This window comes from Arthrobacter sp. PsM3, from assembly GCF_030433895.1.
Classification (GTDB): domain Bacteria; phylum Actinomycetota; class Actinomycetes; order Actinomycetales; family Micrococcaceae; genus Arthrobacter.
Genome location: NZ_JARUXE010000006.1, coordinates 56,505 through 154,950 on the forward strand (window position 1 = coordinate 56,505; position 98,446 = coordinate 154,950).

Genomic DNA, 98,446 nt, shown 5'->3' on the forward strand with positions numbered 1-98,446 from the left:
GGTACACGCCGCCCAGGAGCCCGATGTCCTCGCCCATGAGCAGGGCGCGGGGGTGGGTGTTCAGCGTCGCGCGGAGGCCTTCGTTGATGGCCTTGGCAATGGTCATGGTGGTCATCAGTGGGCCGTGCCTTCTGCCTGGGCGGTCGCCTGATCGGCGGACGCCACGTCTGCGGTGGCCTGGTCGGCAGGCGCCTCCTCGGCGAACCCTGCGCTGTACTCCTCGAACCAGGCCAGCTCCTCCGCCACCAGCGGGTGGGGCTCCACGTAGGTGTTGGCGAAGGCAGTCCGGATGTCCGGTGTTTCGAGGTCGTAGGTGGTCTTGCGGACGTAGGCGGCGAGTTCGTCGCCGTCGGCCCTGACCTGTTCGAAGAAAGCGTCGTCGGCCAGTCCCCCGGCGCGGAGGTACTTTTCCAGCCGCTCCAGCGGATCCCTGGCCCGCCACAGGCTTTCCTCGGCGGATTCCCGGTACTTGGTGGGGTCGTCGGCCGTGGTGTGCGCGCCGACGCGGTAGGTGAAGGCCTCGATCAGCACCGGGCCCTCGCCCTTGCGGGCACGCTCCAGGGCCCACTCGGTGACCGCATGGACCGCGATCACGTCGTTCCCGTCCACCCGGATACCGGGGAATCCGTAGCCCCTGGCCCGGTGAGCGAGCGGGATGCGAGTCTGCACGGAGCTGGGGACGGAGATTGCCCAGTGGTTGTTCTGGCAGAAGAACACCACGGGTGCCTTGTAGGAGGAGGCGAACACCATGGACTCGTGGACGTCTCCCTCGGAGCTGGCGCCGTCGCCGAAGTAGACAATAACGGCGGCATTGGGCTCCACAGCCTGGCCGGCTGTTCCGTCCGCGCTGGCGGCCGATGCCGCGAGTTTCTGGTCGCGCTGGATGCCCATCGCGTAGCCCACGGCGTGCGGGGTCTGGGCGGCAAGGACCAGGGTGTACAGGTGGAAGTTGGTGTCCTTGGGGTTCCAGCCGCCGTTAGAGACGCCGCGGAACTGCCGCAGCAGCTCGGCAAGGTCCACGTTGCGGGTCAGCGCGACGCCGTGCTCGCGGTAGGTGGGAAAGATATAGTCCTGCGGCTGGCTGGCCCGCCCGGAGCCGATCTGCGCGGCCTCCTGGCCGGTGAGCGGAACCCAGAGCGCCAGCTGGCCCTGCCGCTGGAGCGCCGTTGCCTCGACGTCGAAGCGGCGGATTCTGGCCATGTCGGCGTAGAAGCCCCGCAGTTTCTCCGGGTCAAGCCGCTGGGCGTATTCCGAAAAAGCGGGGTCGGAACCGAGGGTTCCGTCCGGGGCGAGGAGCTGCACCATCGGCTCGGCGGGATCGCCCAGGCGGGCTTCGGCTTCCGCCTCGAGCTGGTCCTCAATGTCGGTTCCGTCGAACTCGGTAGAGGGCAGATGTGTGGCGCCCATACCGTCTCCTTGCTTGCCGCATCCGGGTGCGTTGCAATCGCTGGGATATATGCCGGCCCGGTAATACATTCCCGGTTCGGCATATATTTTGGCTTACTCGTCCTAACTTTATCCGCAGCTGGTTGGCCGCGGCCGTCATGTTAAGCGCTAGGAACGCCGTGGCGGTTTTGTATATATCGCACAGAGTTCCAGGAAGCGGGTGTTGGCCTCGGTCTCGCCGATGCTCACCCGCACGCCCTCATTGGCGAAAGCGCGCACGGAGAGTGCCCGCTCCCCCGCCAGGGCGGCGAATTCGGCGCTGTCGGCACCCAGGTTGAGCCACACGAAGTTGCCCTGCGCCTCAGGCACGAACCAGCCGAGGTCCCGCAGCCCGGCGGTGACCCGGTCGCGTTCGTCCACGAGGCTTTGTACCCTTTCTACAACCTCACCGAAGTGCTCCAGCGAAGTCACGGCCGCGGTTTCGGCGATCTGGGAGACAGCGAAGGGGGTGGCCGTGACGCGCAGGTGCTGCGTGAGGTCGGGGTGGGAGACGCTGTAGCCGACCCGCAGCCCGGCGAGGCCGTGGGCCTTCGAGAAGGTCCGCAGCACCACCACGTTGGGGTACTTCCGGTACATGGCGATGCCGTCCACGGCGTGCTGGTCGCGGACGAACTCCTGGTAGGCCTCATCGATGACCACCACGACGTCGGACGGAACCTGCTTGATGAAGCGCTCGGTTTCCTCGGCGGTGAGGATCGGGCCGGTGGGGTTGTTGGGGGTGCACAGCAGGATCATCCGGGTGCGCGCGGTGACTGCCCCAGCCATGGCATCGAGATCATGGCGGCCGGCGGCGGTCAGCGGAATCCGGACGCTCTCGGCGCCGGCAACGCCGACGCAGATCGGGTACGCCTCAAACGAGCGCCAGGCGTAGATGACCTCATCGGATTTGCCGTCGTCGTTCTGTCCGGCGAACGTGGCCAGCAGCTGGTTCAGTGCCCCGAGGCTTCCGGCGCCGGTGACGATGTCCTCGGCGGGAACGTCGAGGAATCCCGCGAGCGCGGCCCGGAGCTTGCTGCTCAGCGGATCCGGGTAACGGTTGAAGTCGGTCTGCGCCGCGATGGCCTGCTGCACTGCAGGGATCGGGGGGAGCGGGTTTTCGTTGGAGGAAAGCTTGTAGCTGACCAGGCCCTCGACGGGGACGGGCGGTTTGCCGGCCGCGTAGCGGGGAAGGAGGTCTACCACCGGGCGGGGCCGGACGCCCCCGGCCGTGTTCTCTGATGAAGTCATGCCAACCAGCCTACTTCGGGTCGCTGCCGCAAGAGGGGGATATGGTCCCTGCCGCTGCCGCCGGGCGTGTGACAGCATGGGCGCATGCGCTCATTCATCGTACGGGTCATCGTCAACGGGCTGGCCCTGGCAATCGCGTGTTGGATCCTCACCGGCTTGGATATTTCCACAGCGGGCAACGGCACTGTCAGCATCATCCTGGGCTACCTGTTCATCGGCTTGATCTTCGGCCTCGTCAACGCCTTCGTCAAGCCCATCGTCAGCCTGCTCTCGCTGCCGATCACCATCCTCACCCTCGGCCTCTTCACGGTGGTCATCAACGCGGGAATGCTCTACCTGACGTCCTGGATCAGCAGCTACACCACCGTGCACTTCACCATTGACAGCTTCTGGTGGACCGCGGTGTTCGCCGCCCTCATCATCAGCGCGGTATCCCTCGTGGCGAGCTTTCTTCCGGCGCTCGACCGCTAGGAACACCGCGTCGGTCCTGGGGCAGTCCCCGCCGCGACGGCATCGCTTCACGCCTCAGGGAGAACCGGGTCACCGTGGCGGTGCCGCCCGCGCCGACTACGGCCGCGAGGGCAGCGGTTGACTCCTGAAGTGACGGATCCGGGCTGGCCGCGACGAGCCGGGCGCCACCGGCATAGCGGTCCAGGTCGTGGCCTGGCCCCAGTCCGGGCGCCAGCCATTCGGGTCCGGGGATCGGGCTGGTCAAGGTGACGGTCACCCGGTCCCTCGTGTCCGGGTTGGGGCGTCCGTCCGCCCCGGGCACCCAGTCCTGTTCATGCTCCAGGTGCAGGCTGCTGGTGCCGGCCGCCGGCTCGATCCCGCCCACCGGGGAACCCGCCGTGAGCACGAACCTGAGATCGTAGTCGGCCAGGAATGCCTTGTCCCGGCCCAGGTTCATGGCATGGATCCCGCCCTGGCTGTAGCCGACGGCGGCCACCTGGTCGCCCGCCTCCGCGCCAGCCTCCGCCAGGGCCCGACGGATGGCCGCGCCGGTTTCGGCGGAGTCGTAGCCCAGGCCCTCCGCGATGCCGCCCGCGTCAAAGGGATTGGTGCCCTGCGGCAGCCCGTCCAGCTGCGTCCCGGGAATGATCACCACCCAGGCACGGTTGCCGCCCTCCCCCATTTCGAGCACCTCGATGTCACCGCGGTACCGGCCGAGGGCCTCAGCCCGCAACAGCAACCCTGCAGGTGAGGCGTCGACCTGCTCCGTCCGGGTTTCCCTGCCGGCGATCCGGACGGGTCGGGGCCGCAGGAACTCCAGGCCCGGCCCGGCCGTCAACCCGCGGATAGTGGAACGGACGCCGGCCGCGCCGGCCGCCGTTCCCCCTGCGTCGACCAGGCCGGCCGGCAGGCCAAGAAGCAGCGCCAGCGTCGACGGCACCAGGGAGATCCCGTCCTCCACCGTGTCGCGCACGGTGATCGGCGGTATGCCAAACAGTCTCCACAGTGGCCCGTACCCTGGACCCGTCCGGCCGACCCGCAGGAGCAGGGTGTTCCGGGCCTCCGCAGCCTCGTACTCCCGATGGCTCTCCCGGACCTCGCTGCACAGACGCTCCAGCTCCATCCGGACGCTGCCGAGGGCCCGGGCTCCCTCACCGACGGAGATGATTGCATCGCTGCCGCTCGCGTATGAGGCGGACTGGTATGGGAACAGATCACGGTGTGCCCCCTCCGCCTCCGCCTCCACGGCCGCCAGCTCCCTGACGATCCCGTCCAGGTCCGAAGCTCCGGCCAGCAACTCCTCGAACTGGAACCTGAGCCCGGCCACGCCGCCGCGGATCCGGAGCGTCCCGTCCACCGCGGCGGAGGGGACCGGTGCCTGCCCGGAGCCGGCCGGCGAGGCCTCGGCCATCAGTAGCCCGGCCGTCCCGGGGACATCGCCACATTCCGGGCATGCCTGAGCACCGCGGCCACGGCCTCCCGCAGGGCCGTCCGGCTCCGGTTCAGGGCTGCGGCCTGCAGGGACAGCGACGTACGGTAGGCCCGGCCGGCCGGGGACTGCCAGCCCTGCAGTTCCACCCGGACAAGTTGGGCCAGCAGGGCGTCGGCGCGGTCTGCGCAGGCGGCCACGCGGGCGGCAAGCTGCTGGACCTCGTAGCCGCGCGGCGCGCATGCCGCGGCATCGGAGGCCAACAAAGCATCGGCCGGTGCACCACTGCTGGCGCTGGTGCCGTTGAAGCTGGTGCTGGATCTGGTTGTTCCGGCGGTCATAACACCGACGTTAGGGACTCCGGCGAGCAAGCTGAAGCTCCCCGCCCAGCCATGTGGACAACGGGCAGCAGAACCGGCCGGCGACCGGGGATTAAAGCCTGCCGGAAGTCACATGGATCAGCGCGCTTAAGGCCCGGCAGGACTTCGTGAAAGAATCGGACCATGCCTGAAACTGCCGCCACAGCCGATACCCGCACGCCGTCCGGACGCCTGGCCCTCGCCGCGTCCTCACACCAGATCGCGCTCGGCCCGCTGGACGGCCGGTACCAGTCCGCCGTCGCGCCGCTGGTCGACTACCTTTCCGAGGCCGCCCTCAACCGTGACAGGGTCGCCGTCGAGGTTGAATGGCTCATCCACCTGACCCGTAACCAGGTGCTGCCCGGCGCTGGAGCACTGACCGCGGAGCAGCAGCAGAAGCTGCGTGCCATCGTCACCGAATTCGACGCCGAGTCCGTGCGCGAACTGGCAGACATCGAAGCCGTCACTGTGCACGATGTCAAAGCCGTCGAGTACTACATCGGCCGCCGCCTGCCCGGCATCGGAATCGAGCACCTGACCGCAATGGTGCACTTCGGCTGCACCTCCGAGGACATCAACAACCTCTCCTACGCCCTCGGCATCAAGGGCGCCGTGGAAGACGTCTGGCTGCCCGCGGCACGCGCCCTGGTCGCACAGATCAGCGCCATGGCCGAGGCCAACCGCGCAGTGCCGATGCTCTCCCGCACGCACGGCCAGCCGGCCACCCCGACCACGCTCGGCAAGGAACTGGCCGTCATCACGCACCGCCTGACCCGCCAGTTGGACCGCATCGCCCGGACCGAGTACCTCGGCAAGATCAACGGCGCCACCGGCACCTACGCGGCCCACGTCGCCTCCGTCCCCGGCGCCGACTGGCAGCACGTTGCCCGGAGCTTCGTCGAGGGCCTCGGCCTGAGCTGGAACCCGCTGACCACCCAGATCGAAAGCCACGACTGGCAAGCGGAGCTGTACGCCGACGTCGCGCGGTTCAACCGGATCCTGCACAACGTCTGCACGGACATCTGGAGCTACATCTCGATCGGCTACTTCGTGCAGATCCCGGTCGCGGGTGCCACCGGCTCCTCCACCATGCCGCACAAGGTCAACCCGATCCGCTTCGAGAATGCCGAGGCCAACCTGGAGATCTCCTCCGGCCTGCTGGACGTCCTGGGCTCCACCCTGGTCACCTCCCGCTGGCAGCGCGACCTCACCGATTCGTCCTCGCAGCGCAACATCGGGGTGGCCTTCGGCCACTCGCTGCTCGCCATCTCCAACGTGGCCAAGGGCCTGGACCGCCTCAAGGTCGCTGAGGACGTGCTTGCCGCGGACCTCGACACGAACTGGGAAGTCCTCGGCGAAGCCATCCAGATGGTCATGCGCGCCGAGGCCATCGCCGGCGTCGAAGGCATGGAAAACCCCTACGAACGGCTCAAGGACCTGACCCGCGGGCAGCGCGTCGATGCGGCCCGGATGCAGGAATTTGTCCAAAGCCTGGGCCTGTCCGCGGACGCAGAAGCGCGGCTGCTGGCGCTCACCCCCGGCAAGTACACCGGCATCGCGGACAAGCTGGTGGACCACCTCGCATGAGGCTCCTGCTCATCCGCCATGGCCAGACCCCCGGCAACGTCCTGGGCCAGTTGGACACCGCCCACCCGGGTCCGGGGCTGACCGAGCTCGGGGAGCGGCAGGCGGCCGCCCTGGCGCGGTCCCTGGCGAATGAGCAGATCGGCCGCCTCTACGCGTCCACACTGATCCGCACCCAGATCACGGCCACGCCGCTCGCGACCGTCCGCGGCCTGGAGATCGAGGTGCTGGAGGGGCTGCGGGAGATCGAAGCCGGGTCGCTGGAGAAGCTCACCGACAAGGAATCGCACCTGCGCTACCTCGGCACCGTGTTTGGCTGGGCGGCAGGGGAACTGCACCGCAGGATGCCGGCCGGACCCAGCGGGCACGAGTTCTTCGAGCGCTACGACGCCTCGATCGCGCGGATCGCCGCAGCCGCCGCGGCGGACGACGCCGGGACGGTCGCCGTGGTCAGCCACGGCGCCGCGATCCGCGTCTGGGCGGGCCTTCGGGCCGGCAATGTGGAGGCGGGATTCGCCGCCCGCCACGTCCTCGCCAACACCGGGATCGTTGCACTCGAAGGGGACCCGGACGCCGGATGGCGGCTCATCCACTGGGACGACAGCCCCGTAGGTGGCCTGGCGCTCGTCGATCCGACGGCGGAGGACCCGACCGGCCGCACGCTGTAGTGGAGTTCTCCGGACCCTAACGCGCAGGAAACACGGCCGAAACCGCCGCTGCCTAGGGTTGATCTGCATAACCCTTCGGCGAAGCGAGGCAGCCATGCAGACCAATCCGCGGCTCAACATCCGGCAGGTCACCTGGGCCAACCCCGTGGGCGCGGACCTCCGCGCGGCCCAGCAGGCCGAACTCGATGCCCGCTTCGGCACGAGCGACCACGAACCGGGGCCGCCGCCGTCGGAGACGGACACTGCCGTGTTCCTCGTCGCCCACGACAAGGCCTCCGGGCAGCCGGTGGGCTGCGGCGGCCTGCGGATCCTCGACTCCCGGACCGCCGAGATCAAGAGGCTCTACGTGCTTCCGTACACCCGAGGCTCCGGCGTGGCCAGCTCCATCCTCGCGGCCCTGGAAGCACATGCCCATTCCCTCGGCATCACCTCCATCACCGCGGAGGCCGGTTCGGTGCAGACTGACGGCCGGCAGTTCTACGAGAACTCGGGCTTTGCCCCGGTGCCGAACTTCGGGCCGTACATCGGGGTGGAGCACTCCTACTGCTATGCGAAGGCCATCGACTCGCACAGCGCGGCGCACACCGCCATGGCCTGAGGGACGTCCGCCGCCGTCACACAACATCCGCCGCGCCGCCGTCGGCTAATCTCGCACTATGGAACCGGCAGACATCACCTTCCGCACCCGAAAGTGGGTGCGGCCCGAAGACCTCAACGCCAACGGCACACTGTTCGGCGGAAGCCTGCTGAAATGGATCGATGAGGAAGCGGCGATCTACGCCATCCTGCAGCTTGGCAACGGCCGGGCCGTCACCAAGTACATTTCCGAAATCAACTTCGTCAGCTCGGCTGTCCAGGGCGATCTGATCGAGATGGGGCTCACTGCCACCCGCTTCGGCCGGACGTCGCTGACCATGCGCGCCGAGGTCCGCAACATGATCACCCGGCAGAGCATCCTCACGATCGAGGAAATCGTCTTCGTGAACCTCGATCCGCACGGCAAGCCCGCGCCCCACGGGTACACCGAGATCACCTACGACCGGGACCGGATCCCGACGCACCACCTGACGGAGACGCTCGAGGAGGACTAGGTCCAGCCGGCGGCGCACTGCGCCGGGCCGGGTGGCCGCGGCGCCGCGGCGGATATTCACGGCCCGTTAACGCGCGGGAAGCCAACTGTTGCGGCTTGTGGACCAGACTAGAGGCCCCGCAAGAGTTAATTAGTCGATTTGATGGCCATTGACTCAGAATCCGGTTCGGGCCGCTATAGGCTGGCCGGACATTGCCCTCTGGCCCCTTCAGAAATGAGTCCCCCTCGTGCGCAGATTGAAAACCCTGGTCGCCGGCGCCGTCGCCGTCGCCCTCCTTTCCGGTTGCGGAGCGGGCGCCGCAGGCCCCACACCGTCCGAACCAGCCGCCGGCACCGCCGCCACAGCCCCCTCCGGTCCGCCCTCCGGGGAAACCCTTATCGTCTACACCAATTCCAATGGTGAGGGACGCGGCGAATGGCTGACGCAGAAGGCCGCCGAGGCCGGTTTCAAGATCGAAATCGTGGGCGCGGGCGGTGCGGACGCCACCAACAAGCTGATTGCCGAGAAGAACAACCCGATTGCGGATGTGGCGTTCGGGCTGAACAACATGTACTTCGAGCAGGTCAAGGCGGCCGGCGCGATTGAGCCGTTCACCCCCTCCTGGTCCGGCGAGGTCGACGCCGCCAAGGGGGACAAGGGCGCCACCAAGGCGTACTGGCCGCTGGTGCAGCAGGCCATCCTCCTGGGCTACAACTCGGACAAGTTCAGCAAGGACCAGGCCCCCAAGGACTGGACCGACCTGTGGACGCAGGACCGGTTCAAGTCCCGCTATGAGCGCGTCACCGGTCTCGGAACCGCGACCGCACAATTGGTCTTCGCCAGCATCCTGACGCGCTACAAGGACGACGCCGGCGATCTGGGCATCTCGGACGAGGGCTGGAAGCAGATCGAAGGGTACTTCAAGAACGGCACCCCGGCGGTGGCCAAGACCGACCTCTTCGCCCGCATCGCCTCGGGAGACACCGACATGGGCCAGATGCCGTCCTCAATCATTGCCGAGCGTGAGAAATCGTTCAAGGTCAACGTGGAGTCCGTCATGCCCTCTGTCGGCGTCCCGCTGGCCATCGAGCAGGTTGCGCTGGTCAAGGGCACGGACAAGAAGGACGAGGCCTTGAAGTTCATTGACTGGTTCGGCAGCGCCGATATCCAGGGCGCATGGGCGCAGCAGTTCAATTCCATGCCGGTCAACAAGGCAGCCGTTGCCAAGGCCAAGCCCGAGGTCGTCGACTTCTTCAACACGCTCAAACAGCAGGACATCGACTGGAGTTTCGTCCAGGCGAACATGGGTTCGTGGGTTGAAAAGATCGAACTGGAATACATGAGCTGAGCCGTGCGCCGCGTGCGGCCGGCCATGATGCCGGCTGCACGCAGCTCACCGCTGCCCTTCGTACCCCAGCCGCCCTCCCCCAGCCGCCAGAAAGACAGGGTTCCATGATCCGTTTCGAGAACATCCAGGTCGCCTTCGGTGACTTCACCGCCATCCCGGAGCTCAATCTCGAGGTGAAACAGGGCGAGTTCTTCACTCTCCTGGGGCCCTCCGGCTGCGGAAAGACGACGGCGTTGCGCACCCTGGCCGGGTTCATTGAGCCGACCGCCGGCGAGGTGTACGTCGACGGCAAGCCCGTCACCCGGCTCCCGAGCGACAAACGGCAGGTGGGTATGGTGTTCCAGAACTACGCCCTCTTCCCCAGCATGAGCGTCTGGGAGAACATCGCTTTCGGCCTGCGGGTCCGGAAGGAAAAGCCAGCAGAGAGCGACAGGCTCGTCCGCGATATCGCCAAACGCGTGGATCTGTCCGACGAGCAACTGCGGAAGAATGTCACCGAGCTGTCCGGTGGGCAGCAGCAGCGCGTCGCCGTCGCCCGGGCACTCGTCCTGCAGCCCAAAATCCTGCTGCTCGACGAGCCGCTCTCCAATCTGGATGCCAAGCTCCGGCACCAGCTGCGGCAGCAGCTCAAGGACCTCCAGAGCGAATTCGGCATCACCACCGTCTACGTCACCCACGACCAGGACGAGGCGCTGGCGATGAGCGACCGGGTGGCCGTCCTTAACAACGGTGTGGTGGAGCAGGTTGGCGCCCCGCAAAGCATCTACGACGAATCCGCCACCGAATTCGTCTGCAATTTCATCGGCGACAGCTCCCGCCTCACCGGCGCCTTCCTCGCCGAACTGAACCGGAAGTCGCCCCACACGCTCGACCCCACAGCCAATTCCTACCTGCGCGTGGAGAAGGCGTCCCTGGACCCCGCCGGCGGGGACGGCCTGGCCGTTCCGATGCAGGGAACTGTTGTCTCGAAGAGCTACCACGGGCTGCACAGCCGGTATGTCGTGCGCTGCCACGGCTCCGATGTCCGGCTCCTCGTCAGGGAAGACGGCGGGGACCAGCCCGGCACCGGCAGCCCGGCAACGCTGTACGTCCAGCCGCGGCACGTGCTTCAGTATCACCCGGAAACAGGCGTGTCGCTGGGCGCCCGGCTGCAGGAAGCGGCCCGGCCGTGAGCAGCGGAGGCGGCTCGAACGGCGCGGGCACCCGGAGCATGCTCCGCTCCCCCGCCGTCCTGATTATCGGGATCGTGCTGACCTGGTTCATCGCGGCGTTCCTCGTCTGGCCCAACGCGAATGTGCTGATCCAGACCTTCTTCCCGAACGGCAGCTTCTCGGGCCGGGCCGCCGAGAAGCTCTTCTCCTCCCAGCGGGCCATGAAATCACTGGGCAACAGCTTCCTGCTGGCCGTCGCCCTGTCCATCACCGTCAATGTCGTGGGGATCTTTATTGTGCTGGTCACCCAGTACTTCAAGATCCGTGGCTCACGGATCCTGTTCCTCGGCTATGCCACGACCTTTATCTACGGCGGCATTGTGCTGGCGGCCGGTTACAAGTTCATCTACGGGGACAAGGGGATTGTCACCGGTTTCCTGCTGTCGCTGTTTCCCGGCATGGACCCGGGCTGGTTTTCCGGTTTCTTCGCCGTGCTGGCGGTGATGACGTTTGCCACCACCACGAACCACATGCTGTTCGTCGCCAACGCCCTCAAGGGGGTGGATTACCAGACCATCGAGGCGGCCCGGAACATGGGCGCCTCCACGTGGACGGTCCTGCGGCGGATTGTCCTGCCGATGCTCAAGCCGACGCTTTTTGCCGTCACGGTGCTCTCCTTCCTGACCGGCCTCGGTGCCCTCAGCGCCCCGCAGGTCCTGGGCGGACGGGAGTTCCAAACCATCACCCCCATGATTCTCACGTTTTCCAACAGTCCGACGTCGCGGGACCTCGCCGCGCTGCTCGCCGTCATCCTGGGCGTAGCCACCATCCTGATGTTGGCCGTTATGACACGGCTGGAAAAGGGCGGCACCTATTTCTCGGTGTCAAAGGTCTCCTCCGGGCTGCAAAAACAGCAGATCCGCAATCCCGTGGCCAACGCCGCCGTCCACGTCGTGGCATATCTGCTCTTCGCCGTATATACCCTGCCTGTGGTGCTGATTGTTGTCTTCTCCTTCGCCGACGGCGCCGCGATCCAGACCGGACAGCTGTCGCCGGGAAGCCTGACCCTGGACAACTACGTTCGCGTGCTCACCCAGCCTTCGGGCCTTCGGCCCTTTGTGATCAGCATCGTTTACAGTGCCCTGGCTGCGGTGATCGCCGTCGGCGGGCTGTTGTTCGTGGCCCGGCTCCTGCAGAAATACCGCAACTGGGTCACCACGGCCTTCGAATACCTGCTCCACATCCCGTGGATCCTGCCTTCGGCCCTGCTGGCCCTGGGCCTCATCCTCAGCTATGACCACCCAAGCCCGCTGGTCGGCGGCGCCGTGCTGACCGGGACCACGGTCATCCTGCTGATTGCCTTCGTGACTGTGAAGATCCCGTTCACCCTGCGGATGCTGAAGGCGTCCTTCGCTTCGGTCAACTCCTCGCTCGAAGAAGCCGCCACCATTATGGGCGCCAAGACGCTGTACGTCTTCCGCCGGATCCTGCTGCCGATCGTGCTTCCGGCGGCGGCGGCCATCACGGCCTTGAACTTCAACAGCATGCTGGACGACTACGACACGGCGATCTTCCTGGCCCACCCGCTGTTCCAGCCACTGGGCCTGGTGATCAAGGCCAACACCGACGGCGCGGAGGGCGTCGACGGGGTGTCCAACACCTTCGTTTACACGGTGCTGCTGATGGTCATCACCGGGGTGACGATGTATCTGGTGTACGGCAGGGCGGGCAAGAAGCCGGCGCGGAGGGCAAAGACCGGGGCCGGCGGCAAGCAGGGCCTTACGCCGGTCCTGGCGGAAGCAGCGCGCACTGATCCCGCGTTGGTGCCCTGACCGGCGACCGCGTCGCGCCCGAGTACCTGACCTGGCCGTGGCGCGCTTCCCGGGCTGCCGGCTAGACCCAGAAGTCGTCGGCCTTCGCCGTGTCCTCGAAGAACTCCCGGCCTTCCGTGACCTTTCCGTCGCGGACCACAAAAGTGATGATGGTGGCCATGTCCAGGGTCTTGCCGTTGTTTTTTCCCTGGGTCTGCTGGATCGCGACTATGTGGTTTTCCCCGCCGACGATGTCCTCGACGTTGGCCTGGAAGTCACCCTGGGTGCGCGCTCCCAGTTCGCCGAAGTAGGCCAGGATGGCATCGCGGCCCTGCTTCGTGCCCGAGAGCACCCCGCTTCCGGGCACGTACCAGACGGCGTCGTCGGCGAACAACTCGGTGAGGGTGGCCATATCCCCGGCGTTGAAGGCCTCATACCCCCGCCGGACCAGTTCAACATTCTCTGCGGTTCCCATGTTCGGACACCTCTCCGTCGTCCTTGTCGGGTCTTGCTGGGACGGTTAAAGGCTAGTCCTGGCCGCCGATCCTGTCGATGGAAATATGCACGCCTTCCGGAGTTTCCGCGGACGCCTTAGTGGGCGCCCGGCCAGCCGGTGTAGGCCTCGGCGAGGTAGGCCCGGCCGTGGCGGGATGACACCACGGAGTTGAGCTCCCCGAGCTGGCGGGCGCGGGCGAAGTCGTCGCCGTCGACCGGGGTGTGCAGCATGGAGGTCATCCAGTAGGAGAACTGCTGGGCCTTCCAGACCCGCTCCAGGGCGCGGTCGCTGTAGGCATCCAGGAGCACCGTGTTTCCGGTCCTGTAGAAGCTGTCGAGACCCTCAAAGAGCACCTTGACGTCATGCAGCGCCAGGTTCAGGCCCTTGGCCCCGGTCGGCGGGACGGTGTGCGCGGCGTCGCCTGCGAGGAACAGCTTGCCGTGCCGCATCGGGGCGTGCACGAAGCTGCGGAACTTCAGGACGGTCTTGTCGATGACCGGGCCCTCTTTGAGCTCAAAGCCGTTGCCGTTGACCCGGCTGCGGAAGGCGTCCCAGATCCGGTCTTCGCTCCAGTTGTTGACGTCTTCGTTCGGGTCGCACTGGAAGTACATTCTCTGGACGGTTTCGGTGCGCTGGCTGATCAGGGCGAACCCGTTCCCGGAGTTGGCGTAGATGAGTTCGTCCGAGCTGCGCGGTGCCTCGGCCAGGATCCCGAACCAGGCGAAAGGGTACTCATGGAAGTACCATTTGCGCTGGGCTTCCGGGATCTGGAAGCGGCTGTGGCTGCGGGAGCCGTCGGCGCCGGCGATGAAGTCGGCCTGCAGCTCCCATTCAACGCCCCCGGCATCGGTGAACCAGACTTTCGGCTTGCCCTCGAGGTCATGGACGGTGGTGTCGGTAACGCTGTAGCGGACGTCGCCGCCGTCGTCCTGGCGCCGGGCGGCGAGGTCGAGGAAGACGTCGGTCTGCGGGTAGAGCCAGACCGACTCCCCGACGAGGTCCTGGAAGTCGATCCGGTGGCTCTCGCCGTTGAAGCGCAGTTCGATTCCGTCGTGCCGGTCGCCGTCGCGCAGGACCCGGTCCGAGACGCCGCTGTCCACGAGCAGGTTGACCGAGCCGTGCTCCAGGATGCCCGCACGGACCGTTTCGGAGATTTCCTTGTGGCTGCGGATCTCGATCACTGTGGATTCGATTCCTTGTTTGGCCAGCAGGTGGGAGAGCATCAGCCCTGCCGGGCCCGCGCCCATGATCGCGACCTGGGTGGTAATGATTTTGCGTTGTGCCATGCTGTCCTCGCTTCGTTGCGGGGCCCGGACTGTGGGGCGTCCGGGGCCGGGTGGATCCTCTGGCTACAGTGTGCGCCAGGACACGTGGCGCGCGTTACAGGAATTCCACTCAACGGAACGAGGAAGCGGCCTTTGCGTCCTGCAGCTGCCGTCCGATCCCGCGGGCTGCCGTCTGCAGGGCCGGAACCAGGGCCTGGAGCCGCATTTCACGCAGCGGGACGACGACGCCGAGCGCCGCCACGGTGCGGTTCCTCGCGTCCCGCACCGGCACGGCGATCCCCCACGTGTCCGGGTCCACGACGCCGGCCAGCTGCGCAAAGCCATGGCCGGCCGTCTCCTGGAGCAACGTGCGGAGTGCCTCCGGCTGCACCAAGCCGTCCGGATCGTGGAACTGGTGGAGGTACTCCGCCTGGACCGCCGGCGGCTGGTTGGCCATCAGCGCCAGCCCGGCCGAGGAGACGTGCACCGGCATCCGGCCGGCGATCTGGGCCCGGTTGGCCACGGAACCGCGGCGCGACAGCCGCTCGATAAAGAGTGCCTCCCAGCCTTCCAGCACGGCAAGGTTCACATTCTGGTTGAGCACCTGCTGGATGTCCTCCATAAAGGGCATGGCCGCCTGGCGGAGGGCCAGGGTGGGGGAATTCCGGTTGACCAGCTCCCACAGCCGCAGGCCCAGCCGGACGGACCCTCCGCTGCCCAACTCCAGGAGCCCGTGTCCGGCAAGCTGCCGGACCAGCCGGTGGGCGGTGCTCGGCGGCAGTCCGGCCCGCTCGGCGAGTTCGGAGAGCTGCAGCACGGTGACGCCCTCGGGGAAAGCTTCGATCACTCTGACCACGCGGTCCACCACTGAGTCGCCTGCAGCGGAGTTAGCCATGGCAGTCACTTCCGTTGAATGGATTCTGCTTCCACTCTACGCCGCCGGGGTGGGGCGCTTGGATCCCACGCTGCCGCTCAGCTGGGGTGAGGGGAGCGTGCTGCCTGCGGCGGCTGCGGCGCGCGCAGACGCCGCCACACCGTCGGGGCCAGGACGATGGCAATGCCGACCGCGGCTCCGATGAGGGTCTCAAGAATCCGGTCGCGCAGCAGGATGCCGGGCGATGCCGGAACCACCAGCAGCGTCGAAATCAGCGCCAGCGGGGTGACGAAGATCTGGGCCAGGACATACTGGCGGGCGATGAACATCTCGGCGCCGAACTGGCAGGCCGCGATCACCAGCACGGTCTGCCAGGGTGCGGGCTGCAGCAGCAGGACCCCCGCGAGCAACACCAACCCCACCGCCGTGCCCACGATTCTTTGCACGCCCCGCCTGACCCGGTGCCGGGTGGAGTGGCCCACAAGCGGGACGACGGCAGCCACCATGGCCCAGTAGTTGTGACCAAAGCCCAGCCGTTCACCCGCCAGTGTTGCGAGGGTACCGGCCAGGCCGGCCGCCACGATGTAGCCAATGCTTTCGAGCAGTGCCGCCCGTTTTTCGGCCCGAGTGAGGGGGAGGGGGTGCGGCCAGACCCAGGGTGTCCGGCGCCTCCGGACCACCCGGGATGACATCCCGATCAGCAGGGAGAAGGCGACGGTCAACCCTGCCTCGAGCATGCCCTGCCAGAGCGGCGGCTGGTTAGGGATGGACGCGATCGCGGCGAAGGCAAAGATGTGGAACAGCGAGCCCGCGGGGCGCAGACGCCACCAGGCGACGATCAGCGAGCAGCCTCCTGCCACCAGCGTGGTGGCTAACACCTGGAGCCAGACCATGTCCGCAGCCGGGACCGCAAAGGCCACCCCGGCGCGTGCGGTCAAGGCGGCCAGCAGCATGACCAGCAGCATCAGCGACCCGGCGCGGAGTTGCAGGAGAAAACGCGCGGAGTGCGGTTGATTCCGGCCGTAGATCCCGGCGAAGGCGCCGAAGGAGGCGAAGACCGCCAGGTCCAGGCGGTCCAGCAGCACCAGCGTGATAAGCGGGACAAAAACACCGATGGCGCAGCGGGTGGCGACCTGGTGGTCCTTGTTGCCGGGAGCCATGGTGAACAGCTCGGCAAGCATTTTCACGGGTGGGTGGTGCCTTTCTCGCGGTCGGATTGTTACGACGGCAGCGCTGGCATCCGCACTGAATTCTACGCCGGAACGGCCCGGAAAAGGCAGCATCAATCCATCCAATGGAATCCGCTGGCGGAAGAGGTGGCCGGGGAAGTGATAGCGTCAATCGTTTGATTCCCCGGCCGGGGACGCGGCACCCAAGTCAGCTCAAGGCACACCGGAGGACCCCCATGCTCAAAGGATTCAAGGACTTCATCCTGCGCGGCAACGTGATCGAACTGTCCATCGCGGTGGTGGTCGGCACGGCTTTCACCGCACTGGTCGGCGCGTTCACGTCCAACATCGTGAACCCGATCATTGCTGCGGCCGGCGGGGTCGAGACCGACGGGCTGGGTTTCCACATCTGGCCGGCGAACGAGAAAACCTTCGTCAACTTCGGTGCGGTTATCACGGCGTTCGTCACGTTCCTGATCACCGCCGCCGTCGTTTACTTCATCTTCGTGGCGCCGATGAACCGGATCAACCGACTGGTCAAGAAGCGCCTCGCGACGACGGAGCCGGAGGAGAAGCCGCTGCCGGCCGACACGGCACTGCTGGCCGAGATCCGCGATCTGCTGGCCCAGCTCGCCGGTACGGAGCATGGCCGGGCGCCGGGCCATTCCTTTGAGCAGGCTGGCGGACCCGCCGTTGAGCCCGCCGGCGAACGCAGCCGCTAGGCCGAACCAAATCGTCACCGGCCGGCAACCGGCTTGTAACAGCGGCCGGACATCATGGACCCATGAAGCCCTCAGCACCCGGCAGGAAACACGGCGCACCACAGGCCCCGTCGGCCTCCGAGCTGAGCTGCGAAGTCTGCGGCCAGATGCCCGAACCGACCAAGGCCCGGCTCACCCTGGCCAACATCGCGGTGATGCTGCCGATCGAACTGGTGGTCCATGCGGCGGTGGTCGAAACCCACCTGCCGTATGCGGCGAAGGTCCTGGTCCTGACGATGACGGCCACCATTCTGGTCATCTGGGTGGCGGAACCCTCCGCGGCGCGGATGCTGCGGCGCTGGCTGCACGCCCCCGCTTTGCGGCACCGCGGCCGGCTCAGCGCCGCACCGGCCCTGTGGCGGGCCCGCACGGTGCTGAAGGACCGACCCGGTTCGCTGCAGAAACTCACGCAGTCGCTGGCCCGGCTGGACACCAACATCCTGAGCATCCACGTCCACCCCGTCGACGGCGGTGTGCTGGACGAGTTCGTGCTGTCCGCCCCCGGCGGGCTGCGCGAGGCGGAACTACTGAAGGCCCTGCGCGACGGCGGCGGCAGCCAGCCGCATGTCTGGCCCACCACGGCGCTGGCCATGGCCGACGGACAGACCGGGGCGCTGAGCCTTGCGGCCAGGATTGCGGCCAATCCCGAGGAGCTGCCACTCGCAGTGGCAGAACTGCTGCACGCCCGGATCGACACCAGAGCGGATACGGATGCCGCGGCCCCGGCCGCCAAAGCGGGCACGCTGCAGGCAACGGACGGCACTGTGCTGAGGATCCCGACTGCCTGGCACGGTCCCATCACGTTCAGCCGTCCCGGTGAGCCGTTCACCCCGGCGGAATCCGCCCGGGCCCACCGGCTGGCCGAGCTGGCCGAGATCCTCGCGCACCGCCCGGTCTCCGGCCGGTGACGGCGTGACTTTCCCCGGCGACAAGCTAGTGCCGGTCGCCATTCCCAGGGCGTCCGCTGGGGCGCCCAGCTCACTGAAGGGTCAGGGGACGCGTCTATGCCGGGTCACCGAACACGCCCGGCTGCAGGTTCCAGCACCCGGGCCGGCACCCCGGCCCAGGTCTCCCCGTCGGGAACATCGCCCAAAACGGCGGCTCCGATGCCTATCCTCGCTCCGGCACCCACCGTGGTGCGTTCACGCACACACGAGTTCATGCCGAGATAGGCCGAACGCCCGATCCTGACGCCGCCGCCCAGCGAGACGCCGGCTGCCAGGGTGGCGAAGTCCTCCACGACGCCGTCGTGGGTCACCGTCACACCGGGCATTATCGCCACATGGCTCCCGACCGTGACCCCTGCGGTCAGAGTTACGTTCCCCAGCAGGATGCTCCCGGGACCGATGTCGCAGCAGTATGGAACCCGCACCGAAGGATCGACCACCGTCGCGAAGCGGTGGCTCGGGAAGCCCAGCCCGGCGAGTCTGGCGACAACCCGCTCACGCCCCTCCCCAGTGCCGATGCAGACGACCACACGTGCTTCCGGGTAACGGAGGGCGTGGCTCGCAGGACCAATGATGGGAGCGCCGTCCAGGGCCGACCCGGACCTGGATTCGTCATCGTCGAGCACCCCGACCACGTCGAACTGGCCGTTCTCGCGGACGCAGGCAAGCACCTCGCGGGCAAGGCCGCTGGCGCCGATCAGCAGTAGTTCAGTCATCAGAATTCCCCGCAGCCTTCAGAATCGAATGGATCGCACCCGGGACTGCCCGGCCAGGCTCAACTCGCGGCGGACCGGCGGAATGGCGGTAGGGAACTTCCGGGGCTGGACATGCGTGGCGACAAGGAACCTACGGGCCATTGCGGCTGCCTCCAAAAGGCACTGGGCGGCACCGGGTGATGCCTGAGCCAATACAAGTTGATGGGAACAGCCGGGTCACGGGTGGTCGATACCTGCCTTTGCGGGAGGTCTCCGATGGCAAGGTCCGGGTAGTACTTACTACCCGGACCTGTCCCCCGCGGCTGCGCTGGTGATCGGTACGCAAGTATCGTTGCGAGCCCGCCGGTGCTGTTCTAGACAGACATCCGAATCTTAAGGGCACCGCCCCCGACAGTCACGGCCAGGTGCGTCCCGGTGCCGAGGTGGTCGCCGTCCAACTGGAACTCCTGTTCATGCTCCAGGGTGATTTCGGCGGATTTGCCCTGGAAGTACTCCACGGATTCGGTCTCGCGCTTGTTCCGGCCGAAGATCCCGGCAACGACTCCCAGCCAGCCGAGCCGGCCGCGCGGGGCCAGGATCAGCAGATCCAGCATCCCGTCGTCGACGCTGGCGTCGGGGAAGATCTCCACGCCGCCCATGATCCGGCCGCAGTTGCCGATCATCACGCTGCGGATCCTGCGGCGGACCGGTTCTCCGCCGTCGACGCTGATCTGCGCCTTGACCGGTTTGCCGGGAAGCTTGCGGATGCCGGCCTCAACGTACGCGAGCCAGCCCATACGGTCCTTCAGCGCATCTACGGTGTCGGCCATGATGGCGGCGTCGTACCCGAGACCGGCCATGACCAGGAACACCTGTTCCTCGTCCGAGTGGTCAAGCCGGGCCTTGACGACGTCGATGGCTTGTTCGCTGCCGTGGATCACGTCGTAACAGGCAGAGACCGGGTCGGTGATGTCCACCCCGAGGTTGCGGGCGAGCAGGTTCCCGGTTCCCAGCGGGACCAGCCCCATGGGCGTTCCGGTGCCGGCGAGAACCTCGGCCACGCAGCGCACGGTTCCGTCGCCGCCGGCGGCAATTACGACGTCGACCCCTGCCTCCAGTGCCTGGCGTGCCTGGCCGGTGCCCGGGTCTTCAACGGTGGTTTCCAGCCAGAGCGGCTCGGCCCAGCCCTGCGTTTCGCAGAGCCTGAAGATGGCGCCCTGGAGCGCCGGACCACTGGATTTGGCGGGGTTGATGACTACGGCTGCGCGTCTGGACGGCGCGGGATTGTTCTCTGGCATGGCGTCCTTCGATGGCAATTGGCATGGGGTGTCCCGGCTGAAATCCTAGCGGGATTCTTCGCGTAACTTCCGCAGCAGGGCACCCAACCGTGGACGCCCGCGCGCCGCGGTCACTAGACTGGCCATGCTCATGTACTGGAGCCTGCCGGCGTGAGACATCTGCCGGGCAGGCCGCCTGTCCGGATCTGCCGGACGGCACGCGCTCCAGGGGCGGGAAGCGGGAGCTTATGTCTGAACCACAGGAGAACTACTCGGCCGAGGCCGAGGCGTCCAGCACAGATCCCCATGACTGGGGACGGGCCATGGCGCTGGCGGTCACACGTCTGGCAGAGCAGATCGCCCCTGCGGACAGCGAGGATATCCATGCCTCGCTCGTGGGCAAGGACCTGCACCTGAAGATCCGTGACGACTCCGGCGGGGTCACCATCGTGGTCTCCACCCGGCCGGCGTCAGGCCACTCCTGAGGGCCGCTAGCGTCCGGAGGACAGGTCCGCGGAGATGAGTTCGGCGCTGGCCACGGTGGCCGCCCGCACCGAGTCCAGGTAGGCCTCCGGGTCCGGCCGGCTCGACACCGACTGGGCCTGCAATGACACGTTGATGGCGGCGACCACCCTGGGTCCGTCATGGACCGGCGCGGCGATGGACATCAGGCCGAGCTCCAGCTCCTGGTTCAGCAGGCACCAACCCTGGGCCCGGACCTTGGCGAGCTCCGCCAGCAGGGACTCCCGCGATCCGATGGCGAGCGGGGTCAGGGGCCGTATTTCAGTCCGGGCCAGGTAGTCCTCCAGCTCGGCGGGCGGCAGGGCCGCCAGCAGCACCCTGCCCATCGAGGTGGCGTAGGCCGGGAATCGGGTGCCGACCGTGATGCCGACGGCCATGATCCGGCGCGTCGCCACCCGGGCGATGTAGGCGATATCGGGGCCTTCCAGCACGGCGGCCGACGTCGACTCCCCCAACTGCAGGGACAGTTCCTCGAGGTGCGGCTGGGCGAGTTGCGGCAGCGACAGCCCCGACAGGTAGGCGTAGCCCAGCTGCAGCACTTTGGCGGTCAGGGCGAAAATCTTCCCGTCGGTCCGGACGTAGCCCAGTTCCACGAGCGTGTACAGGAACCGCCGTGCCGTGGCCCGGGTGAGGTCCGTCCGGGCCGCCACCTCGGTCAGCGTCATCTTGGGGTGGTCCGTGTCGAAGGCACGGATCACTGCCAGTCCGCGCGCCAGCGACTGCACGTACTGGTCACTGGCCGGCGGCGCGCCACCGGCCGTCAGGCCCTTTGCTGCGACAATCATTTCCACGCCTCTCGGTCCCGCAACACTTTATCCGCACCACTTCGTCCGTGCCGGCGGGTCCTTAGCTTCCGACGGCAGGCGCGGCTGTGAGCGGCACGGGAACCATGGCCTGGAGTTCCTCGAGGGTGCAGCCGAAGGTTTCGCGGACCTGGACGCCGCCGGGCCCGGTGAGGAAGACGGCCTTGTCGGTGTAGACGCGGGTCACGCAGCCGATGCCGGTGAGGGGGTAGGTGCAGGTCTCGACGAGCTTGGAGACGCCCTCGCGGGTCAGGAGTGTCATCATCACGAAGACGTCCTTGGCGCCGGTGGCGAGGTCCATGGCGCCGCCGACGGCAGGGATCGCGTCGGGGGCGCCGGTGTGCCAGTTGGCGAGGTCGCCCGTCGCGGAGACCTGGAAGGCGCCCAGCACGCAGATGTCCAGGTGCCCGCCGCGCATGATCGCGAACGAGTCGGCGTGGTGGAAGTAGGACGCCCCGGGCAGTTCGGTCACCGGGATTTTGCCGGCGTTGATGAGGTCGCCGTCGATCTGGTCGCCGGTGGCCTCCGGTCCCATGCCCAGCATGCCGTTCTCGGTGTGGAGCGTGATGTTCTGCTCCGGCTTGAGGTAGTTCGACACCAGGGTGGGCTGGCCGATGCCCAGGTTCACGAAGGAGCCGGGCTTGATGTCCCGGGCCACGAGGCGGGCCAGGTCATCGCGGCCCAGCGGCTTGTCGGATGTCCGGAGGCCGGCCGCGAGACCCGCCTGGTCATGGGATTGGACGCTCATCTCAGGCCACCTTCACAATGCTGTTGACGTAGATTCCGGGGGTCACGATGATCTCCGGATCAAGACCGCCCGTGGGGACGATCCCGGACACCTGGACAATGGTGTGCTTGGCCGCGGCGGCCATGATCGGGCCGAAGTTACGGGCCGTCTTGCGGTAGACGAGGTTGCCCTTGCCGTCGGCCTTAAGCGCCTTGATGAGCGCGACGTCGGCGTGGATGGGGGTCTCGAAGACCTGGCCGCGGCCGTCGAGGATGCGGGTTTCCTTGCCCTCGGCCAGCATGGTGCCGTAGCCGGTGGGGGTGAAGAAGCCGCCGATCCCGGCGCCCGCGGCGCGGATCCGCTCGGCCAGGTTTCCCTGCGGCACCAGTTCCAGCTCGATCTCGCCGGCGCGGTACTTCGCGTCGAAGTGCCAGGAATCGGACTGCCGCGGGAAGGAACAGATCATCTTCTTCACCCGGCCTTCCTTGATCAGCAGCGCAAGGCCCTGGTCGCCCTGGCCGGCGTTGTTGTTCACGACGGTGAGGTCCTTCGCGCCGCAGTCCATCAGGGCATCGATGAGTTCGAACGGCTGCCCGGCGTTGCCGAAACCCCCGATCATCACGGTGGAGCCGTCCTGGATGCCGGCGACGGCCTCGTTGACATTCTCTGGAAAGTTCAGCATGTCCTAGCCCTTTGCTGTCGCTGTTGTTGCCGGCGGTGTTGTTGCCTGCTGTGCTGTTGCCGTGACGTTTTCGAGCACGACGGCGAGGCCCTGACCGACGCCGATGCAGATCGCGGCGACGCCCCAGCGCTGGCCGGTGGCCTGCAGGGACCGGGCCAGGGTGCCGAGGATGCGGGCCCCGGAGGCGCCCAGGGGGTGGCCCATCGCGATGGCGCCGCCGTGCCGGTTCACAATGGAGGGGTCGATGCCCCAGGCGGTGATGCAGGCCAGGGACTGCGCGGCGAAGGCCTCGTTGAGTTCGACGGCGCCGACCTCATCCCAGCCGATGCCGGCCTTCGCGAGGGCCTTGTTCGCGGCCTCGACCGGGGCGTAGCCGAAGAACTGGGGATCGTTGGCGTGCGCGCCGCGCCCGGCGATCCGGGCCAGCGGGTCCATACCCAGCAGGGCGGCGGCGTTTTCGGAGCCGAGCCACGCCGCGGACGCGCCGTCCGAGAGCGGGGAGGCGTTCCCGGCGGTGACGGTGCCGTCCGCGGTGCGGAACACGGTTTTCAGGCCGGCGAGTTTCCCGGCCGAGGACCCGGGACGGATGCCCTCGTCCCGGACCAGGCCCGTTCCCGGGACCACGGTCACGAGGCGGTCGTAGAAGCCCTCGTCCCAGGCGGCGGCGGCGAGGTTGTGCGAATTGGCGGAGAACTCGTCCTGAGCGGCGCGGGTGATGCCGTATTTGTCGGCGAGCCGTTCGGTGGCCTCGCCCAGGGACACGGTCCAGTCCGGGTCCATGGCTTTGTTCACCAGGCGCCAGCCCAGGGTGGTGGAGACCAGGGTCATGTCCCCGGCCGGGTAGGGCTTCTCGGTTTTGGGCAGCACCCAGGGCGCGCGGGACATCGATTCGGCCCCGCCGATGAGCATCAGGTCCGCGTCCCCTGTGTTGATCTGCCGGGACGCGATGATCGCCGCGTCCAGAGAGGACCCGCAGAGCCGGTTCACGGTGGTGCCCGGGATCGAGACCGGCAGCCCCGCGAGCAGGGTGCCCATCCGGGCGATGTTCCGGTTCTCCTCGCCCGCGCCGTTGGCGTTGCCGAACACCACCTCATCGATCCGCTCAACATCGAGTTTCGGCGCGCGCCTCACGGCCTCGCCGATCACGTGCGCGGCCAGATCATCCGGACGGACCCCGGCGAGCCCGCCGCCGAACTTCCCGAACGGAGTCCTCACGGCATCAAAAATAAAGGCCTCGTTCACGGCGTGCTGTCCATTTCTGTGTTGTCCATTGAGTGGAAGACCTGCTGGGCGGTCTTGAAGGCGGTGTTGGCGGAGGGGACCCCGCAGTAGATGGCGGTCTGCAGCAGGATTTCCTTGATCTCGTCCCTGCTGAGGCCGTTGGTGATGGCGGCTCGGATGTGCATGGCCAGTTCCTCCCAGTGCCCGTGCGCGACCATCGCGGTGATGGTGACGGCGGAGCGCATCTGCCTGGTCAGGCCGGGCCTGGTCCAGATGCCGCCCCAGGCGATCCGGGTGATCATGTCCTGGAAGTCCTCGGTGAAAGCGTCCTTGTTGGCGTTGGCACGGTCCACATGCGCAGCGCCAAGCACCTCGCGGCGGACCACCATGCCTCCGTCGTAGATCTCCTGGCTGGTGGCCTCCGGCTGCACCACTCCATGCCGTTCCAGGCCGGTCCGCTCCGCGCCGGTCACTTTCCGGCCCCGCGGGATTCGGCCCAGGTAATCAGGGTCCGCAGCAAGTCGGCCACGTGCCCGGGTGCTTCGAAGGGCGCCAGGTGTGCCACGCCCTCAAGGCTCACTGCACTCGCGGTGCCGCCGCCGGCGGTGATTCCTTCGACGATCGCCTCCGCGAACGACGGCGGGGCGACGGTGTCCTCCACGCCTGCGATGGCCTGGGTGGGGACCCGGATGCTGCCGAGGTCGTCCCGGACGTCATAGGCGGCGAGGGCTTCGCAGCAGTACGCGTAGCTGAAGCGGTCGGCGTCGCGCAGGTTGTGCAGCAGCCGGCCGCTGAGTTCCGGCTGGCGCTCCATGAAACCCTGGCCGAACCAGCGCTGCGCCGAACCCTGGATCATCACGGGCGTGCCCTGGGTCCGTACGGTTTCCGCGCGTTCCAGCCAGCCCTCGGGCGTGCCGAGTTTCGCGCCGGTGCATTGCACGGACAGGCTCTTGAGCCGTTCACCATGCTTGATTCCCAGCTGCAGCCCGGTGGCGCCGCCCAGCGAGACACCGGCGTAGTGGAATAGCGCTCCGGGCGCGATCGAATCCACCAGTTCGACCACGGCGTCGGCAAGTTCGGCGACGGTGAAGGTTTCCGTCGCGGCGGGCGAGATCCCGTGGCCGGGCAGGTCCCAGGCGATGACGTCGGCGTCGTCTCCGAGCAGGGCACCGGCCTGGCTCCACAGCAGCGTGGAAGTGCCCAGGGACGGCCCCAGCACGAGGAGGGGTTTGTCCCCCAGCGGGCGCTGGGGCGAAAGCAGTACTGCCTTGACTGTGGGTCTAGCCACGGGAGGCTCCGTTCAGGTCGAGGGTCGGTGAGGGGGCGCGGGCCCCGGCGGCGCCGGTGGCGCCGAATTCCGGGTAGGCAGCGAGGATGCGGCGGGAGATTTCGGCGGCCTGGCCGAGGTAGTTGGCCGGATCGAGCAGCTCCTCCAGCCGGGCGTCGGAGAGCAGCTCCGCCGGCACGGCGGTGCGGAGCAGCCGCCGGTAGGTGCTGGCCTGTTCGTTCGCCGGGACCTGGAGCGTCTGGTCCACGACGGACTGCAGCCGCTGTTTTCCGTCGACGCCCTGCATCCCGCCGAGGAGCGGGGCGACGGCGGCCGTGACGGCTTCGCTGAGCAGCAGCGGCCCGGAAAGGTCCAGGTTACGGCGCATGGCCGCGGGGAAGACCTGCAGGCCTTCGGCGAGTTCGCGGAGCTGCACGGCTGCGCCGAGGCCCAGGCGGAGGAGCTGGCGGAGTGCCGGCCATTCGCTGTGCCAGGCGCCGTCGGGGCGTTCATCGTTGAAGTTGGCGGCGGCCAGATGCAGCTGTGCGGCCTGGCCGGGTGCCTGCAGGGCGGCGCTGCGGACCAGCACGGACAGCACCGGGTTCTGCTTCTGCGGCATGGCTGAGGACCCGCCCCGGCCGGCGGCGCGGGGTTCGGCGAGTTCGGCGACCTCCGGGCGGCTCAGGAACAGCACGTCGGAGGCCACCTTGCCCGCAGCGTCGGTCACGGCGGCCAGGGCGTCACCGAGGGACGTCACAGCCAGCCGGTTCGTGTGCCACGGCGCCGGAGCGGCGGCGAGGCCGAGTTCTGCGGCCAGCCGGTCGGAGAGATCAAACGGGGACAGCCGGGGACCTGGAGTCAGTGCCGCGCCCTCTGTCAGCACGGTGCCGGCCGCGAGGGTTCCGGCCGCTCCCCCGGTCTGCACCGGGAATTCGAGGGCCTCCAGCCGGCGCGCTGCAGCGGCGAGCCCGTGGAACCATTGGGCCGCCTTGAGCCCGAAGCTGAACGGCAGGGAGTGCTGGGTGAGGCTGCGGCCCACGCACAACGTCTCCGCGTGCCGTTCCGCAAGGGCAGCCAGGGCCGCGGTGGTGGCCCGGAGCTCGGTGAGCAGGCCGCTGACAGCATCCCGGGCCAGCAGGATCAGGGCGGAATCGAGCACGTCCTGGCTGGTCAGCGAGGTGTGCACGGCTTTCCCGGCACCGATCCCCGCTGTGTCAAGGGCCGTGACCTGCCCGCGGAGATCCGCCAGCAAGGGGATCACCGGGTTGGCGCCGCCCTGGGCGCGCAAGGCGATGCCCGCGAGGTCATAACGGCCCACGTCGGCGGCTGCGGCGACCACCGCGGCGGACCCGGCCGGCGCCAGGGACGCGTCCTCCAGGACTCTGGCCCAGGCGGCCTCGACCCGGAGCATGGCGGCCAGTACCGCCCGGTCACCGGTCAGCGCCGCCACACGGGGCGACGCCGACACGGGACTCAGGAGGCCGACGTCGCCCTCGGCGGCTCCGCCGGTTTCAGGAGAGATCACTTCGAGGAGCCCTCAAAGTCGAGGAACACCGTCTCGCCCTCGCCCTGGAGCCGGACGTCCCAGGTCAGGCCGCCGTCGGCGTCGCGGCGTGCGATCAGCGTCTTGCGGCGTTCCGGATCCAGCGAGGACAGCAGCGGGTCCGCGGCCAGGGCCTTCTCGTTTTCCGGCAGGTAGATCCGGGTGAAGAGCCGGTTCATCAGGCCGCGGGCAAAGACCGCGACGGAGATGAACGGGGCCGCATCATCATCGGTGGGGCCGGGGTTGACCGTCGTAAAGGTGAAGACGCCGGTGTTGCCGACCGCGCTGCGGCCGAAACCGGTGAAGGTGTAGCCGTCGCGCACCAGCGAACCGGTGTGGTGCGGGACGTTGCCCTCGGCGTCGGCCTGCCAGATCTCCAGGATCGCGTCCGGGATCGGATGCCCGGCGCCGTCGTAGACCACGCCCTGGAGCCGGATGGAGCCCGGGGATCCGGGGGCCAGCAACTCGCGGTCCTTGGTGAAGGGCAGTGCGTAGCCGTAGAACGGGCCGACGGTCTGGCCCGGTGTCGGGGTGAGTTTACTCATGCTGGCCTTATTCATTGTCGTCTCCTGCTTCGCCCAATGCCTCGTTCTCGGTCCAGGTCCGCTTCGATCCGGTCAGGACAATGTCCCAGTTGTACGCCAGCGCCCATTCAGGCTTCGTCTGCTCGTGGTTGTAGGTGGCCACGAGCCGGTCGCGGGCGTCCTGGTCCACGATCGACTGGTAGATCGGGTCCAGCGGGAAGAGCTGGTCACCCGGGAAGTACATCTGGGTGACGATCCGCTGGGTGAACTCCTGCCCGAACAGGGAGAAGTGGATGTGGGCCGGGCGCCAGGCGTTCAGGTGGTTCTTCCACGGGTAGGCGCCGGGCTTGATGGTGGTGAACCTGTAGGAGCCGTCGGCGCCCGTGATGCACCGGCCGACGCCGGTGAAGTTGGGGTCCAGCGGGGCCGGGTGCTGGTCGCGTTTGTGGATGTAGCGGCCGGCGGAGTTCGCCTGCCAGATCTCCACGAGCTGGCCCGCGACGGGGCGGCCGTCGCCGTCGAGCACGCGGCCGGAGACGACGATGCGTTCGCCCAGCGGTTCACCGTTGTGCTGGATGGTGAGGTCCGCTTCCAGCGCGTGCACGTCCATGTGCCCGAACGCGGGAGAGTAGAGCTCGATCGTTTCCGGATCCGCGTGGTGCAGGTCCTTGGTGGGGTGGCGCAGGACGCTGCTGCGGTACGGGGGGTAGTCCAGCCGCGGCTGGATCTCCGCCGGGGCACCGTTCCTGAGGGCCTGCGCGTAGGCGTCCCCGAGGGCTTTCATCTCGGCACTGAGGTCCGCCTGCGACTCCGCGGCCGTGTCCCCGGCAGGGACACCGCTCGCGTACGTCTTCGGTGCGGCCTTCGTGGCCTCGTCGGACACGTCCTCGGTGAGCGGGTCCGCGTTGTAGATCTCAAGGTTGATTTCTTCAGGCACAGCAGCCTCCTTTCGTTGGGTGTTGGTGTTATTTGGTGGGTCAGGTGGTGAGGTTCAGCTGGTGCAGGTGGTCGTACTGGACGGCGTGCCGCACCGGCGCGTTCGGCGCACCGTAGCCGTCGTAGGCGCCGCGGCGTTCCACCATTTCGAAGAACACGCTGCCGACGGTGGCCGTGTAGAAGTGCAGGAATTCGCCGTCCGCATCACGGTCGTAGAGCAGGTTGAGGTCCCGGAGGGTGGCCAGAAAGGCCGGGTCCAGGCCGAACCGCGCGTCGAGGTCCTCGTAGTAGTTCGCGGGGATCTGGAGGAAATCCAGACCGCGGGCCTTCGCGGCCCGGGCCGTCGCCACGAGGTCATCCACCGCGAAGGCGATGTGTTCCTGGTAGGTGCGGCGCTGGGCAGTGCCTGAGCCTTCGCCTTCGCGCTGGACCAGCGGGGCCAGGTTCAGCACCAGGCGGACACCGCGGTCACGGGTCAGCATCACCTGGGACCGGACCAGCCCGGTGGGGCTGGCGACTTCCGCATACGGCTGCGGTTCCAGGGCGAGGGCGCTGGTGTAGAAGAGCACGGCCTCGTCGAAGTGCTGCCAGGGCTGGGCGAGGTTGACGTGGTCGATCACGGCGCGTTGTTCCCCGATGGCGCCCTGTTCCCCGGCCCGGCCGGCAGCGGGCGCTTCCAGCCCCTCGCCGAATTCGCGGGTCCAGACCGCGGTGCCGTCCGGGCTGCCCTGGCACAGGAAGATCTCGGTCGAGTCCGGGGCGGCGAAGCCCTGGAATATTTCTTCATCGGCCTGGCTCTTGCGCGGCACGGCCGGGGCCTTGAGCTGCTGGGCGCGGGCCGCGGCAATGACAGGGGACTCGACGTCGAAGCCCAAGGCCGAAATCGCGGGTGCGGCGGCGGCCCCGGCGTCGCGGGATTCCTGGGAGGAGTCCTCGTTGATGATCACGCGGGCGTGGCCCATGGTCCACAATTGCACATTCTTGGTCCGGTGGCGCCCGTTGGACGCGAATCCCAGCTGGCCCAGCAGGGTTTCCAGGGCGGCAGTGTCCGCGGCCCTGACCTCGGCGAAGTTGAATCCGCCCGGTTCGGCCACCTGCGGGAGGGTTGCCAGTTCCATCGGGTACCGGCGGCGGCCCGGCAAGCGGGTTCCGGCGCCGTTTTCGACGGCGTGTTCCGGGGCCGGGTGCGCGTCCAGCCACTTCGCGCTTTGCTCCTCGAGCCAGATCAGCGACCGCATCGCGTCCACCGCGGTGCGTTCGACGTCGGACTGGCGGAAGACGTCGTTGAAGACCTCCAGGGATACCGGACCGGTGTACCCGGCCCGGACCACGTGGCCGAGGAACTCGGCGAGTTCGAACTGCCCCTCGCCAGGGAACACCCGGTAGTGCCGGCTCCAGGACAGCACGTCCATGGACAACTTAGGCGCATCGGCCACCTGGACGAAGAAGATCTTCTCCGGGTTGAAGGATTCGATTCTTGCGGTGTCCCAGTCACGGGAGAGGATGTGGAACGAGTCGAGGCAGGTCCCCAGGTTGGGGTGGTCCACCGTCTCCACGAGGCGGTGGGCGTGCTCGTAGTCGTTGACGTACTTTCCCCACGCCAGGGCCTCGTAGGCCACTTTAACCCCGTGGTCCCGGGCTAGGGCGGCGAGGGCTGCGAGCTGTTCCGCCCGGAGCCCGTCGTCATCAATGCTGGCAGTGGCGACGTTGGAGCAGACCAGGATGGTATCCATACCGAGGCGGGACATCAGCCGGAACTTGGCCTCAGCCCGGCGCAGGTTGGCGGCCAGCAGCTCCGCGGTCACGCTGTCGAAGTCGCGGAACGGCTGGTATAAATCCAGCGTCAGGCCCAGGTCGGCGGCCATCTTCCGGACGTCATCCGGGCTCAGCGGGGAAGTGACAAGATCCTGTTCGAAGATTTCGATCCCGTCGAAACCCGCAATGGCGCAGGCCTGCATCTTTTCCCGCAGGGTGCCGGAGAGGCAGACCGTGGCGATTCCGGTGCGCATCAGGCGGCCACCTCTTCCGCTGCGACCAGCTCCAGGAAGTGGGCGCGCATCCGGTCCGCGTCGGCCTCGAGGCCGGTGAAGATCCGGAAGGCGTCGGCTGCCTGCCCGACCGCCATCCGGCCGCCGTCGAGCACGTCGCAGCCCTTGGCCCGGGCCTGCCGGACCAGCTCGGTCTCGATCGGCCGGTAAACAATGTCCGCGACCCAGTGCCGGGGCTCCACGAGGGACATGTCCAGCGGCACCCCCGGGTGGGCGGCCATGCCCACCGGGGTGCAGTGCACCAGGCCGTCGGCGAGTGGCATAAGTTGCGGCAGCTCCGCCGTCGTCCGCGCGGTGACCAGCTGGTCCGGGAAGAAGCCGGCGAGTTCGGCGGCGCGCGCCGCGCAGCGGGCGGGATCGGTGTCCACCAGGTCCAGTTCCCGGACACCGGCGGTGAGCAGGGCGTAGGCGACGGCGGACCCGGCGCCCCCTGCCCCCAGCTGCACCACCCGGTTCAACTTGGCTCCCGGCAGGCCGGTGGCCAGGGCTGCGGCGAACCCGGAGAAGTCGGTGTTGTGGCCAATGAAGCGGCCGTCCCGAATGATCACGGTGTTGACCGCGCCGAGGCGCCGAGCGTCCGGGGTGACCTCGTCCAGGTGTTCCAGGACCAACTGCTTGCAGGGATGGGTGATGTTCAACCCGTTGAAACCCAGGCGGTACGCGCCGGTCAGGAGTTCACCGACGCTCTGGCCGGGAAGCCCCAGCTCGGTGAGGTCGATGGGGCGGTAGAGGTACCGGAGGCCCTGCACATCGCCTTCGCGTTCGTGCATGGGGGGCGTGAGCGACGGCATAACACCATCGCCTATCAGGCCCACGAGAAAGGACTCTGCTCGATTGCTCATCCGTCTAGCTCCTTTGACAACGGCACTCGGGGGGCGGGGACGCACTGGGCGCCGGCTGCCGGCCGGGTGATGGGGATTACACTACAACAATTGTTCATATGTTGCACGCTTGTTCTACTAGCGAACAAAGCATGACGGCTTCTGGCCGGGCGGACGGCCGAATTGATCACTGGGGCAGCCGGGCGGACAGCTCGGCCGCCGCCGCCTGGAGCAGGGGAACCAGGGCCACGAGGGCCTCCACGCTCATCCGGAAGACCGGGACCGCCGTGGCCAGCGCGGCGAACGCGTGGCCCTGGGTGTTGAACACCGGGACGGCGACGGCCCGCATGCCCAGCTCGTTCTCCTCGTCCATGACGGCGTAGCCACGCCGGCGGACGAGCTCGATCTCAGCGCGGAAGGCCTCGCGGTCCGTGATGGAAAATTCGGTCAGCGGCTCCAGCTCGAGTTCCTCAACGAGCTGGCTTCGGGTGGCGTCATCGGCGAAGGCCACAAGCGCCTTGCCGACCGAGGTGGTGTGCAGTGCGCCCAGATGGCCCGGGTCGCTTGTGACGCGGAAGGTCTGGGGGCCGTCCACCTTGTTGACGGTGAGGTGGTGGTTTCCGTCGCGCACCGACAGGATGGTGGCCTCGCCGGTCTCCTCGGTGACGCGCCGCAGGATGGGCAGGGCGGTGCCGGCGAATCCGTGGTGGTTGGACACCCGCTGGCCGAGCTGGAAGATGCGCAGGCCCAGATGGTAGCGGCGCCCGTCCGGCTCGTAGTCCACGAAGCCGTCGCGGGTCAGCGAACCCAGCAGGCGGTAGGTCGTGCTGAAGGGCAGCTCCGCCCGGCGGGAGAGCTCTGCGGCACTCGCGCCCCGCGGCTCGTCACCCAACAAGACCAGCAGGCCCAGGGCCTTGCCGACCATGTCTGTCCGGGTGTCCTCCTTCGGGGCCTTGGCGCCCTTGCCGGCGGCTGCCGCGGGGGCGGAGGCGGTCCCGGTCTCTTCTGTGTCTTGATTCACACTCATGGCTCAATGCTCTCACATGGTGAGAGCTATTTCTAGATGGTGATTATTTCTGTTGACAAGTGACTGCCCTCACAGTCATGATTGCTACATCGCACAAGTAGCTCCCACCATGTGGCTACTCGTCCGGGTCTTTCCACGAACCTCCGGCTGCCGCACGCTGAGAGCCAGCGGCGGCTGAGACCTTCCTGATCCATCCGCGACAATGTCGTCACACAAAGGAACACCATGAGCCAGACACTCCCGTCCATGACGCCGGGCACTGACGCACCGGCCGGGACACCGAAGAAGGCAGCCCTCGCCAGCTTCCTGGGCAGCGCCGTCGAGTACTACGACTTCTTTATCTTCGGATCGGCCGCCGCGCTGATCTTCCCCACGGTCTTCTTCCCCGACGCCGGCGCCAACGCCGCGATCATGTCCTTCGCAACCTTCGGTTTCGCCTACGTGGCCCGGCCGATCGGCGCCGTCATCCTGGGCCACTTCGGTGACCGGGTGGGCCGCCGCAAGGTGCTCATGTTCACGCTCCTGCTGATGGGCGCCTCCACCTTTGTGATCGGCTGCCTGCCCGACTTCAACACCATCGGCTGGTGGGCCCCGGCCCTGCTGGTGCTGGCGCGCCTCTGCCAGGGCCTCTCCGCGGCCGGCGAGCAGGCCGGCGCATCGTCCATGACCCTGGAGCACGCACCGGACAACCGCCGGGCCTTCTTCACGTCCTGGACGCTGACCGGAACCCAGGGCGGACAGATCCTTGCCGCCCTCGTCTTCATTCCCGTCCTGGCCCTGCCCGATGAGATCAAGTACGGCATCGGCTGGCGCATCCCGTTCTGGCTCAGCGCCGTTGTGGTCATGGTCGCGTTCTTCATCCGCCGCACCCTGCACGAACCCCCGGCCTTCGAGGAAGCCCAGAAGACCGCACAGATCTCCAAGCTTCCCGTCGCGGACCTGCTCAAGGACCACTGGCGCGATGTCCTCCGCGTCGTCGCCTGCGCCTTCATTGCCGCTGTCTCCACCGTGTTCGGCACCCTGGCCATCGCCTACGCCAAGAACGTCGCCGGCGTGGACGGCACCACCACCCTCTGGCTCGTCGTCGGCGCCAACGTGGTCGCCCTCGGCACCCAGCCGCTCTTCGGCAAGCTCGCGGACCGGATCGGCCGCAAACCGGTCTTCATTTACGGCGCTGTGTCCAGTGCGGTGCTGACACCGGTGTTCCTGCTCAGCCTCGAGTCCGGCAGCGTGCCGCTGATGTTCCTGACCGCCATCGTCTTCTTCTCCTTCGGCTACGCGGCCTCCAACGCCGTCTGGCCCTCCTTCTACGCCGAAATGTTCAGCACCAAGGTCCGCTTCTCCGGCCTGGCCATCGGCACCCAGCTCGGCTTCCTGATGGCAGGCTTCGCCCCGGCTATCGTCGCGGCCATGGGCGGCACCAAGACCGGCGGCTGGGTCCAGATCAGCATCTTCACAGCCGTCATCTGCGGCATCGCAGCCATCTCGGCCCTGACCGCCAAGGAATCCTTCAAGACTCCCACCAAGGAGCTCGGCCTCAAGTAACCCGGTGCGGGGCGGGCGGAAGGTGCGGGTCAGTCCTTGCCGGTGCCCAGCACCGCAGCCAGATCGAATTTGACCGGTTCCTCGAGCTGTTCGTAGGTGCAGGACCGCGGGTCCCGGTCCGGGCGCCAGCGGACAAACTGTGTCGTGTGGCGGAACCGTTCGCCTTCCATGTGGTCGTATTTCACTTCCACCACCCGCTCCGGCCGGAGCGGGGTGAAGGAGAGGTCCTTGCCTCCGCTCCATCGGCTGCCCTCGGCGTTGCGCGGCGTCCGGGTCCCGTCCTCCTGCCGGGCCCAGGCCCAGGGATGCTCCTCGAAGCTCGTCACGAGCGGTTGGAGTTCTTCGAAGAGTTCCTTTCGGCGCTGCATCGGGAAGGCCCCCACCACTCCCACATTGGCGAGTGCGCCGTCCCCGCCGTAGAGCCCGAGCAGCAGTGAGCCGATCCGGTCCGGCCCGGAGGTGTGTAGCCGGTACCCGGCGAGAACGCAGTCCGCGGTGCGTTCGTGCTTGATCTTGAACATGGAGCGCTTGTCCTGCAGGTACGGCCCGGCCAGCGGTTTGGCCACGATCCCGTCGAGACCGGCGCCCTCGAACTGGCGGAACCATTCCTGGGCGGTGGCCCTGTCCCGGGTCGCGGCGGTGAGGTGGATCGGCGCGGCTATCCCGGACAGGGCGAGTTCCAACGCCACGCGCCGTTCGGCGAAGGGCAGCCCGGTGAGGTCCTCGTCGTCGAGGGCCAGCAGATCAAACGCGACAAAACTCGCCGGGGTCTGTTCGGCCAGCAGCCGCACGCGGCTGGCGGCGGGATGGATCCGCTGCTGCAGGGTATCGAAGTCGAGCCGGTCGCCGGAGGCGCCGACCATGATGATCTCGCCGTCAAGCACGCAGCGCGGCGGGAGGTTTGCCTTCAGCGCCCCGACGAGTTCGGGGAAGTACCGGGTCAGGGTCTTGCCGTTGCGGCTGCCGATCTCCACGTCCCCGCCGTCGCGGAAGATGATGGAGCGGAACCCGTCCCACTTCGGTTCGAACATCACGGGGCCCTCTGGCAGGGCACTTACGGCCTTCGCCAGCATCGGTGCGATCGGGGGCATCAGCGGCAGTTGCATAGGCCCCATTCTGGTCCCGCAGTCCGCTGCCCGCCAGAGGCCGCCTGGCAGCGGCAGCGATCCGGCGGACGGCTGGGATATGGACAGCCGTAACGGCAACGGCGTCGAACGCTAACCCACGTCTTACCGGGACGAAACGCAGCCGCAACATTGGCGCCGCACACTGGAAGTGCCGGCAAGAGCAGGCACTACTCTCCAGTCCAGGAGGCCCCCGCCATGTTGAAGGAAGCCACAGCCCATGTAACCCGTGTCCGCGCCCTGGATCAGCTGCACCGCGGCGATGAAATCGAGGCGCGGCTGAAGGTTGGCCCCAACTATGACGACGTCGTGATCCGCCGCGGCAGCGTCCAGGAAACCGCGCCCGGAATCGGCGTCGTCTGGATCATGGACCGGCAGTCCGGCACCCGGAAAGCAATAAACACCGACGAATGCAGCCTTTGGCGGGTCGCCTGAGGCGGCTAGCCTCCCGCGACGGACTGGATGATCAGGACCTCCTGGCCCGGGGACACCTCGGTGGCCAGGCCCTGCAGGCGGCGGATCTCATTCCCGTTGACGTATATATTCACGTAGCGTCGGATCGCCCCGGTTTCATCCCGCAACCGCCTCCCCAGGGCCGGGTAATCCCCGGTCACCAGGTCCAGCACCCGTTCCACCGTCGCCGCCCCGTCCGCGGGCGCAGTCAGTAAGGACTGCCCGCCGGCCAGCGGCTGGAGCACGCTGGGCAGCACCACGCTGATCCCGGCCACGGGGCCTTAGACGCTCACGGCGGCGGCGGGTCCGGCGGAAGCGAAAGCCGGGGAGACGGCCGCGGCCCGCACGCACAGCACGTCCGGCAGGTGCGAGGCGACCTCGGCGAAGTGTTCGCCCTCGTCGGCGCTGGCGTAGACGCTGCCGCCGCGCGTGCCGAAGTAGACGCCGGCCGGTTCTTCCGCGTCGACGCAGGCCGCATCCCGAAGCACAGAGTTGAAATCTGACGCAGGCAGCCCGTCGTCCAGGCGTTTCCAGCTCGCGCCGGCGTCGTCCGTCCGGTGAACCGCGAGCTTGCCCTCCGGCGGGATCCTTTCGCCGTCCGCCTTGAGCGGGATCACCCAGGCGGTGCCGGCCCGGCGGGGGTGCGTGAGCATCACGAAGCCGAAGTCCGCCGGCAGGCCCTCCGCAATCGATTCCCAGCTCTCGGCGTCGTCGTCGCTGCGATAGACGCCGTGGTGGTTCTGCGCGTAGAGGCGGCCGTCGACCGCGGCATCGGCCGCGATCTTGTGCACACACTGGCCGAATTCCGGGTTGGGGTCGGGCATGAAGTACGCCGAAATTCCCTTGTTCCGCGGCTCCCAGGAGCTGCCGCCGTCGAGCGAGCGGTAGACGCCGCCGGTGCTCATCGCAACGTGCACCTTCTCGCCGGTGCGGTCGAGGACGATGGAGTGCGCCGCCGCGCCGCCGTAGCCGGCACCCCATTCGCCGCGGTGCGGGTGGTCCCAGAGCCCGCGGTTGAGCTCGAAGTGTTCACCGCCATCGGTGGACTTCCACACCGAGATGGGCTCGCAGCCGGCCCAGACGACGCCTGGACGGGACTCGGCGTCGGGATGGATCTGCCAGACGCGCTCCAGGGCGGCGTCCGTGCCCTCGGGGAAGCGGATGGCGCCCCGTTCCGGCTCGTTCCACGTTTCGCCAAGGTCATCGGAGTGGAACACCGTGGGGCCCCAGTGCTCGGAACGGACGCCCACCAGGATCCGGGTCCGGCCGTCGCGGGTGTCGATGCCGATGCTGGGGACTTCGCTCATCAGGAAATGAGGGCCGGATAGGGACCAGTCTTTGCGGTCCGGGCTCGTCGCCAGCCAAAGACCTTTCTTGGTGCCGATCGCCAGGACATAACTCTCTGCGGTAGCCATGCCCCCTATGCAACCACCACAGCAGGACGGCCGCAACGGTTTTATGGCCGGCCGGTTGCTCCGGACGTGTCAGTCCACGAATTCGGACTGGGTTTCGATGAAGTCCCAGTCTGCGTCGGTCAGCACCCCGGAAACAGCATCCGGGTGCGGGCCTCCGGCTTCGGCAATGCCCTGCAGCACGGCCAGCGGCAACTCGGACGAGCGCAGGTTTTCCCGCAGCCACTCCTTGCTCGCCAGATCCAGATCCAGCCACCACATGAAGATTTCCACGGCGGTCACCCTTTCCTTAATTCTTCAACGTTAGGCCCGGCACCGGTGGGCTTCAAGAGCCGCTTGGCTCTGGCGGCTCTCAGGGCAGCGAGGGTGTCCGCGGTCGGTCCGGTTACGCCGGGTCCGGCGCCGACGAGGATCTTGAGGTGATCGGAGACCGTGGGCTTTCCCGCGGAATGACCGGGGAATAAGTCCCTGTTCAGGCCGCGGACCGCGGGCCACAATAGGGTATGTCCGCCGAGAGCAAGAGTGGTCCGCCGCCCCTCGTGGTCGGCGTGCTCCCGGGTCAGAGCCCCGAAGTGCTGCGCACCGCCGCCTCGCTGGCAAGGACTATCGCCGCCCCCTTGATCTGCGCCCATGTGGATGAGGCAAGCTACCTTGTGGAGTGGGATCCGGCGCGGTCCGCGCACCGGCTGTCACTGCACCCGGACACGGACAACGCCGAAATCCGGGCCGTGACCCATGAATTGCGGAACAACATCGGATCGGCCTGCGAGCCCCTGGGTGTGCACTGGACCCTGCGGACGCTGGCGGGGGACCCGGCCCGGGCACTTGGCCGGCTGGCAGCCGAGGTCGGTGCCGCAATGATCATCGTGGGCACCCCGGAACCCGGCCTGGGCCACCGCGTGTCCGCCGCCCTCAACGGTTCGGTGGCCGCGTGGCTCAGCCACCACCAGGACCATCCAATCCTGATCGTTCCGGTTCGGGCGGCAGTGCACCACCGGACCCAGCATGGCACCTGACATGTCCGCGGCCGGAGGGTCGGCGCGGCCGGGACCATCCCGGTCAATAACTCCCGGACGCGGATCCCGGAGCTTCCCGGCGCGCCGAAAATAAAGCGAAAGTAGTTATTCGGGGTGCTGGCTTTCTGCGCCTACCGCCCAGTAAGCTTGAATTCGTAGGCGGACGATTGACCGCCCACCCAAAGACAGCTCCGGAGTGCGTATCCCCCAATAACGCACTCCGGAGCTTTTTTGTGTCCGGCGGTCCATGCCCGCCGGAGGTACCCCCGAGGGGTACTTGCGGCATACCCCTAGGGGGTATATGTTGAATTTATGAGCGAGCCTGAAGTCCCCGTCATGGCACCAGCGGATACCGAGCTGGACCAACAGCACGGCTATTCCTCCAACAAGGAGGCCTATCTGCGGCGGCTCAAACGGATCGAGGGCCAGGTGCGCGGCATCGCCCGGATGGTCGATGAGGACAAGTACTGCATCGACATCCTTACCCAGGTCGCAGCGGTCACCAAAGCCCTGCATGCCGTCAGCCTCGGACTGGTCGAGGAGCACATCGGCCACTGCGTCGTCGGTGCCGCCTCCGAACCGGACCCCCAGCTGCGGGCCGAAGCCATCGACTTCAAGGTCAAGGAGGCCACCGATGCCATCGGGCGCCTCCTGCGGTAGCGGCAGCACCACTCACCACACACCCGGCTGATGAACCACCAGCAGCCCATCCACAAGGAGCCAGCCATGAGCACCGTTTCCACCACCGTCAACGTTTCAGGCATGACCTGCGGCCACTGCGTGTCATCCGTCAGCGAAGAGCTCGAGGCGCTGGCCGGCGTTGAGACAGTCGACGTCGATCTCAACTCCGGCGGCATCTCCACTGTCACGATCACCTCCGCCGGGGCCCTGTCCAGCTCAGAGATCGGCGAGGCCGTCGCCGAAGCCGGCTATCTGGTCGTGGCCAACGAGGCCTGAGCCCCACCTGCCCGGCACACCACACAGAGCACGCCAACAGGATTGGAAAACACCGTGAACCGAGAGCAACTGCTGGACCTGCCCGCAACCCGGGTGATCGAGCTCGACATCGAGGGCATGACCTGCGCGTCCTGCGTCAGCCGCATCGAACGCAAGCTCGGAAAGCTCGACGGCGTCACGGCCACGGTCAACCTGCCCCTGGAATCAGCCCACGTGACTGCCCCGGCAGACATTACCGACGCCCAGATCACCGCCACAGTAGAGGCAGCAGGCTACAAAGCGAAGGTCCACGCCCCTAGGTACCCAGCCACGACGATTGAATCTGGCGCCGTTAGCGCTCCAGATGAAACCGCCGGTGAGGGTCACCACAGCGTAGCCGCCGGGGGCATGCGGAAGCGTGCGTCTAAGGGAGGAACGACCGAGCACGCGGAGCATGTGGCCGGTGGCGACGCGCCCGGCGACCACACCGCAACCCATCCGGCAGCCAAGCTCCGCCCCCGCCTGATCGTGGCGGCCATCCTCACCATTCCGGTGTTCCTCATTTCGATGTTCCCGGCCTTCCAATTCGCCAACTGGGGCTGGGTAGCAGGAATCCTGGCCCTTCCGGTGGTTACCTGGGCGGCCTGGCCCTTCCACCGGGCAGCCGCCATCAACGCCCGGCACCTCTCCTCCACAATGGACACGCTCGTCTCCATTGGCGTGACTGCCGCGTACGCCTTCTCGGCCTGGCAGCTTGCCGTGGACCCGCTGATGACCGCTCCCCAGCCGGGAATGGAGAGCATGGAAATGGATTCCGGCGGGCTTTACTTCGAGGTCGCCTCGGTCGTCACCACCTTCCTGCTGCTGGGCAGGTACCTGGAGGCCAATGCCAAGCAAAAGGCCGGAGATGCCCTCAAGGCGCTGCTGAACCTGGGCGCCAAGGACGCCACGGTCCTCCGCGACGGCCAGGAGCAGCAAATCCCGGCCGATCACCTGGGGGTGGGCGACCTGATTGTGGTCCGCCCCGGCGAGAAGATCGCGACTGACGGCATCGTCGTCGAAGGGTCCTCCGCTGTCGATGCCTCGCTGGTAACGGGCGAATCGGTGCCGGTGGAAGTCGGCCCGGACAGCCCGGTGACGGGCGCCACCATCAACACCTCCGGCCGGCTGCTGGTCCGCGCCACGCGCGTCGGCACCGAAACCACCCTGTCCCAGATGGGCCGGCTGGTCTCCCAGGCACAGACCGGCAAGGCGCAGATCGCGCGCCTCGCGGACCGGATCAGTGCAGTATTCGTGCCGGTGGTCCTGGCCATCGCCGCGGTGACCTTCGGCGCCTGGCTGCTCGCGGCCGGCCCGGCGGTCAGCGATGCCGAACTCCGTGCAGCGTTTACGGCTGCCGTCGCCGTGCTGGTCATTGCCTGCCCTTGCGCCCTGGGTCTGGCCACGCCGGTGGGGCTGCTCACCGGCACCGGCCGGGGCGCCCAGTTGGGCATCCTGATCAGGGGCCCCCAGGTCCTCGAGGACACCCGGACCGTTGACACCATCCTGCTGGACAAGACCGGCACCGTGACCACCGGCCACCTCGCGGTCGACGGCACGGAGGCATTCGGACCGTTCGACCCCGCCCAGGTGCTGCGTCTCGCCGGTGCCCTGGAGGCAGCCTCTGAGCACCCGATCGCCCGCGCCATCGCCGCGGCAGCACTCCCGGCCGAGGGCCCGGGCGGCGCCTCCGGCAGCCTTCCCGCCGTCGTCGATTTCCACTCCGCGCCCGGTGGCGGAGTCCAGGGTACGGTCGAGGGCCGGCTCGTGACGGCAGGCCGTACGGGCTGGCTGGAGCAGAACGGCATCACACCGGCAGCGGCGCAACGGGAGGCCCTCAGCGCCGCCGAAGGCTCGGGGGCCACCGTGATCTGGCTCGCCGTGGACGGGGAGCCGGCCGGGATCATCAGCCTCCGGGATACGGTCAAGCCAGGCTCTGCCGCGGCGATCTTGCGGCTCCGCGGGCTGGGTCTCCGGCCGATTCTCCTGACCGGGGACAACGCCGCCGTGGCCGCGCAGGTGGCAGCCGCCGTCGGCATCGCCCCGGAGGATGTCTTCGCGGGCGTGTTGCCGGAGGGCAAAGTCGAGGCGGTGCGGAAGCTGCAGTCGCACGGCGCCACTGTCGCCATGGCAGGTGACGGCGTCAACGACGCCGCGGCGCTGGCCCAGGCGGATCTGGGCATCGCGATGGGATCCGGCACCGATGTTGCGATCGAGGCCGCCGACCTGACGGTGATGGGCAACGAACTGGGGCAGGTCGCCCAGGCAATCGAGCTATCCCGCCGGACCCTGGCAACCATCAAGACGAACCTTTTTTGGGCGTTCTTCTACAACGCCGTGGGCATCCCGGTCGCGGCCCTGGGGTTGCTCAATCCGATGATCGCGGGCGCGGCCATGGCCGCGAGCTCCGTGCTGGTTGTGGCCAACTCGCTGCGGCTGCGCAGCTTCGGCAAGTAGCCCCGCCTCGGGTCTGTCCCTCTCAGGCCGCACCAAAGCGGACGGCGGCCCTGGCTTTCGCCTTGGCGGCTTCCTCCCCGCGGTCCCGTGCCGGGGCGTGGGTCACCAGGGAGTCGAGGAGGTGCTGCGTGGCGTGGGCGATCTCATGCACGGCCCGGTTGAAGGCCTCTTCGTTGGCCTTGGACGGTTTGGTGCTGCCACTGACCTTGCGCACGTATTGCAGCGCGGCGGCCTCCACTTCGGCGGTGGTGGCGTGAGGTTCGAAGTTATGCAGGGTCCGGATATTTCGGCACATATCTTCATGCTAGGTGCCTTCCGTCCCGGGAACGAGTGGCGGGCGCCTGAAATGAGCCGCGACGGCCGGGCAGGACGGTGAGGGCCAGCGGATGCGGTGGCGCCGGGGTGGGGAGGTGTGCCCATCGACACTTTTTCGGCGGACAGGGTAGGTTCGAGGCAATGGACTTCCGGGAACAGCCGGGGGCCTTTGGGGGACGCCGGCAGGGCCCGGGCCCGTTCACTTATTTGAGGAGATATTCGAATGGCTATTTGGGGCGCAGACATTGCTCAGCTCAAGACTCTTGGCACGAAGCTGCAGGCGGGTTCGTCGGAGATCGACAAGCAGAAGTCGATGCTGACCAAGGTGCTTGAGGGCACCGACTGGAAGGGCCCGGACGCGGACAAATTCCGCAGCGAGTGGAACGGCCAGCACGTCGCCGCGCTGGCCAAGGTGTCCCAGGCGCTGCAGGAGGCCGGCAAGCACGCCAGCCGCAACGCCACCGAGCAGGAAAGCGCTTCCCGCTAAGCCCAGCACCTTCAGCACACGGCCCGGACGCATCGCGTCCGGGCCGTTTTTGTCGGCATCTGCCTACGGCACCGGCTCGACGTCGTTCGCGTGGTCCAGCGCTCCCGGCCTTTCAGCGCCTGTGCCGGGCGGTGACCGGAGCTCGTCCAGCCGGACCAGCACGACCCCGCCGACAATTAGCAGCCCGCCGACGAGCTGGATGGGGCCAGGCAGTTCACCGAGGAGCAACCACGCCCAGATGACGGCGAACAGCACCTCGGTCAGCGAGACAAAGGACGCCACCTTCGAGCCGAGTGCCCGCGCCGCCACGATGCCGGAGACGTAGGCGAGCACGGTGGCCAGCACAACGAGGCCTCCCAACGCCACCCACCAGGGTGTGGTCCACGGTCCGAGGCGGGTGTCGGCGGTGCTGAATGCCATCGGCAGCAGGCCCGTTGCGGCCGCAAGCCACATGGTGACGGCGCCGACCATGAGCCCGCCGGAAGCAAGGACAATCGGCGGGAGCGTATCGTTTTCCTTGGCTGTAATGAAAAAGTAGATGGCGAGGCAGACGGCAGCCGCGATCCCCCACAGCACGCCGATGAAGTCGATCTTGACGGCTCCGGTAAGGTCCAGCACCAGGACCAGCCCGCCCAGGGACAGCAGGGTCCCGGCGACCGTCAGCGGCCGCGGGCGTTTCCTGCTGGCGGCCCAGAGCCAGAGCACGATGAGCACGGGGGCCAGGTATTCCAGCAGGAGAGCCACCCCCACCGACAGCCTGGCCACGGCATTGAAATAGAACAGCTGGCAGGCGGCGACGCCAATAAGGCCGAAGAGCAGCACCGTGAGCCAGTTGTCCCTGAGCTGGTGCCAGCGCCCATGCAGCGCCGGAATAGCGGGAACCGCCAGGATCAGCGCCGCCCCTGTGAGGCGGGCCGTAACGGCTGCCCCGGGTGTCCAGCCAGTTTCCAGCAGCGCCTTGGCGAAGGAGCCGGACAGGCCGAAAACGGCCGATGAGAACAAGGCAACCCCCAGCCCCGAGGCCATGAATCCTGTTGCCCCGGCGGGCTTGCCGGCGCCGGGGGTTCCGGCGGCGGGCAGCCCCGAATCGTGGATGGCCGGTGCTTCGGCGGAGCGGCGTGCGGCAGGCACAGGCTGCCTCCTGTCAGGAGTAAAGTGGGGCTATGCTCATGACAGTACGCCACGCCAACGTAAGGAGTCAAGATGGTTTTTGCCCCTGACACAGAAGTGGCCCTGCGCTCCGTGGTCAACCTCATCAACACCGCGGCCAACGGGGACGAGCAGCTCTCCACAACGCAGGACCTGGACCGATTCCTGAAAACCGAGGGATTCACCGGCTCGCGCACCCGGGACGCCGCCGAACTGGCCAGCGTGCACCGCCTCCGCGGGGAGCTCGCCGCACTGTGGGTCGCTGACGAAACAGTCGCCGTGGAGACCCTCAACAGGCTGCTGCGGGAAGCGCGGGCACTCCCCCAGCTCGTCAAGCACGATCAATGGGACTGGCATCTGCACGCCACCACCCCGGACGCGCCGCTGGCCGACCGGATGAGCACGGAGGCCGCGATGGCACTGGTTGACGTCATCCGCAGCAAGGAAATGGACCGCCTGCTGGTGTGTGCTGCCGAGGACTGCGATGCCGTGGTGCTGGACCTCAGCCGGAACCGCTCCAAGCGCTACTGCGACACCGGAAACTGCGCGAACCGTGCGCACGTGGCGGCCTACCGGGCCCGGAAAGCGGCCTCCTGAGCGTGCCGCGGCAGAGGCTTTCCGGGCCGCGGACCGCGGCTTCGAGCGGACCGTGCGCAGTTTCCCCATAGAATGGATTTATTCGCGAGGCCGTCTGGCAGGCGAAACCCAATCTAGGGACATCACTCACATGGCACAGCGCCCTCCGCTTCAAAAAATCACGGCAACACTGGGGATCACCGGAATTTTGGCAGTCGGACTGGCGGGATGTGGCGGTAGCGGCCCGTCGCCGGCCGCCAGCAGTTCGCCCGAGGCTTCCGCTTCCGCCACCAGCAGCCCCGGCGCCACGCCAAGCGCCAGCGCCTCGCCAAGCGCAGCAGCCACATCCGCACCGGCGGCCGCAGTGGATGGCACGCTCACCGCGCCGGGAACCAAGCTCAAGTCAGGCGAAGCCGCCGTTACTCACACCAACACGGGCAAGGACAAGGCTGACCCCAAGTACACGGAAGCCGTCTTCACTTCCACGCTGACCGGCGTCGTGGCGGGAACCCCGGACGACTTCGCCAAGTTCAAGGACGCGGCGAAGTTTGCCGGGCAGACGCCCTATTTCGTCTCGGTCAGCCACCGGATGGACAGCCTCAGCAAGGCATCCCTCGGCATCAGCGAGCCCAGGGTGACTGCCCAGCTCAAAGACGGATCGGACGCACAGTCACTCATCGTCTTCGGCGCCTTCGACCAGTGCAAGAGCACGCGCTTCGACACCACCGGCACCGGGGATTCCCTGACTCTGGTGGTGGGCAGCACCATGGTGTCCTGCCAGGTCTTCCTGGCGCCGGCCGGGGATGAAATCAAGTCCGTAGAGTACAGCGACTCCAAGTTCATCTACGCGAAGTACGGCGATAATCCCTACCTGAAGAATCCGATTTCCTGGACCAAGTAGCAGTTCCGCCCGGGCACCCCATCCGTGTGTGCCCGGCGCGCCGGGCCGGACGGCGTTCGCGGACCTAGCGAACGTCGTCGCCGGGGCCGGCGTCCGGTGCGCCGGCGTCAGGCCGGGTCTGGGCCGGATGGCCGCCATGGCCGGAGTTGCCGGAGCTCAAGTTGATGCCGGACCCTTTGCCGAGGCTTTCGTCATTCGGCTTGTGGCCCATGGACAGCATCGCGATCACGACCAGGATGACGATGAAGGCGATGCCCGCGGCAGTGAAAGCCAGGTCAAAGCGGGGCGTTTTGGCACTGCCTCCGGAGGCGAAAATAAGGGTGGCAACGAAGGCCAGCACAGCCCAGAACGCGGAGAACATGAGCGGTCCCTTGACCGAGGTCCGCAGCTTGCGCGGTTCTCCAGATTTCTGCTGAGCCAAGGTGCTTCCTCCTGCAGCCGACGCCGCCAGGCGTGGCAGTTGTGATACCGCAATCGTTCTACGCAAGGTAGAACCTGTCCCTACTAGTTTACGGCCTCCGTGGAATCGGCCCGTGCATCGTGCCGCAGGGTGAGCCCGGCCAGTACCCAGAGCACGCCGCTGATGATGGCGCCGCCGCCGGCAACGCCGAGCAGCGCGTGCGGGCCGAGGTCAATGAAGAACGGAAGCAAACCCGCGGTGCCCAGCCCGATAACGCCGGAGGCCATCCAATCGCGGGCGAGCACGGACCGGCCACGGTTCGTGACGCCTAGGTAAAGTTCTGCAGCGCCGGCAACGCCCAGGCCCAGGGCCGCCAGGACACCGAAGACCAGACTGCCGGAGATAAAGCCGACCGCCGCCCCGGTTCCGGTCAGCACGGCGCCGGCGGCCGAAAGGACCTTGCCGGCAGGTGCTCCGGCACGGAACCCCGTCTTGGCGACGCTCCAGAGCAGCACCACACCGGTGGCCAGGAGGTAGATTCCGCCGGCCCAGCCCATGCCTTCCGGGGGCGGCGAAGCCCAGAACACGGTCAGCGCCCCGAAGCCGAGCGCGACGGCGGCCCGGACCAGCACGGGTTTCCAGAGATCCGCTGCGGCGGGCAGGGCAGTGAAGGCGTCAGGGGCTGCTGGGAGAGTCACCCGATCAGTTTAGTGCGAAGCCGCGCCGGTGCGCGCCGGGAACCCGGCCTGGGCCGCGCCGCCGGCCGGCAGCGCGGGCTTCCCGCTCAGTGCGCCCCTAGAACCATCCACCGGTCCGTGCGCGCCCGGAGGCCCAGCGTCAGGGCACGGGCCGCCATATAGCCCAGCGAGAACGCGGCCCACAGCCAGAGCAGCCCCGCAGCGCCGTCGGCCCCGGATTGCCGGACCGCTAGCAGCAGCGGCAGGTACGCGGCAAGATTTACGACGCCGGCAATTGCCAGGTACTTCGCGTCCCCCGCCCCGATCAGCACACCGTCCAGGACAAAGACGTAACCGGCGACCGGCTGTCCCGCAGCGAGCACCCACAGCGCCAGCGTGAGCGCGGACCGGACCTCGGCGTCGGACGTAAAGAGCAGGCCCGCCCACGGTGCCGCGGCGGCCAGCAGGAGCCCGGTCAGCACGCCGAAGCCGAGACCCCAGCGGACCATGGTTCCGGTGAGCTCCCGCGCCGCGCCCGGGCGGGAGGCGCCGAGTTCCTTGCCGATCAGTGCCTGCGCGGCAATCGCGAGGGCATCGAGGGCGAAGGCCAGGAAGGTGAAGACGGTCATCGCGAGCTGGTGGGCGGCCAGATTGACCGTCCCCTGCGCCGTGACCACCACAACCGTGGCGAGAATCGCGACACGCAGGCTGAGCGTCCGCAGCATCAGCCACGATCCCACTCTGCTCAGGGCCCGGATGCCGCGCCAGTCCGGGAGCAGGGACACACCGTGGTCGCGGGCATTGCGCTGGACCATCACCACGTAGACCAGCGCCATGGCCCACTGGGCGATGCTGGTGCCGATCGCTGAACCGGCGACGGACCAGTGCAGGCCGTAGACCAGGAGGAGGTTGAGCAGGACGTTCAGCGTGAAACCGGCGGAGGCCACCAGCAGCGGGGTGCGCGTGTCCTGCAGGCCCCGCAGCACCCCGGTACCGGCGAAGATGAGCAGCATCGCGATAAGTCCGGGCATCGACCAGCGCAGGTAGTCCACGGCGAATCCCCGCACCTCACCGCTGGCACCCATCAGGTCCACCAGTGGTTCGGCCGCAAGGAAGCCGGCGGCGGCCAGGACGATTCCGAGCAGCAGCGCCAGCCAGACCCCGTCGCGTCCGGCGGCAAGGGCCCGCGGCAGCTGGCCGTTGCCGATCGCCCGCGCCACGGCCGGAGTCGTGGAGTAGGCCAGGAACACCATGAGGCCCACGACTGTATGCAGCACCGCGGACGCCAGCCCGACGCCGGCGAGCTCGGCAACGCCGAGGTGTCCGACGATTGCCGCATCCGCGAGGAGGAACAACGGTTCAGCGATCAGTGCACCGAAGGCCGGAAGGGCGAGGCGCAGGATCTCCCGCCGCCGGGCCGCCACGGACGGCAGCTCAGCGGGATACGGGGAGGCGGGCACGACACCACCCTAACGGCACTGTCGGCGTCGCACGGCTTCGCATTAGTTGACTTTTCAACTACACGCCGGAACACTGTAAGTTGAATCTTCAACTAAATCTGCGGCGGCCCGACCCCGCCGCGTCCCCACTTCAGAACGGCTTCCACATGTACCAGCCCACGCTCACCACTTCGGCCCGGACGATCCTGCGCATCGTCACCGGTTTCCTTTTCGCCGCCCACGGCTGGCAGAAATTCAACGAATTCACGATTGCAGGCACCCAGGCCGCCTTTACGCAGATGGGTGTTCCGGCTGCCACCTTCGTGGCCCCGGTCGTCGCGACCCTGGAACTTGTCGGCGGCGCCGCGCTGATCCTGGGTGTCCTGACCCGCGTTTTCGCAGCCCTCCTCGCGGTGGACATGCTCGGCGCCCTGTTCCTGGTCCATGCCTCGGCCGGAATATTTGCCGCGACCGGCGGCTACGAACTGGTGCTGATCCTGGCTGCCGCCGCTCTGGCAGTAGCCCTCGTCGGCGCGGGCAAGGTCTCCGTGGACAAGGCCCTCTTTGGCCGCAGCGGCTCCAAGCTCAGCGTCCTGGCCTAAGAAATCCTCCGCCAGGCGGCGCGCGACGGCGGGCGGTCACCTTCTGGTGGCCGCCCGCCGTCGTATCCGGCCGGTTGTGGCGTCCCCGTCCGCGTTTGTGTCCTCGCCCGCGACGCTTCCCCGGCCGGTCAGTAAACTCACACCATGAGTGTGACTGCCGCCAATACCGTGACCCTGCGCTTCCTTGCGGCGCCCACCGACGTCGGCCATAGCGGGTCGGTCGACGCCGGCACCGTGCTCGAGTGGGTGGACAAGGCGGCATATGCCGCCGCGGTCGGCTGGTCAAAGTCCTATTGTGTGACGGCCTACGTCGGGAACATTCACTTCGCTGACCCGGTCAACAGTGGTGACATGGTCGAGGTCCAGGCAACGATTGTCTATACGGGCCGGTCCTCCATGCACATCCGAACGATCGTCTCCTCGGGTGACCCTAAGGGCGGCCCGGCCACCATGCGCAGCCAATGCATGGTGATCTTTGTCGCCGTCGGAGAAGACGGCAAACCCACCCCGGTGCCGCACTTTGAGCCAACGACGCCGGAAGAAATCGAACAGCGCGACCATGCTCTGGCGCGGATCAAGGTGCGCGAGGACATCGTCCAGGCGATGAGCGGACAGCAATATACCGACGCCGGCACTGCCGAGAGAGTGGTTCTCCGCTTTATGGCCGCGCCCACTGATGTGAACTGGGGCGGCAAGGTGCACGGCGGCATCGTCATGAAGTGGATCGACGAAGCGGCCTACGTCTGCGCCTCGCGATACTGCGGGATGGACACTGTGGCCGTCTTCTCCGGTGGCGTGCGCTTTTACCGGCCGCTGCTGATTGGCCACGTGGTGGAGGTGGAGGCCCGGCTCGTCTATACCGGAACCAAGGGAATGCATATTGCCGTCCACGTCCGCTCGGGGGACCCGAAGGGACGCGAATTGGAGCTTACAACCTACTGCCTGACCGTGATGGTGGCACGCGACGAGCACGGCACGTCCGTGCCCGTCCCGCAGTGGGTGCCGGTGTCCGAGGAGGACAAGCGGCTGCACGCACATGCCCGCGAACTGCTGGAGATCCGGGGCCGGGCGCCGGGGAACCGGCTCCCCAACCACCTGCTCCGGTCCGGAGGACAGTAGCCGCTAGAAGCCGCCGCCCCCGGCGTCTGCGGCCATATTGGCGAACCGCGAGTAGTGGCCCTGGAAGGCGACCACAATGTCTTTGGTGGGGCCGTTGCGGTGCTTGGCGATAAGGATGTCGGCTTCGCCGGCGCGCGGGGATTCCTTGTCGTAGACGTCTTCGCGGTGCAGCAGGATGACCATGTCGGCATCCTGCTCGATGGAACCGGATTCACGCAGGTCAGAAACCATCGGGCGCTTGTCCTGGCGCTGTTCGGAGCCACGGTTCAGCTGAGACAGTGCAATGACGGGGACCTGCAGTTCCTTGGCCAGCAGCTTCAGGGCACGGGAGAACTCGGAGACTTCCTGCTGGCGGGATTCGACTTTCTTGCCCGAGCTCATCAGCTGGAGGTAGTCAAGGATGACGAGCTTGAGGTCATGCTGCTGCTTCAGGCGCCGGCACTTGGCCCGGATTTCCATCAGTGACATGTTGGGGCTGTCGTCGATGAAGAGCGGTGCGTCATTCATCCGGCCCATCGTGGTGGCGATCTTGGACCACTGCTCGTCCTTGATCGTGCCCTTGCGCAGGTCCTGGAGGCCGATCGTTGCCTCCGCGGACAGCAGACGCATGGCGATCTCGTTCCGGCCCATTTCGAGAGAGAACATGACGGTGGCGAGGTTGTTCTTGATGGCCGCGGAGCGGGCGAAGTCCAGCGCAAAGGTCGACTTGCCGACGGCGGGCCGGGCCGCGATGACAATCATCTGGCCGGGGTGCAGGCCGTGCGTGAGCTCATCGAGTTCGTAGAAGCCGGTGGGAACGCCCGTCATCCCCTCCTCGCGGTGCCCGGACGCTTCGATCTCGTCCACGGTGGACTCCATGACGTCCTTGAGCACAACGTAGTCCTCCGCTGTGCGGCGCTCCGCCACGGCGTAGATCTCGGCCTGCGCCTGGTTGACGAGGTCTTCGACTTCGCCGTCCTGGCCGTAGCCGAGCTGGACGATCTTGGTGCCGGCGTTGACCAGACGGCGCAACACGGCGCGTTCGCCCACGATTTCGGCGTAGTAGCCGGCGTTGGCGGCCGTTGGAACCGTCTGGATGAGCTCGTGCAGGTATGCGGGGCCGCCGATCCGGTTGATCTCGCCGCGCTTGGTCAGTTCATCCGAGACGGTCACGGCATCGGCTGGTTCGCCACGGCCGTAAAGGTCGATGATGGCTTCGTAGATTGTCTCGTGGGCAGGGCGGTAGAAGTCGACGCCCCGCAGGATCTCGACGACGTCGGCAATGGCGTCCTTGGACAGCATCATGCCGCCCAGGACGGACTGCTCGGCGGGGATGTCCTGCGGCGGCTTGCGGCTGCCTTCGGCTCCACGAGTCCCCTCGACTGAGTCCAGATGCGTAACTGACAAAACTGCCGTCCTTCATTGTGTGCCGCGGCGGACATCCGTTCGCCGGCGACGCGTATGCCACGGGGCTTGGTGCCCGGTGGCGCCGGCGCCGGCGTGGGCCCGACGGGTTAATTACTATCAGCCAGCTCCGACACTTTGGCTGCCACCCCGCACCCCCGGATATCCACAACCGGGTCGGGCCGTGCGGAACCCGGGATCAAAGGGAGGGCGTCATGCAGCCATCAGCGGAATTCGGTATCCCAGGCTCGATATCCAGCAACGTTAGCCCCCGATCCGGCGGGCACCAACCCGGGCAGTCGCTACCCCTGTGGATAACCTGTGCACTACTGCCCCCTGCTTGTGCACAGCCTGTGGAACCAGCTGTGGATATAAAAATAGTTACCGCCGTAATCAGCTGCTGACCTGCGCAAACACTGGCTTCACCGTGTGGACACAAAAGAATATTTGCCGCAGTTCATCCACAGCCGCTGGAGCGGGGCTGGGGATACCGGGTGGGACATGAGGCCACAGAAGCCCACAAATATGCGCATTTGGTGATGGTCCTCACAGGTAATCCCGGGAGCGGCGCCTCGCACGGCGCAGGATATACCCATCGCAGAATGTGCTGTGGATAACTGCGAACTGGCATAAGCTCTTCACATGGGCGATGTACTGCTAGTCATACTGCCTGCCCTCATCCTGGCAGCAGTCCTCTGGGCGTTGGCCACGGCGCTTAGACCGCGCGATTTCGGCATATCCGACGCGGAACGCTACCAGCAGGAACTGGCGGTCCGTTCACAGGCGCACTACGCCGCACAGGTTCAGGCCGCCACGGCCGCACGCGCCCGCGTGGACGCAGCCACCCGACCGAGCCAGAACGAACAACAGCAGTCGCAGCAGGCCGATCACGCCCGCCTGGCGCTGCGGGCCCAGGCGGGCTCGGCGCCCGCCGTCGGGCAGCCCGGCTACCAGGGCCCCGTGCTGCCCGGCGGCCAGCTGAACCCGCAGTTCGCACTGCAACTGCAGTCGCTGGCCCGGAACGGCAAGAAGATCCAGGCCATCAAGCTGCTGCGGCAGGCCACCCATTCAGATCTTTTGACCGCTAAGAAATATGTAGATCGGCTGTAGTTTCATGGAATCCCTGCTCATCCCCATCCTGATTCTGGCGCTCGTCGGTGCCGGCGTCCTGCTGGGCGCCCGCGCCCTGGGCCGCCGCGGCGACCGGCCCCGGCCCGAGGCGGCCTCCCAGCCCGAGCGCGACCCCCTCGAACTTGCACGCGCTGCCGCGGCGAAACTCAGCCAGGAGCAACACCGCCGTCTCTACGCGCTGATCGCCCAGGGACAGGCCATGGCCGCCATCAAGCTGTACCTCGAGGCCACCGGAGAGGGGCTGCGCGCCTCCCGGGACGCCGTGGGGGCCCTCGCCGCCCACCCGCAGCCCTTCCGTCCCGAAGCGCCCCAGGAGGGGCCCAGCGAGGACGAGGACGACGCGCCACAGCGTTTTACCTACCGCTACCGTGCGATCGCCAGTAAGGGCGATGTCACCCGTGAGGTCAGCAGCAACATGCTGAACGACGAGATTTACGGCAGGATCCGCACTCTGGCCAAGAGCGGTGAAACCGAAGCTGCGGCAGAGGCCCTCACCCGCCACTCGGATATCTCCATCAAGCAGGCCCGGGAATTCATCGCACTCCTGGAGGACTGACCCCCGGACCCAAGGATCGGGGGCCGAACAGCCCGCCGGGCCGGCCGCGCGTCAGTGCCGGCCCGAGATGCCGGCGAGCAGCTGTTCGAACGGCAGCGACTCCCGGGCAGCCGGTTCCGGCCGCGGCTGCGTGCCGTGCAGCAGGCCGGCGAACTCCCCCGCCGCCTGGTCGATCCGCGTGGAGAGGGGCGAACCGCCGTCGTCGTTATTGCCCCAGTCCTGGGGGCCGGCGAAGACAGCCGTGTTGGCGGTCCGGGTGCGGAGGTAGGTGAACAAGGGCCGCATGGCAAAGTCCAGCACCATCTGGTGCCGGTCCGTTCCGGCGGTGGCGCCAAGCAGGACAGCCTTGCCCTCCAGCGACTTAGGGTCCAGCACGTCAATGAAAGACTTGAAGAGCCCGCTGTAGGATGCGCTGAAGACAGGGCTGACTGCGATGATGCCGTCCGAGGCCTCGACTCCGGCGATCACCCCGGCCAGCTTCGGCGCCGCATAGCCGGTCACAAAGTTGTTCGCAATATCCACGGCGATGTCCCGTAGTTCCACCACCTCAATGTCGGCGCGGTAGCCGGCGGCGGCAAGTTGACGTTCCGCGGAGACGGCCAGTTGGTCGGCGAGCAGGCGGCTCGACGAGGGTACGCCGAGTCCGGCGGAAAGAACGGTGATACGGCGGGATTCCACGGGACGCTCCTGATGTTGTTCACGGCCGCAAACGCTGGTCCATGCGTTTGCATCTAACTGTAGAAGCAGGAGCGCGTGCCCTTTATTCCCGTCCCCCGTTGCGCTATCACTTTTGGGCCCCAAACAGGCGGAATGGCAACCACAACTGAGAGCGCAACCGGGAGGCCGCTTGCCGCGTTCCGGCCACTCAGAGCAGGACAAACCCCTCGATGCAGCTCACCGAACTCCCGCCAATCCAAATGTCCTCCCCCACCGCGTCGACGTGGACCCGGCCGGCCCGTCCCAGCACGGTTCCCTGCGCGGCAAGGTAGGACTCCGGTGCCCGGCCGCTCCGGATCAGCCACTGGGCCGCGCCGGCGTTGAAGCTGCCGGTGACAGGGTCCTCGGCGGCGGCGTCACCAGGGATGAACGCGCGCACCTCGAAGCCGACCTGGGAGCCGGCGGGATGGGGGCCGATCACGCCGACCTTGAGTCCGCCATGGCCGCGTAGTCAGGCCGGATGTCGAGCACCAGTTGCGCAGATTCCAGCAGGACACCAATCCAGTCCGGGCCGTTGACCAGCCACGACGCGTCCAGCAGCGCCGCCCGCGGCAGCCTCAGCCCGGCGGCGATGCGGGTGAGGTCCCGCTCTGCCACGGGACCGGACCGGGTGAGCGGCGGGGCCGCGAAAGCCAGCCGGCCGCCGTCGCGCTTCACCCGGACGAGCCCGGCCCCGCACTGCTGGACGACCACCCCGTTCTGCCGGGGAATGCCCCCGGCCTCGAGCCAGGCATGAGCGGAGCCGAGGGTGGGGTGGCCGGCAAAGGGGAACTCTTCGCTGCCGGTGAAGATCCGAACCCGGTAGTCCGCCCCGGAATCGGTGGGCGGCAGCAGGAACGTGGTCTCAGCGAGGTTGGTCCAGTTGGCGAACCGCTGCATCACCTCCGCAGTGAGGTCCCCGGCGTCGAGGACGACGGCCAGCGGGTTGCCCCGATAGGGCTCGGACGAGAATACGTCCATCTGGGCGAAGGGCCGGAGCCGGGGCGCAGGAACAGGTGCAGGCTTGGAGGTCACAGCCGCAGGCTATCACCGGCGCCGGTCCGGCTGGCACGGCCTCCGGAGTCCTGCAATGCGGGGTCACCTGGCGCCCATGGCGGCGCCCAACTTGGGCCGGAAGTGACCCCGCGTTGGCGTTAAAAAGCGGAAGGCCCCCGCGTCCGGTTCCCAGGGGAATCCGAAGGCGAGGGCCTTCCGGCAGTTCAGGACTGCAGAGCCGGTGAGGGCTACTTGCCTGCGACTACGTCGAGTTCGATCACAGCGGCAACGTCGTCATGCAGACGAACGTTGGCCTGGTAGGAACCGACCGACTTGATGTGCGTCGGCAGTTCAACCTTGCGCTTGTCGATGCGGCCAAGGCCAGCGGCCTCAACAGCGTCGGCCACGTCGCCCTGCTTGACGGTGCCGAACAGGCGTCCGGTCTCGCCAGCCTTGACAACGAGCTTGACCGGCTTGGAGGAGAGTGCAGCGGCCTGCTTCTGAGCGTCTTCCAGGGAAGCGTGCTCGCGGGCGGCGCGGGCAGCCTTGATGGACTCAACCTGCTTCTCGCCACCCTTGGACCAGGTCAGAGCGAAGTTGCGGGGCAGCAGGTAGTTACGTGCGTAACCGTCCTTGACCTCGACAACATCGCCTGCAGCACCGAGACCGGTTACTTCGTGGGTCAGAATGAGCTTTGCCATGTTAGTTAATCCCTTCCTTAGCCGCGGCCAGCGCCGGAGTAAGGCAGCAGAGCAACTTCGCGGGCGTTCTTGATTGCCTGGGCGATCTTGCGCTGTTCCTGCACCGTGACGCCAGTGACGCGACGGGCGCGGATCTTTCCGCGGTCGGAGATGAACTTGCGCAGCAATGCTACGTCCTTGTAGTCGATGACAGTGATGTCAGCGGCCTTCAAGGGGTTGGACTTTGGTTTGGGCTTACGGAGTTCAGCCTTAGCCATCGTGGAGCTCCTATTCGATGGAGCCCGTGGATATTGATCCACGGGATGGTGGTGATCCGACGGCGGTCAGCGCCCGTCCGCCTTGCGGCGTCCCGGCGGGTTCAGTCGTCGAACCTTAGATGTTTTTAGAAGGGAGGTTCGGAATCCGGGCCGTTGCCCCAGCCGCCGCCTGCATTGCTGACACCGGGCGTGGCCCAAGGGTCATCCTGCTGCTGTGCGGGCTGGTTGCCGCCCCAGGTTCCGCCCGAGTTGCCGCCGCCCTGGTTTCCACCAGAGCCGCCACCGAAGCCGCCGCCGCTGTTGCCGCCGCCGAAGCCACCCTGGGCGCCGTTGCCGGCGCCCCCACCGCCGGAGCGCTGGGTGCGGTTGACCTTGGCGTTGGCGTAGCGCAGGCTGGGGCCGATTTCATCGACCTCAAGCTCGATAACGGTGCGCTTCTCGCCTTCTTTGGTTTCGTAGGAACGGCTCTTCAGTCGGCCGGAAACAATCACGCGCATGCCCTTGGTCAGGGATTCGGCGACGTTCTCGGCCGCCTCACGCCACACCGACGCGCGGAGGAACAGGGTTTCCCCGTCCTTCCACTCATTGGACTGGCGGTCGAACGTGCGGGGAGTAGAAGCGATGGTGAAATTCGCTACTGCCGAACCTGACGGTGTAAACCTCAGTTCGGGGTCACTGGTGAGATTACCGATGACCGTAATAGTGGTTTCGCCTGCCATCTACTGCCTCCTTGTTCGTTCCTGCGGGGTGAAGAATGAAAATCGGGAGCTGAAATTACTCAGCAACGACCTTCTGCACTTCGGGGCGGGTGATCTTGGTGCGCATGATGGTCTCATTGAGGCTCAGCTGGCGATCAAGTTCCTTGGCGGTAGCCGGCTCAGCGGTGAAGTTCACCACGGCGTAGATACCTTCAGACTTCTTCTGGATTTCGTAGGCCAGGCGACGGCGGCCCCAGATGTCAACCTTTTCGATGGTTCCACCATCGGTCGTGATGACGTTCAGGAACTTCTGAAGCGTTGGCTCAACGGTACGCTCTTCGACCTCGGGGTCGATGATTACCATCAATTCGTAAGGACGCATATGTGAACCCACCTCCTTTGGGCTAAGCGGTTACGGCATTTCCGTAACAGGAGGTTCATTTGCGGTGCCATGTGCCCGCATTGCTCCCAGGAACGGGGGCAGGGCGCAGCACAGACTTCAACAGCTTAGTGCATCAGGACCGGATTCCGCGATTCCATGCCGGTCCAGCGTAGGCCCGGCCAGCTCGGCCACGGCAGCCAAACCGGCCCCCATGTGGACAACCCTGTGCCATGATCGGGGAATGAAACCCGGATCCCCGATTAGCGGCAGTTCCCGGCCGAGCCGGCGCAGTCGGCTGCGACTGGCGGTTATGCTCCTCGCCGGGTTGCTGGCGGCCACGGCGACCGGCCTGTCAGGACACTGGGTAGAGGCTCCCGCTGTCGGCTGGGGCACAGCCTCGTTGACCTATGTCGTCTGGGTCTGGCTGGTGATCGGCAGGTTGGATCCGACCGAGACCCGGGCGCATGCGACCGCGGAAGATCCAGCACGCGGCATCACCGACCTGCTGATTCTGGCGGCCAACGTCGCCAGTCTCGGCGCGGTGGCCGTCGTCGTCGTTGCTTCCCACGCCAACGACGGCGGGTCCCGCTTCGGCGGCGGGCTCCTGGCGCTGGCATCGGTAGCCCTGTCCTGGCTGCTGGTGCAGACGCTGTTCACGCTGCGATACGCAGAGCTCTACTACAGCACAGGGGGGAAGGCCGGCGCGGCAGTGGGCGGCATCGACTTCAACCAGGAACGCCCGCCGCAGTACACCGACTTCGCCTACCTCGCCACCAGCCTCGGCATGACCTACCAGGTCTCCGACACCGCCCTGCAGAACCACGGCGTCCGGGCCGAAGCGCTCAAACACAGCCTGCTGTCCTACCTCTTTGGCACCGTCATCCTGGCCACGACAATCAGCCTCGTGGTCAGCCTGGCCTTCTGAGGGCTTATGCCGCGGTCCGGAAGAACAGCTTCGTCACACTCGCGAGCCGGTAGGGGTCCTCCACGCCGCAGAGTTCCCGGGCCGAGTGCATCGAGAGCAGGGGCACGCCGACGTCGACCGTCCTGATGCCGAGGCGGGTGGCGGTCAGCGGGCCGATCGTGGAGCCGCACGGCATCACGTTGTTGGAGACGAATTCCTGGTACGGGATACCCGCGTCCGCGCACAGCCGGGCCCAGAGGGCGGCGCCGGTGGCGTCCGTGGCGTAGCGCTGGTTGGCGTTGATCTTCAGCAGCGGGCCGCCGTTCAGGGCCGGCCGGTTGGCCGGATCGTGCCGTTCGGCATAGTTGGGGTGGACGGCATGCCCGGCGTCGGCGGACACACAGAACGACGCCGCAAACGCCTGCCGCCGCTGGCTCGCCGATGCTCCCAGTCCGTCGGATATGCGTACCAGCACGTCTTCGAGGAGGGGCCCGCTCGCGCCGGACCGGGAGGCGGAGCCGATCTCCTCATGGTCGAATGCGGCCAGCACGGCAATGTGAGCGCCGGCCGGCAGCGGCGCGGCGGCGTGGGCGATGAGCGCGGTGAGCCCGGCGTGGGTCGCCGACAGGTTGTCCAGCCGGCCGGACGCAAAGAACTCGCCCCTCGCGCCGAACACGGCCGGGGCCTGGGTGTCCGCGATGACGACGTCGTAGCCGCCAATCAGGGCAGCGTCCACGTCCGCGCCCGGAACCCGGTCCGCCAACAGGCCGAGCAGGTCTTCTCCGGCCGGGTCGCCGAGGCCGTAGACGGGGTTCATGTGCTGCTGCTTGTCCAGGGCCAGCCCCTCGTTCACGGCGCGGTCCAAGTGGATGGCCAGCTGCGGGAAACGCAGCAGCGGCCCGGTGGCCGTGAGGTGCTGGGTGCCGTCCCGCATCACCAGGCGGCCGGCGAGCTGCAGTTCGCGGTCCAGCCAGGAGTTGAGCAACGGGCCGCCATAGACCTCCACGCCGGCCTGCAGCCAGCCGAATTTTCCGGTGGTGGGTTTGGGCTTGAGCTTGAAGGAGGGCGAATCGGTGTGGGCGCCGAGGATGTTGAATCCGGTGGTCGGACCGGCCGTCTCCGGCGTGACCCAGGCGATGACCGCGCCGTCCCGGACCACGTAGAAGTTTCCAGCGCCGGCGGCCGCGTCCCAGGCCCGCAGTTCGTCGAGGGCGGTGAATCCTGCCTGGTCCAGCCGGCGGGCGGCCTCGTGGACGGCGTGGAAGCTCGACGGCGACGCGGTGACGTACGCGCCGAGGTCCTGGATGTGGGCTGCGGCGCTGGACTCTGAAGGCATGGCTCCGAGTCTAGCGCCGTGGCGCGGGCGGAGGGCCCCTACACGGTGACGTTGAGTCCGGCCGTGTATCCGCCGGACACCGCCCCCGACATCGTGGCCAGCTGGTAGACGCCGCCGTCGTTGCCGAAGACATTGTCCGACTTCAGCGTGGTCCCGGGGAAGTTCCGGGCGCTGGATTCGTAGCCGGACGAGGCATAGACCTCGTTGCAGGCGGCGTCGGTCAGCGCGATCTGGGACACCGCGAGGACCTGCCCGGCCGCCGTCGCGTTGTTCATGGAATCGAAGACTTCGAAGTGGATGTGTGGCCAGCGGCCGCTGTACGCGCCGGGGAAGATGGTCTGGAAGGTGACCTGGCCGTTGGCGTCGGCCTCCTGGACGCCGCGGAGGTAGTTCTCGTTCTTCAGTCCGGCGTCGTACATGGAGTACTTTCCGTCCTTGTCGCAGTGCCAGGCGTAGACGGCGGCCCCGGCCAGGGGCGTACAGCCATTGGCGTTGTCGAGCAGGGTCAGCGTGACGGTAAGCGGCACACCGCCGGCCTTGGCACTGGAGGTCCCGAAGCTGGAGGTGATGTCCTGCCGGACCACGCCCGATGCGGCCAGTACGTTGGGGCCGTTGGAGCCGTCGCCGGGGTAGGGTCCCGCCGTTTCCTGGGGTATTTCGACACCGCACTCGGCGATGGCCCGCGTCAGTGTGGGCGAGACGGAGGGGGTGCTGCTGGCGGCCGCAGTTCCGGAGGATGCCGGCGTCAACGCCGTCGCAGCGGCCGTGGCGGACGCGCCTCCTGTGGCGGAGCCGCCCGGGCTGCAGGCTGCCAGGGCGGCGGCCGTGCCGGCGCCGAGGAACATGCCCAGCGAGCGGCGGCTCAGCAGGGTGGAGAGGTCGAATTCGAGGCCGCGGTCGTGATTGGGGTGCGGCTCGTGCGGTAGCTGCGGAGTAGTGGTCATGCGTCCATGGAACCCCGCGGTGCTATGCCCCCACTAGGCCCTTGCTGTGTGGCCGCTGTGGTCTGCGCGGGAACGGCCGGGGCGGGGGCTGGCCGGGGCGGGGGACATGCCCTCCGCGTGCGCCCAAGTCCGGACATGTCCCCTCTGCCCCGCGGGACATGCCCTCCCTGGCGGCGGCGGGTGGACATAATACCCATATGTCCAATGCCACGCATCAGGACTGGGCATGTCCCGCGGTGCCGACGAAAGCGCAGGCCCTCCGTGAGCTACGACGCCGGGCCGGCACCCACGGTGACGTCTTGAGCCGGCGCCACCGTCTCGGCGGGCACGGTCTCGGCGGGCGCTGTCTCGGCGGTCTCAGCGGCAGGTGTCTTCCCGCCATTCTTGCGGTAGCGCCAAAGGCCGATACCGACCACGACGGCGGCCAGGGCCAGGGAGAGCAGCAGCGATTCGCGGGTGGTATCCAGGATGACCATGCCGACCAGCAGCGCCACGATACTGATGATGGCCACCCAGGTCAGGTAGGGGAAGAGCCACATCTTCAGCTGGAGGTCCTTGGCCGCCGCACCCATCCGGCGGCGCAGGATCAGCTGCGAGCCGGCGATCACGAGCCAGACGAACAGGGCGATGGCCCCTGAGGTGTTGACCAGGAACAGGAACACGGTGTCCGGGGCGATGTAGTTCAGTCCCACGGTGACGAAGCCCACCACGGTGGAGGCCAGGACGGCGGCCGCGGGAACACCGCGCTTGGAGATCCGCATCCAGGACCGCGGCGCGTCGCCGCGGCGGGAGAGCGAGAACAGCATCCGGCTCGCGGTGTACAGGCCGGAGTTGAGGCAGGACAGCACGGAGGTCAGCACGACGATGTCCATGATGGTGCCGGCCCCGGGGATGCCGAACAGTTCGATGACGGCAACATACGGGCTCTTGGCCACGGAGGCGGAGTTCCAGGGCAGCAGGGTGACCACGACCGCAATGGAGCCGATGTAGAAGACGAGGATGCGCCAGACGGTGGACTTCACGGCCTTCTTGACCGCATCGACCGGGTTTTCGGATTCCCCGGCGGCGATGGTGGCGATTTCAGCACCAAAGAAGGAGAACACGACCACGAGGATGCCCGCCAGCACGGCGCCCGGCCCGTTGGGCATAAAGCCGCCGTTTTCGAGCAGGTTGCTCACTCCGGGGGCCGGAACGCCCGGGATGAGGCCCAGGATGGCCGCGACGCCGAAAAGCAGGAACAGCGCGATTGCCGCGACCTTGATGGAGGCGAACCAGAATTCGAACTCACCGAAGGACTTCACCGAGCCCAGGTTGGTCAGCGTCAGGAGCACCATGAGCAGCAGCGCCCAGACCCACTGGTCGATGCCGGGCACCCAGCGGTGCATGATCGCCGCGCCCGCCGTCGCCTCGATGCCCAGCACAATGATCCAGAACCAGGCATAAAGCCAGCCGATGCTGAACCCCGCCCAGCGGCCCAGGGCCTTGTCAGCGTAGGTCGAGAACGAGCCGGTTTCGGGGTTCGCCGCGGCCATCTCGCCAAGCATCCGCATGACCAGGATAACGACGAGTCCCGCCGCAGCGTAGGCGACCAGGATGCCCGGGCCCGCCTGCTGGATCGCGGCGCCGGAGCCGACAAACAGGCCGGCACCAATCACCCCCGCGATGGCGATCATGGACAGATGCCTGGGTTTCAGGGACTTGGAGAGCTGCTGGTCAGCCTGCATGAAGCGCCGTCCTTCGTGGATTGTTTGGATCCGCGGTGGATCGTGAAAACTTGTGTGGCGGACCACATTGACGTCTCACAGTAGACCCGGCAGGGAAGCGTCCGTTCTGTGCAATCCCACAAATGACGGGCCGGCATTGCGGGCACAGGTCCAGGAAATGGGCGCAGGAGGCAAAGGATGTTGCCTCACAGGCAATTCCGAAATGTGCCTGAAACCACTGCTTCAGGCTCCCGCGGAGCGGGCCGCCCCTTTGACTCAGTAGTCCGGGTTGCTCGGCACCACCAGGCCGGTCTCGTAGGCGTAGACCACCGCCTGGACCCGGTCACGCAGGTGGAGCTTGCTGAGGATCCGCCTCACGTGCGTCTTGACGGTGGCTTCGGAAAGGAAGTACCGGTGCGCAATCTCGGCGTTCGAGAGCCCCTCGGCCATCGCCCCGAGCATCTCGGCCTCGCGCGCGGTGAGGTCCTCCAGCAGCGGATCCTTGGCCGGCCTGGCCCCGGCGGGGGATCCCGGTCCGGCGGCGTCCCCGGACCCGGAAGGCGCCCACGCCCCGGGCATGCCCCCGGCCCCGCCCGTGCCGGCCCCGTTGCCGGCCCCGTTGCCGCGGACATACTCTTCCAGCAGCCGCCGGGTGACCCGCGGCGCCACCACTGCGTCCCCGCTCGCCACCACGCGGACGGCGCTGATCAGTTCGGCCGGCGCCACGTCCTTGAGCAGGAAGGCCGAGGCCCCGGCCTGGAGTCCGGCGAAGGCGTATTCATCCAGGTCGAAGGTGGTGAGGATGATGACCTTGGCGTGGGCGCCGGATGCGGTGATCGCCCGGGTGGCCTCGATCCCGTCCAGCACCGGCATCCGCACGTCCATCAGCACGACGTCGGGGGCGAGGTCCCGGACCTGGCCCACGGCTTCGCCACCGTCGGAGGCCTCGCCCACAACGCTCAGGTCATCCTCTCCTTCCAGGATCAGGCGGAAGCCCATCCTCAGGAGCGGCTGGTCGTCCGCCAGCAGGATGCGGATCGGTCCGGTCCCGGTCATCGGTTCCCCTTCACTCATGTGCCCTCACTTCCCGTTGTCGCCGTTCCAGTGCAACACGGCGTGCACTCGCCAGCCGTGCTCGGCGCTGCGTCCCGCCTCGACGGCGCCCGCGTAGATGCGGGCCCGCTCCAGCATTCCGGCGAGGCCCTGGCCGGTGCCGACGGACCCCGAATCCCGTGCCCATTCCGCTGCCGCGCCGTCCGAACCTACTGAGCCCTTGCCGTCGTCGACGACGTCGATGGTGACCGTGGATCCGTCCCGGACAACCGCCACGTCCACCCGCCCCAGGGAACGGCCGTAACGCAATACGTTCGTGAGTGACTCCTGCACGATCCTGTACACCGTCAACTGGAACGCCGCGTCCTCCGGCAGCGACGGTCCGGTGTGCGAATAGTGCAGCGGGAGGCCCGCGGTGCGGAAACCTTCCAGGAGTTTGCCCAGGTTGTCCCCTGCCACGAGCGGCTCACGCGGAGCCTGCCCGGGAGACGCGTCGTCGCGCAGCACCCCGAGGACGCGGCGCATATCCGCCAGGGCGGTGCGGCCGGTGCGGGAGAGTTCGCCGAGCACTTCCGCCGCCCGCGCCGGGTCCTTCTTGAGCACGACGGCGGCCCCGTCCGAAAGGCTGATCATCACCGTGAGGGAATGCGCCACGACGTCGTGCATCTCGCGGGCGATTCGGTTCCGTTCCGTGACTGACGCGAGCCGCCCTGCCCTCGCTGCCCAGGCTGCAATCTCGTGCTCGTGCGCGCGCCGCTGCCGGACCGAGACGCCGATTCCGGTGGCGATGACATTGGAGAGGGCAATGCTGACGCAGGCCGCGATGCTGCTGATCAGCTGGAAGTTCTCCGGGGTGTTCATACCCATGTCCGGCAGCCGCCCGTCCAGCGGGCCGACGGCCAGCCGGACGTACAGCAACACCAGCGGCGCTGTGGCCGCCGCGAGGCATCCCAGGGCGAAACGCCGGCTGCGCGCCACCGCCACCGCGTAGAGCGCAAACCACAGCCCGGCGGAGATGTTGGAGCCCCAGGGGTGCAGCAGGGTCACGCCGGCTTCCAGCGCAGCAACCACGGCTACCACGGGTACCGGATGGCTCCGCCGGAACGACAGCGCCGCCGCGGCTGCAGCCAGCAGCACGGCCGCCGGCCAGACGCCGTCGTGCACTGATTCCACGGCTGTGGGGATGACCAGGAACAGGTAGCAGGCCACCACAACGGCATCCATGGCCCGCGGACGCTGGAACAGGTAGCGCCGGATTCTGCCCCGCCGCCGGGCGGTGATTTCAGCAAAGGACGCGTCAGCCTGGCTGGCTGGCGCGTCCTTCACAGCAACTGCATCGATCATGCTCTGAGCCTAGACGGTGAGTCCGCGGGCCTAGACGTCCCGCTTTTTCAGCAGCACGGCGGCCAGGACCACCGGGATAACTACCCAGGCGCCCAGCACCAGGGCGGCCTGCCAGGCTTCCAGGGTGTCCGGGACGTGCTGCACAGCTGTCATCGGGTCGACCGTGTTGCCGGGCAGGTACTTGCGGGCCTGGACGAAGAAATCGCCCGGAATCAGCTGGAAGGCGATCGGTGCCACGAAGAACAGCCCGACCAGGCTCATGATGCCGCCGGCTGAGTTGCGGATGAGCGAGCCCAGGGCCATGCCGATCGCGGCAACGGCCGCGACGTAGAGGCTGTTGACGAGCAGCATCTTGACCGACTGCGAGCTGGAGAGGTCCAGCTTGAGGCCGTAGTTGTCCAGGATCGGCAGCGACACCAGGCCGGCCAGAAATACGGAGGCTGCGGTGAGGACGAACGCCGTCACCATGACCACGAGCAGTTTGGCGGCGAACGCCGGGATCCGCTTCGGGACGGCCGCGAAGGTGGAGCGGGCCATGCCCGTGGTGAACTCGGAACTCATCAGCAGCACACCAAGGGAGCCTAGGATCAACTGGGCGAACGCGATGCCGGAGGTGGGAACGCCGACGGCGAGGTCCCCGCCCTGGGCGGCGAAGGCAGCGGCCGCCTGCGGATCTCTGGACGCCGCCTCGGAGAACTGTCCCGTTCCCCAGGCGGAGAGGGCGCCGAAGCCCACGACGACGAGGACGGTGCAGCCGAGCAGGATCAGGGTGGACAGGAGGGTGCGGAACTTGATGAATTCCGAATTCAGCACGCGCAGGAAGCTGGGCCCCGGGCCGGTGCTGGTTCCCGGCAACGTGCCGGCGGTGTGGCCGGCGGCGTGCGTGCCGCGGCGGGAGGGATCAAGGGTGGTGGAGCTCATGGCTTAGTTGCCTCCGGACTGGACGGGGGCGGCGGCGCCCGTGGCGATCAGCGAGTGGTATTCGACCTCATCCTTGGTCAGTTCCATGTAGGCCTCCTCAAGGCTGGCCTGAAGCGGGGTGAGTTCGTAGATCATGACGTGGCCGTCCAGGGCTGCGCGGGCAATCCGGCGCGGGTCCAGGCCCGTGACCTCGAGCAGTTCATTGTCCTGCAGTTCCACGGAGACGCCGTCGCCGGCGAGCAGGTGCATCAGCTGGTCCGGCTGGTCGGTGCGGACGCGGGTGCGGATCCGGCCCTTGCCGTTGATGATGTCCTGGATCGGCGCGTCGGCGATGATCCTGCCGCGGCCGATCACGATCAGGTGGTCCGCGGTGACGGCCATTTCGCTCATCAGGTGGCTGGAGAGGAACACGGTGCGGCCCTCGGACGCCAGATGCCTGACGAGATTGCGGACCCAGACAACACCCTCGGGATCCAGGCCGTTGACCGGCTCGTCCAGGATGACGGTCTGCGGGTCGCCCAGGAGCGCGGCGGCGATGCCGAGCCGCTGTCCCATGCCGAGCGAGAAGCCGCCGACCTTCTTTTTGGCCACATCGGCCAGGCCCGTCATTTCGATGACTTCGTGCACGCGTCGCTTGGGAATGCTGTGGGTGGCGGCCATTGCCAGGAGGTGGTTGTAGGCCGAGCGGCTCGTGTGGACTGCCTTGGCGTCGAGCAGCGCGCCGACGTCGCGCAGCGGGGCGGCGTGCTGGGCGAACGGGGTGCCGTTGACGGTGACGGTGCCCGACGTCGGCCGGTCCAGCCCCATGATCATGCGCATGGTGGTGGACTTGCCGGCTCCGTTCGGGCCCAGGAAGCCGGTGACCCGGCCGGCTTCGACGGTGAAGTTGACCCCGGCGACGGCGGTCTTGTCGCCGTAGACTTTGGTCAGGCCTCGTGCTTCGATCATGGAAGCGTTCCTTTAGCTAGCGGTGGGTTGGCGTACACACCACGCTACCGAGCCGGAGACCTAAATTCGCCGGTCTCAGGGATGATTCAGGGTCGGTTCAGGGTAGTCCGGGAGGATGACGGGGCGGGCTGTCAGGATGCCGGCGAGTAGTAGGTCAGGGCGCCGGGCAGGACTGAGAATTCCACGCCGCGCACCCCCGGCATGACTTCGCCGTCCACCGCGAGGACCATCGTCGTGTCCCCCGGTTCGACCCGGATACCCCTGGCTTCACTGAGGTGCGTGATCCCGGAGGTGGCGACGGTCCCGGTCAGCACGGACCACAGCAGCCGGAGCCGGGCGAAGGATTCGTCTGCGGTGATCATCCTGAGGTCGAGGACACCGTCGTCCAGGACCGGCCGGACCAGGGGGGCGTGGTCGCGGGGGTAGTAGCGGCCGCGACCGATGTAGAGGATCCAGAGTTTGTGCCGCACGCCGTCGACGACCAGGGTGGTGGGCGTCCCCGCGGCGAAGGTCCGGAACATGGCGACCACGCCGGCCAGGGGTTTGCCGAGGGCCGGCTGGAGCAGTTCGCGCCGGCGGACCAGGTTGGGGTAGAGGCCGATGCTGGCGGTGTTCAGCATGGTCAACTGCACCTGCTCGGGCCTGCCGGGAAGGCCGCGTTCCACGGCCACCCGGCCCAGATCCGCCCGCGCCGCCTCGCCGCGGGAGGCGGCTGCAACGGCGGCCGTGAGGGTGGGGGTCCCGGCGTCGCGGGCGAAATGGTTGAGCGTTCCCCCCGGGAGGACCAGGAGCGGGAGGGAATGTTCGACGGCGGCCGCTGCCGCCGTGCCGACCGTTCCGTCCCCGCCCCACACACCCAGGGCCACGACTCCGGGCCGGCTGGCGACCCGCGAGATCCCCGCTGCAAGATCCTCATCCTGGCCAAATTCCTGTATATACGCCTTGGGGAATACCTTTTGGAGGGCCGCTGCGGTCTCTTCCGCATACGATCCGCCCAGGGTGTTGACCGCGATCCCCAGGCCCTCGCCCTCCGGGAGCTCCGCGGCCTTCACGGCGGTCCGCCGGACCTCGGGGTAGGGCGGCCGGACCGGCCACCATTTCCGCGTCATCAGGGCCGCCCCGGCCCCGATCGCCGATCCAAAGACAACATCGGAGGGCCAGTGCGCGCCGGTGTGGACCCGGGAGTAGGCCACGCCCGCTGCGAGGGGGGCCAGCGCGGCGCCGAGCGCCGGCCGCACGAGGCCCACCCCGAGGGTGAACGCCACGGCCGAGGCGGAGTGCCCCGAGGGCATCGAGGAGCTTGTGGGCTGGGGATGGACAAACCGGAAGGCCGGCAGGTTCTCCGGCAGCGGGCGGGCGCGAGGCAGCAGCGTCTTGAAGCCCACATTCGTCACCGCAGAGGCCACGGCCTGGGCCAGCACCCCGTGGAGGGCGGCCCGCCGTGTCCGCCCGGGGAAGAATGCCATCCCGGCGGCGATGCCGAACCAGAGCTTGCCCTTGTTCGCCGCGGCGGAAAGCCGCCGGAAGAACTCGTCATGGTGGCCCCCGGGGAAGTCGGAAATGGCGCGTACAAGTTTCCGGTCCAGCTTCCCCAGCCGTCGCGGCGCTTTCCTCAGCATGCTGCGCATCCGACCACCTTACTGCCAGGGCGGGCCGGAAACATACGCCGGAAGCCTAGCCGGCGCGCAATGGTTTCGCGGCGCCGGCGAGCAGCAGTGCACCAAGAATGGGAAGCATGATGGTCAGCAGCGCCACCCGGATTCCCACGAGGTCGCCGAGGTAGCCCAGCAGCGGCGGCCCGGCCAGGAAGGCGATGTACCCGATCGTGGAGACGACCGACACGCGGGCGGCGGCGTATCTGGGATCGTCAGCCGCGGCCGACATGCCCATCGGGAACGCGAGGGCAGCCCCGGCTCCCCAGAGCACCGCGCCGGCCGTGGCCAACCAGAGGTTGCCTGCCAGCACGAAGAGCCCCAGCCCGGCCGCGGCGGCGGCCATGCTGGCACGGAGCACCGCCACCCGGCCGTAGACGTCGATCGCCCGCCCGCCGAAGAAACGCACCGCGGTCATGGCCAGGACAAAGACCGCAAACAGCAGCGCACCGGTGGATTCCGAGGCCTCCAGTCCGTCGACGGCGGCTTTCGCGATCCAGTCATTGCCGGCGCCCTCGGTGAGGGTAGCCCCCAACACCACCACGCCAATCAGCAGCGTCCGCCCGTCCCGCCAGGCCGAGCGGACCTTGGGTTCCTTCGGCTCCCCGGCTTGCGGCGCGGGTGCCGGGGTGTGCGGCAGGAAATAGCGCGGGGCAAAGAGTGTCAGCACGGCGACGACGGCGGCGATCACCAGCAAGTGCGCCGGGAGGCCGACCCCGAGTCCCGCCAGGCCGGCGCCAATCAGGGCGCCCAGGAACGCGCCGCCACTGAAAGCGGCGTGGAACTGCGGCATGATGGTGCGCCCGAGCTGGTGTTCGACGTCGGCGCCTTCGATGTTCTGGGACACATCCCAGAGCCCGACTCCCATGCCGAAGAAGAACAGGGCAATGGCCGTTCCCGGAACGGACTCCGCCAGCAGCGCCAGCGAGACACCGACGCCGGCCACGGCGGCGAGGAGGCCGGCGCCCCGCACCGCGTTGGCCGTCCCGATCCGTCCCACCACGGCACCGGCGGTGGGCAGCGCGATCAGGGACCCTGCCGCCACGCACAGCAGCAGGGTTCCCATCTGCCCCGAGGAGATGTGCAGGATGTCCGTCACCGCGGGGATGCGGGCGGCCCAACTGGCGAACACGAGCCCGTTGATCCCAAAAATCAGGAAGGTCGCCGCGGCAGCGGCCTTGAGCTGCGGACGGGTTGCTGTCTTGGTCATACGATCACTGCTTCCACCGAGTGTTGGGCGAGCTGGGCAAGCTCTTCGGGACTGAAATGCCGGTCCGTCACGAGCACGTCCACGGCATCGAGGGACGCGACGAGCGCGACGGCACTGGCGTTCCATTTGCTGCCGGAGCAGGCGACTATTACCCGGCCCGCGGATTCCAGTCCGGCGCGTTTCACGGCCGCATCGTCCAGGTCGTGGGCCAGCAGTCCGTCCCGGAGGTTCAGGGCGCAGGGCGTGACCACGGCCGTATCGAACCGCAGGGAACGGATGTTGGATTCCGTCATGGGCCCGCGGAAGGACTGTTCCCCGGCGATCAGGCTCCCCCCGGGCAACAGGAGTTCGGGCCGCCGGCCGGCGGCCGGGCAACCTTCGGCCAGTACGTTGACGGCCCGCAACGACATCGGCATCAGGGTCAACTCCCGGTGCCGCAACTGGCGGGCCACCTCGGTGGCCGTGGTGCCGCTGTCCAGCCAGACATGCCCGCGGTCCTCGAGCAGGGCGGCAACGCCCGTTGCGATCCGCACCTTCACGGTGTGGTCTTCGAGTTCGCGCTGCCCGTACTCGGGGTTCCCGCCGCGCAGCACGAGGCTGCGGGCGCCGCCGTGGACCCGTCTGAGGACGCCGTGGAGTTCCAGGACATCAAGGTCGCGCCGGATCGTGGCACCCGAGGCGCCGCATTCGGTCGCGAGCTCGTCTACCGTCACATGCTCCCGATGGCGCAGCAGGTCACCAATGCGCCGGTGTCGCTCCTCAGTACTCATGTACAAATGCTAAAGGCAGGTGATCATTTAATCATTTCCTGCGCAAATGTGGCCCGCCGGCAGAGCAGACAGCAACGCGGGGTCACATCGCGCCCGTCCTGGACCTCCGGATGGGCGCGATGTGACCCCGCGTTGCTGTGGATTAGCGGGTGAGCTCCTCCAGCAGCTCCAGCACGTGCCGGTACTGGGCGCCCGTGGCCCGCGTCATACCCAGTTCGCAGGTCCTGTTGCACGAGGCGTGGGCGGCGGCGCCCATCTCCACCACTTCCGCAGCCTGTTTCGCGGTCGCCGATTCCGTCAGTTCGGGGTGCAGCATGCCCCGGTCGCCGGCGAACGCGCAGCAGCCCCAGTTTTCCGGGATCTCAACCCGCTCGGCCACGGCTCCGGCGACGGCACCCAGCGCGTCGTTGAGTCCCATTCGGGTGGACGAACAGGTGGGGTGCAGTGCCAGGGACTCCAGCTTCCCGTGGCCGGGCAACCTGGGCAGGATCTGTTCAGCGGCGAAGTCCACGGCGTCCACCATGCGCAGGGCCCGCTGCCCTGCCGCGGGTACCTCCGATTCCACGGCCTGGCGCAGGCCCTCGGTGCAGGAGGAAGCGTCGCACACGATCGGAAGTTCGCCGTCCCGCGTTGCCTCCCGGAGGGCGGCGAGGGTCTTCTCCCGCATCGTTGTTTGGCCAGCTGCCATCCCCTTGGAGGACCAGGGCGTACCGCAGCACAGGCCGTCGATCCCGGCCGGCACCAGAAGGGTGAGCCCGGCCCGGGCACAGAGCTGTTCGAAGCTGTACTGGACGCCGCCTCCTGCTGCGTCCGGACCTGCTCCTGCGGGTCCGAACATCGTGCCGACACACGCGGGGAAGTAGACGGCGTCAACATCGCCTGCCGGCGCCGGACGCTTCCGCACCGAACCGCCGCCCGGCAGTTCGGCGGAATACAGCGGCACGGTATCTTTCCCGAGCACTGCCCGCGCTGCCTTGTTGGGCGGTGCGATGGCGGCGGCCGGGAGCTTGTTGACGACCGTCAGCGCCAGGGACGCGCCCCGGGTGACACCGTCCCAGTGCCTGGCGGCGGCGTTCCAGGCGCCGTTGGCGAGCGGACCGGCGTCGGCCTTCCGCAGGGTTTTCACGAGCGATCCGGTGTTGATGTCCACCGGGCAGGCGGTCTGGCACATCCCGTCCGCGGCGCAGGTGTCCACGGACTCGTACTCGTAGTCCTTTTCCAGCTCCTTGACCAGCGCCGTGTCCCCGGCCAGCCGTGCGGATTCGATGGCGCGCAGGGTGACGATGCGCTGCCGCGGCGTCAGGGTGATGTCCTTGCTGGGGCACACCGGCTCGCAGTAGCCGCAGGAGACGCAGCGGTCCACTTCCTCGGCGACGGGCGGCGCCGTCTTGATGTGCCGCAGGTGCGCCAGCGGGTCATCATCCATCAGCACGCCCGGGTTGAGCATGGCGGCGGGGTCGAAAAGCTGTTTGATGGTGCGCATGACGTCGTAGAGCTCATCGCCGTATTGCCGGCGGACGAACGGTGCCATGACGCGCCCGGTCCCGTGCTCCGCCTTCAGCGAGCCGCCCTCGGCCAGGACCAGCTCCACCATGTCCTCTGTGAAGGCACTGTAGCGGTCCAGTTCGGGCGCCGTGGCGAAACCGTCCGTGAGCATGAAGTGGACGTTTCCATCCTTGGCGTGGCCGAAGATCACGCTGTTGCTGTAGCTGTATTTGTCGAAGAGCCGGATCAGTTCCCGGCAGGTGCGCCCCAGCACGGGGACCGGGACCACGATGTCTTCCAGCAGCGCGGTGGTGCCCTGGGGGCGCGCTCCGGCGACCGACGCGTAGAGCCCCTTGCGCAACTGCCAGAGCTGGCCACGTTCCCGGGTGTCGCCGGTGAACCGGGCGGGGGCGGACAGCCCGAGGCCGGGAAGAATGCCCTCGCCGTGGCGCTGGAGTTCCGCCAGCTGCCCGGCGCTGCCGGCGGAGTACTCCACGAGAAGGGCGGCATGGTCCCTGACTGCCAGATCCTGCACGACGGAGGGAGTTCCCTTGAGCGTCTGGCCCACCTTGAGGGACAGGGCGTCCATCAGCTCAACGGTGGCTGCCCCGGTCCCGACGAGGGCCGGCAGGGCTGCGTTGGCGGCCTCCAGATCCGGGAACACCAGCAGGCCCGCGGCGGCGTGCGGGAGCCGCGGGATGGTGCGGAAGACCGCCTCGGCCACGAAACCGAGAGTGCCCTCACTGCCGACGATCAGGTGGGCCATAATGTCCACCGGGCCCTGGAAGTCCAGCAGGGAGTTCAGGCCGTAGCCCATGGTGTTCTTCATGGAGAACTGCTGCCGGATCCGGCGCACGGAGTCCGCATTATTCCGGACACGCTCCGCCAGACCGGCCAGGCCTGCGTAGAGTTCCGGCTCGAGGGCACGGAGTTTCCGGTCGGCGTCGGGTGCACCGGTGTCGATCACGGTCCCGGAGGGCAGCACCACCGTCAGGGATTCCAGGGTTTGGTAGGTGTTGTCCACGGTGCCGCAGTTCATGCCGGAGGAGTTGTTGGCGACGACCCCGCCGATCGTGCACGCCGCCTCGCTCGCCGGATCAGGACCGAATTTCCGGCCGTAGCGGGCCAGCCTGGCATTAAGCGCCCGCACGGTGACGCCGGGCTGGACACGGACCCGTGCGCCGTCGTCGAGCACCTCGATGTCCCTGAAGTTGCGGCGAACGTCCACGAGCACACCGTCGGTGACCGCCTGCCCGCTCAGGCTGGTCCCGCCGGAGCGGAAGGTCAGCGGCACGCCCTGGGCGGCGCTGGCGCGCAGCAGCCCCCCGACGTCGGCGGCGCTCCGGGCCGTGACGACAGCCTGCGGGATCAGCAGGAAGTGCGAGGCATCATGGGCGTTCGCGTGCAGGTCGATCGCCCGGGTCTTCACCTGGGCGGGATCCTGCACCGCCGAGCGCAGGCCCGCCAGGTCCAGGGGCGCCATCAGGGAACCATCCAGCCGAGGACGGGGGTGGACTGCAGGAAGATCAGCACGGTGATGAGCGCCAGCAGGCCGAGGCTCCAGCCGATCAGCTTCCGGAACAGGGTTCCCTCCGCGCCGTCAAGGCCCACGGCGGCGGCGGCAACGGCCAGGTTCTGCAGCGAGAGCATCTTGCCCATCACTCCGGCGGACGAGTTGGCGGCGGCCATCAGCACCGGCGACAGGCCGGTCTGGACTGCGGCAGTGGCCTGCAGCTGGCCGAACAGGGAGTTGGAGGACGTGTCGGAGCCGGTGAGGGCGACGCCGATCCATCCGATCAGCGGCGAGAGGATGGCGAAGAAGCCGCCCGCGGAAGCCAGCGCGACGCCCAGGGTGGTGGTCTGGCCGGACAGGTTCATCACGAAGGACAGCCCCAGGACGGCGGTGACGGTGACAATCGTCCAGCGCAGCTGGACGACGGTGTCCCGGTAGATGCGGAGGGCCTGTGAAGCCGTGATCTTGTAAAGCGCCATGGTGATCAGCCCGGAAAACAGCAGCAGGGTGCCGGTCGCCTTGAGGTGGTCGAGCTTGAACTTGGTGGCGCCAACCGGCTTGCCGGCCGCATCGGTGATGTCCAGACCGGGCCAGGCGAACGTCACGCTGCCGACCTGGCCAAGCCAGGTCTTGACGACCGGGATCTGGGCCACAGAGAACACCGCGATGATGATCAGGTAGGGGGCGATCGCCATCCAGATCTGCCGGGGTTCGGGCCGGGAGTTGTCGGTCGGCACCGTGGTGCCTGCCGCAGACCCTGACGAAGAGTGGCGGGCGGCGGTCCCGGCGTCGGCGGATCCGCCGACACGGGCGGCGCTGCCTACCGCGACGGCGGCGTGCGCGGCGTCCGGGGCGTCCGGGGCGCCCTCAACGGCACCCTCCATGCCGACGATTTCCTTCGGCTGCCACACCTTCAGCATCAGCAGCACGGCCGCCACCGTCACGACGGCGGCGACAACATCGGTGAGTTCCACGGCGAAGAAGTTGGACGTGACGAACTGGGCCACGCCGAACGCGGCGCCGGCCACGAGGGCCACGGGCCAGGTCTGCTTCACGCCGCGCCGGCCGTCGACGATGAACACCAGCAGCAGCGGAACGATCAGGGCGATGAACGGCGTCTGGCGCCCGGCCATCGAGGACAGGTCATGCAGCGGCAGGCCGGTGACGCCATTCAGCGCGATGATGGGCGCGGCCATTGCTCCGAAGGCCACGGGCGCGGTGTTTGCCAGCAGCGAGACCACGGCGGACTTCAGCGGCTTCATGCCGGCGGCCATCAGCATGGCGGCGGAGATTGCCACCGGGGCGCCGAATCCGGCCAGGGATTCCAGCAGGGCGCCGAAGCAGAAGGCGATCAGGATGGACAGGATCCTCAGGTCGTTCGAGATGGAACGGATGGTCCGTCCCAGCACTTCGAACCAGGGTGTGGCCACCGTGAGCCGGTAGATCCACAGCGCGTTGACCAGGATCCACAGGATGGGGAACAGGCCGTAGAAGATGCCGGCCGCGGTGGCACTCAGGGCCTGGTTCACCGGCATCTGCCAGCCAATAGTGGCCAGCACGAGGGACAGGGCCAGGCTGGCCAGGGCCGCCTTGGGGGCCTTGACCTTGAAGACGCCCAGCAGGACGAAGAGCAGGATGAGGGGAAGCGCCGCGCAGAGGGCTGAAATCATCAGGGACCCGGCAATGGGGTCGAGGATCTGCTGAAACATGTGTCTCCAGATTGTGTTAGGCGTCACAACTCCGTGGCGCCCTATGATTGTCTAACAAGTACACATGATGGTCAAGAGAGACTTGTTGTCTTGTCTGGCAGGATTGGACGGAAAGCAAGAAATTTTCGCGGGAAAGGAGCCCCGGTGGCTGGCCGAATTGCAGCAGTCTCGATTGTGGAAGCGGTCGCTTCGGATCTGCGGACCCGGATTTTTGCCGGTGAGCTTGGCTCCGGGGAGTCCCTGACGGAATCAGAGGTCGCCTCCACCTACGACGTGGCCCGGCCGACGGCGAAGGCCTCGATCGAGAAGCTCGTCGCCGAGGGTCTGCTGGACCGGGGGACCCACAAAACCGCACGGGTGGTCGACCTCGGCCCGGAGTCCGTGCGGGATATTTATCTCGCCCGCGCCTATCTGGAAAGCGAAGTGCTCCGCCGGCTCGCCCGCACCGGGGACGTGCCGGAAGCGGCGGTGCAGGCCAACCGCGACATCGCGGCGCTGCAGAGCGGCGCTCCGCTCGACGTCATCGAACCGGACATGCGGTTCCACACCAGCCTGATCGACGCCGTCGGCAATGAACGCATCAGCCGGATGTACCGCTCCCTCGTGGGCGAAGTGCGGTTGTGCATGGTCCGGGTCCAGTCCCTGCAACTCCTGGACACCGCGTTGATCCAGGCCGAACACCAGAGGATCCTCGAACTCATCGAGGCCGGCCAGGGGGAGGCCGCAGCCGCGCTGCTCGACGAGCACCTCGGCCGGGCCCGGGAACGGCTGGTCGCCGCCATGGGCGGAACCCCCGGCCCGGAAGCCGAACAGCCGTCCGGCCTGCTCCCGCAGTAACCCGCCCCACCACCCCAAGGCGGGGTCACTTGGCGCCCATAAACCCCTCGGGAATGGGCGCCAAGTGACCCCGCGTTGGTGGTGGTCAGCGGACGCGCTCGACGCGCTTTTCGTCCCAGACAGGCTCGGCTGATTCGTAGACCTTGCCGTCGGAGCCGAAGACGAGGAAGCGGTCGAAGGTCCGGGCGAACCAGCGGTCGTGCGTCACGGCCAGGACGGTCCCCTCGAAGTGGTCGATGGCGCGTTCCAGCGCCTCGGCCGAGTGCAGGTCCAGGTTGTCCGTGGGCTCGTCGAGCAGCAGCAGGGTGGCGCCGGAGAGCTGCAGCAGCAGGATCTGGAACCGGGCCTGCTGACCGCCGGAGAGGGATTCGTATTTCTGCTCCGACTGCGGGGCCAGGCCGTACCCGTCCAGGGCACCGGCCGCCGCCTCGCGCCCCATCCCGGAGCGGTGTTCGTCGCCGCGGTGCAGAATTTCCAGCAGGGATTTGCCGAGCAGGTCGGGCCGGACGTGGGTCTGGGCGAAGAATCCGGGCCGGATCCGGGCGCCGAGCTTCACCGTGCCCTCGTGCGGGACTTCGGCGATGTCGACGTCGGACACCGGCAGGTGCTCCCGTTCCGGGTCGGTGCCTCCGGTGGCGAGCAGGCGCAGAAAGTGGCTCTTGCCGGAGCCGTTGGAGCCGAGCACGCCCACGCGGTCGCCGAACCAGACCTCGGTGGAGAACGGCTTCATCAGCCCGGTGAGTTCCAGCTTCTGGGCGACGACGGCGCGCTTGGCGGTCCGGCCGCCCTTGAGCCGCATCTGAACGTTCTGCTCGATCGGCAGCGCCTCGGGCGGGCCGGCTTCGAGGAACTTCGCCAGCCGGGTCTGCGCGGCGTGGTAACGGTTGGCCATGTCCGAGCGGAACGCGGCCTTGTTCTTGTACATGTTGACGAGTTCCTTGAGCTTCACGTGCTCCTCGTCCCAGCGCTTCCGGAGCTCCTCGAAACGGGCATTCCGGTCCGCGCGGGCGTCCACGTAGGAACCGAAGCCGCCGCCGTGGATCCAGGCGCCGGCGCCGTTGATGCCCGGTTCGAGGGTCACGATGCGGCCCGCGGCGTTGTTTAACAGCTCGCGGTCGTGGCTGATGAAGAACACGGTCTTTTTCGACTCGTTGAGTTTGGCCTCAAGCCAGCGCTTGCCCGGGACGTCGAGGTAGTTGTCCGGCTCGTCGAGCAGCAGCAGCTCGTCGGGGCCGGCGAAGAGCGCCTCGAGCACCAGGCGTTTCTGTTCACCGCCGGAGAGGCTCGACGCCGGGCGGTGCTGCGCGCGGTCAAAGGGCAGGCCCAGGGCCGCCATGCAGACCTCGTCCCAGACGGTCTCGACGTCGTAGCCGCCGGCGTCGCCCCAGTCCACGATCGCCTGGGCGTACTTCATCTGGGTGGGCTCGTCGTCGTGTTCCATCATCGCCAGTTCCGCTTCGTCCACGGTGCGGGCGGCGGCCGCCAGCGCGGGCGGTGCGGCGGAGATGAGCAGGTCGCGGACAGTGGATTCGTCCCGGACCTGGCCCACGAACTGGCGCATGATGCCCATGTTGCCGGAACGTCCAATCACGCCTTCATCGGCGATGAGATCGCCGGAGATGATCCGGAACAGGGTCGTCTTGCCGGTTCCGTTGGGGCCGATGAGGGCTGTCTTGGTCCCGTCCGGGACCTTGAAGGTCACGCCGTTGAGCAGCTGGGTGCCGTCGGAGAGGAAGTAATCGATGTTGGAAACGTCAATATGAGCCACCCCTCCATTCTCCCACGGACGCTGTCGCGGCCGGTCAGTGCTCCTCAGCCCGCGGCGGTGAGGAACTCCTTCAGGAGCGGCCCGGATACGGTGGCGCCGAGCCCGCCTTCCTCGACGAACACGGCGACGGCGAGGTCCCCGTGAACCGCCACGATCCAGGCGTGGGTCTTGGGCGGGTTGTCGGAACCGAACTCCGCAGTTCCGGTCTTGGCGCCGACGGGGGCGCCCGGAACGGACGCCAGGAACCCGGCATGCCCGCTCGTCACAACGGCGCGCATCATGTCGGCGAGTGCGGCGGCCTCCGCTGCCGTAACCGGCGCCGCGGCGGATGACGCGGGTGCCGGCGGTGCGGACGCCGTCGCGTCACCGGACGGCGCGGCAGCCTGTGACGTGCCGGATGTTCCGGTGGCGCCGGGGCTCCCGGTGCCCGGAGAAGTAACGCCCTCGTTTGGATTCAACACCAGCTGTGCGGCCACCGGGGCGCCCTTGGCGACGGAGCCCGCCATGACCGCGGCGGACAGCGGGGACAACAGCACCTTCCCCTGGCCGATCATCGAGGCCGCGTGCTCGGTCCCCGCGGCCTCGCCCGGAACGGAGCCCAGGAAAGCGGACGCTCCAAGCGAGGGGGCTTCCACCGCGACGCCGAGGGACGTGGCCGCGGCTTCCAGCTGAGCCTGGCTGACCGTGTCGCGGGCGTTGATGAACGCCGTGTTGCAGGAGTGCGCGAAGGCATCGCGCAAGGTCACGGAGCCCAGCGAGGAGGCCGGGTAGCCTTCCGCGTTCTTGAAGGTCCGGCCGTCGACGGACAGGGTGGCGGGGCACTCCACGGTGGATTCGGGGGTCATGCCGTTGCGGATCATTGCCAGGGAGTCCACGATCTTGAAGATGGAACCGGGAGCGTACTGGCCCAGCATGGCGGTGTCATAGCCGTTGCTGCCCGGTCCGGATGCCGCAGCGAGGACAGCGCCGCTGGAGGGGCGGAGCGCCACGATGGCCGACGCCGGCCCCACCTTTCCCAGGATGCCCTCGGCCAGCTGCTGCAGGCCGGGATCCAGGGTCGTCTTCAGCGGCGTTCCCACCTTGATTTCGACCTGGAAGAGGGCCCGACGGCCGCCGTTGGGCAAGGTCTGACGTTCCTCGGGTGTGAGGCCTGCCTTTTCGGCAAAGACCTGGATCCCGTCGCTGCCGCGCAGTTGCGCGTCGTATTGCTGCTGCAGGCCTCCGGTGCCTGTGGTGTCCCCGGCTTTGAGCGTCCCGTTGGATTTCTCGATCTGTTCGGCATTCGCCTCGGCGGCGGTGCCCAGCAGGGCGCGGGCGAAGGTGCGGGAGGGTGACAGGGGCAGGGAGTCGGGGATGGCGCGGGCGCCGGGAATCGCGCCGATCTGGTCATCGGTGATGGTCCGCCCGTCCTCGCGCAGGGTGATGGCGTTAACGAAAGCCTCGGGGCCGGCCGCCTGGACCTGCTGGGCGTAGGCCGCGGGGTCCACGCCCACCAGCTGGGCCAGCTGGGTGGCGGACGCGGCCGGATCGGACGAAGCCAGCCGGGGTTTGTCGATGCCGACGTTCACGACCGGCCGGTAGGTGACCAGCTTGGCATCTCCGGCGCCCAGGATTTCCGCCCGCGCCGGAGACTGGGACTGGGTGCCCAGGATTTCACCCTCGGCCAGCCCGGGCGCCAGCAGACCAGGGCTCCAGACGGCCAGCCACTTGCCGTCCGACTTCTTGAACTGGGCGGAAGTGGTGTACTTCCACTCTCCGGAGCCGATCTTCCAGCTGTAGTTCAGCGGGACAGTGGCCATACCAGCGTCCAGCGTCAGCTCGCCGCTGCCCACCGTGGGTTTGACCGGGTCCAGTGCCTTGAACACCTGCCGAAGCTGTTCAGTGGCCGCACCGGAGTCCTTGCCTTCGAAGGCGACGGGACCGACGTCAAGCGCTGCGACGGCGGAAGCAAGCTGCTTCGCCGCATCCTGAGCGCCGGCGCGGCCGTCGTCGCAGGCCACCAACGAGACGCCCAGAATGAGACCGATAAGGACAGATGAAAGTTTTGATATGTTCCCCACCGCGCCATTATGCCCCGTGACGCGGACATTTTCCTTGTCACAGAGCACCCGCCAGTTGCCCCGGACCTCCTGCCCGGCCTGAGGTTGCCGCCGGTTGCTTAGAAACGCCGGATAATCCTCCGCTGCGCGGCCGCGGCGATGGCAGCGGTGCGGTTGTCCACACCGAGCTTGCCGTAAATGTGCACGAGGTGCGACTTGACCGTGGCTTCGGAGATAAACAGCTGTTTGGCGATGGCCCGGTTGCCCAGACCGGTGGCGAGGAGCTCCAGCAGCTGGATCTCGCGGGCGGACAGGGCCGGTTCGGGGTTGCGGATCCGGCCCATCAGCCGGGCGGCCACTTCCGGGGCCAGAGCGGTCTCGCCCGCCGCGGCGGCGAGCACCGCCTGGCGGATCTACTCCGGCGGCGCGTCCTTGAGCATGTAGCCGCTCGCTCCGGCTTCCACCGCGGCGAGGATATCGGCGTCGGAGTCGTAAGTGGTGAGGATGAGCACCGGCGGGGCGGGCTCGCCGGCCTCGCCCGCCTTGATCCTGCCGGTCGCCGTGACGCCGTCCATGCCCGCGCCCATCTGCAGGTCCATGAGTACGACGTCGACCGGCTCGCCGAGGGTATGGAGCCGGGAGAGCTCGGCCAGGGCCGCGCCGCCGTCGGCCGCCTCGGCAGCAACGGCGATGCCCTCGAAATCGCCCAGCATGGCCCGCAGTCCGGCCCGGACCACCGGGTGGTCGTCGACCAGCAGGACGCGGATATCGTTCACGGTTCGTTACCTGCTGGCGGGTCCGCGAGGGGCAGCCGGATGGCCACAACCGTTCCTTCGCCGGGCGCGGACTCGATGTCGAGGCTGCCGTGCAGTGCCGTCACGCGTTCCTGGAGTGACTTCAGCCCGTAGCCCGAGCCGTCGGGACGCCGTGCGGCGTCCGTGACCTGGGCGGGATCGAAGCCCGCGCCGTCGTCATAGATATCCATCGCCACCTCACTGCCCAGGAAGGACAGGGTCACGACGGCAGTGCCCGCACTGGCGTGCACCCAGACGTTCGCGAGGCTTGCCTGCGCCGCCCGGAGCAGGGTTGTGCTGTACGGATTGGGCAGTTCCACCGGGGTTCCCTCAAGGTCGAAGCGGCAGCGCAGCCGGGTGCCGCGGGCGGCCGCCTCGGTTTCCGTCTTGTCGCAGAGCCGGTGCAGGCTGTTCACGAGGGGGTCCTGCGGCGGGTTCTCCGCCAGGTTTTCTGCCGGGTTCTCCGCTAAAGCGGGTGGCTGAAGGCCGCGGACAAAGTTGCGCGCCTCGGCCAGGTTGGTCGAGGCCGTCTCCTGCACCGTCCGGAGCCGGCCCCGCGCTGTGGCTGTGTCCCCGTCGTCGAGCGAGCTTTCCGCCGCACGGCCCATGAGCAGGATGCTGGAAAAGCCCTGGGCGAGCGTGTCGTGGATTTCGCGGGCCAGCCTGGCGCGCTCTTCCAGCGTGCCGGCGTCGTGCTGGCTGCGGGCAAGTTCGGCGCGGGTGCGGCGCAGCTCCTCGGCGGCGGACCGCTGGTTTTCGGCTTCCACATAGAGCGCGCGGTAGCCCAGCCCGGTGACCACGGCAAAGGCTGCCCCGAACGCGGGTCCCAGCACCATGGGCAGCTGCAGGGCGCCCCCGTCCGCTCCGCCCTTGTGGAACCACAGCGCGATGATGACCAGAACGGTGCTCAGGGCGATCGCCGGCAGCGCTAGCCGCAGCGCCAGCACGTGCAATTGGAGGAAGAAGAGCGGGAAGGCCAGCCAGACGAAGTCGGCGCTGACCCAGATCAACAGCAGCCAGAGCAGGCAGACGGCACCCAGCCACAACTGCGAATACGGCCGCGGGTCGAACCGGGACGGATCCGCGGAGTGGCGTTTCTCCAGGACGGTGCCCAACAGGTATAGGGCGGCGAGGATCAGCGCGAGGCCCAGGGCGAGCCAGTCCGTGCCCTGGAGTCCCGTTCCCAGCAGCCGAAGAACGGCGACGAGCAGCAGCAGGGCGAAGCCGCTGTGAAGGCACACCCTGAGAACGCGCAGAATCACCGCGGCCTGCGTCGTACCTGCCGTGGCCGTCCCTGCCGGCGTGCTGCGGGGCTTGTCATCCATGCCTTCAGCGTAGTGCCGGCGGCGGCCGGCGGCGGTCAAAATCCCGGCCGTCTGGGCGGGATCAACCTTTTGGTTGACCCGGACGTCCACCGGTCAGTCGCGCAGTCTCACCCACACGGGTGATGCCGGCCCCGCGTCCCGGCGGGAGGCTTGAAACAACGCCACAAACCCCTGGAAAAGGACACCCATGTATCTCGCTCTCCGCGACCTCCGCTTCGCCAAAGGACGGTTCATTCTGATGGGCGGAGTCGTCGCCCTCATCACCCTGCTGCTCGTACTGCTCTCCGGGCTCACCGCCGGTCTGGGCAACCAGTCGACGTCGGCCCTCGCCGGACTGACCGCGGACCGGATCGTCTTCGGCGCCCCCGCCGGCGGCAGCCCCAAGGCGTCCTTCACCGAATCGGAGGTCACCCGCGGACAATTGTCGGCGTGGGCCGCCCGGGAGGGTGTAGCGCACGCCGAACTGCTGGGCATTAGCCAGAGCCGCTTCCAGGCGATCGGCTCCGCGGGCACGCCTTCGGGGACGGCCAGCGTGGCCGTCTTCGGATCCGAGGGCATGGGCCTGGCGCCCGCACCCGTGGCCGAGGGAACGGTCGTGGTCGGCTGCAGCCTCGCCGAAGAACTCAAACTGCAGGCCGGCAGCCGCGCCACGGTGGGCGGCACCGAACTGACCGTCTCCGCTATCGTCCCGGACCAGTGGTACTCGCACACCGGCGTTGTCTGGACCACCCTCGGCGACTGGCGGAATCTAGCGCACATCACCGGCAGCGAGGCCGCCGCGACGGTAATCGCAGTCACGGCCGCGGACGGACAGAAACCCGACGTCGATGCCGCCAACGCTGCGGCCGGAACGGTCAGCGCCACGCGGGAGTCGTCGTTTCAGGCCCTGGGTTCCTATAAGAGCGAAAACGGCTCCCTGCTGCTGATGCAGGCGTTCCTGTACGGGATCTCGGCGCTGGTGATCGTGGCTTTCCTAACGGTGTGGACCGTGCAGCGCACACGGGATGTCGCCGTCCTCAAGGCCCTCGGCGGATCCTCCGGCTACGTCCTGAAAGACGCCATGGTCCAGGCGACGATCGTGCTCCTCGCCGGAGCCGCGGCCGGGGGCGCGGCCGGTGCGGCCGGGGGAGCCTTCGCCGCGGGCGCCGCCCCGTTCCTGCTGACACCTCAGACCACGCTGCTCCCGATAGCGGGCATCTTGGTGCTCGGACTGTCCGGGGCTGCGCTGGCGGTCCGGAGCATCACCCGGGTGGATCCGCTCCTGGCCCTCGGCGGCAACTAGCACTCCGCACCCGTAAATATACTTTGAAAGGCATACACTGTGAACACTGCCCTGAACCTCGTCGACGTAACCCTTGAATACCCCGACGGCGACGGCACCCTCAAGGCCCTTGACGGCGTCAACCTCAGACTCGTGCCGGGAGAGTTCCTGTCCCTGATCGGACCTTCCGGGTCGGGAAAGTCCTCCCTCCTGGCAATCGCCGCCACGCTCGTCCGGCCCACGGCCGGCCTCGTGGTCATCGGCGGGATCGATGCCGGCGGATTGTCCGACGCTAACCGCACGTCCCTGCGGCGGGACAAGATCGGCATCATCTTCCAGCAGCCCAACTTGCTGCCGTCCCTGACAGCCCTGGAGCAGTTGGTGATTGTGGAACACCTGCGCGGCCGGACCGCGTCGAAGGCCACCCGCCGCGCCGCTGCTCTCCTGGACCTCGTCGGGCTGGCCGCGGCGGCCGGAAAACGGCCCCACCAGCTCTCCGGCGGCCAGCGGCAGCGGGTCAATATTGCCCGTGCCCTGATGGGGGATCCAGCCGTGCTGCTGGTGGACGAACCAACGGCTGCCTTGGACCACGACCGGAGTGAGGCGATCGTGCGGCTCCTGCGTCGGGTCACGGATGAGTTCGGGGTGGCCACCGTGATGGTCACCCACGACACCGGTTTCGTCCCGCTGACGGATACGAAGGCCAGCATGCGCGACGGGAGGCTCTCCGCCCCGCAGCCGGTCAGTCCAGCCCTGGCGTGAGGTCCTGCCGGCACCCCGGGGGCTGATCTCCGCTGCAACCCTTGGCCTGATGTCCCGCCGGCACCTTGATCCCAGCGGCCCTAGATCCCGAGGGATGGCACCGCAAGGCCAAATATGTCCTTCAGGGCATATTTCGCGGCGTGGAATCCGGGCATCCCGGTCACCCCGGGACCGGGCGGGGTCGAGGAGGAACACAGGTACACGCCGCGCAGCGGGGTCCGCCAGGGGACTGGTCCCAGGACGGGCCGCCGGATAATCCCGCGGAGGTCCATCAGGCCGGCGCTGAAATCTCCGCCGACGTAGTTCTCGTTGTACGCGCCCAGTCCAGCCGCCGTCGTGACGTGATGGCCGAGGATAAGGTCGCGGAATCCGGGGGCGAAGCGCTCCAACTGGGCGATGATGGCCGCGGCCATGTCCACGGTGGACCCAGCAGGTACGTGGCAGTAGCTCCATAGGATGTGCCGGCCCCCGGGGGCGCGTCCGGTGTCGAATCGCGAGGGCTGCGAGACCAGGACATAGGGCCGGTCCGGATGCCGCCCCGCGGCGACGAGGTTTTCCGCCTCGGCCATCTCCGCGCGGGTGCCACCCACGTGGACCGTGCCGGCGTCAGCCAGGCCCGGGACCGCCCAGGGGACCGGGCCGGACAGGATGAAGTCGACCTTGCAGGCCGCGTTTCCGAACCTGAAGGACTCTAGGGCGTGCCGGTACCGCTCCGGGAGTCTGCCGCCAGCAAGCCGGAGCAGTCCGGGGGGCGCCACGTCCAGCAGGGTGGCCCGGGCCGGGGGCAGCTCCGCCAGGGATCCGATTCTCGCCCCGGTTTCCACCACCCCGCCGTGAGCCTCAATGTCCGCCACCATGGCCTGCGCGATCGCCGCGGAGCCGCCTGCCGGGACGGGCCAGCCGACCGTATGGGCCAGGGTCCCCAGCATGAGGCCCGCTCCGGCCGCCGCGAGGGCCGGGAGCTGCGACACCGCATGCGCCGCGGTACCGGTCAGCAGCGCGGGCGCCAGATCCTCGCGGAACCGCATGCCCCACAGCGGCGAGCCCTGCTCCAGGACCCGGGCGCCGAACAGGACGGCCGCCACCGGGTCCCGCGGTATCCGCAGCAGCTGGTTCAGCGTCAGGTCTGTGATGCCCTCCGCCCGCTGCACGAGCGGGGCCATCAGGCGCCCGAATGCGGCGCCGTCACGCCCCAGACCGGCCACCGTCCGCTCCAGGGAGCGGTACGCCAGCGCCGCCCGGCCGCCGTCGAGCGGCGTACCGTACGAGACCTCGGGAACCTCGAGCCGGATCCGCCCCGACAGCTGGAACTGCCGGAAAAACGGCGAGGCCAGGGCCATCGGGTGCACCGCCGAGCAGACATCGTGAAAGTGCCCGGGTTCGATGAGTTCCGCTGTCCGCAGGCCGCCGCCAGGGGTCGGCGCCGCCTCGTAGACATGCACCTTCAGTCCTGCGCGGGCCATGGTCACCGCCGCGGCGAGGCCGTTCGGTCCTGATCCAACAACGGCCACATCAGGCATGCCAGGCCGCCTTCCGCCAGGGAAAAAGTGAATCCGAAGGGTGCAGCAGGTCAATCCGCAGCCGGTCCGGAACGCCCTCGAACGGGCCGCCCTGCGGGTCATCCATCCCGTAGCGGCGGACCACGTCATAGCGGGGGTCCCAGACGTCCCAGGCCACCCGCGCCAGCAGGTATGCGGTGGCCAGCATATGGAACACCACAGCGAGGACGTAGTACGGCATATCAATATTGTGCTGGGACACGCCTCCGCTCGTCACCTGCCCCAGATACAACCAGACGGCCGCCCAGTGCAGCCCCTCGAACGTCTGCCAGACCAGAAAGTCCCGCCAGCGCGGCCGGGCCAGGGCCAGGAGCGGGATGAGCCAGATGACGAACTGCGGCGAGTAGACCTTGTTGGTCAGGATAAACGCGGCAACGATCAGGAAGGCCAGCTGCGCGAGTCGGGGCCGGCGGGGCGCGGCCAGGGCCAGAACCCCGATGAGCACACACGCCAGCAGAAAGAGGTTCAAGGCCAGGGTGTTGATCGATTCCGGCTGCAGGGAAACCCAGCCCAGCCGGCCGGCGACGAGGTTGTAGGCAAACCAGGGGGAGCTGTAGCCGGCGGGACGGTCCTCGGTGAACTGGTAAAAGTATCTCCATCCCTCCGGATTGGCGGCGGCGACCGGGAGGTTCACTGCAAGCCACGCGAGGGCGGCGGCGCCGGCAGTGACCAGGATGGCCCGGATCCGCCCGGTGCGCAGGGCCAGAAGCAGGACCGCACCGAGGAGCAGCACTGGGTAGACCTTGGTCGCAGTGCCCAGGCCAATAAAGATTCCGGCCAGGACGAGTTTGTTCCGGGAGAAGCAATACATGCCGAGGGCCAGCAGCCCCACAGCCCACATGTCCCAGTTGATGGTGCCGGCCAGGATAATGCCGGGGGCCACCGCCACCATGGCCGCGTCCCACGGCCGACGGCGGGCCATCCGTGCCGTTGCGAGTACCGTCACGATCCAGACGGCCGCGATCAGGGCGGCGTTGATGTCGAAGTAGGCGAGAATCCGGCTGGGGGTGACGCCTTCGCCCGGAACCAGCAGGGCCGTGGCGCCGGCGATGAACCCCATGAGGACGGGGTATTCAAAGAATGTCCCCTGGGTGATGAACGGGAAGGCGCCGTCGCCGAGGCCGCGGCTTTTGAACAGCTCCGGAAAGTCCGAATAGCAGGTCGCGTAGAACTGGCCGGGGGTTTCCCAGCCATTGATGCGGCAATACGACTTGAGGACAATGCCGATGACCGCTGCCAGGACGGTGAGCAGGATCAGGACGCGTTCCACGGTGAAAAAGCCCGGCGAAACGATGCCGGGGGCTGCGCGGCGGCCCATGGGTCCGCCAACCAACTCGGTGAAATTCCTCAGCAGGGGGTCGCTGCGGCTCGGGATGACCAGTCGGACACGTCTGCGGTGCTCCGGCGGCTTTGTCTCCTGCATGTCCCTGAGCTTACCGGGGCCACTCCGGCTGGCTGCGCTGCGCCGGGCGGCCGGCGCAGCGGGTATCCACACGGTTGCTTAAATGGGGGAGCCCACGCGTAGCCGCGTGGGCTCCTTTGGGATCAGTTCCGATGTCAGTCATCAGTTGCTCCTTCGACGGCCTGGACCTGCGTCAGCGGATGAGGCCGATGCGATGCATGGCAAGGTAGACGTCTTCACGCTTCTGGTCCAGGAGCTGTCCGTTGAACAGCGTCGTGCGCCTGGGGGCCGGCTGGAGGCACCGGCGCAGGAGCCTGTGGAGTGTCTGCTTCATGGTGGTCACCTCCCGCCGGTGGCTCGCGGTGCGCGGTTGGACGGCGGTGCTGGCAGTAGTCACGATGGACCTTTCATGGGAATTGCCGGGAAGGGTGGAGTAATTGGGCGCGCCAATTAAGGCCTCTGTGAATTGGGGAAGAAAAAGCCGTAAATAGGCGCGGAATTACCCGGTGCTAAGGAAATGATTTCGCAATAGCGAAAGGGTGGCCCCTGGACGCGGGAAGGCCGCAACCCCAACAGGAAGCTGGGTTCCGAACTTTGGGGATGCTGCGTAACCGCGGGGTTCCGTCTGGGTCAGTCCGCCGTCACGGCATTCCCGGGAAGGGGAGTGCCGGTATCGCCCCGGCTCCGGCCCCTAGGTGAAGGAAATCAGGCCGGGAGCGGAGGGGTCAGGAGGCAGTCGGGCCGAAATGCGGGCGCGGTTCAGCGACAGAGGCCGGGCTGGCGGTGACGGAGTACATCCATCCGCTAGTCAAAGTAATCATTTTCCCAACCTCCTTTTCTGTTATGCCGTGGCTCCGGCTGACTGGCCGGGCGACGCGCGCCTCGACCCCGGCAGGACGCTCTGGGGTCAGAAATAAAAATACACCATGAATGCAGCACTTGACTACCGAATTCATAAACTTTCTGGAAGTTATTTCTAAACCGTATTTAGAGGCCCCAACGGACCACTGCCGGCGTCTTCTTGTCCCAGCCGAGCGTGCAGACTTTGGCCGTTCCCAGAATGAAGTGCCTGCCTTCGTGGGGATCGAGCCCCAGCCACCGGGCGGTGAGGATCCGGGAGAAGTGTCCGTGCGCCACGATCAGCACGTTGTCCAGGCCGGATTCGAGCACCCGCGCCACAATCTTGTCCGCGCGCGCGGCGACGTCGTCCAGGGCTTCACCGTTCGGCACACCGTGGGTCCAGATCAGGTACTCCGGGTTGTCCTTGCGGATGAGGTCCGAGCTGATGCCCTCGTAGTCGCCGTAGTCCCACTCCACCGCGAGCGGTTCCAGCTGGGCGTCGGGGAACCCGGCGAGTTCGGCAGTCCGGCGGGCCCGCCGCAGGGGAGACGTCAGCACCAGGTCGAAGTCGACGGCGTCGAGCACCTTGCGTGCCTCCACGGACTGCTGTTCACCCTCCACGGTGAGCGGGAGGTCGGTGAGGCCGGTGTACTGGCCGCTCTTGGACCACTCGGTTTCGCCGTGTCGCAGGATCCACAGCTGCGGGCGGGGGCCGTTTGAAGGTGCAATCACTTAGGACTCCTCGGTTGAGAGTGCGACGGCGGACTCGGGCTGGGCAGCCCACCATTCGTGGAGCTTGGCCTCGGCCACTGCGGGATCCAGCGGGCCGTGTTCCATCCGTTCCTCCAGCAGGAATTTGTAGGCCCGCCCGACGACGGGGCCCGGCTTGAGGTCCAGCAGTTCCATGATCCGGCTGCCGTCCAGATCGGGGCGGACGGACTCGAGGGATTCCTGCTCCCGCAGGGCCGCAATCCGGGCCTCGAGATCGTCGTAGGCGAAGGCGAGCCGCTCGGCCTTGCGCTGGTTGCGGGTGGTGACGTCCGAGCGGGTCAGCCGGTGCAGCCGGTCCAGCAGCGGACCGGCGTCGGTGACATAACGGCGGACGGCGGAATCGCTCCAGCCTGCCTCGCCGTAGCCGTAGAAGCGCATGTGCAGCTCCACGAGCTTGGCAACGGCCTTGATGGTGTCGTTGTCGAAGCGCAGCGCCTTCATCCGTTTTGACGTCAGTTTGGCTCCGACCATGTCGTGGTGCCGGAAGCTCACCGCGCCGCCCGGCTCGAAACGGCGCGTGGAGGGCTTGCCGACGTCGTGCATCAATGCAGCGAACCGCAGCACAAAGTCCGGCCCGGGCACAGCGCCGCCGGCCGCCGTTTCGAGTGCGGCGGCCTGCTCCAGAACCTGGAGCGAGTGCTGGTAAACGTCCTTGTGCCGGTGGTGCTCATCGGACTCGAGGCGCAGGGCGGAGACCTCGGGCAGCACAAAGTCGGCCAGCCCGGTGTCCACCAGCAGGTCCACCCCGGCCCTGGGGTGTGCCGCGCAGATAAGCTTGACCAGCTCCTCACGCACGCGTTCCGCGGAAATCATGGTGATCCGTTCCGCCATCCGGGACATCGCGGCGCGGACGTCCTCGTGCACCGTGATGCCCAGCTGGGCGGCAAAACGGGCGGCACGCATCATCCGGAGCGGATCGTCGGAGAAGGAGGATTCCGGGGCGCCCGGGGTGGCCAGGATGGAAGCGTGGAGGTCGCGGACACCGCCGAACGGATCCACGAGCTCCAGCGCCGGGAGTCGCAGGGCCATGGCGTTGATCGTGAAGTCACGGCGCAGCAGGTCATCGGTGAGCGACTTTCCGAACGCCACGACGGGTTTGCGGGAGTCGGGATCGTACGCCTCGGCGCGATAGGTGGTGATCTCGATCTGGAAACCGGACTTGCGCATGCCGATCGTGCCGAAGGCGCGCCCGATTTCCCAAAAGTTGTCGGCCCACTTCTTGATCAGGGCAACTGTCTGGTCCGGGGTGGCGTCGGTGGTGAAGTCGAGATCGGGGGACACCCGGCCCAGGAAGAGGTCGCGCACCGGGCCGCCGACCAGGGAGAGTTCGTGGCCGGCGTCGACAAACCGTTGCCCCAGCTCCAGAACCACAGGGTCTACCTGGAAATCAACAGTGTGCGAGTCAGTCTCGTGATGTGCGTGCGCCATAGTTTCTTAAGCTTGTCAGAAATCCCGGCGAGCACCACACCGAATCCGTCTCGGACTCCGGCCGTCGGCGCTGAACACGGGGGCGTCCCGGGCGATCCACTTTCCCGGCCGTCCACTTTCCTGCCATGTTTAGGTCATCAAGAGCGGACAAGAGTCGTTAGAGTGGACTTCATGGCCCATCCCGTACCGAGCGCTCCCGGCAGGAGGACAAACGCACCGTTGCCTTCGGCAATCGGTGCCAATGTCGCGCCGGTGCAGCACTCCGGACAGGCCTCCCTCCCCACCGTGGAGGAAATCTCCGCCGGCGGCGTGGTGGTGGACACGTCCGACGCCGAACTCCGGGTTGCGATCATTGCCCGCCTTAATCGTGGCGGGCGGCTGGAATGGTGCCTTCCGAAGGGCCATCCGGAAGGCAAGGAAAGCAACGAGGAAGCCGCCGTGCGTGAGATCGCGGAGGAAACCGGCATCGAGGGCAAAATCCTCGCACCGCTGGGAAGCATCGACTACTGGTTCACGGTCAGCGGGCACCGCGTCCACAAGACCGTCCACCACTACCTGCTGCAGGCCACGGGCGGGGAACTGACGATCGAGAATGATCCGGACAAGGAAGCAGTGGACGTCGCCTGGGTTCCCATCCTGGAACTGGCGCGGAAACTCTCCTTCCCGAACGAGCGCCGCATCGCCGACCTCGCCAGGGAAGTACTGCCGGAACACCGCTAGGGCCGTGCAAGCGCCCCTTGGGCCTGCTTCAGGGGATGCGAATAGCGGCTAAAGCCGCGCCCGGGTGAGACGATAAAGACAATGTCATCTGCCAAACCCACCCCCGCGCCCTCCGGCCCCGCCGATTCCAAAGCTGTCCAATCCGGAGAAGTCCGTTCCAGCGCCATCATGGCCGCGGGAACGCTGGTCTCGCGTTTTCTGGGATTCGGCAAGACCTGGATGCTGGCGGCCGCACTCGGCCTCGGCTCCACCGTCAACGACACGTTCATCAACGCCAACAACCTGCCGAACCTGATCTTCCTGCTGGTGGCGGGCGGCGTGTTCAACGCCGTCCTGGTGCCCCAGATCATCAAGGCGAGCAAGGCTCCGGACAAGGGGGCGGACTACATCAGCCGGCTGCTGACGCTGGCCGTCCTGGTGCTGCTGACGCTGACGCTGCTGGTGACGCTGCTCGCGCCGTGGGTCATTGAACTGACAACGCAGGGCTATTCCCCGCAGCAGAAGGCCCTCGCGGTGTCCTTCGCGTTCTGGTGCCTTCCGCAGATCTTCTTCTACGGCCTGTATGCCCTGCTGACCCAGGTGCTCAACGCCCACGGTGCCTTTGGGCCCGCGATGTGGGCGCCGATCCTGAACAACATTGTCGCGATCGCCGGCCTCAGCATGTTCATCTGGACGTTCGGCGCGAACGTCTCCAATCCCCACACGCTGGACACGTGGGGTTCCAGCCAGACCTTGCTGGTGGCCGGATTCTCCACCATCGGCGTCATCTCCCAGACGGCCATCCTGCTGGTTCCGGTATTCAGGCTCCGGCTCGGCCTCCGGCCGCGCTTCGGCTGGCGCGGGGTCGGCCTGGGCCAGGCCGCCAGGCTGAGCGTCTGGACCCTGGCGACGGCCGCCGTCGGGCAGCTGGCCTTCCTCTACGTCATGCGCATCGCGACCATCCCGGGTGCGGAACGGCTGCGCCTGGAACAGGCCGGGGATCCGGCCGCCGACAGCCTGCCCGGCAACGCTGTGCTGGAGGTGGCGAGCCAGTTGTATCTGCTCCCGCACTCGATCATTGCGCTGTCGCTGGCCACGGTGCTGTTCAACCGGATGACGCGGGCCTCGCAGGCCGGGGACCGCGCGGCGCTGCGCACTGCGCTCTCCCACGGGCTGCGGACCATGGCCGTGGCGACGGTGTTCGGGGCCCTGGCCCTGTTCGCCCTTGCCGGACCGCTGGGCATGTTCTTCTCCGGCGGCGTGCCCCAGGACGGCGTCATGCTGGCCCAGACGCTGACCATCCTGGCGCTCAGCACGCCGTTCATGAGCGCCAACTTCATGATGTCGCGGGTGTTCTACGCCAACGAGGATGCCAGGACACCGTTCCTCATCCAACTGGTGCTGGCCGTTGTGAACGTGGTTGCCGCGTTCACAATCCAGTTCCTGCCGTTCGATCAGATCATCTTCGCCATCGCCACCCTCTACACCGGCGGCAATGTCCTGTCCGTGATCCTGAGCGCAGTCTTCCTCCGCCGGCTCCTGGGGCATCTGGACGGTCCCCGGATCGCCAACGCCTACATCAGGATGGGCTACGCCGCGCTGGGGTCCGCCCTGGCCGGCGCTGTGGCGTTGTGGCTGCTGGGCAGCTACAGCCGCGAGGGATTCGCCTGGAGCACACCTGCCGCCGCGCTGGTGACGATCGCCGTCGTCGGGCCCGTCATGCTGGCGGCTTACCTGCTGCTGCTGAAGCTCTTCCGGGTCACCGAGCTGAGCGACCTCCTGCAGCCGCTGCTGGGCCGCCTGCGCCGCCAGTCGGAGGCTGCGCCCGCCGGAGGCCTTCCGGAGGGCGCGGCCGCTACACGTGCCAGGCCGGAACGGGCGACCGTCTCGGTGGACACCGGACTCATTCCTAGAATTTCCGGGGAATTCGACGCAGCGTCCTTCCGGGCAGGGCCAGATCTTGGCGAACAGGACGAGCGGGCGGGACGCGCCGGACCGGACGGCGGTTACCTGCCCGCCGAGGACCTGCCCAACACCGCGGAGGGCGGCCTGGGCCGCGGCGACATCCCGCTGCCCGGGCGGCGAACCTACCAGGGCCCGGCAGGGCACAACCCCTATTTCCCTTTCGGCGGCAAAAAGAAGAAATAGTAACCAGCGGGCTCCGCGGCGCCGCGCTTCCGCGGCCGGACCGGCGCATCGGCTAGGATCGAAGACTAACAAGGGGAGTTGCAGACCTGGGGTCCACCGGCTTTACCGGGGACCTGCTGTCACTGATGCAGTGATCAGTTCGGCAGCTCCCGGACAGTCTAGGAGGAGCCCGTGTCCCACCCGATCGATGTCGGATCAGTACTAGGTGGCCGCTACAAGGTCACTGCCACTGTACTGACCTCACATGACCAGGATCTGGTGCTGGACGGCGTGGACCAGGTGCTCAACCGAGCTGTGAGCATCCTCGTTGCCGGGCCCGGAAACGCGGATCAAGTGGCACAGAGTGCCCGGGAAGTGGCCACCGGGGAGCGTCCCGGCAGCGTTCAGATCCTCGACCTTGGGGTCAGCGAAGACACGACCTACCTCATTACCAACCACACCTCGGCCGCTGACCTGCTGGATCTCGTGGTGTCCTCCAACCCGCCCTACATCGAACCGTTCTTCACGGACACACTGGGCAGCGAAATCTTCGGCCAGCCCCGCTCCCGTGAACCCGAAACCTATGACGGCCTCTACGACGAAGAAGAGGTAGACGCCGGCTACATCAACTACGGGCAGAACCAGCAGCATGCCCCGACTCCGCGCGTGAGTCCCGCCGGACCGCCGACGACCCCCTCCCGGCCGCCGTCCCGTCCGACGGTGTCACCCGCTGCAGGTGCAGCTGGCGCGGAGGCAGCCGGAAGAGCCGGACTCGCGGCTGGTGCCGCCGCCGCTGCCGGTGGTGCGGCTGCTGCCGCGTCCCCCAAAACGAAGTCCTCCGCGGCCGCACCCCGGGAAACCCCGCCTGAGGTGACGGCGCCCCAGCCGGTGCAGGGAGGCGCACCGACCTCCGGCGCACGTGACTCCACGACGCCGGCCCCCGCCGAAACGCCCAAGGTTTCGCTGTGGTCCGACGACGATTATGACCACCCCGCTCCCGACGGAAGCCAGACTTCCCGCCAGGCGGCATCACCGGAATTAGCCGCCGCCGCGGGCAGCGCCTCCGCGGACCGCACGCCCGGGTTCTTCCCGGGTTCGGCCCGGGCCGCCGACTCCGCTGCGGATGAGGACTACTACGGCAAGGACGAGGAACCACAGCGTGAGCCTCGCTCTATGCGCTGGCTGGTGGGCGGACTGCTGGCTGCGGTCCTCGTGGTTGGTCTGGTTCTTGCCGTGACCAATCTCGGCAGCCTCTTCAAGACGACGCCGCAGCCCGCTGCGGGCGGCAATTCCTCCGCCAGCGCGCCCGGTTCAGCCCCGGCAGCGCCGTCGGGAACCGCCAGCCCCGCACCGGCCGCCGGCCCGCCCGCCATTGCTGACGTCACGCGGCTGGGCAACTTCGACTTCGCCGGAACCTATGACGGCGACCTGGTCAAGACTTTCGACGGCAATGCCGCCAGCTACTGGTCGGACATGGAATTTGCCACAGACAACTGGGGTGGCCTGGCCGCCGAGGTCCCGCTCGTCGTCAAGCTGAAGAGCCCTGCCAAGGTCTCCTCTGTGACCCTCAGCCAGCTGGGCGCCTCAGGCGGCAGCATCAGCGTTTTCACCAACGACCGTCCCTCGCTCGATGGTGCCAAGCAGGTAGGCAGCAACAGCTTCACCTCATCCGATCTAACGATGCCGCTGCAGGAACCCACCACGGCGCAGTATGTCATTGTCTCAATCAAGACCCTGCCCAAGCTGGCGGCGCCCAAGACCCGGTATGGATTCGGCCTGCGTCTGGCTGAGATCAAGGTCCAGTAGCCGGGCCGAAGCCACGGCTTCACCCCGGCGGTCCTGGGTGCCAGGACGGTATCCTGAGTGCTGGTGTGCTTTGGCAGCGCCCGGCCCGACCGGAATAACCAGCACCAAGTAGTAGTTGTGCCATGTGGCCGGCCACCCAGGCGGGCGCATCGACAAAGGAAGAGGTTCACCGTTCAGTGAGCAACGCAGAAAACACCGCGTCCGAAGTACGTGATGTCATCATCGTAGGCTCCGGCCCCGCGGGCTACACTGCCGCGGTGTACACGGCGCGCGCCAACCTGAAGCCGCTGCTCCTCGCAGGATCAGTAACCGCCGGCGGCGAGCTGATGAACACAACCGACGTCGAGAACTACCCAGGTTTCCCGGACGGCATCATGGGTCCGGACCTGATGGAGAACTTCGAGAAGCAGGCCGCGCGGTTCGGCACCGAAATACAGTTTGAAGATGTCACGGAACTGGATCTCGACGGCGACATCAAAACCGTGACCATCGGCTCGGGGGAGACCTTCCGGGCACGCGCCATCATTCTTTCCACGGGTTCGGCCTACCGTGAGCTCGGCCTTCCCAACGAAAAGCGCCTCTCCGGCCACGGGGTCAGCTGGTGTGCAACCTGCGACGGTTTCTTTTTCAAGGACCAGGACATCGCCGTCATCGGCGGCGGCGACTCCGCGATGGAGGAGGCACTGTTCCTCACCAAGTTCGCCAGGTCAGTCACCGTCGTCCACCGCCGCGACAGCCTCCGTGCCTCAAAGATCATGGCTGACCGCGCACTGGCCCACGAGAAGATCACCTTCGTCTGGAACAGCGGCGTCGAGGATGTCCTCGGTGGGGACAAAGTCACCGGGCTTCGAGTGAAAGACCTCGTGGACGGCACCGAAACTGAACTTGCCGTCACCGGCGTGTTTGTGGCGATCGGCAACGACCCCCGTACCGACCTCGTCAAGGGCAAGCTGGACCTGACCCCTGAGGGAACCATCGCTGTCGACGGCCGATCGTCGAAGACCAGCGTCAAGGGTGTCTTCGCGGCCGGCGATGTTATCGACCCGACGTACCGGCAGGCCATCACGGCCTCAGGGTCCGGCTGTGTCGCAGCCCTGGACGTCGAGCACTACCTCGCAGACTTCCACGCCTAAACAGCGCGCAGCAACCAACCGAAGAGAGAGACAGGCTATGAGCAACGCAAAAGACGTAACGGACGCTAGTTTCGGCACCGATGTACTGGCTTCTTCCAAGCCGGTCATTGTGGACTTCTGGGCTGAATGGTGCGGCCCGTGCCGCAAGCTCGGACCGATCCTGGACGAGATTTCCGTGGAGTACAGCGAGAAAGTGGACGTCGTCAAGGTTAATGTTGACGACAACCCTGCCATTGCCGCCCAGTACGGCATCACCTCCATCCCTGCCGTCTATCTGTTCCAGGGTGGCGAAGTGAAGGGCACCGTCATCGGCGCTCGTCCCAAGCAGTTCTTCGAGAAGGAATTTGCGGACGTGCTGTCCTAGTTTCCGCTCGGTCTGTACCGACACAGATCATCCCAAAGTGGCCTCACTTCCCTTCAGGAAGTGGGGCCACTTTTTCGTTGTTGGTGACAACTGAGGTGGTCAGGTATTCCAACCAGCCACATAGAGAAGTCCATACTCAAGGCGTTTCTCCAGAGAACAACACCTAACAGTTGGTTTCCCGTACCTATTTCTCTCTATGCGGACCCCGGTGTATCCACGTGTTGTGCCCTTGCCGAAGTAGGGCCGGCTTGGTCCGACGCCCACGGGCCGGTGGCCGCCCTCGGGCGAGATGGGGTCCGACTTACTCGTCTGCCGTGAGATCACTGATGCAGAGTGTTTCACGTGAAACATTGCGGTTCTTCAGACAGAGAAGTTCCCGGCCCGGTTTCCGCGCTACCGTCGAAGGAATCATCTCGTTTTGTTTCACGTGAAACATGGTCACAAGATAGGTCCGGAACATCGAAGGGTTTCGTGCACTACCTTCGATCCTGCCGGCAGCGGCGCCAACCCGTCTGGACGAACGCTTGAATGCAGTCCGGGGGTTTGCGCCTTCCCGTTCCTGTTCGAACGGGCTCAAGGGAAGTGGTGGTAGAAGTCTGGCCGGTCGGTCAGGAGTGCAGGTCGCACGCCCGCCTCCGAGCACCGAGCACCGAGCACCGAGCACCGAGCACCGAGCACCGAGCACCGAGCACAAGATTGTAAACGTACTACGAGCGGCATATTTGTATACGGGATGGATTCCCCGGGGTAAGAAGTAAGACGGCTTCTAACCGTGAATTCCTCTTCTGCAAGGGCGCCGTCACCCTGACGGTGCTTGTGCGGGTACCGTGACGGTTTTACCAGCCACACACGCCACCTAGATGGCTGAGCAACCCTTCCTACAGGTCTCTGCTAGGCGCCCGATTTGAGATCACGAGTGACAATTCGCCGCGACAATCGGCAGAATGGAACCGAATCCGGGGCAGCTGTGAAGTGTGACCCCAGGGGAATGTTTCACGTGAAACCATCGTGGGGGTGCATCTGGAGAGGGGGCACCGTACGCCGGATTGTTGGACACCGTGGCGCTAAAGTCGGAAGACGATCCCGTTTCTGTGAAAAGTTTCTGTTTGAAACAGCAGTGGCACAGGAAAGAACATCTCCATCGTTCCCGCTAAAAATTGGGGTCATTCCTCAGTCCGTTCCGATCATTGGGACTCGGCGAATGTTTCACGTGAAACGGAGACCAGGCGTGAATCGGTGGATGGGACATGGACGACGGCGAGTGACCGTTGAGCAGGTCCCCAAAGACCGACTATTCGATATGAAACTCTCAAATAGCCCCGTCCGGGCAGAGGGTGTCTGCTGACTAGCGGACCTGTGAGTACATTCAGTGGGTATGAATCAACATGGTGCACAAACACTTCAAGCAGCAACGGCGAGGTCCCCCTTCAGGAGCGGGGAGCTGGCCGACTCGGAGAGTGTACGGCGAATCAGAGCGACGGCACCGGAACAATGGCGTGAACATTCCCGCGCGGGTCAATGTTTCACGTGAAACCCCACAAACCCAACCTCCAACGGCCTTTGGTGGGGGATGGATGCCCATCAGGTGCCACCGAGACCCGCTACGCGCCCCATCATCCTACTGTGGAGCTCTCCGCACACCGAAGCCGGCTACGACCCTACAACGGCCCCCTGGGACGCGTGGAGTATGTAGCGGAAGCCTCTATGGGTAGAACCAGAAGCCCGCATTCAGTGTCCCAGGGCCACATGGTCGTCTTCGACTCACCGCCACAACATCCTCGCTCGCGGTATTCCCGCCTATATTGCCCAGCATGCCGCCCATCAAACTCGGTTGAGAACCACCTCAGCAGCCAGGCAGACAATGGGTGCCCGGGCCATTCATAGTGTCGGGGATCTCGGAGGTCAAACCGTTCCTTGCCATGTTCGTGTCCATTCGCCCCGACAGGCAGTGGAGACAATCCTCAGCGAGCGGCACACGCGCCACACCCAGGATGCCTTCCCATGAGGCCAGCACATCCAATCTCAACACTGCCGATGGAAATCCCGCGGACACCATCCACAGACCCACGGAGGTTGGACTCGGACCAACTGCCAAAGCCGGGGAGCCACTCGAACGGGGCTCCTCTCAGGGCTCACGGTACGCAGTAGAGAAGTCCTGCGTTCAGCTGACTGCAGGACAAGGCATCCAATTCGTGGCAGCACCAGACTCCTTCGCCGTGGCTCCCATTGGCTGTTCAAAGTGACAGCGACTGGACGCGCGCTGAACTGGACGAACCCGTCGGGCAGGGACACACGCTCGCAGCGTGGCCCCAGCTGTGGGGTTCCGCGCCGGCCGGGACTCCTGACCATGCGCTGCAAGCAGCGCCATCGGATGGCCCGTCGTTCCCCTCGGGTCGCTGCCGGCCCGCACCCGGCTACTCCGGTGTGCCGACACTCGGCCGCACGGGTCACAGATGTGGCGGATCCCGGCATGCCGGAAGGGCCGCCGGTCAGTGCACCAGGGCGCTAAATTGGCTGATGTACGGTCGCATTCCCACAGGTTTCTCCACAGAACTTATTCACAGAGTTATCCACAGGCCTTGAGGGATATCTCACAGTCCCGGGGTCACACGTCCAGGAGCTGCTTCGTCCGATTTTGTCCCTCACTCCCGGCAAGGTTAATCCCCGGACTCACCACGGCCCGCTGGTCAACTTTTTCACGGCTGAGGACGGCGGGCGCCACCATGCAAAAACTCGCGTAATAACGCGGAAAATTAACCATCAAGGGGGGATTTAGAAAGCATGGGCGGGCCTGTAGAAGGTCACCGCTCGAACCTTCGGATTGTTTCACGTGAAACAGCGTGTTCCTGGGTCCGCAAACGGGGCCGGACGGTGTCCTGACTTGACGAGTGTCTGCTGAGGTCAGCGGACCGGTAGGTCCAAAACCGCGGGGTAATCCACAAAGTTATCCACAGTGATATCCACTGCCCTTTCCACCGCCTGAGCTAATCCAGGCACGCACAATTTGGAACCTCACGCCCGCACAGCGACTGCCCGTCGAGAGCAGCGTGTCACTCCCCACCGCAGAACCCGAAGGCCCAAGGCCACAAGAGCGATACAGCCGGATCACTGCCCGACCGGACGAGCCCCGCGCCGGACGCTGCCGCATCTAGCGGATGGTCCCTCGGCCGGCTCTGTGCCGAGCCGGGCTCTCCAGCTGGCCAGCGAGCCAGCGACCCTCCGACCCAGTGAGCCAGCCAGCGACCGCAGACTGTCCGCCAGGTCCATCGGCTCGGCCAGCGTGGCTGTCGGGGAGCGGGGCAGGCCAATCAGCGGGTGGGACGGCCGAACCCACCACATCAGGATCCGCCGCCGATCGTTGTATAAGGGGCGTGAACTGCCCGCCCTGAACTGACGTCAGCCCTGCCTGGGCTGCCCCTCTTCTGATTCGATTCACCGTGGACTGGGGGATATATAGACTCGTTCCAAGGCACGTGGACCGGCCAGGAGGCTGCTGCGCGGGCGGGGGGAGCCTGGCTAAAGGCACTGGACTTGTCGACGGCTAGGTAGGCCGCGGCCCGCCTGATCGTCCAGCCCGCCGCACCGGTGGCCCAGTGTCCCGTCATCGGGCCACCCCGTGGAATACTTCCTGTCCGCAGCGGAAAGACGGGCTGCAGCTTGATGACGACTGACCACGGGGGGCCCGGACAGGGTGCCCACCTGCGCCCGGAGACAGCAGGCTTCCAGTGACGGTAGGGCTAGACACGGTCACGGTATCGGCGGTCTGGCAGCCAGTGGTCGCAGGAGCGACACTGCCAATTTCCTGCGAGGCTGGACGGGCGGCCGGATCCTAACGACCAATCGAAGCCGGGCCCAGGGTGTACTGCGCTGGCGAATCCTTCGTACTGTGGACAGGGATGGCTTCCCACTGGCTCGACATTGCTCCCATTGGATCAGGCGGCCGTCCGAGGCCGTCCGTCGCCTCAGATGAGACTCTCGCAGCCATGTCGCGGCACAGCTCTCGCAGGGGCGTCGCAGGGCGCCCAAGCACTGTAACCGGCCGTAGCAGGGGTCCCATGACTCTCCAGCTGAAGGCAGCGGCGACGGTGCCCACAAGTTCGGCAGAATCCTTGCATAGCCCTGCAGCCTCAACGTTTCACGTGAAACCTAAACACCCTCAAAGCCGTTGAGCATGTCCGCAAGCCGAGGCAGGACAGAGGGCCATGAGAGACCCAGGAGGGTCCATCGCCCCCTCCCGCCATGTGATCTACCCGGGGAAGAATCGATGCCCCAGGGTACGTAAGCGGAGCGCAATGGCTCCGCGTTAGCGACAGGATCCGGCTCCTCCACGGTTGTGCACCGGACGAGTATTGACCAGTGAGACTCAAGCGTCCGCTTGATAGGTCCCGTGGTTGTCTGTTCTACGGCGACGAACTTGCGTTCACGCCACCGCTCGGACCAGGCC

Annotated in this window: 92 protein-coding genes and 2 pseudogenes (1 of these 94 running past the window's edge); 33 read left to right on the forward strand and 61 right to left on the reverse strand. The window is 67.2% G+C overall.

The features are described 5' to 3' along the window. From QCD75_RS04290 to QCD75_RS04300, 3 genes are all read right to left on the reverse strand, one after another. A protein-coding gene (locus QCD75_RS04290; RefSeq protein WP_301226072.1) for an alpha-ketoacid dehydrogenase subunit beta crosses the window boundary here: on the reverse strand, positions 1-115 show its 5' portion. It extends 866 nt beyond the left edge of the window; 115 of the gene's 981 nt are visible here — the first part of the coding sequence; its start codon is at positions 113-115; its stop codon lies off the left edge, out of view. Continuing rightward, entirely contained in the window at positions 115-1,407 is a 1,293-nt protein-coding gene (gene pdhA / locus QCD75_RS04295) for a pyruvate dehydrogenase (acetyl-transferring) E1 component subunit alpha (RefSeq protein WP_301226074.1), read from the reverse strand. The genes QCD75_RS04290 and pdhA overlap by 1 nt, the downstream gene beginning before the upstream one ends. Before the next feature lie 147 nt (positions 1,408-1,554). Next, positions 1,555-2,673 carry a histidinol-phosphate transaminase gene (locus tag QCD75_RS04300; protein WP_301226076.1) on the reverse strand — a complete coding sequence of 373 codons (1,119 nt, stop codon included), beginning with the start codon at positions 2,671-2,673 and terminating at the stop codon, positions 1,555-1,557. 84 nt (positions 2,674-2,757) lie between these two features. Between QCD75_RS04300 and QCD75_RS04305 the strand changes: the two genes are divergently transcribed. Further along, positions 2,758-3,144 (forward strand): phage holin family protein, encoded by a 387-nt coding sequence (locus QCD75_RS04305; protein WP_226760167.1) that lies wholly within the window; start codon positions 2,758-2,760, stop codon positions 3,142-3,144. Here the strand turns inward: QCD75_RS04305 and QCD75_RS04310 are convergent. Together QCD75_RS04310 and QCD75_RS04315 are read right to left on the reverse strand one after the other, a co-directional pair. Then, on the reverse strand, positions 3,095-4,534 hold the full coding sequence (locus QCD75_RS04310; protein ID WP_301226080.1) for a hypothetical protein: 1,440 nt from the start codon (positions 4,532-4,534) through the stop codon (positions 3,095-3,097). The genes QCD75_RS04305 and QCD75_RS04310 overlap by 50 nt on opposite strands. After that, positions 4,534-4,893 carry a hypothetical protein gene (locus tag QCD75_RS04315; protein ID WP_301226082.1) on the reverse strand — a complete coding sequence of 120 codons (360 nt, stop codon included), beginning with the start codon at positions 4,891-4,893 and terminating at the stop codon, positions 4,534-4,536. Before QCD75_RS04315 ends, QCD75_RS04310 begins: the two co-directional genes overlap by 1 nt. 162 nt (positions 4,894-5,055) lie before the next feature. On the opposite strand from QCD75_RS04315, the gene purB reads away from it, so the two are divergent. From purB to QCD75_RS04350, 7 genes are all read left to right on the forward strand, one after another. Next, positions 5,056-6,498, forward strand: coding sequence for an adenylosuccinate lyase (gene purB, locus QCD75_RS04320; RefSeq protein WP_301226084.1), 1,443 nt, complete (start codon positions 5,056-5,058; stop codon positions 6,496-6,498). Continuing rightward, entirely contained in the window at positions 6,495-7,163 is a 669-nt protein-coding gene (locus QCD75_RS04325) for a histidine phosphatase family protein (protein ID WP_301226086.1), read from the forward strand. Before purB ends, QCD75_RS04325 begins: the two co-directional genes overlap by 4 nt. Positions 7,164-7,257: 94 nt before the next feature. Continuing rightward, a complete protein-coding gene (locus tag QCD75_RS04330; RefSeq protein ID WP_226760172.1) occupies positions 7,258-7,761 on the forward strand; it encodes a GNAT family N-acetyltransferase in 504 nt (167 codons plus the stop codon). Between the two features lie 58 nt (positions 7,762-7,819). Then, the gene (locus QCD75_RS04335) at positions 7,820-8,254 is read left to right on the forward strand and encodes an acyl-CoA thioesterase (protein WP_082492650.1); all 435 of its coding nucleotides are present in this window, start codon (positions 7,820-7,822) and stop codon (positions 8,252-8,254) included. A 226-nt stretch (positions 8,255-8,480) separates the two neighbouring features. After that, on the forward strand, positions 8,481-9,581 hold the full coding sequence (locus tag QCD75_RS04340; RefSeq protein ID WP_301226091.1) for an extracellular solute-binding protein: 1,101 nt from the start codon (positions 8,481-8,483) through the stop codon (positions 9,579-9,581). Positions 9,582-9,685: 104 nt separating this feature from the next. Beyond that, positions 9,686-10,753, forward strand: a complete 1,068-nt coding sequence (locus QCD75_RS04345) for an ABC transporter ATP-binding protein (protein WP_301226093.1) — start codon at positions 9,686-9,688, stop codon at positions 10,751-10,753. Between the two features lie 38 nt (positions 10,754-10,791). Beyond that, entirely contained in the window at positions 10,792-12,564 is a 1,773-nt protein-coding gene (locus QCD75_RS04350) for an ABC transporter permease (protein ID WP_301226206.1), read from the forward strand. A 61-nt stretch (positions 12,565-12,625) separates the two neighbouring features. On the opposite strand, the gene QCD75_RS04355 is transcribed toward QCD75_RS04350, so the two are convergent. The 4 genes from QCD75_RS04355 to QCD75_RS04370 all read right to left on the reverse strand — a co-directional run bounded on the left by QCD75_RS04355 (position 12,626) and on the right by QCD75_RS04370 (position 16,365). Continuing rightward, positions 12,626-13,018 (reverse strand): nuclear transport factor 2 family protein, encoded by a 393-nt coding sequence (locus QCD75_RS04355; RefSeq protein ID WP_301226094.1) that lies wholly within the window; start codon positions 13,016-13,018, stop codon positions 12,626-12,628. A gap of 116 nt (positions 13,019-13,134) precedes the next feature. Continuing rightward, positions 13,135-14,325, reverse strand: coding sequence for a 4-hydroxybenzoate 3-monooxygenase (locus QCD75_RS04360; protein ID WP_301226096.1), 1,191 nt, complete (start codon positions 14,323-14,325; stop codon positions 13,135-13,137). Between the two features lie 109 nt (positions 14,326-14,434). Continuing rightward, positions 14,435-15,199: an IclR family transcriptional regulator gene (locus tag QCD75_RS04365; protein WP_301226098.1), complete on the reverse strand. Its 765-nt coding sequence runs from the start codon at positions 15,197-15,199 to the stop codon at positions 14,435-14,437. A 77-nt stretch (positions 15,200-15,276) separates the two neighbouring features. Continuing rightward, on the reverse strand, positions 15,277-16,365 hold the full coding sequence (locus tag QCD75_RS04370) for an FUSC family protein (RefSeq protein ID WP_301226100.1): 1,089 nt from the start codon (positions 16,363-16,365) through the stop codon (positions 15,277-15,279). A gap of 218 nt (positions 16,366-16,583) precedes the next feature. On the opposite strand from QCD75_RS04370, the gene mscL reads away from it, so the two are divergent. Both mscL and QCD75_RS04380 read left to right on the forward strand, forming a co-directional pair. Further along, positions 16,584-17,069 (forward strand): large conductance mechanosensitive channel protein MscL, encoded by a 486-nt coding sequence (gene mscL, locus QCD75_RS04375; protein ID WP_301226101.1) that lies wholly within the window; start codon positions 16,584-16,586, stop codon positions 17,067-17,069. Positions 17,070-17,131: 62 nt separating this feature from the next. Beyond that, a complete protein-coding gene (locus QCD75_RS04380) occupies positions 17,132-18,016 on the forward strand; it encodes an amino acid-binding protein (RefSeq protein ID WP_301226102.1) in 885 nt (294 codons plus the stop codon). Between the two features lie 104 nt (positions 18,017-18,120). On the opposite strand, the gene QCD75_RS04385 is transcribed toward QCD75_RS04380, so the two are convergent. Beyond that, the gene (locus QCD75_RS04385; protein ID WP_301226103.1) at positions 18,121-18,771 is read right to left on the reverse strand and encodes a NeuD/PglB/VioB family sugar acetyltransferase; all 651 of its coding nucleotides are present in this window, start codon (positions 18,769-18,771) and stop codon (positions 18,121-18,123) included. 353 nt (positions 18,772-19,124) lie between these two features. Beyond that, on the reverse strand, positions 19,125-20,048 hold the full coding sequence (locus QCD75_RS04390) for a diacylglycerol/lipid kinase family protein (RefSeq protein WP_301226104.1): 924 nt from the start codon (positions 20,046-20,048) through the stop codon (positions 19,125-19,127). A 227-nt stretch (positions 20,049-20,275) separates the two neighbouring features. Here QCD75_RS04390 and QCD75_RS04395 point away from each other — a divergent pair, with 227 nt between their 5' ends. Beyond that, positions 20,276-20,512 (forward strand): hypothetical protein, encoded by a 237-nt coding sequence (locus tag QCD75_RS04395; protein WP_301226105.1) that lies wholly within the window; start codon positions 20,276-20,278, stop codon positions 20,510-20,512. A gap of 6 nt (positions 20,513-20,518) precedes the next feature. Here the strand turns inward: QCD75_RS04395 and QCD75_RS04400 are convergent, their stop codons facing one another. The 12 genes from QCD75_RS04400 to QCD75_RS04455 all read right to left on the reverse strand — a co-directional run bounded on the left by QCD75_RS04400 (position 20,519) and on the right by QCD75_RS04455 (position 32,148). Then, complete coding sequence (locus tag QCD75_RS04400; RefSeq protein WP_301226106.1) at positions 20,519-21,334, reverse strand: IclR family transcriptional regulator domain-containing protein; 816 nt, start codon at positions 21,332-21,334, stop codon at positions 20,519-20,521. Between the two features lie 61 nt (positions 21,335-21,395). Continuing rightward, the gene (locus tag QCD75_RS04405) at positions 21,396-22,100 is read right to left on the reverse strand and encodes a 3-oxoacid CoA-transferase subunit B (RefSeq protein ID WP_301226107.1); all 705 of its coding nucleotides are present in this window, start codon (positions 22,098-22,100) and stop codon (positions 21,396-21,398) included. Between the two features lies 1 nt (position 22,101). After that, a complete protein-coding gene (locus QCD75_RS04410) occupies positions 22,102-22,761 on the reverse strand; it encodes a 3-oxoacid CoA-transferase subunit A (protein WP_301226108.1) in 660 nt (219 codons plus the stop codon). Positions 22,762-22,764: 3 nt separating this feature from the next. Next, positions 22,765-24,003, reverse strand: coding sequence for a thiolase family protein (locus tag QCD75_RS04415; RefSeq protein WP_301226109.1), 1,239 nt, complete (start codon positions 24,001-24,003; stop codon positions 22,765-22,767). Beyond that, the gene (gene pcaC, locus QCD75_RS04420) at positions 24,000-24,455 is read right to left on the reverse strand and encodes a 4-carboxymuconolactone decarboxylase (RefSeq protein WP_226758453.1); all 456 of its coding nucleotides are present in this window, start codon (positions 24,453-24,455) and stop codon (positions 24,000-24,002) included. The genes QCD75_RS04415 and pcaC overlap by 4 nt, the downstream gene beginning before the upstream one ends. Continuing rightward, complete coding sequence (locus tag QCD75_RS04425; protein ID WP_301226110.1) at positions 24,452-25,270, reverse strand: alpha/beta fold hydrolase; 819 nt, start codon at positions 25,268-25,270, stop codon at positions 24,452-24,454. The genes pcaC and QCD75_RS04425 overlap by 4 nt, the downstream gene beginning before the upstream one ends. Next, positions 25,263-26,774, reverse strand: a complete 1,512-nt coding sequence (locus QCD75_RS04430; RefSeq protein ID WP_301226112.1) for a lyase family protein — start codon at positions 26,772-26,774, stop codon at positions 25,263-25,265. The genes QCD75_RS04425 and QCD75_RS04430 overlap by 8 nt, the downstream gene beginning before the upstream one ends. After that, complete coding sequence (pcaG, locus tag QCD75_RS04435) at positions 26,771-27,337, reverse strand: protocatechuate 3,4-dioxygenase subunit alpha (RefSeq protein WP_301226114.1); 567 nt, start codon at positions 27,335-27,337, stop codon at positions 26,771-26,773. The genes QCD75_RS04430 and pcaG overlap by 4 nt, the downstream gene beginning before the upstream one ends. Before the next feature lie 7 nt (positions 27,338-27,344). Continuing rightward, on the reverse strand, positions 27,345-28,253 hold the full coding sequence (gene pcaH, locus QCD75_RS04440) for a protocatechuate 3,4-dioxygenase subunit beta (protein WP_301226116.1): 909 nt from the start codon (positions 28,251-28,253) through the stop codon (positions 27,345-27,347). Between the two features lie 40 nt (positions 28,254-28,293). After that, positions 28,294-30,261 (reverse strand): bifunctional sugar phosphate isomerase/epimerase/4-hydroxyphenylpyruvate dioxygenase family protein, encoded by a 1,968-nt coding sequence (locus QCD75_RS04445; RefSeq protein WP_301226118.1) that lies wholly within the window; start codon positions 30,259-30,261, stop codon positions 28,294-28,296. After that, positions 30,261-31,142: a shikimate dehydrogenase gene (locus QCD75_RS04450; RefSeq protein WP_301226120.1), complete on the reverse strand. Its 882-nt coding sequence runs from the start codon at positions 31,140-31,142 to the stop codon at positions 30,261-30,263. The genes QCD75_RS04445 and QCD75_RS04450 overlap by 1 nt, the downstream gene beginning before the upstream one ends. 166 nt (positions 31,143-31,308) lie before the next feature. Then, positions 31,309-32,148 (reverse strand): IclR family transcriptional regulator, encoded by an 840-nt coding sequence (locus tag QCD75_RS04455; RefSeq protein ID WP_301226122.1) that lies wholly within the window; start codon positions 32,146-32,148, stop codon positions 31,309-31,311. A gap of 225 nt (positions 32,149-32,373) precedes the next feature. On the opposite strand from QCD75_RS04455, the gene QCD75_RS04460 reads away from it, so the two are divergent. Continuing rightward, positions 32,374-33,693 carry an MFS transporter gene (locus QCD75_RS04460; protein WP_301226124.1) on the forward strand — a complete coding sequence of 440 codons (1,320 nt, stop codon included), beginning with the start codon at positions 32,374-32,376 and terminating at the stop codon, positions 33,691-33,693. A 29-nt stretch (positions 33,694-33,722) separates the two neighbouring features. Here the strand turns inward: QCD75_RS04460 and QCD75_RS04465 are convergent, their stop codons facing one another. Next, positions 33,723-34,799, reverse strand: a complete 1,077-nt coding sequence (locus tag QCD75_RS04465) for an ATP-dependent DNA ligase (protein WP_301226126.1) — start codon at positions 34,797-34,799, stop codon at positions 33,723-33,725. Between the two features lie 216 nt (positions 34,800-35,015). Between QCD75_RS04465 and QCD75_RS04470 the strand changes: the two genes are divergently transcribed. Further along, the gene (locus QCD75_RS04470; RefSeq protein WP_226761577.1) at positions 35,016-35,252 is read left to right on the forward strand and encodes a hypothetical protein; all 237 of its coding nucleotides are present in this window, start codon (positions 35,016-35,018) and stop codon (positions 35,250-35,252) included. A 5-nt stretch (positions 35,253-35,257) separates the two neighbouring features. Here the strand turns inward: QCD75_RS04470 and QCD75_RS04475 are convergent, their stop codons facing one another. The 3 genes from QCD75_RS04475 to QCD75_RS04485 are packed head-to-tail and all read right to left on the reverse strand — an operon-like array spanning position 35,258 to position 36,955. Then, positions 35,258-35,545, reverse strand: coding sequence for a MoaD/ThiS family protein (locus tag QCD75_RS04475; RefSeq protein ID WP_301226129.1), 288 nt, complete (start codon positions 35,543-35,545; stop codon positions 35,258-35,260). 6 nt (positions 35,546-35,551) lie between these two features. Continuing rightward, the gene (locus QCD75_RS04480; RefSeq protein ID WP_301226208.1) at positions 35,552-36,694 is read right to left on the reverse strand and encodes a WD40/YVTN/BNR-like repeat-containing protein; all 1,143 of its coding nucleotides are present in this window, start codon (positions 36,692-36,694) and stop codon (positions 35,552-35,554) included. Between the two features lie 60 nt (positions 36,695-36,754). Continuing rightward, on the reverse strand, positions 36,755-36,955 hold the full coding sequence (locus QCD75_RS04485; protein WP_301226210.1) for a hypothetical protein: 201 nt from the start codon (positions 36,953-36,955) through the stop codon (positions 36,755-36,757). A gap of 230 nt (positions 36,956-37,185) precedes the next feature. On the opposite strand from QCD75_RS04485, the gene QCD75_RS04490 reads away from it, so the two are divergent. The 4 genes from QCD75_RS04490 (at position 37,186) to QCD75_RS04505 (ending at position 41,130) form a co-directional block, all read left to right on the forward strand. After that, a complete protein-coding gene (locus QCD75_RS04490) occupies positions 37,186-37,698 on the forward strand; it encodes a universal stress protein (RefSeq protein WP_301226130.1) in 513 nt (170 codons plus the stop codon). Between the two features lie 312 nt (positions 37,699-38,010). Further along, positions 38,011-38,358, forward strand: a complete 348-nt coding sequence (locus QCD75_RS04495) for a metal-sensitive transcriptional regulator (protein WP_301226132.1) — start codon at positions 38,011-38,013, stop codon at positions 38,356-38,358. A 66-nt stretch (positions 38,359-38,424) separates the two neighbouring features. Next, positions 38,425-38,655, forward strand: coding sequence for a heavy-metal-associated domain-containing protein (locus QCD75_RS04500; protein ID WP_226761599.1), 231 nt, complete (start codon positions 38,425-38,427; stop codon positions 38,653-38,655). A 54-nt stretch (positions 38,656-38,709) separates the two neighbouring features. Next, positions 38,710-41,130, forward strand: coding sequence for a heavy metal translocating P-type ATPase (locus QCD75_RS04505; RefSeq protein WP_301226133.1), 2,421 nt, complete (start codon positions 38,710-38,712; stop codon positions 41,128-41,130). Positions 41,131-41,152: 22 nt separating this feature from the next. On the opposite strand, the gene QCD75_RS04510 is transcribed toward QCD75_RS04505, so the two are convergent. Then, positions 41,153-41,425: a DUF2277 domain-containing protein gene (locus QCD75_RS04510; RefSeq protein ID WP_301226135.1), complete on the reverse strand. Its 273-nt coding sequence runs from the start codon at positions 41,423-41,425 to the stop codon at positions 41,153-41,155. Positions 41,426-41,668: 243 nt separating this feature from the next. On the opposite strand from QCD75_RS04510, the gene QCD75_RS04515 reads away from it, so the two are divergent. Beyond that, a complete protein-coding gene (locus QCD75_RS04515) occupies positions 41,669-41,932 on the forward strand; it encodes a hypothetical protein (protein ID WP_301226137.1) in 264 nt (87 codons plus the stop codon). Positions 41,933-41,995: 63 nt separating this feature from the next. On the opposite strand, the gene QCD75_RS04520 is transcribed toward QCD75_RS04515, so the two are convergent. Continuing rightward, positions 41,996-42,958: an EamA family transporter gene (locus tag QCD75_RS04520; protein ID WP_301226212.1), complete on the reverse strand. Its 963-nt coding sequence runs from the start codon at positions 42,956-42,958 to the stop codon at positions 41,996-41,998. Positions 42,959-43,135: 177 nt separating this feature from the next. Between QCD75_RS04520 and QCD75_RS04525 the strand changes: the two genes are divergently transcribed. Next, positions 43,136-43,678: a CGNR zinc finger domain-containing protein gene (locus QCD75_RS04525; protein WP_301226139.1), complete on the forward strand. Its 543-nt coding sequence runs from the start codon at positions 43,136-43,138 to the stop codon at positions 43,676-43,678. Between the two features lie 150 nt (positions 43,679-43,828). Here the strand turns inward: QCD75_RS04525 and QCD75_RS04530 are convergent, their stop codons facing one another. Further along, positions 43,829-44,002, reverse strand: a complete 174-nt coding sequence (locus QCD75_RS04530; protein ID WP_301226140.1) for a hypothetical protein — start codon at positions 44,000-44,002, stop codon at positions 43,829-43,831. A gap of 19 nt (positions 44,003-44,021) precedes the next feature. On the opposite strand from QCD75_RS04530, the gene QCD75_RS04535 reads away from it, so the two are divergent. After that, positions 44,022-44,558 carry a hypothetical protein gene (locus tag QCD75_RS04535; RefSeq protein WP_301226141.1) on the forward strand — a complete coding sequence of 179 codons (537 nt, stop codon included), beginning with the start codon at positions 44,022-44,024 and terminating at the stop codon, positions 44,556-44,558. Positions 44,559-44,622: 64 nt separating this feature from the next. Here QCD75_RS04535 and QCD75_RS04540 read toward each other — a convergent pair whose 3' ends face one another. The 3 genes from QCD75_RS04540 to QCD75_RS04550 all read right to left on the reverse strand — a co-directional run bounded on the left by QCD75_RS04540 (position 44,623) and on the right by QCD75_RS04550 (position 47,095). Next, positions 44,623-44,979 carry a hypothetical protein gene (locus tag QCD75_RS04540; protein WP_301226143.1) on the reverse strand — a complete coding sequence of 119 codons (357 nt, stop codon included), beginning with the start codon at positions 44,977-44,979 and terminating at the stop codon, positions 44,623-44,625. A gap of 83 nt (positions 44,980-45,062) precedes the next feature. Then, positions 45,063-45,656 carry a hypothetical protein gene (locus QCD75_RS04545; protein ID WP_301226145.1) on the reverse strand — a complete coding sequence of 198 codons (594 nt, stop codon included), beginning with the start codon at positions 45,654-45,656 and terminating at the stop codon, positions 45,063-45,065. An 86-nt stretch (positions 45,657-45,742) separates the two neighbouring features. Then, a complete protein-coding gene (locus tag QCD75_RS04550; protein ID WP_301226147.1) occupies positions 45,743-47,095 on the reverse strand; it encodes an MATE family efflux transporter in 1,353 nt (450 codons plus the stop codon). A 146-nt stretch (positions 47,096-47,241) separates the two neighbouring features. Here QCD75_RS04550 and QCD75_RS04555 point away from each other — a divergent pair, with 146 nt between their 5' ends. Beyond that, positions 47,242-47,676, forward strand: a complete 435-nt coding sequence (locus tag QCD75_RS04555; protein WP_301226149.1) for a DoxX family protein — start codon at positions 47,242-47,244, stop codon at positions 47,674-47,676. Positions 47,677-47,820: 144 nt separating this feature from the next. Further along, complete coding sequence (locus tag QCD75_RS04560; RefSeq protein WP_301226151.1) at positions 47,821-48,795, forward strand: acyl-CoA thioesterase; 975 nt, start codon at positions 47,821-47,823, stop codon at positions 48,793-48,795. 3 nt (positions 48,796-48,798) lie between these two features. Here the strand turns inward: QCD75_RS04560 and dnaB are convergent, their stop codons facing one another. Further along, positions 48,799-50,181, reverse strand: coding sequence for a replicative DNA helicase (gene dnaB, locus QCD75_RS04565; protein WP_024367946.1), 1,383 nt, complete (start codon positions 50,179-50,181; stop codon positions 48,799-48,801). 639 nt (positions 50,182-50,820) lie between these two features. Between dnaB and QCD75_RS04570 the strand changes: the two genes are divergently transcribed. After that, a complete protein-coding gene (locus QCD75_RS04570) occupies positions 50,821-51,288 on the forward strand; it encodes a hypothetical protein (RefSeq protein WP_301226154.1) in 468 nt (155 codons plus the stop codon). 4 nt (positions 51,289-51,292) lie between these two features. Further along, complete coding sequence (locus tag QCD75_RS04575) at positions 51,293-51,865, forward strand: hypothetical protein (protein ID WP_301226156.1); 573 nt, start codon at positions 51,293-51,295, stop codon at positions 51,863-51,865. Between the two features lie 51 nt (positions 51,866-51,916). Here the strand turns inward: QCD75_RS04575 and QCD75_RS04580 are convergent, their stop codons facing one another. The 6 genes and pseudogenes from QCD75_RS04580 to rpsF form a co-directional block, all read right to left on the reverse strand. Continuing rightward, positions 51,917-52,543: an FMN reductase gene (locus QCD75_RS04580; protein ID WP_301226157.1), complete on the reverse strand. Its 627-nt coding sequence runs from the start codon at positions 52,541-52,543 to the stop codon at positions 51,917-51,919. 187 nt (positions 52,544-52,730) lie between these two features. Then, positions 52,731-53,542, reverse strand: a pseudogene (locus tag QCD75_RS04585) (PhzF family phenazine biosynthesis protein). Positions 53,543-53,805: 263 nt separating this feature from the next. After that, entirely contained in the window at positions 53,806-54,258 is a 453-nt protein-coding gene (gene rplI, locus QCD75_RS04590; RefSeq protein WP_301226159.1) for a 50S ribosomal protein L9, read from the reverse strand. A gap of 17 nt (positions 54,259-54,275) precedes the next feature. Next, positions 54,276-54,515: a 30S ribosomal protein S18 gene (rpsR, locus tag QCD75_RS04595; RefSeq protein ID WP_003800144.1), complete on the reverse strand. Its 240-nt coding sequence runs from the start codon at positions 54,513-54,515 to the stop codon at positions 54,276-54,278. Between the two features lie 125 nt (positions 54,516-54,640). Continuing rightward, on the reverse strand, positions 54,641-55,234 hold the full coding sequence (locus QCD75_RS04600) for a single-stranded DNA-binding protein (protein WP_301226161.1): 594 nt from the start codon (positions 55,232-55,234) through the stop codon (positions 54,641-54,643). Between the two features lie 55 nt (positions 55,235-55,289). After that, positions 55,290-55,595: a 30S ribosomal protein S6 gene (gene rpsF, locus QCD75_RS04605; RefSeq protein WP_024366241.1), complete on the reverse strand. Its 306-nt coding sequence runs from the start codon at positions 55,593-55,595 to the stop codon at positions 55,290-55,292. 310 nt (positions 55,596-55,905) lie between these two features. Here rpsF and QCD75_RS04610 point away from each other — a divergent pair, with 310 nt between their 5' ends. Next, positions 55,906-56,520, forward strand: a complete 615-nt coding sequence (locus QCD75_RS04610; RefSeq protein WP_301226162.1) for a DUF1345 domain-containing protein — start codon at positions 55,906-55,908, stop codon at positions 56,518-56,520. Positions 56,521-56,524: 4 nt separating this feature from the next. Here the strand turns inward: QCD75_RS04610 and QCD75_RS04615 are convergent, their stop codons facing one another. From QCD75_RS04615 to QCD75_RS04670, 12 genes are all read right to left on the reverse strand, one after another. After that, the gene (locus tag QCD75_RS04615; protein ID WP_301226163.1) at positions 56,525-57,835 is read right to left on the reverse strand and encodes a M18 family aminopeptidase; all 1,311 of its coding nucleotides are present in this window, start codon (positions 57,833-57,835) and stop codon (positions 56,525-56,527) included. A 38-nt stretch (positions 57,836-57,873) separates the two neighbouring features. Next, positions 57,874-58,779 carry an intradiol ring-cleavage dioxygenase gene (locus tag QCD75_RS04620; protein ID WP_301226164.1) on the reverse strand — a complete coding sequence of 302 codons (906 nt, stop codon included), beginning with the start codon at positions 58,777-58,779 and terminating at the stop codon, positions 57,874-57,876. Between the two features lie 266 nt (positions 58,780-59,045). Continuing rightward, positions 59,046-60,503 (reverse strand): amino acid permease, encoded by a 1,458-nt coding sequence (locus QCD75_RS04625; protein ID WP_301226165.1) that lies wholly within the window; start codon positions 60,501-60,503, stop codon positions 59,046-59,048. Between the two features lie 255 nt (positions 60,504-60,758). Next, positions 60,759-61,538, reverse strand: coding sequence for a response regulator transcription factor (locus QCD75_RS04630; protein WP_301226214.1), 780 nt, complete (start codon positions 61,536-61,538; stop codon positions 60,759-60,761). A 24-nt stretch (positions 61,539-61,562) separates the two neighbouring features. Beyond that, positions 61,563-62,879 (reverse strand): sensor histidine kinase, encoded by a 1,317-nt coding sequence (locus tag QCD75_RS04635; protein WP_301226166.1) that lies wholly within the window; start codon positions 62,877-62,879, stop codon positions 61,563-61,565. Positions 62,880-62,909: 30 nt separating this feature from the next. Further along, a complete protein-coding gene (locus QCD75_RS04640) occupies positions 62,910-63,800 on the reverse strand; it encodes an ABC transporter permease (RefSeq protein WP_301226167.1) in 891 nt (296 codons plus the stop codon). Between the two features lie 3 nt (positions 63,801-63,803). Then, a complete protein-coding gene (locus tag QCD75_RS04645) occupies positions 63,804-64,748 on the reverse strand; it encodes an ABC transporter ATP-binding protein (RefSeq protein ID WP_301226168.1) in 945 nt (314 codons plus the stop codon). A 131-nt stretch (positions 64,749-64,879) separates the two neighbouring features. Then, positions 64,880-66,376, reverse strand: a complete 1,497-nt coding sequence (locus QCD75_RS04650) for a bifunctional phosphatase PAP2/diacylglycerol kinase family protein (RefSeq protein WP_301226169.1) — start codon at positions 66,374-66,376, stop codon at positions 64,880-64,882. Between the two features lie 46 nt (positions 66,377-66,422). Then, a complete protein-coding gene (locus tag QCD75_RS04655; RefSeq protein ID WP_301226171.1) occupies positions 66,423-67,610 on the reverse strand; it encodes an MFS transporter in 1,188 nt (395 codons plus the stop codon). Continuing rightward, a complete protein-coding gene (locus tag QCD75_RS04660) occupies positions 67,607-68,380 on the reverse strand; it encodes a DeoR/GlpR family DNA-binding transcription regulator (RefSeq protein ID WP_301226173.1) in 774 nt (257 codons plus the stop codon). The genes QCD75_RS04655 and QCD75_RS04660 overlap by 4 nt, the downstream gene beginning before the upstream one ends. 142 nt (positions 68,381-68,522) lie before the next feature. Further along, on the reverse strand, positions 68,523-71,348 hold the full coding sequence (locus tag QCD75_RS04665) for an FAD-binding and (Fe-S)-binding domain-containing protein (protein ID WP_301226174.1): 2,826 nt from the start codon (positions 71,346-71,348) through the stop codon (positions 68,523-68,525). Beyond that, positions 71,348-73,087 (reverse strand): L-lactate permease, encoded by a 1,740-nt coding sequence (locus tag QCD75_RS04670; protein WP_301226175.1) that lies wholly within the window; start codon positions 73,085-73,087, stop codon positions 71,348-71,350. Before QCD75_RS04670 ends, QCD75_RS04665 begins: the two co-directional genes overlap by 1 nt. A 144-nt stretch (positions 73,088-73,231) precedes the next feature. On the opposite strand from QCD75_RS04670, the gene QCD75_RS04675 reads away from it, so the two are divergent. Beyond that, positions 73,232-73,924, forward strand: coding sequence for a GntR family transcriptional regulator (locus QCD75_RS04675; protein ID WP_301226176.1), 693 nt, complete (start codon positions 73,232-73,234; stop codon positions 73,922-73,924). Positions 73,925-74,009: 85 nt separating this feature from the next. Here QCD75_RS04675 and QCD75_RS04680 read toward each other — a convergent pair whose 3' ends face one another. The 4 genes and pseudogenes from QCD75_RS04680 to QCD75_RS04695 form a co-directional block, all read right to left on the reverse strand. Further along, entirely contained in the window at positions 74,010-75,692 is a 1,683-nt protein-coding gene (locus tag QCD75_RS04680; protein ID WP_301226178.1) for an ABC-F family ATP-binding cassette domain-containing protein, read from the reverse strand. Positions 75,693-75,736: 44 nt separating this feature from the next. Beyond that, positions 75,737-77,752, reverse strand: a complete 2,016-nt coding sequence (locus QCD75_RS04685) for a penicillin-binding transpeptidase domain-containing protein (protein ID WP_301226180.1) — start codon at positions 77,750-77,752, stop codon at positions 75,737-75,739. A 98-nt stretch (positions 77,753-77,850) separates the two neighbouring features. After that, positions 77,851-78,507: pseudogene (locus QCD75_RS04690) on the reverse strand (response regulator). Next, the gene (locus QCD75_RS04695; protein ID WP_301226182.1) at positions 78,504-79,850 is read right to left on the reverse strand and encodes a sensor histidine kinase; all 1,347 of its coding nucleotides are present in this window, start codon (positions 79,848-79,850) and stop codon (positions 78,504-78,506) included. The pseudogene QCD75_RS04690 and the gene QCD75_RS04695 overlap by 4 nt, the downstream one beginning before the upstream one ends. A 187-nt stretch (positions 79,851-80,037) precedes the next feature. Between QCD75_RS04695 and QCD75_RS04700 the strand changes: the two genes are divergently transcribed. Next, on the forward strand, positions 80,038-81,132 hold the full coding sequence (locus QCD75_RS04700; protein ID WP_301226184.1) for an ABC transporter permease: 1,095 nt from the start codon (positions 80,038-80,040) through the stop codon (positions 81,130-81,132). Positions 81,133-81,171: 39 nt separating this feature from the next. Further along, a complete protein-coding gene (locus QCD75_RS04705) occupies positions 81,172-81,873 on the forward strand; it encodes an ABC transporter ATP-binding protein (protein ID WP_301226186.1) in 702 nt (233 codons plus the stop codon). Between the two features lie 80 nt (positions 81,874-81,953). On the opposite strand, the gene QCD75_RS04710 is transcribed toward QCD75_RS04705, so the two are convergent. From QCD75_RS04710 to QCD75_RS04730, 5 genes are all read right to left on the reverse strand, one after another. Beyond that, positions 81,954-83,393 carry a phytoene desaturase family protein gene (locus QCD75_RS04710; protein WP_301226187.1) on the reverse strand — a complete coding sequence of 480 codons (1,440 nt, stop codon included), beginning with the start codon at positions 83,391-83,393 and terminating at the stop codon, positions 81,954-81,956. Continuing rightward, complete coding sequence (locus QCD75_RS04715; RefSeq protein ID WP_301226188.1) at positions 83,386-84,855, reverse strand: glycosyltransferase family 87 protein; 1,470 nt, start codon at positions 84,853-84,855, stop codon at positions 83,386-83,388. The genes QCD75_RS04710 and QCD75_RS04715 overlap by 8 nt, the downstream gene beginning before the upstream one ends. A gap of 172 nt (positions 84,856-85,027) precedes the next feature. Next, the gene (locus QCD75_RS04720; RefSeq protein WP_301226189.1) at positions 85,028-85,168 is read right to left on the reverse strand and encodes a hypothetical protein; all 141 of its coding nucleotides are present in this window, start codon (positions 85,166-85,168) and stop codon (positions 85,028-85,030) included. Positions 85,169-85,821: 653 nt separating this feature from the next. Then, the gene (locus QCD75_RS04725) at positions 85,822-86,406 is read right to left on the reverse strand and encodes a histidine phosphatase family protein (RefSeq protein ID WP_301226190.1); all 585 of its coding nucleotides are present in this window, start codon (positions 86,404-86,406) and stop codon (positions 85,822-85,824) included. Continuing rightward, positions 86,407-87,873 (reverse strand): CCA tRNA nucleotidyltransferase, encoded by a 1,467-nt coding sequence (locus QCD75_RS04730; RefSeq protein ID WP_301226191.1) that lies wholly within the window; start codon positions 87,871-87,873, stop codon positions 86,407-86,409. Positions 87,874-88,092: 219 nt separating this feature from the next. On the opposite strand from QCD75_RS04730, the gene QCD75_RS04735 reads away from it, so the two are divergent. From QCD75_RS04735 to trxA, 5 genes are all read left to right on the forward strand, one after another. Continuing rightward, the gene (locus tag QCD75_RS04735) at positions 88,093-88,593 is read left to right on the forward strand and encodes an NUDIX hydrolase (protein WP_301226193.1); all 501 of its coding nucleotides are present in this window, start codon (positions 88,093-88,095) and stop codon (positions 88,591-88,593) included. A gap of 81 nt (positions 88,594-88,674) precedes the next feature. Then, positions 88,675-90,720 carry a murein biosynthesis integral membrane protein MurJ gene (gene murJ / locus QCD75_RS04740; RefSeq protein ID WP_301226195.1) on the forward strand — a complete coding sequence of 682 codons (2,046 nt, stop codon included), beginning with the start codon at positions 88,675-88,677 and terminating at the stop codon, positions 90,718-90,720. Positions 90,721-90,891: 171 nt separating this feature from the next. Beyond that, positions 90,892-92,505: an ABC transporter substrate-binding protein gene (locus QCD75_RS04745; RefSeq protein WP_301226197.1), complete on the forward strand. Its 1,614-nt coding sequence runs from the start codon at positions 90,892-90,894 to the stop codon at positions 92,503-92,505. 176 nt (positions 92,506-92,681) lie between these two features. Beyond that, entirely contained in the window at positions 92,682-93,638 is a 957-nt protein-coding gene (gene trxB, locus QCD75_RS04750; RefSeq protein ID WP_301226199.1) for a thioredoxin-disulfide reductase, read from the forward strand. Between the two features lie 37 nt (positions 93,639-93,675). Further along, positions 93,676-94,002, forward strand: a complete 327-nt coding sequence (gene trxA / locus QCD75_RS04755) for a thioredoxin (protein WP_301226201.1) — start codon at positions 93,676-93,678, stop codon at positions 94,000-94,002. The last annotated feature ends 4,444 nt before the right edge of the window (positions 94,003-98,446 follow it).

Bases quoted from the DNA above. Each gene is read 5' to 3' on its own strand.
- pdhA (WP_301226074.1), bottom strand. From the start codon at position 1,407: ATGGGCGCCACACATCTGCCCTCTACCGAGTTCGACGGAACCGACATT.
- QCD75_RS04300 (WP_301226076.1), bottom strand. From the start codon at position 2,673: ATGACTTCATCAGAGAACACGGCCGGGGGCGTCCGGCCCCGCCCGGTG.
- QCD75_RS04305 (WP_226760167.1), top strand. From the start codon at position 2,758: ATGCGCTCATTCATCGTACGGGTCATCGTCAACGGGCTGGCCCTGGCA.
- QCD75_RS04310 (WP_301226080.1), bottom strand. From the start codon at position 4,534: ATGGCCGAGGCCTCGCCGGCCGGCTCCGGGCAGGCACCGGTCCCCTCC.
- QCD75_RS04315 (WP_301226082.1), bottom strand. From the start codon at position 4,893: ATGACCGCCGGAACAACCAGATCCAGCACCAGCTTCAACGGCACCAGC.
- purB (WP_301226084.1), top strand. From the start codon at position 5,056: ATGCCTGAAACTGCCGCCACAGCCGATACCCGCACGCCGTCCGGACGC.
- QCD75_RS04325 (WP_301226086.1), top strand. From the start codon at position 6,495: ATGAGGCTCCTGCTCATCCGCCATGGCCAGACCCCCGGCAACGTCCTG.
- QCD75_RS04330 (WP_226760172.1), top strand. From the start codon at position 7,258: ATGCAGACCAATCCGCGGCTCAACATCCGGCAGGTCACCTGGGCCAAC.
- QCD75_RS04335 (WP_082492650.1), top strand. From the start codon at position 7,820: ATGGAACCGGCAGACATCACCTTCCGCACCCGAAAGTGGGTGCGGCCC.
- QCD75_RS04345 (WP_301226093.1), top strand. From the start codon at position 9,686: ATGATCCGTTTCGAGAACATCCAGGTCGCCTTCGGTGACTTCACCGCC.
- QCD75_RS04350 (WP_301226206.1), top strand. From the start codon at position 10,792: ATGCTCCGCTCCCCCGCCGTCCTGATTATCGGGATCGTGCTGACCTGG.
- QCD75_RS04355 (WP_301226094.1), bottom strand. From the start codon at position 13,018: ATGGGAACCGCAGAGAATGTTGAACTGGTCCGGCGGGGGTATGAGGCC.
- QCD75_RS04360 (WP_301226096.1), bottom strand. From the start codon at position 14,325: ATGGCACAACGCAAAATCATTACCACCCAGGTCGCGATCATGGGCGCG.
- QCD75_RS04365 (WP_301226098.1), bottom strand. From the start codon at position 15,199: ATGGCTAACTCCGCTGCAGGCGACTCAGTGGTGGACCGCGTGGTCAGA.
- mscL (WP_301226101.1), top strand. From the start codon at position 16,584: ATGCTCAAAGGATTCAAGGACTTCATCCTGCGCGGCAACGTGATCGAA.
- QCD75_RS04380 (WP_301226102.1), top strand. From the start codon at position 17,132: ATGAAGCCCTCAGCACCCGGCAGGAAACACGGCGCACCACAGGCCCCG.
- QCD75_RS04385 (WP_301226103.1), bottom strand. From the start codon at position 18,771: ATGACTGAACTACTGCTGATCGGCGCCAGCGGCCTTGCCCGCGAGGTG.
- QCD75_RS04390 (WP_301226104.1), bottom strand. From the start codon at position 20,048: ATGCCAGAGAACAATCCCGCGCCGTCCAGACGCGCAGCCGTAGTCATC.
- QCD75_RS04395 (WP_301226105.1), top strand. From the start codon at position 20,276: ATGTCTGAACCACAGGAGAACTACTCGGCCGAGGCCGAGGCGTCCAGC.
- QCD75_RS04400 (WP_301226106.1), bottom strand. From the start codon at position 21,334: ATGATTGTCGCAGCAAAGGGCCTGACGGCCGGTGGCGCGCCGCCGGCC.
- QCD75_RS04405 (WP_301226107.1), bottom strand. From the start codon at position 22,100: ATGAGCGTCCAATCCCATGACCAGGCGGGTCTCGCGGCCGGCCTCCGG.
- QCD75_RS04410 (WP_301226108.1), bottom strand. From the start codon at position 22,761: ATGCTGAACTTTCCAGAGAATGTCAACGAGGCCGTCGCCGGCATCCAG.
- pcaG (WP_301226114.1), bottom strand. From the start codon at position 27,337: ATGAGTAAACTCACCCCGACACCGGGCCAGACCGTCGGCCCGTTCTAC.
- QCD75_RS04445 (WP_301226118.1), bottom strand. From the start codon at position 30,261: ATGCGCACCGGAATCGCCACGGTCTGCCTCTCCGGCACCCTGCGGGAA.
- QCD75_RS04450 (WP_301226120.1), bottom strand. From the start codon at position 31,142: ATGAGCAATCGAGCAGAGTCCTTTCTCGTGGGCCTGATAGGCGATGGT.
- QCD75_RS04455 (WP_301226122.1), bottom strand. From the start codon at position 32,148: ATGAGTGTGAATCAAGACACAGAAGAGACCGGGACCGCCTCCGCCCCC.
- QCD75_RS04460 (WP_301226124.1), top strand. From the start codon at position 32,374: ATGAGCCAGACACTCCCGTCCATGACGCCGGGCACTGACGCACCGGCC.
- QCD75_RS04465 (WP_301226126.1), bottom strand. From the start codon at position 34,799: ATGCAACTGCCGCTGATGCCCCCGATCGCACCGATGCTGGCGAAGGCC.
- QCD75_RS04470 (WP_226761577.1), top strand. From the start codon at position 35,016: ATGTTGAAGGAAGCCACAGCCCATGTAACCCGTGTCCGCGCCCTGGAT.
- QCD75_RS04490 (WP_301226130.1), top strand. From the start codon at position 37,186: ATGTCCGCCGAGAGCAAGAGTGGTCCGCCGCCCCTCGTGGTCGGCGTG.
- QCD75_RS04495 (WP_301226132.1), top strand. From the start codon at position 38,011: ATGAGCGAGCCTGAAGTCCCCGTCATGGCACCAGCGGATACCGAGCTG.
- QCD75_RS04500 (WP_226761599.1), top strand. From the start codon at position 38,425: ATGAGCACCGTTTCCACCACCGTCAACGTTTCAGGCATGACCTGCGGC.
- QCD75_RS04510 (WP_301226135.1), bottom strand. From the start codon at position 41,425: ATGTGCCGAAATATCCGGACCCTGCATAACTTCGAACCTCACGCCACC.
- QCD75_RS04515 (WP_301226137.1), top strand. From the start codon at position 41,669: ATGGCTATTTGGGGCGCAGACATTGCTCAGCTCAAGACTCTTGGCACG.
- QCD75_RS04520 (WP_301226212.1), bottom strand. From the start codon at position 42,958: ATGGCCTCGGGGCTGGGGGTTGCCTTGTTCTCATCGGCCGTTTTCGGC.
- QCD75_RS04525 (WP_301226139.1), top strand. From the start codon at position 43,136: ATGGTTTTTGCCCCTGACACAGAAGTGGCCCTGCGCTCCGTGGTCAAC.
- QCD75_RS04555 (WP_301226149.1), top strand. From the start codon at position 47,242: ATGTACCAGCCCACGCTCACCACTTCGGCCCGGACGATCCTGCGCATC.
- QCD75_RS04560 (WP_301226151.1), top strand. From the start codon at position 47,821: ATGAGTGTGACTGCCGCCAATACCGTGACCCTGCGCTTCCTTGCGGCG.
- QCD75_RS04570 (WP_301226154.1), top strand. From the start codon at position 50,821: ATGGGCGATGTACTGCTAGTCATACTGCCTGCCCTCATCCTGGCAGCA.
- QCD75_RS04575 (WP_301226156.1), top strand. From the start codon at position 51,293: ATGGAATCCCTGCTCATCCCCATCCTGATTCTGGCGCTCGTCGGTGCC.
- rplI (WP_301226159.1), bottom strand. From the start codon at position 54,258: ATGGCAAAGCTCATTCTGACCCACGAAGTAACCGGTCTCGGTGCTGCA.
- rpsR (WP_003800144.1), bottom strand. From the start codon at position 54,515: ATGGCTAAGGCTGAACTCCGTAAGCCCAAACCAAAGTCCAACCCCTTG.
- QCD75_RS04600 (WP_301226161.1), bottom strand. From the start codon at position 55,234: ATGGCAGGCGAAACCACTATTACGGTCATCGGTAATCTCACCAGTGAC.
- rpsF (WP_024366241.1), bottom strand. From the start codon at position 55,595: ATGCGTCCTTACGAATTGATGGTAATCATCGACCCCGAGGTCGAAGAG.
- QCD75_RS04610 (WP_301226162.1), top strand. From the start codon at position 55,906: ATGCTCCTCGCCGGGTTGCTGGCGGCCACGGCGACCGGCCTGTCAGGA.
- QCD75_RS04615 (WP_301226163.1), bottom strand. From the start codon at position 57,835: ATGCCTTCAGAGTCCAGCGCCGCAGCCCACATCCAGGACCTCGGCGCG.
- QCD75_RS04620 (WP_301226164.1), bottom strand. From the start codon at position 58,779: ATGACCACTACTCCGCAGCTACCGCACGAGCCGCACCCCAATCACGAC.
- QCD75_RS04625 (WP_301226165.1), bottom strand. From the start codon at position 60,503: ATGCAGGCTGACCAGCAGCTCTCCAAGTCCCTGAAACCCAGGCATCTG.
- QCD75_RS04630 (WP_301226214.1), bottom strand. From the start codon at position 61,538: ATGACCGGGACCGGACCGATCCGCATCCTGCTGGCGGACGACCAGCCG.
- QCD75_RS04635 (WP_301226166.1), bottom strand. From the start codon at position 62,879: ATGATCGATGCAGTTGCTGTGAAGGACGCGCCAGCCAGCCAGGCTGAC.
- QCD75_RS04640 (WP_301226167.1), bottom strand. From the start codon at position 63,800: ATGAGCTCCACCACCCTTGATCCCTCCCGCCGCGGCACGCACGCCGCC.
- QCD75_RS04645 (WP_301226168.1), bottom strand. From the start codon at position 64,748: ATGATCGAAGCACGAGGCCTGACCAAAGTCTACGGCGACAAGACCGCC.
- QCD75_RS04650 (WP_301226169.1), bottom strand. From the start codon at position 66,376: ATGCGCAGCATGCTGAGGAAAGCGCCGCGACGGCTGGGGAAGCTGGAC.
- QCD75_RS04655 (WP_301226171.1), bottom strand. From the start codon at position 67,610: ATGACCAAGACAGCAACCCGTCCGCAGCTCAAGGCCGCTGCCGCGGCG.
- QCD75_RS04660 (WP_301226173.1), bottom strand. From the start codon at position 68,380: ATGAGTACTGAGGAGCGACACCGGCGCATTGGTGACCTGCTGCGCCAT.
- QCD75_RS04665 (WP_301226174.1), bottom strand. From the start codon at position 71,348: ATGGCGCCCCTGGACCTGGCGGGCCTGCGCTCGGCGGTGCAGGATCCC.
- QCD75_RS04670 (WP_301226175.1), bottom strand. From the start codon at position 73,087: ATGTTTCAGCAGATCCTCGACCCCATTGCCGGGTCCCTGATGATTTCA.
- QCD75_RS04695 (WP_301226182.1), bottom strand. From the start codon at position 79,850: ATGGATGACAAGCCCCGCAGCACGCCGGCAGGGACGGCCACGGCAGGT.
- QCD75_RS04700 (WP_301226184.1), top strand. From the start codon at position 80,038: ATGTATCTCGCTCTCCGCGACCTCCGCTTCGCCAAAGGACGGTTCATT.
- QCD75_RS04710 (WP_301226187.1), bottom strand. From the start codon at position 83,393: ATGCCTGATGTGGCCGTTGTTGGATCAGGACCGAACGGCCTCGCCGCG.
- QCD75_RS04715 (WP_301226188.1), bottom strand. From the start codon at position 84,855: ATGCAGGAGACAAAGCCGCCGGAGCACCGCAGACGTGTCCGACTGGTC.
- QCD75_RS04720 (WP_301226189.1), bottom strand. From the start codon at position 85,168: ATGAAGCAGACACTCCACAGGCTCCTGCGCCGGTGCCTCCAGCCGGCC.
- QCD75_RS04730 (WP_301226191.1), bottom strand. From the start codon at position 87,873: ATGGCGCACGCACATCACGAGACTGACTCGCACACTGTTGATTTCCAG.
- murJ (WP_301226195.1), top strand. From the start codon at position 88,675: ATGTCATCTGCCAAACCCACCCCCGCGCCCTCCGGCCCCGCCGATTCC.
- trxA (WP_301226201.1), top strand. From the start codon at position 93,676: ATGAGCAACGCAAAAGACGTAACGGACGCTAGTTTCGGCACCGATGTA.